The sequence below is a fragment of the Carnobacterium pleistocenium FTR1 genome (genome assembly GCF_000744285.1).
Lineage (GTDB): Bacteria > Bacillota > Bacilli > Lactobacillales > Carnobacteriaceae > Carnobacterium_B > Carnobacterium_B pleistocenium.
Genome location: NZ_JQLQ01000002.1, coordinates 1,672,471 through 1,787,813, shown reverse-complemented (window position 1 = coordinate 1,787,813; position 115,343 = coordinate 1,672,471). Strand labels below are relative to the sequence as shown.

Sequence of the window (115,343 nt, the reverse complement as noted above, 5' to 3'; positions counted from 1 at the left end):
GGTGCTCCTCATATTTTATGTTTTGCTTTAAAAGGAATCCGAGGAGAAGTAATGGTCCATGCTTTTGAAAAAAAAGAAATTTATATTTCAACAACAAGTGCTTGTTCTAGTCGTAATGGTACGGCTTCTAGTACTTTAGTAGCGATGAATGTACCGGGGAAGTTAGCAACGAGTGCAGTACGTATCAGTTTGACAGATACGAATACGTTAGAGGAAGCAAAAATTTTTATGGAAGAATTTAGCCACTTGTACCAACAGTTTAAAGATATTAAGTAAACTAAAAGCATAATAGAGAAGAGGCAAGCAATACATGCAATACGATGAAGTAATGATACGCTATGGCGAACTGTCAACAAAAGGAAAGAATAAAAAAGTTTTTATCAATCAATTGGCTCAAAATGTAAGGTTTGCCTTACACGATTTTGAAAATCTGAAAGTAAGTGGCTTGCGTGATCGGATGCATTTAGAACTCAATGGTGCAGAAAGTGATGCTGTATTGGGTAGATTGAAAACTATATTTGGGATTCAAACTTATTCTCCAGTTAGACGTTTGGAGAGAGATATTGAACTTTTAAAAAAAGTTGCAGTCGAAATGATAGCAGAACTGTATGCAGAAGGAAAAACATTTAAAGTTACTACTAAACGCTCAGACCATGAGTATGAGTTGGATACAAACGATATGAACCAACTAATTGGAGCAGAAATTTCCAATAAAATTGAAGGTATAACAGTTCAAATGAAAAAACCTGATATTGACTTGCGATTAGAAATTAGGAGTGAAGGCTTCTTTATTTCTAGTGAAACTATTATAGGAGCAGGTGGTTTACCTGTAGGATCAAGTGGAAAAGGGATGCTAATGTTATCTGGTGGAATTGACTCTCCTGTAGCAGGTTACTTGACCATGAAGCGTGGTGTAAGTGTTGAAGCTGTTCATTTCCATAGCCCCCCATATACAAGTCCGCGTGCTCTCCAAAAAGCGAAAGATCTTGCTGCTAAATTAGCTGCTTTTTCAGGGAGTGTCCAATTTATTGAAGTACCTTTTACCGAAATTCAGGAAGAAATTAAGAAAACCGTTCCAGAAGATTATTTAATGGTCGTTACGCGAAGAATGATGATGAGATTGACTGATCTTATCCGCAAAGAACGTAAAGGTTTAGCTATCATTAATGGGGAATCATTAGGACAGGTTGCATCACAAACGTTACACAGCATGATAGCCATCAATGATGTGACAGCTACTCCTATTATTCGACCAGTGGTTTCAATGGATAAAAATGAAATCATTGAACTTGCTCAAAAAATAGATACATTCGAATTATCGATTCAACCTTTTGAAGATTGTTGTACAATATTTGCGCCACCATCACCTAAAACGAGACCTAAACTAGAGAAATCTCGTGAATTTGAAGATCGTCTTGATATTGATGGACTAATAGAAAGAGTGATGAAGAATTTAGTAATCACAAAAATTAAAGTTGGAGATACATCAGAAGCACAGCAAAAAGCTGGTTTTTCAAGTTTATTGTAACAATTTTAAATAGAATACCCAAAAGAGCTGAATGCATATGTTGTAGTCAGCTCTTTTTATATTGTCTCACTTTTGTTGGTTTTTGGATGCTAAATAAATCTTAAGTAAGGTATAATAAATAAAAGAATTAGGCAGGAGGAAGCAAAGTGAAATTATGGAAAAACGGTCTTTTTTATACAATGGAAAAAGAAGAAGAAACGGTTTCAGCTGTGATCACTGATGGTGAAAAGATTGTAGCTACAGGTGAAGAAAAAGAGTTGAAAAATACTTATGATAAAGAAATAACTGAGGAAGTTGATTTGAATGGTGAAATAGTCTTTCCTGGTTTTGTAGACAGCCATTTGCACTTGTTATGGTATGGATTGAGTCTTGCTCGCTTAAATTTAAATCAGTCAAAGAGTAAAAAAGAAAGCATGGATAAAATTCGCGAAACGATTGAGCAGCTCGCTCTTGATGAATGGTTATTTGTTGAAGGATATAATGAAAATGAATGGCAAGATGATCCAACACCTATAACAAGAATAGATTTAGATGCTATTTCAACACAGCATCCTTTGTTGGTCCGTAGAATTGATTACCATAATGTGGTCATTAATACCGTATTGATCAACAAGATTGGAATCAAAGATGGACAGATATATAGTGGCGGTGGAGAAATTCAATTAAATCAAGAAGGGAAAGTTACTGGAGTTTTAAAAGATGAAGCTACTAACCTAGCTATAAATTCTTTTCCATCAACAACACCAAAAGAACAAGAGGAGTATTTAGCATTAGCAATCGAAGATTTATGGTCAAAGGGGGTAACGGGTGCTCACTCCGAGGATCTACATTATTTTAATGGATTCGAGGGGACTTTGAAAACTTTTCGTGATGTGATCAAAAAAGAAAAAAAAGCTTTTCGCGTACATTTATTGATTCATCATGAGGAGTTGGAAGCTTACAATCGTTCTGAAGAACTTTTTTTAGCAGGTGATCCATTCATAGAATTAGGCGCTATGAAAATATTCTATGATGGAACTGTGGGCTCTCGGACAGCGTTAATGACCCAACCTTATGCTGAAACTGCTAACCATGGTCTACAAATTCAATCTGATAAGATCTTTGTTTCGTTGATTAAAGCAGCACGTAAAGCTAAACTTCCGGTAGCCATCCATATTCTAGGGGATAAAGCTTTTGAAAAAGTGATTGCAACACTTCGTGAGTTTCCACCGCTACCAGGGCAACTCGATCGCATGATCCATACTCCTTGGCTGAGTGAAGAACTATTAAAAAAAGCGAAAAATTTGCCTTTGATTTTTGATGTGCAGCCGCAATTTATGAGCAGTGATTTGCCTTGGGCGTTAGATGTTTTAGGTGAAAATCATCCGTCTTTAGCATTTGCCTGGAAAAGTATAAAAAATGCTGGGTTCCCATTAGCTGGAAGTAGTGATGCACCAATTGAAATACCGAATCCTTTTTATGGTATCCATTCAGCTGTTACAAGGACTGTTAGGGGAGGAAATAGTGAAAAACGTTATTTCCCCGAGGAAGAGCTTTCAGTATTTGAAGCTTTATCGCTTTATACGATTGGAAGTGCAACCGCTGGGTACAAAGAAAATATTAGAGGAAAAATAAAAACTGGCTATGTAAGTGATTTTACTATCTTGAAGAAAAACCCTTTTATGGTTGAAAAAGAGGCATTGAGTGAAATGAAAGTTTCGAAAACAGTTGTAGGTGGGGCTATAGTGTTTAAAAAAAATAATTGATCATTAATAACATTTGTTCAACTAATAAAACAGATTTTATCATTCTTATCGCTAAAAAATTGTGATTAACATCACAATTGTATTGAGTTAATGATTTAAAGATGATATGATAATGAAGAAATTGAAGGTCAGGGGGCAGAAATAGTGGAACTAAATACTAAAATACATCAAATTCCAAATGCTACAGCTCATAGGCTGCCTATTTATTACCGTTCATTAAAGAAACTAAATGATACCGGTATAGAACGTATAAAATCAAAGGAATTAAGTCAACTTACGCAAATTCCTTCTGCAACGATCCGACGAGATTTTTCTCATTTTGGGGAACTAGGAAGAAGCGGATATGGGTATGAAGTGACCTATGTAACAGAAGTATTTCGTGAATTACTCAATGTGAATAATATCATTAATGTAGTACTCGTTGGCGTAGGGAACCTTGGAAAAGCCATTTTAACAAATAATTTTAAAAAAGAAAAAAATATTACAATCAAGTGTGCTTTTGATATCCAATCGCCTTTTTTTGGCACGGAAATTTCAGGTGTTCCAATTTTTCCTATGGAGCAGATGAAAGAACTAGTTGTAAACCAGCAAATTCATACTGCAATTTGTGCGGTACCTAGTGAAGTATCTCAAGAAGTGGTGGAACAATTAATTGATGCAGGCATTACATCTATATTAAACTTTGCTCCGGGAAGAATAAAAGTACCTACTAATATCCAAATGAAATATATCGACTTTTCTAGTGAAATTTTTACAATGGTTTATCAAAATGAAGCTCTGTATCCAGCAGTTTTAAATGAAGATAACCAACAAAATAGCTAGAGATAAGATGAGTAAAATAGCTATTTTGATTTGCAAAAATTTGATGAATCATTGCTTTAAAAAACTATTATTTGTATACTATTCTAAGATGAAGTCAGAATAGGGGTTTTTGATATGGAAATTACTAGAAAAGGTACACCGTATAAATTAAAAGGGATCCAAACGAAAGTTGGGGATAAAGCGCCTAATTTTAAAGCTGGAAACTTAGTAGATGGAGCAGTTGAACTAAGCGATTTTTACGGAAAAGTCGTATTGATCAGTGTGATCCCGGATATCGATACACGGGTATGTGCTTTACAAGCAAAATCATTTAATAAAATTGCTAGCGAATTAGATGGAGTGCAGTTGATTACGATTTCTAATAACACAAAAGCAGAACAAGCTGAATGGTGTGCTGGAAAAGATATTTCAATGGAAATGCTTCACGATAATGATTTGGAATTTGGACAAGCATATGGTTTAGTTATGGAGGAGCTTGGAAAATTAGCTCGTTCAGTATTTGTGGTTGACTCTAAAGGTGAAATCACTTATCAAGAAATTGTTTCAGAAATGACTAGTGAACCAGATTATAATAAAGCTATTGAAGCTGCTAAAGAAGCACGATAATCAGATTGAACAGGTATATTGAAATCGTCTGTTTTTCATGATATTATTAAGAAATAAAAAGCAATGAACAAGAAGAGTAATTTTAAATGCTGGCTTTTAGAGAAGAGAACAACTGCTGAGAGTTCTTAGTCAGAATAAAATGAAAGTAGCTTGGGAGCTGACAAGGTGAAAGTAAAGTAACTTTGTTCGGAGTAACGATCCGTTAAAAATGGAACTAAGAGGTATATTTTTTATAAAAAAGTATGCAATATAGGTGGTACCGCGAGTGAAAAGCATTCGTCCTAATAATTTTTATTATTAGGACGAATGCTTTTTTTGTTTTTTTTTAAATCTGTTAAGTAAAATTATAGAGGAGAGATAAGATGACTGATGAATTGAAAATGTCTACTAAATATCAACCGAATCAAGTAGAAGCTGGTCGTTATGAAAAATGGATAGAAAAAGGATTATTCAAACCAAGTGGAGATAAGACAAAAGAAGCATATTCTGTTGTTATCCCACCTCCAAATGTAACTGGTAAATTGCATCTAGGTCATGCATGGGACACAACTTTGCAAGATATTATTATTAGACAAAAAAGAATGCAAGGATATGACACATTGTGGTTGCCAGGAATGGACCATGCCGGAATTGCAACACAAGCTAAGGTTGAAGCTAAATTAGCTGAAGAAGGTATCTCACGTTATGATCTTGGGCGCGAAAAATTTATTGACACTGTATGGGATTGGAAAGAAGAGTATGCAAGTGTGATTCGCGAACAATGGGCAAAAGTTGGGATTTCAGTTGACTATAGTCGCGAACGTTTTACATTGGATGAAGGGCTATCAGACGCTGTCCGTAAAGTATTTGTTACGATGTACAACAAACAATTGATTTATCGTGGAGAATACATCATCAACTGGGATCCAAAAGCTAAAACAGCTTTATCTGATATTGAAGTAATCCATAAAGATGTTGAAGGTGCTTTTTACCATATGAGTTACCTTCTAACAGATGGCAGTGGAGAAGTTCAGATCGCTACAACACGTCCTGAAACAATGTTAGGTGATACGGCGATTGCTGTTCACCCTGAAGATGAACGTTTCCAACACTTAATTGGGAGAACGGTTATGTTGCCTTTAATGAATCGTGAAATACCCATTGTTGCAGATGAGTATGTTGAAATGGATTTTGGTACAGGTATTGTAAAAATCACTCCAGCGCATGATCCTAATGACTTTGAAGTTGGAAAACGTCATGACTTACCACAAATCAATGTGATGAATGAAGATGGATCGATGAATGAATTGTCTGGAAAATACATGTCTATGGATCGTTTTGAGGCACGTAAGGCTATTGTAAAAGATTTAGAAGCAGAAGGTCGATTGATCAAAATAGAAAAAATGGTTCATAGTGTCGGACATTCGGAACGTACCGGAGTTGTAGTAGAACCAAGACTTTCCACACAATGGTTTGTAAATATGGCTCCTTTGGCTAAAGAAGCCTTGGAAAGTCAAGAAACAGAAAATAAAGTGAATTTTATACCTGAACGCTTTGAAAATACACATATGCGTTGGATGGAAAATGTCCATGATTGGGTAATTTCGCGTCAATTGTGGTGGGGACACCGCATTCCAGCTTGGTATCATAAAACAAGCGGCGAGTTGTACGTAGGAATGAAATCTCCAGAAGACAGCGAAAATTGGGTACAAGATCCAGATGTTTTGGACACATGGTTTAGTTCAGCGTTATGGCCGTTCTCAACAATGGGTTGGCCTAATGAAGAGGCTGAAGATTTCAAACGTTATTTCCCTACCAATACGCTAGTAACAGGATATGATATTATTTTCTTTTGGGTTAGCCGTATGATGTTCCAAAGTATAGAATTCACTGGAAAGCGTCCATTTAAAAATGTACTGATCCATGGGCTAATTCGTGATGAAGACGGCCGCAAAATGAGTAAATCATTGGGCAATGGAATAGATCCAATGGATGTTATTGAAAAATATGGTGCAGATGCACTACGTTGGTTCTTGTCAAATGGATCTGCTCCAGGACAAGATGTCCGTTTCAGCTACGACAAAATGGATGCTGCTTGGAATTTTATCAATAAAATTTGGAACGCTAGCCGCTTTGCGTTGATGAATATGGAAGACTTCACTGTAGATCAAATTGATTTAACCGGTAAAAAAACAATTGCTGACCGTTGGATCTTGACAAAATTGAATGAGACTGTTGAAAAAGTAACAGATTTATTTGAACGTTTTGAATTTGGCGAAGCAGGCCGTATTTTGTACCACTTTATTTGGGACGATTTCTGTGACTGGTATATTGAAATGAGTAAAGAAGTCTTGTTCGGTGAAGACGAAGAAGCCAAACAAATGACTAGAAGCATTTTGGCTTATGTATTGGATCAAACGTTACGCCTATTGCATCCAATCATGCCTTTTGTTACAGAAGAAATCTGGGAAAACATTCCTCATGAAGGGGAATCATTAGTAGTAGCAGAATACCCAGTTGTCCATCCAGAACTATCTGATGAAGCAGCAACTAAAGGTATGGATGTGTTGATGGAATTGATTCGTTCGGTTCGTAATATTCGTTCAGAAGTGAACACACCATTGTCTAAAAAAATCGAATTATTGATTAAAACAAATGATCAAACAATCGAACAATTTTTGAAAGACAACACATCTTATATTGAACGTTTTTGTAATCCTGAAACATTGACTATTTCAAGTGACGTAAAAGCTCCTGAAACAGCTATGACTGCCGTGATAACTGGCGCAGAAATTTATTTGCCATTAGCTGGGTTGATCAATTTGGAAGAAGAAATCATTCGTCTTGAAAAAGAATTAGATAAGTGGAGTAACGAAGTTAAAAGAGTTGAAGGAAAATTAGCAAATAAAAAATTTGTAGAAAATGCTCCTGATGCTGTGGTTGAAGCGGAAAAAGAAAAACAAAGTGATTACCTCGAAAAACAAGTTGTCATAACAGAACGTATAAAAGTATTAAAAAATCAGCTTTAAACCTTAAAGTATTCTAACAATAAGACGAGCAAAACTAGGATAATTCTTAGTTTCTTGCTCGTTTTTTTGTTAGATAGTGAAAAAAACTGTAGGGTGGTTTATAATTAAGTAGTATACAGTATTGTATAGAATATAGAAGTAAGTGGAGGTAAATAATGTTTACTACTTATGAAGAAGCATTGAACTGGATTCATGCGACTAGAACGTTTGGTGAAAAACCAGGATTAAAAAGAATGGAATGGATGTTAAGCCAAGTAAACCATCCTGAAAGAAAATTTAAATCGATCCATATTGCAGGAACAAATGGCAAAGGTTCTACGCTAGCTTTTTTAAGAGATATGCTTGAAGCCAATGGGCAAATAGTAGGAACGTATACATCTCCATACATTGAAGTGTTCAATGAGCGCATTAGCGTCAATAGTAATCCAATATCAGATGATGAGATTTTGCGGTTAGCGAATACCGTTTATCCACTGACAAAAGAGTTAGAAAAAACTCAATTAGGTGGCCCAAGCGAATTTGAAATCATAACAATGATGATGTTGATTTATTTTGGTGAAGGACATGCAGACATAGTCCTTATAGAGGTGGGTATTGGAGGATTGTATGATTCAACAAATGTCATTACCCCAGTCGTCTCAATCATCACAACAATTGGATTAGATCACATAAATTTACTTGGAGACACATTGTCTGAAATTGCTGTAAACAAAGCAGGTATTATTAAAGCAGCTGTTCCTGTAGTAATTGGTAAAATTGAAAAGGAAGCGTTGAAAGAAATTGAGGAAAAAGCTGCTGAACAAGATAGTTTAGTAATAAAATATAACCAAGATTTCTTTGTCACAAAATGGCAGACTCTTCCAACTTGGGGAGAGCAATTTGTGTTTGAAGACGACTATATACGTCTCAGTCCTATTCAAATAGGAATGTTAGGGCGTCATCAAGTAGAAAATGCTGCCGTAGCTATTGAAGCTTTAAGGGTCTATAGTCATGAAATCGGGTTAGCTGTAAATCACGAAAAGCTGCTTAGTGGTTTAAAACATACCTTTTGGCCTGGAAGATTGGAAAAAATAAATGAGCAGCCACTTCTTGTTTTGGATGGTGCTCATAATGAACATGCAATGAAAACGTTAGTTGAAACAATTAAAAAGAATTTTGCACAACAAGAGGTCTATATCATTATGGCCGCTATGCAGAATAAGAATATTCAAGGGATGGTAGATCAGCTGCAAACTATACCGAATAGCCGCTTGATCCTTACAAGTTTTGACTATCCTAGAGCAGCGGGACTAGATGACTTAAATAAAATAATGTTAACAAATGGAGCCGTCATAGACTATTGGCAAGAAGCTTTAGTAGACTCACTAAATGAGATGGATGAAAATGGTGTAGTAATTGTAACGGGTTCACTCTATTTTATTTCAGAAGTCAGAGAATATTTTAAACTAGCAAACAAATAAAAAAATTGTTTGAATAGGGGGAAGAATATGACTAAAATTGAAGCAGTTATCTTTGATATGGACGGATTGATGTTTGATACAGAGGTACTCTACTACGAAGCGAATCGAATTGTTGCAAAAAGAAATAATTTAGATTATACATGGGAATTTCACGAAAAGTATATTGGTGTCTCCGATATAGAGTTTCATAAAGAAATTTATTTGAACTATGAAAGCAAACAAGCTGAAATACTGATCAAGGAAGGAGGTCAAGCCTTGCTTGAACATGTTGAAGTTAATGGTCTGCGTAAAAAAAAGGGATTAATTGAATTGCTAGATTATTTGGAAAGTAAAAAAATAAAAAAAATAGTTGCTTCCAGTAGTATCAAGTCTCTTGTCTCTTTGTTTTTAGAAAAGGAAAAATTAACCTCTTATTTTGATGCCGTTATTGGAGGAGATGAAGTATCACGCGCAAAGCCAAGTCCTGAAATATATGAAAAAGCGTGGTTAAAAGCAGCTGCTTCTAAAGAAAAAACCATTGTTTTAGAAGACTCGCTTAATGGGATTCGGGCAAGCTATGACGCTCATATTCCCGTCATCATGGTTCCTGATCTAATCCCACCAACTATTGAAGCTAAAGAAAAAACAGTGACTATTCTTGCTGATCTAATCGCTGTCAAAAATTTTATCGAACAGCAGAATCAATAAATAAAATCTACTTCTTCTTTTTCGCGGACAATAATAATGTGAAAAAGGAGGATTTTTTATGACAATAAAAAGTGTAAATCTTATTAAAGAAGTACCTATTCAATCTAGGCCTAGAGAAAGGCTAGAAGACTATGGGGAAAAAGCTCTTGCCAATCATGAGTTGCTTGCTATTTTACTTAGAACAGGTACTAAAGGAACAAATGTTATGACCCTAGCTATGACTATGCTCAATCATTTTGAAGATCTTTATTATTTGAAAACAGCTTCTTGTCAGGAACTAATGGCCCTTTCAGGGATTGGAAGAATAAAGGCGATAGAACTAAAAGCAGCTATTGAATTAGGTGTCCGCATTTCACAAGCCTCGCAAATTAAAATTGGTCAAATCACCTCTAGCACAAGAGCTGGTGAAATGTTATTGGTAGAAATGCGCGGATTACAGCAAGAACATGTGGTGGTTCTTTATTTAAATACTAAAAATGAGATCATTAAAAAAGAAACTATTTTTATTGGCGGACTTAATTCATCTGTTGCACACCCTAGGGAGATATTTAGAGGAGCCGTAAGATACTCAGCCGCACGGATCATTGTCGGACATAATCATCCATCGGGTAATCCTGAACCATCTGAAGCTGATATTCAGTTTACTCGGCGGATGTCTGAATGTGGCGAATTAATGGGTATTGAAATGCTGGATCATATTATCGTGGGTGAACATGAATTTATTAGTTTAAAAGAAACAGGAATTTGTTAAACCTTTATGCATAAAAGTTGCTTAATTAAAATACTCATGATATACTTACTATGAGTTTTTGTTAGGTAGAACAAAGAAATGTTTCAGAACATTCCAATTCGCACCGTAAGCAAGAATATCACTATATGTGCTATAAGGCACGAGGAGGAATTTCATTATGGAACAAGGTACAGTAAAATGGTTTAACGCAGAAAAAGGTTTTGGTTTTATCGAACGTGAAGGAGCAGACGATGTATTCGTACATTTCTCAGCTATCCAAAGCGAAGGATTTAAATCATTAGAAGAAGGACAAGCAGTAACTTTCGATGTTGAAGAAGGAAACCGTGGACCTCAAGCAGCAAACGTAAACAAAGCTTAATCAAAAATTAAAATTGTTTGAGAAGTTGGCCTTAAAGCCAGCTTCTTTTTTTTTTTTTTGAAACAATCAACCTGGATCAAGAAAACACAAATAATGGTGGAAAAGCGGATTGCTGCAGTTCGCGTTCATAAAACTTTTTTTAATAAAAAAAAGATAAGCTGTTTTCTTGTATTATATTTTAAAACATGATATACTTACGTTGAGTTTTTGTTAGGTAGAAAATAGAATTGTTTCAGAACATTCCAATTCGCACCGCAAGCAAGAATATCACTATATGTGCTGTAAGGCACGAGGAGGAATTTCATTATGGAACAAGGTACAGTAAAATGGTTTAACGCAGAAAAAGGTTTTGGTTTTATCGAACGTGAAGGAGCAGAAGATGTATTCGTACATTTCTCAGCTATCCAAAGCGAAGGATTTAAATCATTAGAAGAAGGACAAGCAGTAACTTTCGATGTTGAAGAAGGAAACCGTGGACCTCAAGCAGCAAACGTAAACAAAGCTTAATTATAAATTATAAATTAAAAATTGTTTAAGGAGTTAGTCTTAATGACTAGCTTCTTTTTTTGTTTTGAAAGTAGCTTGCACGGTATATCGTAACGTGGTATACTTGAGTAGAATTTTTGTTAGGTAGAACAAAGAAATGTTTCAAAGCATTCCAATAATTTGCACCGTAAGCAAGAATATCACTATGTGCTAAAAGGCACGAGGAGGAATTTCATTATGGAACAAGGTACAGTAAAATGGTTTAACGCAGAAAAAGGTTTTGGTTTTATCGAACGTGAAGGAGCAGAAGATGTATTCGTACATTTCTCAGCTATCCAAAGCGAAGGATTTAAATCATTAGAAGAAGGACAAGCAGTAACTTTCGATGTTGAAGAAGGAAACCGTGGACCTCAAGCAGCAAACGTAAACAAAGCTTAATTATAAATTGAAAATTGTTTGAGAAGTTGGTCTTAAGGACCAACTTCTTTTTTTTTGAAAAATGTAACCGTTTCTCTTGAAAATTTTAGCAATGGATGCTACAATTATTATAATGTTTTTGTTAAGGATAACGTAGAATTGTTTTAAACAGTCTGATTCGTACCGTTAGCAAGAATATCAATATATGTGCTAAAGGCACGAGGAGGAATTTTATTATGGAACAAGGTACAGTAAAATGGTTTAACGCAGAAAAAGGTTTTGGTTTTATCGAACGTGAAGGAGCAGATGATGTATTCGTACATTTCTCAGCTATCCAAAGCGAAGGATTTAAATCATTAGAAGAAGGACAAGCAGTAACTTTCGATGTTGAAGAAGGAAACCGTGGACCTCAAGCAGCAAACGTAAACAAAGCGTAAGCTTTTACAATTTTAAAATAAAAGAAACCTAGTGAAAAATCACTAGGTTTCTTTTATTTTAAATGAAAATAGCTAAATAAAAAGATCTGGCTTAATTTTATAAAGACTGTTTCATTTTGGTTACTTATATATAGAATTACTTAAATTTATGTTAAAATATGAAAAATACGGATGTCATAACTAAAAAAATACAGTATGATGGTTTAGGTTAGAGCATTCTGTTCTTTTTTTTGCTATACTGTTTGAGTGTCTATCTGTCAATATTAGATTGATGGAGATACAAGGGCTATGAATTTGAAAATTAAAACTTTAAATATAGAGGTCAGGTAGATTTGAGAGGATGAAATCATTTGTTTAGATTTGGTAATAAAGATATAGGGATCGATTTAGGTACTGCAAATACAAATGTGTATGTTGCTGGAAAAGGCATCGTTTTAAGAGAACCTTCAGTAGTCGCAAAAGATACTGTAACAGGAGAAATTGTTGCAGTTGGAGAAGATGCAAGAAATATGATTGGGAGAACACCAGGTTCAATTGTTGCCATTCGTCCTATGAAAAATGGGGTTATTGCGGATTACGATACAACAGCAGCAATGATGAAATATTACATTGAAAAAGCAATAGGAAAGTCAACATCTAAACCATTTGTCATGATTTGTGTGCCAAGCGGTGTAACGGAAGTTGAAAAAAGAGCAGTCGTAGATGCTACCAGAATGGCAGGAGCGAAAGATGCTTTTATCATTGAAGAACCTTTTGCAGCGGCAATTGGAGCAGGCTTGCCTGTGATGGATCCCACTGGAAGTATGGTAGTAGATATTGGCGGTGGAACAACAGATGTAGCCACTATTGCATTAGGTGGAATCGTTAGTAGTCGTTCTATTCGTTTAGCAGGAGACCGTATGGACGATGTAATCATTCATTATGTACGAAAAAAATTCAATCTGTTAATAGGTGAACGTACAGCTGAACAAATTAAAATTCAAATTGGCTGTGCTTCTGTTGAAAAAGCTGCAGAATATGGAGTTATGGATATACGTGGGCGTGACTTACTAACAGGACTGCCACAAACGATTGAAATTTCAGCTGTTGACATTGCTGAAGCTATTCAAGAGGTAATAGAAGGCATTATTGTTGCAGTTAGAGAAACTCTTGAAGAAACTTCACCTGAAATTTCTGCAGATGTTATTGATCATGGAATTGTGTTAACTGGTGGTGGAGCATTACTTAAAAATATTGGTGATGTCATTGCTGAAGAAACAGACGTTCCAGTATTTATAGCAAATGAACCACTAGATTGCGTTGCACTTGGTACGGGTGAAACATTAAAGCATATTAATATGTATAAAAAAAGAGCAAATAGATAATCAGGTCTAAATAAGGGTTGTAAAGGTGCGGGAGGTTTATTTTCTTCCCGCATATTTTTATGAAAAAAGAAATAAGTTAGGTGAGTTATTTAGGTTAACTTATGTTAAAATAAATGAAGCCTGTAAAATTAATGAGGTGATATTTTGAATCAGTTTTTTTCAAATAAAAAACTAATCATTTTATTAGTAAGCATGATAGTCTCTTTAGGTCTGATAGCTTTTTCAATTACTGGGAGCGGAAATATTCCTATCATTCAACAGCTTACTAATGATATTACAGCAGTTGTATCTCGTTTAGTAGCAAAACCGACGAATGCAGTTGTTGATTTTTTAGAATCAGTAGATGGTCTGAAAAATACGTATGAAGAAAATCAATTGTTAAAATCAAAAATCGATAAATTATACGAAACAGAAGTAGAAATTGCCGATTTAAAACAAAACAACCAAAAGCTCAAAGAACAGTTAAATCTATCCGATACTTTATCTGATTACGAAGCCATTAATGGAGCTGTACTTAGTCGTAATCCCGACAGTTGGGTCGATAAAATAGTGGTTGACAAAGGAAGCCAAAATGGTATTGAATTAGACATGTCTGTAATGTCCGGTAACGGGCTGATAGGTCGCGTTGTTGAGGTCAATCCTACTAGTTCTAAAGTCCAATTAATAACAACGTTAGATCAAAATAATAATCGAGTTGCTGCTTCTGTGGATACAGATGGTGGAGTCATACATGGTATCGTCAATGGTTATGATTCTGAGACAGATCGGTTGGTTATGAAACAAATTACTAATGAAGCAGAATTAAAAGAAGGTGACCAAGTGATGACATCTGGTTTAGGAGGCATATCTCCTAGTGCATTACTAATTGGGACAATTGATGAAGTCAAATTAGATTCCTTTGGTTTGTCTCAAGAAGCCTATATCATTCCAGCAGCGGATACGAATGATATTCGTTATGTGACATTAATTAAAAGAACCGCTGAAAGTGGTGAGTAAATGACAGGGAATTGGAAAACCACGACTTTGATTCCATTGGTTATTACCTTTTTATTTTTGCTAGATGGCCTACTGACCGTTGTTTTTTCGGAACAATTTCTTGAGGGAACCAAGGTTATGACTCCAAGATTAATTGTATTAGTTCTTATTCTAATGTCTTTTTATATACCAAGAAGTAGGATGATCACATATGGTGTTATTTTTGGGTTGATTTATGATAGTTATTATGTAGGAATCTTAGGAGTTTATGTTCTTTTATTTCCTTTAGTCATTTACTTAACTGAAAAAATGAAAAAGGTTCTCAATCCCAATCCAATTGTTATTGGGATGATGATTATTGTTAATTTAAGTTTAATAGAAACCTATCTTTACCTTTTTTACCAAGTGTTAGGATATACAGCAATTAATTGGTCAACATTTCTAGCAGATCGATTGGGACCAACGTTGCTATTGAATTTAGTTTTATTTATTGTTGTATTTTATCCTTTGAAGAAAACAATTGAGTATATTCAAGGGAATTAGATAGCATTAATGGTAAACATTTTGGCTGAGGGAGTTGTTAAAGTGAAACAAAGTTTGACATTAAAGGGAAATAAAGGCAGCTTTGTATTGAGCTTGGATGAATCAGCTTCTTTTGTATCCATCATGAAGGAATTAAACGAATTATTAGAACATATGAATGGTGAACAAAAAAGGTTTAACGAAGTTCAAAAAGAAATTTATTTAGAAATAAAAACAGGAAACCGTTTATTGTCTCAAGAACAACAAGAATTATTAACTGAAGAAATAAAATCAAAAAGTACTTTTTTAATAAAAAAAATCACCTCAAATGTGGTGACCGTTGAAAAAGCTATTAAATGGCAAGAGGCTGCCAGTCTGCAAATGGAAGTTCAAACGTTAAGAAGTGGACAAGTTCTGACAGCACCAGGAGATCTTCTTTTTATCGGGAAAATTCATCCAGGGGGTATGCTTAGAGCTGTGGGAAGCATTTTTATTATCGGAGAACTGATGGGAATAGCTCATGCTGGATTTGAAGGAAATATAAATTCCGTTATCGTTGCTGATTTTCACACAGAAGCTCAGATTAGAATTGCGGATAGTATACAAATTATAGAAAAAAAGAATGACTATCATGATAATGTTAGAAAAAATGAATTTGCCTATATAAATGATCTACATATCCTTGATTTTCATCCATTAGAGCAACTAAAGAAAATACGTCCAAATCTAGATAAAGTGATAGGGGGATTAAACGAATGGGTATAGCAATTGTTATTACATCTGGAAAAGGCGGAGTAGGTAAAACAACTTCCACTGCAAATATAGGTACAGCTCTCGCCCTTCAAGGGAAGAGAGTTTGTCTGATAGATATGGATATTGGTCTAAGAAATTTAGATGTTATTCTTGGCTTAGAAAATCGTATCATTTATGATATTGTTGATGTGGTAGAGGGTCGTACAAAATTACATCAAGCCATTATAAAAGACAAACGTTTTAATGATAATCTATATCTACTTCCTGCAGCTCAAAATGCGGATAAAAATGATATAAATGGTCAACAAATGATTGAAATCGTATCCGAATTAAAAAAAGAATATGATTATATATTAATTGATTGTCCAGCGGGTATTGAACAAGGATTCCAAAATTCGATTGCAGCAGCAGATCAAGCAATTCTTGTAACTACTCCTGAAATATCTGCTATACGTGATGCAGACCGTATTATCGGCCTCTTAGAACAAACAGAACTTGAACCGCCACGGTTGATTATTAACCGTATTCGTAAACGAATGATGCAAGATGGAGAAGTAATGGATATTGATGAAATAACTAGACATTTATCCGTTGATTTATTAGGGATTGTCTTTGATGATGATGATGTCGTTCGTTCTTCGAATAAAGGAGATCCTATTGTTTTAAATCCAAAGAATCCAGCTTCTCAAGGCTACCGCAATATTGCTCGTCGTATTTTAGGGGAAACAGTGCCTTTGATGACGTTAACAAAAGAAAAACCAACATTTTGGCAAAAAATATTTGGCAAGCGCAAATAATTATGCTATAGTATTAAAAAATGATTAAAAGCATTGAAGAGAAAAAGTAAGTTTAGAAACTTTTATAGAGAGATTGCGGTGGTGGAAGCAATTAAGGGACTATACGGAAAACACATCTCTGAGCTGACAATTGAACGTAGTTTTTATTACAAGTAAATTGATCCGGGAGTACCCGTTATAGTACTAGTGTTTAGCAGTTTTGAACGCGATGAGGTAGTCTTCTGTGAAGAGACTACGAATAAAGGTGGAACCACGATATTGATATCAATCGTCCTTTGATTTTCTTACTAATAGAAAATCAAAGGATTTTTTTGTTTTTCAGGACTGCAGCTTGCAAGCAACAAACGATACTAAACAAAAGGGAGAGAATATAAGATGAAAAATACAATGGCAAAGATAGTTTTAGGTTTAGGAATGGCAACAGTATTAGTAGGATGTGGAGCAGAAGAAACAACAGAAGATTCTTTTGATCGAATCAAAGAAGAAGGGACTTTAGTTGTAGGTTTGGACGATACTTTTGCTCCAATGGGATTTCGTGATAATGAAGGAGAAATCGTAGGATTTGATATTGATCTAGCAAATGAAGTTGGTGAAAGATTGGATATAGATGTCGAATTTCAACCTATAGACTGGGCTTTAAAAGAAACTGAATTGGCAAGTGGAAATATTGATGTGATATGGAATGGTTACACGATTACTGAAGAAAGAAAAAAACAAGTTGACTTTAGTTCACCTTATTTAGAAAATAGCCAAATTATTGTTGTACTAGAGGATAGTGAAATTCAAACTAAGGAAGATTTAAGTGGCAAAGTAGTTTCAGCCCAACAATCTTCAAGTGCAGTAGATGCTATTAATGCTGATGAGTCAAATATAATAGAAGAATTTGCGGATCAAGAAGTAGTTCTATATCCTTCTAATAATGATGTGTTTAATGATTTAGCCTCAGGAAGAAGTGAAGCTATTGTCGTTGACGAAACGCTTGGCCGCTACTACATGAACCAAAATGAAGAAATTAGTTACCGTGTGTTAGAAGACAATTTTGGGGAAGAAGAATACGCAGTTGGTATGCGCAAAGAAGACGATGGGCTAACAGAAGCTATCGATAATGCTTTGAACGAAATGAAAGAAGATGGCACGTACGATGAAGTTTATGCAAAATGGTTCGCTGAGTAAAAAGTGCCCATTAAGTTGAATACTGTATTAGCTGAAATAGAAAAAGATGGAATATTAACTGAAATCAAAAATAAATGAATCACAGAATAAAGTCAGATTAAGAAAAAGGTGAATAAAAAATGGATTTGATAGTCGATATAACACCCAACTTGTTAGAGGGATTAAAAACAACATTATTGCTATTTTTAATTATTGTCAGTGTAACCATTCCTTTAGGATTTTTGATTGCTTGTGTACGAGTTTATGCTCCAAAATGGATATCATGGATCATACAGGTTTACATTTACATTATGAGAGGAACACCGTTGCTGTTACAATTGATGGTCGTATTTTTTGGCTTACCTCTTGTCGGGATCACATTTGATCGTTTTTCAGCCGCAGTTTTCACATTTATCATAAATTATGCAGCTTATTATGCAGAAATATTTCGTGGTGGTATCTTATCCATTCCAAAAGGTCAATTCGAGGCTATTAAGGTATTGGGTATTGGAAAAATAAATGGATTCAGAAAGATCATCATTCCCCAAGTTATGCGTGTGGTACTTCCTTCAGTAGGAAACGAAGTCATCGCATTAGTAAAAGATACCTCACTTATTTATATTTTAGGTATTGGCGAATTATTGCGAGCAGGTCAAATTGCAGCTAATACTTACGCTTCATTAATTCCATATGCAGCAGTTGGAGTTATTTATTTAATTGTCACCGGAGTAGTGACCTTACTATTAAATGCTATCGAGAAGAAGTCAAATTACTAAAGGAGGCCGTTAAAGTGGGATTGAAAGCAACTAACCTTACAAAACAGTTCAATGGGATCGATGTTATAAGAAATTTTGATTTTTCGATTGAGGCTGGAGAAATCGTCACGCTCGTTGGTAAATCTGGTACAGGAAAGACTACCTTAATGAGGATGTTGAATCAATTAGAAACAGCAGATAAAGGAACGATTGCGATTGATGATAATTATTTGTGTCGTGAAACTGCAGATGGTAAAATAGAATATGCTTCAAAAAAGGAGCGAATGACCTATAATAACCAAATAGGTATGGTATTCCAAGATTATCAATTGTTTCCTAATTTAACAATCATAAAAAACTGTATTGAAGCGCCTCTAGATCAAAAATTGATGACGAAAGAACAAGCAATTGAAAAAGCAGAGATGCTCTTGACACAAATGGGAATTTCAGACAAGAAAAATGATTACCCAAGTACTTTATCCGGAGGTCAACAACAGCGTGCAGCGATAGCTCGGGCAATGATGTTAAACCCTAAGATTATTTGTTTTGATGAACCAACTTCTGCGTTAGACCGCGAATCATCTAATGAAGTAGGAAAGATGATTCAAACAATTGCTTTATCTGGTACAGGTATTCTAATCGTTACACATGATATAGAATTTGCTGAAATGTTTGGAACAAGAGTAGTATCCTCAGACGAATTTTTGCAATGAAAAAAACCATTAAAACACAATAGTTTTAATATTTACTGAAATTGGCTAAAGTATTCATTGACGAAGGTAATACAATTTGGTATGATGTTAATGTTGTAAATGTGTAGCACCACAACTACAACCGCACTGGAATGAGTTTAAGTCCATTATGGCACTCATGACGGCGAGTCTAAGTCTAATAAGGAGGTGCAAAATAATGTACGCAATTATCAAAACAGGTGGAAAACAAATTAAAGTTGAGGTTGGCCAAGAAATTTACATTGAAAAATTAAATGTTGAAGCTGGTGAATCTGTAGTCTTTGAAGAAGTTGTCTTAATTGGTGGAGAAGAAACAAAAGTTGGAGCTCCAACTATTGTAGGAGCTACTGTTGAAGGTACTGTAGAAAAACATGGTCTTCAAAAGAAGGTTACGACTTTCATATACAAACCTAAAAAACATAGTCACCGTAAACAAGGTCACCGTCAACCATATACAAAAGTTATCATCAACGCAATCAACGCATAAGAAAGTGGTGTTCCAATATGATTCAAGCGTTCTTTAATCGTAATGCCAAAGAAGACATTGTTTCCTTTGAAGTTACAGGACATGCAGAGTCTGGACCCTACGGCAGCGATATAGTTTGTGCAGCTGTCTCAGCATTAGTTATAGGAACAACAAATAGTATTTCTGCTTTATCAGGTGTTTCTCCATTAGTAGAAGCAAACGAAGAAGTAGAAGGCGGCTATTTATACGTTGAACTCATAAATGAATTGACTGAAGAACAGTTAAGAATCTCACAGATTCTTCTGGAGAGTCTTCAATTATCTTTAATAGGAATAGTTGAAGAATATCCAGATTATGTCAAACTTGCACAATAAAAAATTATAATAGGAGGTGCAACTCAAATGTTAAAAATGAATTTACAATTCTTTGCCCACAAAAAAGGTGGCGGTTCTACAACTAACGGACGCGACTCAAATTCTAAACGTTTAGGTGCTAAACGTGCAGATGGACAAACTGTTTCAGGTGGTTCAATTTTATTCCGTCAACGCGGAACTAAAATTTATCCAGGTGTTAACGTTGGTATTGGTGGAGATGATACTTTGTTTGCAAAATGTGACGGAGTTGTTCGTTTCGAACGTAAAGGCCGCGACAAAAAACAAGTTTCAGTTTACCCAGTAGCTCAATAATTTAAAATAAAAAGCTCTTCTATATCCTAGAAGAGCTTTTTTTACTATTGAGATAGAAAATTCGGTGGAATGATCAATAGTAGAAAAGCCTAATTTACTCTTGAAAATATACTGGTTTCATACTTGAAACCTTACAAGTTATTCGTTAGAATGAAAGAATAGTTTTATAATAATTGCTGTCTTATTCATTTCTTTCATGACTAACAGTAAGAATGTATCGTAAGGAAACGGAAAGAGGTTGAACTTATTGTCTCAGAAAGAAATTGAACAATTATTTAATCAATTGGATACTTCAGCTCAAATTTTACAAAAAGAATTAGAAGTTTCCTACTTAGAAGCTCTTTCGGAAACTGGTGAAAATATTTTAGGTAATAAGATTCCTCATCAGATTGATGGTTCTCCTTCAGATGAAATAGTTGAAAAATTAACGCAATTATACAAAGAAGTTGTAATAGACAGCATGGAACCTGAAGATATTCGAAAAGCAATTCAATTAGCTCTTTTGAAAGCTTCAAAGACAGATGTATTACAGCCAAATCATCAAATGACTCCAGATGCTATTGGTTTTATTTTAAACTATTTAATTGAAAAATTGATTAGTGGTAAATTGGAAACGGTTCGTTTACTTGATCCTGCTGTAGGAATGGGTAATCTGTTATCGACTATTTATAACGGCTTAGTTTTAAAAAATATACCAGTAGAAGCAGAAGGCGTCGATAACGATGATTTGCTTCTAGCTCTTGCGTCAGTCAGTACAACAATGCAAAGGCAAAAGGTTACCTTGACACATCAAGATGCCATACAAGACCTTTTAATAGATCCTGTTGATGTCGTTGTGAGTGATTTGCCTGTAGGTTATTATCCATTAGATGAAAAAGCTAGCAAGTTTAAAACAGCAGCTAAAAAAGGTCATTCTTACGCTCATCATTTATTTATTGAACAGAGTTTACATTATTTAAAAGATGGCGGATTTGGAATCTTTTTAGTTCCTGCTCAGCTATTTGAAACAGATGAGACGCCAGGATTAATGAAGATGATTCAAGAAGAAGCATTCTTACAAGGCATGTTAAACTTGCCAAATGAATTATTTAAGACTAAAAGTTCACGCAAATCAATTCTTCTGGTTCAAAAAAGAGGGAATAATGCCAAACAAGTCAAACAAGTATTGTTAGCACAAATTCCAGATTTCAAGAACCAAAAAGCTATGCTGCAATTTATGAAACAAGTAGATGGTTGGAAAAAAGAGAATAGTTAAAATTTGAAATTAGGAGATGGAAAATATGTCAAAAACAATTGCAATCAATGCAGGTAGTTCAAGTCTGAAATTCACCTTATACGAAATGCCTGCTGAGGAAGAAATCGCTTCAGGAATCATCGAAAGAATTGGTTTAAATAATTCTATTTTTACTACGAAATATGCTGGTGAAAAATACAAAGTGATTGAAGATATTAAAAATCATGAAATTGCTATTCAAATGGTTCTAGATAAATTGATTGAATTAAAAGTGATTGCGAATTATGAAGAAATTACTGGTGTAGGACACCGTGTAGTAGCTGGTGGCGAATTATTTAAAGACTCAGCATTGATTACAGATGAAGTATTAGCACAAATTGAAGGTCTAGCTGAATTTGCTCCATTGCACAACCCAGCTAATGCTACAGGGATCAAAGCATTCAAACATTTGTTGCCAAATATTACAAGTGTAGCTGTTTTTGATACTTCATTCCATACAACAATGCCTAAAGAAAACTACTTATATAGTCTCCCGATGGAATACTATACTGACTTTTCAGCCCGTAAATATGGAGCACATGGAACGTCACATAAATACGTTTCTGAACGTGCTGCTGAATTATTAGGCAAACCCCTTGAAGAAACTAAAATTATCACGTGTCATTTGGGTAATGGCGGATCTATTACCGCTGTTAAAGGTGGAAAATCGATTGATACATCAATGGGATTCACTCCTTTAGCTGGTATTACAATGGGTACTCGTACTGGAGACATCGACGCATCAATATTGCCTTTCTTAATGAACAAATTAAACATTACAGATATTAATGATATGATCTACATTTTAAATAATAAATCTGGTTTGTTAGGTCTTTCTCATATTTCAAGTGACATGCGTGATGTTGAAGAAGCTGCAGAAAAAGGAAATGAAGATGCTCAAACTGCGTTAGATATTTTCTATAATCGTGTTAAAAAATATATTGGACAATATTTTGCTATCCTAAATGGTGCAGATGCAATTGTATTCACTGCTGGAATTGGAGAAAATTCTCCAGAAACTCGCCAAATTATTATTGATGGCATGAACTGGTTTGGTGCTGAAATTGATGCTGAGGCAAATAACGTTCGTGGTAAAGAGCGTATTATTTCTACTCCAGAATCAAAAGTTAAAGTATTATTGATTCCAACGGATGAAGAAATTATGATCGCTCGTGATGTTGAAAGATTGCGCGCATAATTAAAAGATAAAAAAAACAACCAATAGTTGGTTGTTTTTTTTGTCTTTTAATGAATGTTAATCTCTTTTATTTTCTAAATCTGTCCGTACAATCAAAACATCACAATTAGCATGTCGGATAACATACTCTGAGACGGAACCAATGAAAATACGCTCAACAGCATTCAAACCAGTTGCTCCTAACAAAATCAAATCAATCTTTTGATCTTCAGGAATTTGTTTTGCAATGATTACTTTTGGAGAACCGTATTCAATAGAATAAATAACATCTTGAACACGATGGTTTTTTGCATAACGTACATATTCTTCTAAGGTGTTTTTGGCTTGTTCACTTGCTTTGTCAGCCATAGCGCCATCGAAGGTAGAAATACTTTGAAATGCTCGAGTATCAATAACATGTGTAAGAACTAACGTAGCAGAATTACGAACTGCAACTTGTACAGCTTTTTTAAATGCTAATTCAGCTTCAGCTGAACCATCCACAGCAACTAAGATTCGATTATATTGTTGTAACATATACATCCACTCCATTCCTTATAGTTATAAAAATGAATAAATTCTTTCTAGACTTATTGTACTCCAAATGTATCCACTTTCATAGAAATATGAAAAAGAGAATGCTTTAATTTTTAAAGATTGGCTATTCATAATTTCATATTCGTCTGTTTAAGCTAAAGATAAAGAAAAGTAACGTAAGCATAACAAAGAGTAAAATGGCAAAAGCCAACCAAGTTGGATGAAAAAAAATGAGTATCAGAGAACCAAGTCCACCAATAAAGAAAAGAAAACCGTATATTTTGAAGAATGTATCTGCTTTTATTGGATTTTCTTTGTTAACGTTTGTTAGAAGTGCCATAGCTTTTCCAGTATAAAAAAAGTATGCTGTATAAAGCAATAGGAGTGAGAAAATAAAAAATAACACAGATAAAAGCATAATGAAACCTTCTTTCAATAAGATATGAGTAAACTAAGCATACCATATATTTTTATGAATTTAAGTAGAAATTCCCGCAAAGATTGTAAAAGAAAAAAGCCATTCAATTAAGAATGACTTTAAAAGTTTTAAACTTTTTAATGAGAAATCCGATGATGCCGTTGATATGCTCAGTTAGTCTTGAACCCGCAAGAAGCAGGTGGGCTCCGCTGTCAATCTTCTAACTACCAAGTGAAAAGGCATGTTATCCGATTGAACCAGTTTGGATCCCAAGGTAATATTAATTGTTCGGTCAACACATGTTGAACAAAACGAGCATCTCAGAAATCTTATACTTATAGTAGCATAGGTAGGTGTTATTGTCAATTATTTGCCTGTTAATCTATTTTAACTAAAGTCTACTAAATCAATGAAGAAAGCGGTTAATGCATTGTTTATCTACTTTTTTTTGAATTAATAAATTCATATTGTTTTGCTAAAGTATCTTCATATTTCCCGGTATGATTTGGAGTATAATAAGAAGCTTTTTTCAATCTATCAGGTAAATATTGCTGATTTACCCATGCACCCGGATAGCTATGTGGATAAAGATAGTCCACACCTCGTCCAAGTTTTTTTGCTCCGCTATAATGAGAGTCTCTTAAATGATCTGGTACATCGCCACTTTTTCCAGCACGCACATCTTGTAGAGCTGCATCAATCGCTACATAAGACGAATTTGATTTTGGAGATAGACATAAATCAACGACTACATTTGCTAAGGGAATTCTAGCCTCTGGAAGGCCAAGTTTTTCAGCTGCCTGGATGGCAGTGACAGTCCTAGAAGCGGCAGAAGGATTAGCTAGCCCGATATCTTCGTATGCTATAACCATTAAACGTCTTGATATAATTGGCAAATCGCCAGCTTCAATCAGTCTTGCGAGATAATGCATGGCGGCATTTACATCACTGCCACGGATTGATTTCTGTAAAGCTGAAATTACATCGTAATGAGCATCGCCATCTTTATCATGTGTTAAAGCTTTTCTTTGGATACATTCTTCTGCAATATTTAAAGTGATGTTTATCGTACCTTGTTCATCTGGATCTGTTGATTTGATTGCCAGTTCTAATCCATTTAACGAACTTCTCAAATCTCCATTTGTAGCTCTAGAAAAGTGTAGTAAAGCTTCATCTGTAATAACGACTTTTTCTTTTCCAAAACCTTTTTCTGAATCATTTACGGCATTCCACAAAGCACTTTGAATATCTTCATTAGAAAGAGGTTTAAGTTCGAAAATCTGAGTTCTGCTTCTGATGGCGGGATTGATCGTAATATATGGATTTTCTGTAGTGGCTCCAATTAAAATAATACGTCCGTTTTCTAGGTGAGGCAATAAAAAATCTTGTTTAGGTTTATCTAAGCGATGAACTTCATCTAAAAGTAAAATAACAGTACCGCTCATTTTAGCTTCTTCTACAACGATTTGTAGATCTTTTTTGGTGTCACTGGCAGCGTTTAAGACTCTAAAAGCAAATTTTGTCGTTCCGGCAATTGCACTCGCAATACTTGTTTTACCAATCCCAGGAGGACCATATAAAATCATTGATGAGAGCATTTTTGCTTCTACCATACGCCGAATGATTTTTCCTTTTCCAACTAAGTGTTGTTGTCCTACAATATTATCAATATGAGTTGGCCTCATTCGATAAGCTAAAGGTTGATTCATAGAAAAATATCCTCCCACTAATGTTCTTGTAATCAGTATACCACTGTGATTAGCAGGATTCTACAAGAAAGAACGTTTGTTTGAGTTGTGATTAAGTTACTTTTAGGAAGCAAATTGAATTTTTGGTTTGGCTTTTCTCAGTTTATTTGCGATAATGTTTAAGAAGCCATTTATTATGATCAGAATGAATTGAACTTATTAATAGTAAAGTTAGCGAGAAAGGAACTTTTTAATGAATGAAAAAAATGAATCTGATTTTTTTGCCAGTCTTTTAACGACTATGAATAAAAATTATTCCAATATTTTTTCAAAAACAGTTAAAGTTATGCTAGAAAATAAAGAAAAAGAAGCAGAAATTTCTCCTGAGAAAAATCCAAATGAAAGAATAGCCATAAGAACTTATTTAAAAGAGCACAAAATTCTTAAACAAGCTAAACAAGAAGCAGAAAGCATCTTGGCGGTTACGCTTCAGCAGTCAGAAAAAATGTATCAAGAAGTCCAACAAGATATCGAACTGGTTAAACGCGAAGTTGAATTAAAAAAAAGAAATACTCTTGAACAATGTGAGAAAGAACGAATTGAAGCGAAGGAATTTATTCAACAAGCTGAACAAGAGGCTGAAATTGTAATGAGTTTAGCTAGTTTAAAATCTAAGCAAGTTGAAGAAGAACTGTCATTAAAAAGAGTAGCTTATCAACAAGAAGTAGATAGTGAGTTAGAGAAATTAGTAAAAGAAAAAGAACAGTTTGGGCAATACCAACAACAAGTACAAGAATCAATTGAAAGAAAAGAAAAAGACTTCTTTTTTGAAAATCGAAAAAAAGCCGAACAAGAGCAAATGGAAAAAGAAAGAGCGCAAAATAAAATAGATTATTTGAAAGCATTGAACACTAAACGGAAAATATCTTCTTATCGAATTGGATTAGCTATTTTTGGATGTACAGTCGTATGGAGTTTATTATTAGTTGTGTTTAGGCAGTTCACATTAGTAGTTTCTTTTATTAGCTTATGCTTATTATTTATCATAGCTTGTTTAGCTTTTGCCTTAATTTACATCAACTTGGTTGGTGGAAAAAGCGAACAAAAGATTAAGCAAGTCGGTTTTCAAAATGCATCATTGCTTGATAAAAATAAAGAACTAATTGAAACGATAGAAAATCTCGAAAAAGACACCAAAAAACTGATTGAAGAAAAAATTGAATTTGAAAGAACAGAACGCTACTCACAAGATAATATTGAGTTTTTAAAAATTATACAGGCAGATTTGAAACAATCTGAAATGTATCGTAGAGTACTAGAGTCAGAGAATACGGCTTTAAGGAAATATTTAATTAGTGAAGAAACAATTGACTAAAAGAGTTATAATAGGCTTCAGAAAAAGGATTTTTTTGCAGGAGGAACGTTAAAGCATGACTAAATCATCATTTGAGCAAGTTCAAGAATTTCATGAAGTATTTGGTAAGGCGATAAAAAAAAGACCCCAGGCTTTAACGTCAGAAGAAGCTGTTAATCGGGCAAATTTTACAACTGAAGAATTAGTAGAATTTCTTTATGCTAGCGTAAAAGGGGATATTCCAAAATTTGATGCTTTAGTTTTAGAATGGCAGAAAGCTACTGAGGAAGCTATAAATAGAATAAAAGTGCAGCAAAAAGAAGTGCATAGTCCGTTGATTGGGCAAGTAGATGCGTTGACGGATGCAAATTATTTTAATTATGGTTCTTTTGTTCTCCTAGGTATTGATCCGGAGCCTATCTTCTCCATTGTGCATCAAGCAAATATGGGGAAAGTTTTTGCTGATGGCAAACCGCGTCACAGAAAAACAGATGGGAAAGTAATGAAACCAGCTAATTGGGAAACGGATTTTGCTCCTGAACCAAAAATTCGAGCAGAAATTGAGCGACAAATAAATCGAGCAGATGAGGGAATAGTATAAATGAAGACAGTTAAACAAATGATAAAAGAAACAAATACAAACGCAGCTTTTTATCAAGCGGTTTTTGGAATTGAAAAAGAAGGATTAAGAGTAAAGTCAAATGGACAGCTTGCGTTAACGGATCACCCACATGAATTTGGGAATAGAAATTTTCATCCATATATTCAAACAGATTTCAGTGAGTCGCAATTAGAATTAATCAGTCCTCCCTTAGCATCGGTCCAAGGAAGTTACAATTGGTTGGCAGCATTGCATGACGTTGCTCTTCAAACAATTCCTCTTGATGAATCAATATGGCCAATGAGCATGCCAATGGTTCTTCCAGATGAATCAATCATTCCTATTGCAAAGTTAGATAATCAAAAAGATGTTAAGTATAGAGAAACTTTGACTCACAAATACGGTAAAAAAAAGCAAATGATTAGCGGGTTACATTACAATTTTGAATTAGATGAGCAGCTGATTTCACGATTATTTGAAAGCCAAACAGATTATCCAGACAAAAATGTATTTAAATCGATGCTTTATTTGAAGCTAACAAAAAATTTCTTGCGCTATCGTTGGCTCTTAACCTACTTATTGGGAGCTTCTCCGATAGTAGATGATTCTTTTTTTACAGATCAAGAAATTCCGAAAAACTATGTTCGAAGTATTCGCAGCAGTCATTACGGATATGTCAATCGGCCAGATGTTTCTGTTTCATTCAATTCAATTGAAGAGTATGTTCACAGCTTAAAAAATATGGTAGAAAAAGGTCTTTTATCAGAAGAAAAAGAATTTTACTCAGCTGTTCGTTTTCGTGGAACGGATAAAGCAGAAAAATTATTAACTCAAGGCATTTCTTATCTTGAATTACGTGGTTTTGACTTAAATCCTTTCGACCCATTTGGTATGTCAAAACGAACCATCGAATTTATCCATCTTTTTTGTTTGTATATGATTTGGATGGATGAAACGGCTACTGTGGATGAAATTAAATTGGGAGAAGAGATGAGTCAATTAACGGCCATGGAACACCCAGAACAAAAATCTGGATTTCAAGCAGAAGGATTACGTTTATTAAATGAAATGGAAGAAATGCTTCAATCAACAAATGGACCAAAAGAAGCCTTTCACTTTATTCAAGAAGCTAAAAAACAAATCGGCGACCCTAAATTAACGATTGCTGCTCGTATGATAAAAGCTATAGAAGAAAAAGGCTCATATATCGAATTTGGTCTAGCGTTAGCTAAGCAGTATAAAGAAGAAGCTGTTAAGAGACCGTATAATTTAAGAGGATTTGAAAAATTAGAAATGTCTACTCAATTGCTGATAATGGATGCTATGCAAAAAGGTATTCAAGTAGAAGTATTAGATGAACAAGATCAATTCTTAAAATTAACGATTGGCAAACATATTGAATTTGTGAAAAATGGAAATATGACAGCGAAAGATACCTATATTGCTCCATTGATTATGGAGAATAAAACGGTCACTAAAAAAATACTTGCTTCGGCAGGGTTCCACGTTCCAGCTGGGGAAGAGTACACAACTTTGGAAGAAGGAAAAGAAGCATTCTGGCGTTACCAACAAAAGCAAATTGTAGTAAAACCTAAATCGACTAACTATGGTATAGGCATCTCTATTTTTAAACAATTGCCTACTAAAGAAGATTATGAACAAGCCATTGAGATTGCGTTCAAAGAAGATACAGCGATATTGGTTGAAGAATATATCTCTGGAACAGAATACCGGTTCTTTGTGTTAGATGGAAAAGTTCCAGCAATTTTATTGAGAATACCCGCTAATGTTGTTGGCGATGGTAAAAGAACTATAAAAGAATTGGTTGATAAAAAGAATGAAGATCCTTTGCGTGGTGAATTAAAACACCATTCTCCGCTTGAAAGGATAGAATTAGGCGAAATTGAACAATTGATGCTAAAGGGACAATCTTATACCATCGAAAGTATTCCTAAGAAAGATACCATCGTTTATTTAAGAGAAAATTCAAATATCAGTACGGGTGGAGATTCCATTGACGTTACAGATGAAATTGATGAAAGTTACAAGCAAGCAGCGATAGACATGTCTGAAATCATTGGTGCAAAAGTTAGTGGAATCGATTTGATCATTCCAGATCCAACTCTTTCGAGCACAAAAGAACACCGAGGATATACTGTATTAGAAGCTAATTTCAATCCTGCTATGCATATGCATGCGTTTGTCTATAAAGGCAAAGGCCGTCGTTTAACGATGGGAATCTTGAAAATGTTGTTTCCCGAATTATGGGAAAAAGAAACAATTAACGCATAAAATATACTTACTTGAAATAAGTGAGTTGTTGTATACAGAGAAAAGTGATAAACTTTAAGAATTGTAAGTTTGGATAAATTAGGGAGGACTTTCTTAGATGGAAAAAATGTATTTTGATCATGCCGCAACTAGTCCTATTCACCCAGAAGTTATTGAAGTCATTTATGAAGCAATGAAGAATCATTATGGAAATGCATCAAGTATCCATAATTTTGGCAGAGACAGCCGTCGCATAGTCGATAATGCACGAATGGTTTTTGCTAAAAGTATTGGTGCTAAACCGGGTGAAATTATTATTACTAGTGGTGGAACAGAATCAGATAATACCGCAATTATTGAAACGGCTTTAAAAAGACAACCGGACGGAAAACACATTATTACGTCAGCTGTTGAGCATCATGCTGTTTTGAAACCAATGGAATATTTAGAGAAGCTAGGATTTGAAGTAACCTATTTGCCAGTGAATAAAAGAGGGCAGGTCGACCCTATGATGGTTGAAGAAGCGCTGAGACCTGACACCATTTTAGTTTCGATCATGTATGCAAATAACGAAGTCGGTACTGTAATGGATATAGCTAAAATTGGTGCTATTATTGAAGAAAGTGAATCTACAGCATACTTTCATACTGATGCTGTACAAGCATATGGAACACAAAAAATCGATGTTAAAAGAGACCATATTGATTTATTGTCTATTTCTGGGCACAAAATTAATGGACCTAAAGGGATTGGATTTCTTTATGTTCATGAAGATATCTTTTTACCAAGCTTTATGCTGGGCGGCGAACAAGAAAAAAAACACCGAGCCGGTACTGAAGATATTCCTGCTATTGCTGGGTTACAAAAGGCGGTGGAAATTATGCAGCCGCAAAGAGAAGAACGCCAAGTAAAATATGTTGAATTACGAATGCAACTCATTGAATTACTTACCCAAGCGGATGTAACATTTGAGGTGAACGGAAATTCGGATAAACAATTGGCCAATGTAGTTAGTTTGTGGTTTAAAGGTGTTCCTGCTGAGCAGTTGTTAATGAGCTTGGATTTAGGTGGAATAGCTGTGTCAGCTGGTTCAGCGTGCACAGCTGGAAGTATCGAACCAAGTCATGTCTTATTAGCCATGTACGGAGAAAAGAGTCCTATTATTGCTGAAACTATTCGGATCAGTTTTGGTCTGGGCACAACTTCAGAACAAATCAGTTATTTAGCAGAACAAGTGATAAAAATTAGTTCAAGATTAAAAAGATAAAGTAAAATGAAATAAGTAGACAGGGTAGAGAGTCTGGAATAATTCCAGTCTCTCTACTAATTTTTATGAAAAAAGAATGAGAACTATGTTATAGTGGGATGAAAAGGGTTACGATTAACTTAAAAGAAAAGTGGGGGAACCATATGGCATTTGAAAAAAGAGCAGCTCTACTTGGATCTAATGAACAGTTTCAAGTAAGTTCTAGCGCAAAAAAATACACCTTAAGAGACAATGGATTTGAGGAAACAAAAAAAGGGAATTTTCAATTGACCCGTACGATGGATATCAATATGATAAATAATCAAGGGGTAAAGTTGAAAATTATCGTTTCAAATGAGTTAACCCAATTAAAAATTTCGGTAACAACAAACAATGGTCTGCGAACAGTAAATATCTACAATGGAGATGCGTATCAAGAAATTCGCGAACAAGTAGCATTTACACTCGAGAATCTTGTGGAACGCGGTGTATTAGAAAAAGTGTAATAAATAAAAAATCAGATAATCGAATAGAAGGGAGAGATGACTTATTGCTAGCATGTCTCCTTTTTTGGTTTGAGCAGCTTGATTTCTGACTAAAAGTTAGTATAATGATAGGGACTGAGAAAATACGACCTTCAAATCGTAAAGATTTTTCAGAATCTGTTTGAAATGATGGTGATGTAATGCAAGACAATAGCAAGACTCGTATCGTGGTTGGTATGAGCGGAGGAGTTGACTCATCCGTTACAGCTTTAGTATTGAAACAACAAGGCTATGATGTTGTGGGAATTTTTATGAAAAACTGGGATGACACAGATGAGTTTGGTGTTTGTACAGCGACAGAAGATTATAATGATGTTGCACTTGTAGCAAATCAAATTGGCATTCCGTATTATTCTATTAACTTTGAAAAGCAATATTGGGATAAAGTCTTTACCTACTTTTTAGAAGAATATAAAAAAGGACGTACTCCTAATCCAGATGTTATGTGTAACAAAGAAATTAAATTTAAAGCTTTCTTAGACTATGCTATTGAGTTGGGAGCAGATTACGTCGCTACTGGCCATTATGCTCAAGTAGAACGTGATGAAAATGGCGTTACACATATGTTAAGAGGATTAGATAACAACAAAGATCAAACTTACTTTTTAAATCAATTGTCGCAAGAACAATTAGCAAAAACGTTATTTCCTTTGGGAGGCATGCAAAAACCTGAAGTGCGTAGAATTGCTGAAGAAGCTGGGTTAGCTACAGCTAAGAAAAAAGACTCTACTGGTGTTTGTTTTATTGGAGAACGCGATTTCAAAAAATTCTTGATGACTTATTTACCTGCTCAACCGGGCAACATGGTGACGGTAGACGGCGAAGTAAAAGGACAACATGATGGCTTGATGTACTACACAATTGGGCAACGTCAAGGATTAGGTATTGGCGGCGGCGGAGCTTCAAGTGAACCTTGGTTCGTTGTTGGCAAAGACTTAGAATTAAATAATTTATACGTAGGACAAGGGTTCAATCATGAATGGCTGAAGGCTACTCATTTAGAAGCTTCTGACCTTCATTTCACAACGAATGAAGAAAAAGCTCTTACATTCAAATGTACAGCGAAATTCCGTTACCGACAAGCTGACACAAGCGTAACGGTTCACTTAAGTGAAGATAGAAAAACAGCTACAGTTGAATTTGATGAACCTGTGCGTGCCATCACTCCAGGGCAAGCAGTTGTTTTTTACGATGGTATGGAATGTTTAGGCGGCGGTACAATCGATGCAGCTTACAATGAAACAAAAGAACTACAATATGTTTAAAATTTAATAGATTAGTCAAAAAGTTAGGGATCAACACCTAGCTTTTTGTTATACATAAGCATAGTCGAGTAATTTAAACAAAAAGATTTGGTAACCACAGAGAGAAATCAATGACAGCAGTAGAATCCTATTGAATTTTGGTGTAAAATGGATAAAGTTGCAATAAGGAGGAAAATAGGATGGATCGAAATCATGAAGCTTTTCAGCTATGGGAAAAAGGCAAGTTTAATGAAGCCATTCAATTACTTATACAAGAAATTGATGATAATCCTGCAAATAGCGATTGTTATTACAATTTAGCAACGATGTTTATTTTAGGGAAAAAATACGAAGATGCAAAAGCTGTATTAGAAACAGCTATTGAAAAGTATCCTGAAAATCCTATTTTTGTCTATGCCTTTGGAAATTTATATTATGAAATCGAGGATTATACAACCGCTCTAACTTATTTTAAGCAAGTGTCCCAATTCGATGAGACCTCATTAAAAAAGGATGCTATGGTAATGATTGGGCAAATTTATTTAGCTTTAAATCAGTCTAAAATGGCATTAGCTTATTTTCTAAGTGCTTATGAAGAAGACAAACTAGACAAGACTTTAATTTTATTAATTGGGAATACGTTAATGCAGTTAGGTACATTTGAAGAAGCAAAAAAATACTTTGAATTAAGTATCGAACAATCACCTCAAAATGATGAAGCTTGGTTTAAACGTGGAGTAGTAGGGATGGCATTAAAAGAAGAAGTTGACTCTCTTAAGCAGTACTTCGATAAAGCAAAAGAATTAGATCCGGTAAAATATGAAGAACGCACCAAACAATTACAAGCGATAGAGGTCATGATGAAAAATCAAAAAGACTGATTGTTTTGAATACTTAAGATAGAAAAGGTGGTGGCAGGAAAGTGGTTATGCAAGACAACTTAGATTTATTTGCAGGAGACCCTCCCTATGTCGTAGGACAAGTTGCTGCAATCTTCTATCAAAATCCAACAAATTTTTATAAAGTAATTTTAGCACGAGTGGTCGATACAAATAGTTCCTTTACAGAAAAAGAAATTGTTGTTACGGGGAACTTTGGACAAATTCAAGAAGATGAGACATATCGTTTTTTTGGTCAATTGACTGACCATCCAAAATTTGGTGTGCAATTCACTGCGGAACGGTATCGACAAGAGAAACCAACTTCAGCAGAGGGTGTTATTGCCTATCTATCAAGTGATAAATTTCCTGGAATAGGAAAAAAAACGGCTGAAACAATTGTTGAACTTTTAGGTGATGATGCAATTGATCAAATTAATGCAGATGAAACAGTTTTAGGCAAGATTCCTGGCTTGAATAACAAAAAAAAAGAAGTCATTGTTAATATGATTCGTTCAAGTAATGGGATGGAAAAGATTATTATTGGACTAAATGATTTTGGTTTTGGGAGCCGTTTAGCTTATACGATCTATCAGACGTATCAAGCTGAAACACTGGAAATCATTCAAGAGAATCCATACCAATTAATTGAAGATATTGATAATATTGGATTCAAAAAAGCCGATGCAATCGCAGAAAATCTGGGCTTTGCAGCAGATTCTCCTGGGCGTATCCAGGCAGCTATTTTATTTTCGCTAAATGAGTTGTGTCTTAGTGAAGGTAACACCTATACATTAGCAGAATCTCTTTTACATGAAGCGATAAGAGTATTAGAAGAAAGTCGACCATTTATTATCGAACCGGATTTAGTGGCAAAAGAGTTATTAAATTTGGTTGAAGAAAATAAATTGATTGAAGATAACCATAAATTATATATCAAGTCACTGTATGCTGCTGAATGGGGAATTGCGACTTCGGTAAATCGTTTAATGGCGAACAGCAAAAAAATACAATATCCAGCACATAATATCCAAAAAGAAATTCGAAAAATGGAAAAAAGATTGGGTATCCAATATGGAGATTCACAAATTGAAGCCATTGAAGACGCTGTGACTTCACCAGTATTCATTTTGACTGGAGGACCTGGTACTGGGAAAACAACGGTACTAAATGGTATTGTAACTTTATTTGCAGAACTGAATGGTTTATCACTAGAAATAGATGATTATAAAGATAAGATTTTTCCTATTCTTTTAGCAGCTCCAACAGGACGTGCTGCTAAAAGAATGAATGAATCTACTGGACTGCCTAGTAGTACAATTCATCGACTTTTAGGGCTAAATGGCCAAGAGAAACCAAATGCGGAACTTTCTGATAGAGAATTAGAAGGCGGATTATTGATAGTAGATGAGATGTCAATGGTAGATACCTGGCTAGCAAATCAATTATTAAGAGCTGTACCACAAAATATGCAAGTTATATTTGTAGGAGATAAAGACCAATTGCCCTCAGTTGGTCCAGGTCAGGTATTGCATGATTTGATTAAGGCGAAACAAATTCCTAGTAGAGAATTGACTGAAATTTACCGTCAAGATGACGGTTCTTCAATTATTTCTTTAGCTCATGCAATAAAAGAAGGAAAGTTGCCGGCTGATTTCACAAAAAATAAAAAAGATCGATCATTTTTCCAATGCAATACTTATCAAATTGAACCTATTATTCGTCGTGTGGTAGAAAAGGCTAAAGAAAAGGGATTTACTGCCCAAGATATTCAAGTTTTGGCACCCATGTATCGAGGTCCTGCTGGAATAGATGCATTAAATAAAATGATGCAAGAAATTTTTAATCCCAATCCTTCAGGTAAACGAAAAGAAGTTAAATTTAATGAAAAAAGTTACCGCATTGGAGATAAAGTACTGCAATTGGTAAATTATCCAGAAATGAACGTATTTAATGGGGATATGGGAGAAATCGTTGGAATCAATCTAGCTAAGGAAACAGAAGATAAAGTGGATGAGATTGTGATTCAATTTGATGCCAATGAAGTCGTTTATAAACGAAATGAATGGATGAAAATCACTTTAGCTTATTGCTGTTCTATCCATAAGTCTCAAGGATCAGAGTTTAAAATGGTTATTTTACCAATGGTACAAAATTATCACCGCATGTTGAGACGTGACTTACTGTATACTGCTATTACAAGAAGTAGTGAGTTGCTTATTTTATGTGGTGAGCCCTATGCTTTTGAGGAATGTGTCGCTAAATCTTCGGCAACTAGATTAACCACATTGACAGAACGTCTATTGAAAGATAAAGAACAACAAGTCGAATTGGTTGTGAAACCAATCGTTAATAAAGAAAGACCAATAATAAAAGCTAAAGAAAAACAACCCTCTGTTATTGGTAATGAGCAACTGTCTGAAACTGAGAGTGAAATTGAGTCGATTGGTGAAAGGGAATCTAAAAATTATCGCTTAACAATCGATATGATTCAATCTAATGAAATTGATTCAATGATTGGAATGGCAGGAATTGTGCCGAATTTATAAAAAGAGCTTCAGAAGGCTGACCTTCTAAAGCTCTTTTTGCGGAATTTTGCTTAACAATAAAGGGTTACAAATGAATAATAATGATTAAATCCAAAAATAACGTGAGCTAGTTTTGAGCTGAAAGTCAATGGGTTGGTAAACTAATTCTTCGCCATCTGCATTAGAGTCAATAGTGAAAGTAGTTGTAAGTGAAATGTTTTTGGCTTGATAATAATACACATCTTTATAATTTAAATGTTTTCCTCCAAAAAGCATTAAGACAAAAAGATAAAGAAGGTTAAAAAAAGAACGCTTAGGTAAAATAATCAAATCTAATTTTCCATCTAATTGAGAGGCTTTTGGTGACACGGGTATGCCGCCACCAAAATAAGGATGGCTGTTTATGATAACTAAAAAAGCATCCTTAAATAATTTCGTTTCTCCATCAGTTGTAATAGTTAATGGAAAGGCGGTTTGTTTAAAGAAAACTTGAACTAAACTGGCGAAATAAACGAGAGAACCTAAATTTAGCTTGTTTAAAAGAGCTTTGAAAGGTGAATGATTTGCTTTTTTTACAACTGCAGCATCGAAGCCAATACCCACATTATTTACGGCAAAACCTTTAATTTGCTGAAGATGGTCATAATATTGAATAATATCTAACTTTTTAGCATTTTGAACAGTTAAAATTTGTTCTAAAGCTTTCACAGGATTTAATGAAATACCTGTCCCACGCGCAAAATCATTACCAGAACCTGCTGGGATAAGTCCTACAGAAATATGGGCAAACTGTTCTCCTAATCCTGTAATAACTTCATGCAAAGTGCCATCTCCGCCGATAACAATAATCAATTGAGATAAAGATGGCTGTTGGGTGATGTCTTGAGCGATAGCTTTAGTCAAAGCTATTGTATGTCCAGGATAAGTTGACCTATGTAATTGAAAAGATAGGTTTTTATCGGTAAGCAGTTTGCTAATTTTTTGGGCAGTTTTTTTCCCTTTTCCCGAACCTGACAGTTCATTAATAATAAGATGATAATTTTCTATAGTAGACATAGGCACTCCCTTTAAACTGCTTTTTTATTATTACTCAATTCTTATTATAGAACAAATGAAAATTAAATTTTTGGAATCTTTATGAGAAAGTAATGAAACTCTGCCGCAATCTTGTTTGAAGTGTTAGAATAAATAAAGATTTTGTTTCAGAGGTTTAGGAAGGAAGAAAGTGAATGAAGAAAAAAGTATTATCAAATAAATATGCACTAGGAGCACTTGATATTCTGTACATTATTGTTGGCTCACTTATTGCTGCTGTTGCATTTAACGTTTTCCTGTTGCCAAATTTGATTGTTTCAGGAGGTATTAGTGGGGTCAGTACAATCACAAGTAGTGTATTTAGTTGGGATCCTTACATTGTGCAACTGGCTTTTAATATACCTTTGCTTTTGCTTTGTTTTATCTTTCTAGGAAAAGAAGCAGGTTATAAAACCATTTTAGGAAGTTTGATTTTACCGACATTTATCGGTATGTTTAATTTCATGAAACCATGGACAGATGCTCCCCTATTGGCGGCTTTATTTGGTGGAGTTGTGACAGGTATTGGTTTAGGTATTGTGTTCAGAGCAAAAGCTTCAACGGGTGGGACAAGCATTATAGCCCAAATTATTCATGAGTACATAAAATTACCGTTAGGAATGAGTGTAGCTTTAATAGATGGCCTAGTGATCGTGGGTGCTTTGCTCGTTTTTGATGGAGAGGTTGTAATGTATTCTATTATTTCATTGTTTGTTATTAGTCGTACGATAGATGTTGTTCAAGTAGGTTTTAATCATTCTAAGACGGTCATGATTATTTCTGAATACCCAATAGAAGTTAAACAAGCAATTTTTAATACAGTTAATCGTGGAGTGACCACTTTAGGTATTAAAGGTGGATATGGAAATTCAGATAAAGAAATGTTGATGTGTGTCGTTGCGGAACAAGAATTCACACTTTTAAAAGATGCGATTCTAGATGTAGACGAAAATGCTTTTGTAGTCGTTATGAGTGCAAGTGAAGTATGGGGCCGCGGATTTACTTTAGCTAAAGAAAAGACGATTATCTAAAAGTTATTAGAAAAGATAGCATTTTAATTTATTGACAATTGAAGCAGATTCTCCTATACTTTAAACGTACTAAGGATAAAATTAATTTAATCACTTGTTTAAAGAAAAGTTTTCCGAGGCTGAAAGAAAACTAACAATATTAGGTAAATGCTCCCTTAATAAAATAGTAGCAATACTATCGTTTCTCACGTTATCGAGACTTAAGAGGTAATGAACCGTCGAATGACATCATTGCAAACAAGGTGGTACCGCGAACTTTTCGTCCTTGTCTAGCAATGCTGTTGTTGGACTTTTTTTGTATTTATTTTTAAACTAACTAGATTTGAATTTGAAGGGAAGAATAATATGAAAAAATTATCAAGTAATGAAGTTCGTCAACTATTTTTAGATTTTTTTGAATCAAAAGGACACAAAGTAGAACCAAGTGCATCACTAGTTCCTTTTGAAGATCCAACACTGCTGTGGATAAATTCTGGGGTAGCAACATTAAAAAAATATTTTGATGGATCTGTAGTTCCCGAAAATCCTCGAATCACAAATGCACAAAAAAGTATTCGTACCAATGATATTGAAAATGTGGGAAAAACGGCTCGCCATCATACATTATTTGAAATGCTTGGGAATTTCTCAATTGGAGAATACTTTAAAGAAGAAGCAATTGAATGGGCATGGGAATTTTTAACAGAAGGAAAATGGTTGGATCTAGATCCTGAAAAATTATATGTGACTGTTTATCCTGAAGATACAGAGGCTAAAAAGATTTGGAAAGAAAAAATCGGATTGACTAGTGATCATATTGTAGAAGTAGCCGATAACTTTTGGGATATTGGTGCTGGTCCAAGTGGTCCTGATTCTGAAATTTTTTACGATCGTGGCGAAGCGTTTAATGATTTAGCTGAAAATGATCCGGAAAACTATCCAGGAGGAGAAAATGAGCGTTGGTTAGAAATTTGGAATTTAGTATTCTCTGAATTTAATCATAAACCTGACGGTACCTACGAACCATTACCCAATAAAAATATTGATACAGGTATGGGATTAGAGCGTGTTGTCTCTATTTTACAAGATGCACCAACGAACTTTGAAACGGATTTATTTATGCCGATTATTGAAAAAGTCCAATCATTAAGCAAAATCAAGAAATATGGTGAAAATGCAACAGATGATATTTCATTTAAAGTCATTGCAGACCATGTTCGTGCGGTAAGCTTTGCTATTGGTGATGGTGCTTTGCCTTCCAATGAAGGACGTGGATATGTACTGCGTCGCTTGTTAAGACGAGCTGTTATGCATGGGAAGAAATTAGGCGTTGAAGAAGCCTTCATGTTTAAGTTGGTTCCTATTGTTGGAAAGATTATGGATAGCCATTATCCTGAGATTTTAGCACAAGAAGAATTTATTGTTAAAGTAATCAAGAATGAAGAAGAACGATTTCTTGAAACAATCAATGATGGGTTAACCATTTTGAATGAACGCATCAGTGAATTAAAAGCAAAAGGTGAAAAAATAATTATAGGATCAGATATCTTTAAATTATATGATACCTACGGATTTCCGGTTGAATTGACAGAAGAATATGCACAAGATGAAGGGTTAGAAGTAGATCATGAAGGATTTGAAATAGAAATGACTGCTCAAAGAAATCGAGCTCGTGCAGCTCGAGGAACTGAAAAATCAATGGGTGTTCAAACAAAATTATTCTCAGATTTAAAAGAAGAAAGTCTATTCGTAGGGTACAATCAAACAGCTGACACTGGTACTTTAGAAGTGATTGCAACGGATGAAGAACTTGTAACGGTAGTTCAACCTGGTGAAAGAGTTCGTTTGATTTTTGATCAAACACCATTTTACGCTGAAATGGGTGGGCAAATAGCAGATAAAGGGGTAGTCAAAGACTCAACCGGTAACATCGTTGCAAAAGTAGTAGATGTTAAGAAAGCTCCAGCAGGACAACCCTTGCATCTAGCAGAGGTATTAGAAGTTCTTACTGTAGGGAAAACGTATAAGCTTGAAGTTGATAAAGCTTTAAGAAACAAAATAACTAGAAATCACACGGCCACTCATTTATTGCATCAAGCATTAAAAGATTGTTTAGGTGAACACGCTAACCAAGCTGGTTCAGCAGTAACTCAGAATTATTTACGCTTTGACTTTACACATTTTGGTCAAATTACACAAAAAGAATTAGATGAAATGGAAAAAATCGTAAATGAAAAAATATGGGCATCTATTCCAGTAGTTACAGTAGAAACAGAGATTGCTAAAGCTAAAGAAATGGGTGCGATGGCATTATTTGGTGAAAAATATGGTGATTTGGTCCGTGTTGTAAATGTTGGCGATTATTCGATAGAGTTATGTGGTGGGGTTCACGTCAGTAATACGAGTGAGATCGGCATCTTTAAAATTATTTCTGAATCAGGAATAGGTGCAGGTGTCCGAAGAATTGAAGCTGTAACAAGTGAAGCTGCATATCATTTGCTGCAAATAGAACAAAAACGGTTAAATGAAGTAGCTGAATTAGTGAAAGCTCAGCAAACACAAGATATTATAGTGAAAGTACAACAATTGCAAAATGAATTAAAAGAAGTTCAAAAAGAGAATGAATCATTGCAAGCTAAACTAGCTAATGATCAAGCCGGTGACATCTTCAAGGATTTAAAAGAAGTAAACGGTATAACAATTGTTGCTGCTGAAGTCGATGTGAAAGATATGAATCAACTGCGTCAACTAGCAGATCAATGGAAACAGCAAGCTATTTCAAATGTTTTAGCATTAGGTTTTTCAAATGAAGGAAAAGTTAATTTGCTGACGGCTATTGATGCTGAAACTATTAAAAAAGGTTTTAAAGCTGGCGATCTGATTAAAACGATTGCCCCACTAGTTGGCGGTGGAGGTGGCGGACGCCCCGATATGGCTCAAGCAGGTGGGAAAAATCCAGCAGGCTTACAAGAGGCGTTAGCTAAAGTTACAGAATGGGTCAATGAGAAAAAATAAAGCTACTAAATTTAAAAAAATCTAGACAAAATTCTAGGTCTTTTTTGAAAAATAAAAAAACAAAGAATTTCTGACGTTCATTTCTGATAATCATTGTAGTTTGAAGTGCTTTCTTGTAAAATAAGAGTATATGTTACAGAAATTGAGGTGTAGACCATGAGTTCAACCGATGAAACAGTACGATTTAATGTTGGCGACAACAGTGAAAAAAGTGTGAAAGAAACTTTGAGTTTAGTCTATGATGCTTTGGAAGAAAAGGGATACAACCCAATCAATCAAATCGTTGGTTACTTACTTTCAGGAGATCCTGCTTACATTCCTCGTCATAAAGATGCTCGTAATCTAATTAGACGTCATGAACGTGACGAAATTGTTGAAGAGATTGTAAAAACCTATTTGAAAGAGAGTGGAAATAAAGCTTAATGAGAACAATGGGATTAGATGTCGGTTCCAAAACTGTTGGTGTAGCCGTTAGTGATCCATTTGGCTGGACAGCACAAGGAATCGAAATCGTTAAAATTAATGAAGTACAAGAAGAATATGGTATAGACCGGATCGGCGAATTGATCAACATTCATGAAGTCACGAAAGTAGTTATTGGTTTACCTAAAAATATGAATAATTCTATCGGACCTCGCGCAGAAGCTTCTCTTCGGTATGCTGAATTAATTAAAGAAACATTTAATTTACCGGTAATATTGCAGGATGAACGCTTAACAACTGTTCAAGCTGAAAGAATGCTTATAGAAGAAGGAAATACCTCTAGAGCCAAAAGGAAAAAAGTAATTGATAAATTGGCTGCAGTTATCATCCTTCAAAATTATTTGAATCAAAATCAAAACTAGTAATTCAATAGATAGTACGCTAAAATGAATAAGAAATGTAATTTATATTAAAGGAGTGTTGACCAATGTCACATGACCACAATCACGACCATGACCACGAACACGACCATGATCATGAACATATCACATTAGTAGATGAACAAGGTAATGAACAATTATACGAAATTTTATTTACATTTGATTCAGATGACTATGGCAAATCTTATGTTTTCGTTTACCCGGCTGGTGCCAATGAAGGAGAAGAAGTAGAACTTGAAGTTTACTCATTCATTGAAACCGATACTGGAGAACAAGGTGAGTTAAAGCCAATCGAAACTGAAGAAGAATGGGATATGATCGAAGAAGTATTAAATACATTTTTAGCAGATGAAGAAGAATAATTCGTTTATTCAAATTATGAAACTATAAGTAAGATATATGAAAAGCTGACAAATTTTATTTGTTGGCTTTTTTTTGTTCTCATGAACTATGATATCATGTATAATGATACAAGTTAGTGTCATAGGTAAAATGAAAAGATCAAGGAAAGTCTTGGTATAGTTAGGAGGATCGCTTCTTGTCAAAAAGAAAAAAGAACAATCAAACAAAAAATCATGAAGAAGTAAAAATCGATTCAACTAGTATAGCAAGTGAAAGACAAAAAGAAAAAAAATTGGTTAAGAGAATTGTACTTAGCATCTTAGCCGCATTTATTCTATTGTTGATTCTTTTTGGCTTAATAGGATACCAATATGTTACCACTTCTTTAGAACCACTAGACGAAGAGAATAAAACGGAAAAGATGGTTGAAATTCCCACAGGTTCTAGTTCTAAAGATATTGCACGAATTTTGCAAGATAATGGTGTTATAAAAAGTGCTATTGTATTTAGTTATTATATTCGCTTGAATAATGAAACAGGATTTCAAGCTGGAGAGTATGAATTTTCACCTTCGATGTCGCTTGATTTAATTATTGATCAACTTCAGCAAGGTGGAACAACTGCCGAATATGAAGGAATTAGAATATTAGTTAAAGAAGGTACATCGATTGACCAGATTGGAGATACTGTTGCTGAAAATACAGAGTATACTAAAGAAGATTTTTTAACAGCTATCCAAGATGAGAAATTTTTAGCAGATGTGCTGATCAAATACCCTGAATTATTAACTTCAGCTCTTGAAGCTGAAGATACTAGATATCAGTTAGAAGGCTATCTATTCCCTGCGACTTATGACTTCCCAGAAGAAATGTCATTAGAAGAACTGATTGAAAACATGATCAGTAGAATGGATGAAGAAATGCAGACATTTTATCCTGAAATTAAAGATTCAGATAGAACGATACAAGATATTTTAACAATTGCTTCATTAGTCGAACGTGAAGGATTTACGTTAGAAGACCGTAAATTAATTGCTGGCGTTTTTTATAATCGATTGGCAATTGATATGCCTTTACAAACGGATATTGCTGTTCTTTATGCATTAAATGAACACAAAGAATATATATCAAACACAGATGTTTCAGTAGAATCTCCTTACAATTTATATAGATATCCTGGATTTGGTCCTGGACCTGTAAACAGTCCAAGTGCAGATGCTATAAAAGCAACGCTACAACCAACTGAATCAGAATATATCTATTTTTTAGCAGATATGGAAACAGGTAAAATTTATTACGCTGAAACATATGAACAACATTTAGAATATAAAGCAGAATATGTCGATTAAGTTGAATGAAGGATAAAGAAAAAAAAGCATTGAATCACTTGATTCAATGCTTTTCACAAGAAAAGAGGAATAAGGATGACGAACAAAAAAAGACCAATAGTAATTGGTGTTACTGGTGGATCTGGTAGTGGGAAAACTAGTGTAAGTCGTGCAATCTATAATCAATTTGCAGGTCATTCTATATTAATGCTAGAACAAGATTTTTATTATAAAGATCAAAGTGATTTATCCTTCGAGGAGCGTTTAAAAACAAACTATGATCATCCTTTTGCATTCGATACTGATTTACTTATTCAGCACTTAGAAGATTTAATCGATTATAAATCTATTGAAAAACCGGTTTATGATTATGCTGCACATACAAGAAGTAAGAATATTATTATACAAGAACCCAAAGAAGTTATCATATTGGAAGGTATCTTAATTTTAGAAGATGTACGACTAAGAAAATTAATGGATATAAAAGTATATGTTGATACGGATGATGATATACGTATTATTCGACGTATCAAACGAGACATAGAAGAACGGGGCCGCACGTTAAATTCTGTTATCAATCAGTACTTAAATGTGGTGAAGCCGATGCATCACCAATTTGTAGAGCCTTCTAAGAAATATGCGGATATTATTATTCCAGAAGGTGAAACGAATCAAGTGGCTATTGACTTAATGACAACTAAAATTAGAAGTATATTAGTTGAAGAAATGATTTTACCAAACAATTAAGCTTTTATTTCAATTGAAAATGGATAAAACTGCCACTAAAAGATGATAGTTGAATTAAAAATTTTAACGAATCAAATTTTTTTGTTTACAAATAGAATGCAACATGGTATCTTGTCAATATTGAAAAATATAATTACGCTTTCAACTAAATAGTGAAAGTAAGAGTCAGATATGATTTTAAAAAAGGAGCTTTTATTAAATGATTGAAAAAGTATATCCAATGACATTAGAAGGTCGAAAGAAATTAGAGGAAGAATTAGAATATCTTAAAACAGTTAAACGAAAAGATATTGTTGAAAGAATCAAAATTGCTCGTAGTTTTGGAGATTTATCTGAAAATTCTGAGTATGAGTCAGCAAAAGATGAACAAGCCTTTGTTGAAGGAAGAGTAACAACTATCGAAAATATGTTGCGTTTTTCTGAAATTATAGATAACTCGAAAACGGCAGCAGATGAAGTTTCATTGGGCAGAAAAGTAACATTTGTTGAATTGCCTAATGGAGATGAAGAAGAATATTCGATTGTTGGTAGTGCTGAAGCTGATCCGTTTAACGGATTGATTTCGAATGATTCACCGATTGCCAAAGCTTTAATTGGTAAAAAAGTAGGTAGCGAAGTAACTTTTTCTACACCTGGTGGAGATATGCTAGTTAAAATTATAGATATTAGTTAAAAAATGTACTTTTTAATAAAAGCTACTCGTTTTGAGCAGCTTTTATTTTTTTTGAATATACGCCTTTAGGCTTAGTTGAAGTTCATGCTAAAGAACATTACATTATGTAACAAAAACGGTATACTGATTAAAAGAAAGTATGCAAAGGGGACTTAATAGATATGAAAAATAATTGGAAATGGTTCTTATTAATTGAATCCCTCTTAATAATAGTGACATTGTACCAACTTATTAATAATCTATTTATATTAGGGCTCTTTGCTATTGGATGTTGGTTAATATTTTTAGGTAGGAAGCAACAAGAAAGAAGGAAAAAGACAAATCTAGCTATTGGACTCTTATTGACGGCATTTGCTTTAATGTCTCTCGGCGGTTTCTGGTATATGTCAATAGCGGCCGTTATCTTTTTTTATATGAATTATGGAAAAGTATTCTCTAAAATGGATACATTTAATTTTCAACAAGCACCATGGAATGAAAAAGAAATAGTAGTTGTTGAAACAACTGACAGTTTACCAAAGAATGCTAAAAGGTTTAAAAGAAATTGGTTAGGAAATGAAAGAATCGGTAGTTCGATTTATGAATGGGATGACATTAATTTTTCGATTTTTATGGGAGATACGATCATTGATTTAGGAAATACTTTATTACCTAAAGAGGAGAGTTATATTCTTATTCGAAAAGGATTTGGAAAAACACGTATCTTGGTTCCAACTGGAATTGGCGTAATGATTGAACATAGCTCTGTTAAAGGAAAAGTTTTATTTGAGGGGCAATGTTATATGTTGGAAAATGAATCCATTAAAATGTATAGCAAACAATATGAAAGTCAAGCTAGGACTATAAAAATAATAACAAGTGTGATAGTAGGAGATTTAGAGGTGATCACAATATGAAACAAAAAGTAATCAGAAACCTTTTTTTTACTAGTAGCACACTGGTTTTTGTCTTGTTTTTTGTTGTCATAGCTAGTTATAGCTATGCGGCTTCTCCTCAAACTTGGTATTTAGATATTTTTACAGTACGCTTTATCTATATCCCTTTTATTTGGTATTTACTGGCTGCTTCAGCAGCGATTGGTCTAGCTATAACACTTGGTGCTTATTATGTTAATAAACGCCAGTGGCAGCAGATTGAGGAGATACTTCATACGTTTGTTAAGGGAGATTATTCGAAAGACTTATTTGATAAAATTCTTATTAAGAATAAAGAAGATTATTTTTTTTCAAATGAGTTAAAAAAAGTACTTGCTGATATTCGAGAAAAATTAGCCGCATTAGCTAATGAAGTTCAAATGAATAGTAGTAGTACAGCTAATTCTATCAATGGGCAAACAAAAGAGGAAATACTGGTGTCTGAACGTCATCGATTGGCTCGTGAGTTACATGACTCTGTTAGTCAACAACTCTTTGCTGCTATGATGATGTTATCTGCTTTAAATGAGCAAATGGACCAGTCCCATGGCGCTTTACAAGGACAAGTGAAATTAATAGAATCCATTGTAAATGAAGCTCAATCAGAAATGAGGGCCCTATTACTTCATTTAAGACCTATTAATTTAGAAGGTAAGTCATTAAAAAAAGGAATTGAACAACTTTTAAATGAGATGAGTACGAAAATTCAAATTGAATTAAAGTGGGATATTGATGATGTTTCGCTAAAAAATGGCATAGAAGATCATCTTTTCCGAATTGTTCAAGAACTGCTTTCTAATACATTGCGTCATTCGAAAGCAAAGGGATTAGAAGTTTATCTCCACATAATTGATCAATCTGTCATGTTAAGGGTGATTGACGATGGAATTGGATTTAATACAACCGAAAACAAAGCTGGAAATTATGGTTTGCAAAATATTAATGAACGTGTTCTGAGTATGGGAGGAACATGCAAAATTATCAGTTTTAAAAATAAAGGAACAAGTGTAGAAATAAAAATACCGCTTATGGATACGATTAAACAAGGAGGAGGTAGGGTATGATTAAAGTGCTATTAGTTGATGATCATGAAATGGTTCGATTAGGGGTTTCATCTTATCTAGCTATTCAAAATGATATAGAGGTTATAGGAGAAGCTGAAAATGGAAAAATTGGCTATGAGAAAGCGATAGAACTACGCCCAGATGTCATATTAATGGATCTAGTGATGGATGTGATGGACGGAATTGAGTCAACAAAAGCAATTATGAACGATTGGCCAGAAGCAAAAATAGTTATTGTGACAAGTTTTATCGATGATGAAAAAGTCTATCCTGCACTTGAAGCAGGCGCCTCTAGCTATATTCTGAAGACATCTACAGCGAGTACCATTGCTAATGCGATTCGTTCTACATATGAGGGCGAAATTATTCTTGAACCTGAAGTAACAGTAAAAATGATGGAACGCTTAACAAAGAAACAAATTCATCAATTACATGATGACTTAACGAATCGTGAACAAGAGATTCTAATGTTGATTGCTCAAGGCAATTCTAATCAAGAAATTGCAGACGCACTTTTTATCACCCTTAAAACGGTCAAAACGCATGTCTCAAATATTTTAGCTAAATTAGAAGTAGAAGATAGGACACAAGCAACTATTTATGCTTTTAAACACCACCTTATTGAATAAAGTGAAAAAGGTTAAGCTGAATAAATTTTAAAGAGAAAAGAATAAGAAAGCTGGTGAAGATAATGAAGAAAAATTTTGCGATTATTGGATTAGGACGTTTTGGTAGCAGCATTTGTCAGACGCTTGTTGAAAGTGGACATGACGTATTAGCAATTGATATTAATGAAGACAGAGTGAATGAACACATGAATATTGCTACACACGCAGTAGTAGCAAACGCTCAAGATGAAAGTGTTTTGCGTTCATTAGGTATTCGGAATTTTGATCATGTCATCATAGCGATTGGTGAAGATATTCAAGCAAGTATTTTAACTACACTAATGATTAAAGAAATGGGTAATCCATATATAACAGCTAAAGCACAAAATGAATATCATGGAAAAGTACTAGAAAAAATAGGTGCTGACCACGTTGTTCATCCTGAAAGAGACATGGGAATCCGAATTGGACATCATTTAGTTTCAAGAAATGTTGTGGATTATTTAGAATTATCGGATAAGTACTCATTAGTTGAATTGAAAGTAACGAATCCAAAATTTTTTAATAAGACACTCTTTGAATTAGACTTTAGACAACGTTTTGGGTTGAATGTTATTGGCATTCGAAGAGGACGAGAGATGATCATTTCTCCTGCCGCTGATGCTGTCATTAAGGTAGATGATACATTGATGATCGTTGGTGGAATAAAAGAAATCGATTGGCTAGAAAATCAAATGCCATAAAAGAGTCAATTTCAACAGAGGTTTAAAATGTATCGCTAGATATTCCAATGTGTTAGAATTAATGAGAATCATAAGTTTCTATGAGAGGAGGATTCACAGAAAAGAAGTTTCTGTGAGACTTACTATGAAAATTAATATAGCTGAAAGTGCACAAGAGTGGTTCGAAAATGAAGTTGGTTTGGAAAAAGGTAATGGAGTGAGATTTTCGGGGAAAGTATATGGAAAGACAGAAGTTCATGAAGGGTTTTCAGTGGGAATGGAAGTTGCTCAACCCGCTGATATTTTAGCTGAAACAACTGTAAATGGTGTAATCTACTTCATTGATAAACATGATGAGTGGTTTTTTAGTGGGTATGATTTACAAGTTAGTTTTGACAAAGAACGCGATGAACCTATTTACCACTTTAATGAACAATAAAAAAAGACCATATGGACTCTTAAAAGAGTCTAAAATGGACCCTATGTCAAAGACATTTTAAAAAAGAGACCTTATGCAATACCTGATAAAAATTGTTCCCTGTAATGAACAGGGGGCAATTTTTTTAGGTTCCATTGCCCACGTTCATTATTATAATAGTCAATGTAATCACTCACAGTTGCTCGCAATTCTTCTAAGTTCGTACAATTTTTATAGTTCATTTCATCCTTCAAATGTCCGAAGAATGACTCTTGGGGAGCGTTATCCCAGCAGTTACCTCTTCTGGACATGGACTGACCTAAATGATTCTCTATCAACTTCTTATGAAATTTAGGGCTAGTGTAATGTACGCCTTGATCTGAATGGATAAAAGCATCTTTATGTAACGTTGCACCGTGGGCGCTCATTAAAACATCTACGGTGTTTAGCGAAATATCAAGTTTTAGATTATCAGATACATAATGAGCTAAAATTTCTTTCGTCGTACCATCTTTAATGGTTGATAAATAACCCAGGAAACCATCAGCTCCAGGTAGGTAAGTAATATCTGTTAATAGAACTTTGTGAGCCATCCCTTGATCAAATTGACGTTCCAGCTTGTTTTCAACAGCGCGATGTTCTTTGGTAGCTTTTGCCATTCTTTTATAGGGATTCGCTTTACGAATGGGGCAGAAAATATTAAATTTCCTCATCAAACGCTGTACCTTTTTACGATTGATTGTGATACCCAGAATATTCTTGAAATACATGACAATGCTTCGAGAGCCTTTCTCGTAACCACGATAACTATAAGCTTTTTCAATTTTGGTTCTCCAAGCCTGATCTTCCTCATCTCGTACATTCCTAGTGCCTGAACTCTTCAAATAATTGTAGTAACCGGAACGGGAAACCTCCAACACATCACATGCATCTACAATCGTTCCTGTGTAGGAACCATCTGTTTTCAATTTATGGATTTTTGCGAAGATTTCGCTAGTCTTTTCGTTTTTTTCTAGCCTCCTTTCGCTCCATTCTGATTTTTTTAACAATTCATTTTCTTGTTCTAACAATGAAATTTTGGATTGTAACTTTTCAATTTGTTGCTCAGGTGTTAGTTCTGTCTTTCGAACTCTGCCTGAATGGCCCTGGCGAGTGTCTTTCAACGCCAAAACGCCATTGTCCCGATATCTTTTTCGCCATTTCTTAGAGAATGCTTTCATCCTGCTTTCACCAAGCATTTCCAAATCAAATCCTGCTTCAAAAAATATTTGTTTAGTCGTTTTTGAGTCCAATGATTCTGAAACAAAATGGCGTTTGAATTCATCGGAATAAGTAATGCTTTTTTCAGATACATTTTTTACATAAGGGTTTGTCTTTAAAAATTGGATTTGTTTTGGTGTAAATGTTAATTTTGACATTTAGCAGCTCCTTTCTGCACGTAGTGCAGTTAATGTGGAATACGATTTTAATGGACTGAATAATCTTAAATCAACTATACTTATATTTTTCTATATAAGTATACAAAAATAGACCCTATAGAGGGCACTTTTTTTAGTGTCCATTCTATAGGGTCCATTTTAGTCTACATATGGTCTTTTTTGTTAGATTAAACAGGCATGATAACTGGTAAAATCATTGGGTGTCGTTCAGTACGTTCATACAAGAAAGGTTTTAAACTCTCAACAATAGTATTTTTTAATGATTGTTCAGTTACTTTATCATTTGCTAAACTTTTATTTAAACTTTTTGTCATGACTTGTTGTGCATCGTTGATTAGTTCTCCTGATTCACGCATATAAATAAAACCGCGAGAAAGAATATCAGGACCAGCCAGTACTTCTTTAGACTTGTAATCAATTGTTACGACGACAACGACTAGACCTTCTTGAGATAAAAGTTTACGGTCTCGTAAAACAACGTTACCAATATCACCAATACCTTTTCCATCAACATAAACATCTCCAGCTTCGAAGTGTCCAGCTTCTCTGGCAGAATCGGCTGTTAAAGCTACAACATCTCCGTTATCTAGGATGAACGAATTTTCTTTTGGAATTCCAACTAATTCAGCAAGTCCAGCATGGATTTTTTGCATTCTGTACTCACCATGAACGGGAACAAAATATTTAGGTTTCATTAAACGAAGCATCAATTTTTGTTCTTGTTGGCTACCATGTCCAGAGGTATGAACGTTATTTATTTTTCCGTGAATAACGTTTGCACCAGCTTCAGAAAGCAAATTAATAACACGATTTACGCTTGAAGTATTACCTGGAATAGGTGAACTAGAAAAAATTACTGTGTCACCAGGTTGGATAGAAATTTGACGATGGGTCCCATTAGCAATACGGCTCAAGGCTGCCATAGGCTCACCTTGTGATCCTGTACATAAAATAAGACTCTCTTTTGCGGGAAGGCGGTTGATTTCTCTTGATTCTACAAATGTTTCTTCAGGAGCAGTAATATAGCCTAATTGACGGCCTGTTGCAACAGATGATTCCATACTGCGACCAAAAACAGATATTTTTCGGTTTGTTTTCATTGCTGCCTCTGCAGCTTGTTGCAAACGAGAAATATTTGAAGCAAAAGTAGCGAATATAATGCGTCCTTCTACTTTTTGTATAATACTTGTAATTGATTCTCCAACTACTTGTTCAGATTTTGTAAAGGTAGGGATTTCAGCATTTGTACTATCTGATAGTAAAGCTAGTACACCTTCATCTCCTATTTTAGCCATTCTGTGTAAGTTAGCTGGCTTACCAACTGGAGTGAAATCGAACTTGAAATCTCCAGTTATGACAATATTACCAGGTGGAGTCTTGACAACAATACCAAAAGATTCGGGAATACTATGAGTTGTTCTGAAAAAACTTACACTCGTCTTACGAAATTTAATAACGTCATCTTCACCAATTTCATGTAATTCAGTATCACGCAATAAACCGTGTTCGGTTAACTTATTGCGAATCAAAGCAGAAGCAAGTGGTCCAGCATAGACCGGGATGTTGGCTTGTTTCAATAAGAAAGGAATTCCACCAATATGATCTTCATGGCCATGTGTGATTACTAAAGCTTTGACTTTATGAATATTTTGTACAATATAACTATAATCAGGAATGACATAATCGATTCCTAATAAATCGTCTTCAGGAAATTTAATACCAGCGTCAACGATGATTATTTCATCTTGAAATTGAACACCATAGGTATTTTTACCAATTTCCCCTAAACCCCCAATGGCAAAGACAGCAGCTTCATTATTTTTTATAGAAGGTTTCATTAGCTAAACTCCACTAGTTTGAAGTCTGCACTAGTTTTTTCATATTCAAGATGTTTTCCATCAATTGGTTGAACAAACTCAATATTGTAGGGGGTATTTTGTTCAACTAAATTACGCGCTTCAACTTCACTTTCTGCTTCTAAATAAAGAGATTTTGTATCTTCTCTTTTGGGATTTCTTAATTTTGTTTCTTGATAATTGATTTTAAAAATCATTTATTTCTCTCCTCTTTAAACGTTCTTTAGTTTGTAAAGAACGTTTATCTATTTTTTATAAACAATTGGTGAAGTGTTTTATACTACAAAAAAATCAGTCTATGAAGTTTCTTCATAGGTGATCAAAGAACCACGTCAGTTTAATTCCTTAACATGAATGTAAAGCCACTAGAAAAAATCTGATTCATTCTTCTATTCAGTTTAGTATTTTTCCCGAACTAGTGGTTGTGGTAAGTACACAACAGCTATCCTTATTTTAACATAATTCATTAATTAAGTATAGAAAGTTAGTTTTGACATAAAATGAGCGTGCTTTAATAAAATGATGGATGATTTTAAATGTGTCAGTGGTCATAATGTGCTCATAAGAATTGTGCAGAAAAGATAGTCAGATATGTAAATAGTCGTAAAACTTTGATTTATAAAAAAGTCTATACAAGTTACTGACTTAAAATTATAAAATATGTTATAGTATATTTTATGATTTTTGCTATAGTTATTGTATAAAATAAAGGTATAATTTAATTTCATACATAGATAAAAAGAAGTTCGAGTGGTATAAACTATTTTTAAAACAAGGAGATGCAAAAATGAATTTAATGTGGAGATACACCATGAAATATAAAAAATTAGTATTATTAAACTTTTTTTATGTTTTTGGTTTTATTTTAATCGAATTGGGGTTGCCAACTTTATTGGCCCAATTGATTAATGAAGGTTTAATCATTAATGATTTTGATGTAGTGACTTATTATGGAACATGGATGATCGTTATTTCTATTATCGGCTTGATTGGTTTAATTGGCTTGGCTTACACTGTAAGTAAAATCACTACAAGGCTCGTTCGTGATATTCGTAATGACATTTTTGGAAAAGTTCAATCATTTTCACATAAAGAATACAATGAATTTGGTGTTTCATCTTTAGTGACACGTACAACGAATGATGCCTTTCAAATTATGGTATTTATGCAAATGGTTCTTAGAATAGGAATGATGACACCGCTTATGTTCATCGCTAGCTTCATCATGATTATTCGAACAAGCCCATCGTTATCCTATGTCGTACTGATTGCTGTGCCTTTTTTGATTGGTATCGTATACTTTATTGGAAAGTATTCAGCACCACTGTCAAATAAGCAACAAATAAATTTAGATGAAATCAATTTAAACTTACGAGAAAATTTGACAGGCTTAAGAGTTATTCGTGCATTTGTGCAAGAAAAGTTTCAAGAGAGCCGATTTTATAAAGTAAATGACAGCTATATGAACGTTTCTAAAAAATTATTTAAATTAATGGCTTTGGCCATGCCTGCTTTTTCTATCATATTTAACATTATTCTTGTGGTAGTCATTTGGTTAGGAGCCGTAGAAATAGATAATGGGAATCTTCAAGTTGGGAGCTTGATTGCTTTTATTGAATACATCTTTCATGCACTCTTTTCCTTTATGATGTTTGCTAATATTTTTACGATGTACCCAAGAGCTGCTGTATCCGCTAGACGAATCGAAGAGATTTTAAATACTGAACCCTCAATAACAGAAAACGCGAATGGTATAACGGAAACAGAAACAAATGGTTATTTAACGTTTGAGAATGTCACATTTGCATATCCTGGAGACACAGAAGAACCGGTTATTGAAAATGTTAGCTTCACTGTCAAACCGGGAGAAACAGCTGCTTTTATTGGGAGCACAGGTAGTGGTAAATCAAGTTTGATCCAACTCATTCCCCGATTCTACGATGTTACGAAGGGACGGATTCTAGTAGATGGAGTGGACGTTAGGGAGTACAAATTAAGTGCGTTGCGTCAAAAAATTGGCTATATTCCTCAAAAGGCCTTGTTATTTACTGGAACGATCACTGATAACATGCTTTATGGAAAATGGGATGCTGATGACAAAGAAATTGAAGAAGCTTCTGATATTTCACAAGCGAAAGATTTTATTTTAAAAAAACCAAATCAATTCGATGAGTTTTTATCAGAAGGTGGAGGCAACATGTCTGGTGGTCAAAAACAACGACTGTCAATCGCGCGCGCAATCATAAAAAAACCAGATATTTATATATTTGATGATAGCTTTTCTGCATTGGATTATCAAACAGATTCAAAATTAAGAGCGCGGTTAAAATTAGAAACAAAAAAAGCAGCTGTTTTAATTGTCGCACAACGAGTCGGTACGATCATGCATGCAGATAACATTATCGTTTTAAATAAAGGTGTTGTAGTTGCACAAGGCACACATGATGAACTATTGAAAACTTCTGATGTCTATTATGACATTGCTTCATCACAACTGTCAAAGGAGGAATTGGCATGAGTCATATGAAAGATTCGTTACGTCGAATTTGGCAATATATCAAACCTTATAAAATTAGCTTTCTATCTGCTATTGCATTAACGGTCGTTTGTATGATAGTCAATGCTTTACAACCTTATATAATTGGACTGGCTGTGACCGAATTAGGAAAAAATGTGGCTGATATGCTAAACAATGTTCCAAATGCAGGCGTTAATTTTTCATATCTTCGAACTATCGTCGCTATTAGCTTAGCAATGGCAGGGATCTACCAAATCACATTGTATTTATCCTCATATATCATGACAAATGTGGTCCAAAATACCATGCGCGATTTGAGAAACAAAATTGAAGAAAAAATCAATCGTCTTCCTGTATCTTATTTTGATCGGAATCAGCAAGGAAATATTTTGAGTCGTGTAACAAATGATGTTGATTCAATCAGCAATGCAATGCAACAAAGTCTTATTCAAATGGCAAATTCGTTTATGGGAATTGTATTTGCTGTAACAATGATGTTTTATCTTTCTGTCCCGTTAGCTTTAGTTATTATCTTTACTATCCCGTTATCTTTTATGATTTCTAAGGCAATTATAAAAAAATCGCAACCATACTTTAAAGGGCAACAAGAATCTTTAGGAGCGATGAATGGCCATGTCCAAGAAAGTTTTAGTGGCTTCACTGAAATTAAACTGTATGGAAAAGAAAGAGACAAACTAGAAGAATTTAAAGAAATCAACGCAAATTTAACTGACCATGGTTTTAAAGCAGCGTTTATTTCAGGTACTATGAATCCTTTAGTGGGATTTGTATCTAATTTAGCTTATTTTGGTGTGGCAGTAGGTGGAGGATTCTTGGTCATTGCGGGAAGTTTATCTCTAGGGAATTTACAAGCTTTTACACAGTATATTTGGCAAGTCAATCAGCCCATTTCTCAAATTACACAACTTTCTGGGGTGATACAAAGCGCGGCGGCGGCAATTGATCGGGTATTTGAAATTTTGGATGAACCAGAAGAACTTCTAAATAAAACAGAGTACCCGTTGCCAGCTACTGTAGAAGGATATGTAACTTTTGAACAGGTGTCTTTTGGCTACGATAGAGAAAAACCGCTTATTACTGATTTAAATGTATCGGTAAAAAAAGGTCAGACGGTTGCCGTTGTTGGTCCAACAGGAGCAGGGAAAACCACATTGATCAATTTATTGATGCGCTTTTATGATGTGGATAAAGGAACAATCAAAATTGACGGAATCGATACGAAATCAATGTCCAGACAAGATGTTCGTTCTTTATTTGGAATGGTTTTGCAAGATGCTTGGGTCTACAGTGGGACGATTGCTGAAAATATTCGGTTTGGTAAGCTTGACGCTACAGATGAAGAAGTTATAGAAGCGGCAAAAACTGCGAACGTGGATCACTTTATTCGAACGTTGCCAGAGGGGTACAATATGAAGTTAAACAAAGAAGCTTCCAACGTATCTTTAGGGCAAAAACAACTGCTAACGATTGCGCGTGCCATTATTTCTGACCCGAAAATATTAATATTGGATGAAGCGACCAGTTCTGTAGATACACGGTTAGAAAGTTTGATCCAAAAAGCCATGAAAAAAGTCATGGAAGGCCGGACGAGTTTTGTCATTGCCCATCGCTTATCTACAATTCGAGATTCTGATCTGATTTTAGTGATGGATCAAGGTCAAATCATTGAACAAGGAACACATGAAGAGCTGCTTGAAAAAGGGGCATTTTATGAAAAACTCTATAATAGTCAATTTAGTGAAGAAGAGTAAAATAAAGCAATAAAGAAAATCATGAAGGTCTAGTAATACTGGAACTTCATGATTTTTATTTTTCAGTCTGGTAGTCTAAGGTATAAAAAGGTACAATTGCTTTAGAAGTATGAATAAGAAGGGGAGAACTTAAACATGCAAAAGAAAATGATTTTTTTTGATATCGATGGTACTTTAGTAAATAATCAAAAAATTATTCCAGATAGTACTAAATTAGCTATTAAAAAGCTTAAAGAAAATGGTCATGAAGTGGCAATTGCTACCGGAAGAAATTTATTTATGGCTCAAAATATAATTGATGAATTGGAAATCAGTCATTATGTTGTTTGTAATGGAGCAGCAGGATATTTACATAAGGAACAAGTTTACGAAAACCCGTTGGATCCGGCTCAACTAGAGAAGCTCATTAAAGTAGCAGATTCAAATAACCATCAAATCATCTATGAAACGCCAGTTAAGTTAAGAAGAAGAAATGAAGTAGCAGATGTTCGAATAACAACGGCAATGAAATCTGTCGGTTATGGTGTTCCTAAGTTTGATCGAGATTTCTATCAACACAATTCATTGGTTCAATGTTTGCTTTTTTATCGTGAAGATGAAAAGCAACTTTATGAAAGTAGTCAATTTTCAAAATTTCGTTTTGTGCGCTGGCATGATTCAGGGGTTGATGTTCTGCCTCATGATGGTTCCAAAGCTAATACTGTTTTAAGAGTCGCCTTAGAGAATGGCTATGGTGTAGCAGATACAATTGCATTCGGAGACGGTTTAAACGATTTAGAGATGATTGAAAAAGTAGGTACCGGAGTTGCTATGGGAAATGCTTTAGAAAGTGTAAAATTAAGAGCGGATAAAGTAACGAAAAGTTGCAATGAAGATGGAATTTATATTGCATTGAAAGAACTAAATTTGATATAATACTAGGAGTATAGCTCAGCTGTGAGAGCGTTTAACTGACAGCGTTCTACTCTGGGGTCTTGGTATAATGGGATTACGACTGGCTGGCAGCCAGTTAATACGGGTTCAATTCCCGTAGACTCCATACTGTGATTTATGATAAGTCGTTAAAACGTTGATACAACAGTATCTTTAAGACGTTTTAACGGCTATTTTTTTCATTTCACGACTAATTCCACGTCTATTGTTAGAAATTTACATAGTTTGCGAATTTTTCAGCGGTGTTTTCTTTAGCCTTTTTAGATACATGTGCGTAGATGTTCATGGTGGTATGAATATCTGAATGGCCTAGTCTGTCTTGTACTTCTTTAATTGTTGCACCAGCTTCAAATAATATCGAGCAATGGCTATGTCTAAGCCCATGAGTTGTGATTCTCTTTAGTTCGTATCTTTCTATAATACGATCCAGGTATTTTCCAACTTTAGGTGGCTGCATAATGGTATTTTTAGTACTAGGAAAAACTAATTGAGTAGGGTTTAATGTATTGAAGCCTAACTTCAAGTAATCTTCTTTTTGTATTTTTTTCCATGATTTAAGAATAGCCATTGTTTGAGCATCCATTGAGATAGTACGGACAGAAGTTTTTGTTTTAGGAGTTTGTATGATTAAAACGTTATTTAAGCCGAATGTGACAGTTTTATTTATTTTAATGTAGTTATCTGTAAAATTAATATCACGCCATTGCAGGGCTAAAATTTCGCCTTTACGTGCACCAGAGAATGCTAACGTTCTAAATAGTGCTAGTTGTACAGGGTCATCTTCTTTTTTTAAACAATTAAAGAATTGAGTTAGTTCTTCTTTATCGTAAAAGTTCAAAATTTTATCTTCTTGTACATTTACTTTCTTAGTTGGCATACTAATCTTTTTAACAGGGTTTTTCTCTAATATGCCAATTGTGATAGCATAATCGAATACCCGGGAAGCATAGTTGCTTATAGCTTTAAATTTTTGAACACTCTTATACCATTTGTTTACAGCTTCTTGACAGAATACTACCGTGATCTTATCCATATATAAGTGGCCATACAAAGGCAAAATATGGTAATTAAAGATTTCAATAGTTTTATTTAACGTGCTTTCTTTTACAGTATTCTTATATTGTTCTAGCCATAACTCGTATACTTCATTAAATTTATATCGTTTGTTCTTTTTATAGCCTTGCTCCTCAATCTCGATTTTCAAGCGAGATAGTGAGAGTTGGGCTTCTTTTTTTGTGATAAAACCTTGTCTAGTTACTCTAATACGTTTGCCCGTAGCTGAATCAGTACCAAGATAAGCTTGAAACATATAAGCAGCAGTACCATCTTTTTTAGTGTATTTTCTAATATTTGCCATTGTGTTGCTCCTCTTTTCTACCACGGGGAACGGGGGTAAGAGGGATTTGTCTGAATTTTTATTTTTCGAAAAATATTTTAAAGTCTTCACTATCTAAATAACTTATATTGCTATTAGTTCTGATTGTATTAACAGCATCATTGTAATCGCTAATATCATATATATTTTCATTAATTTTATCATGATCAAAAATAAATGTATTTTTAACACCATCTAAAAACAAGCTACCTACAGCCCAATATAATTCTATAGTACTTGCATCGTAGTCATGTTGCTTTGTAGTAAAGAAAGATATAGCGATTTGTAAAGTTAATTCAAAAAGTTCTTTTCTACTTGCATTTTGAATAATCTGTTTAAAGTCTTTTTGTTCCATTGGCTCTAATGAATTTTTTATTTCGAATCCTTTAACTTTGTTGTTTAAAATACTTAATTCGTGATTATCCATAATCTCAAGAGCAACTTTCAAATGATTCTCACTATCTGAATGGCCGATACCAAATGAAACAAACGCAGACTTTTCAGAGAATGTAGTAATTCTTTTAATTTCAAAAATTCCAAATTCTCGATTTTTAGAAATCCACATCTTAATTAATTTCATACCAGTTTTGTTAGGAGAATAAATTAATAAATCGGATAGATCTACATCTAAGTATCCACACAGCTTATCTAAAGTATCAAATCTGACTGACTTTACATCATCGGGATTTTTTACTATAGGGGTTAATGTACTTCTAGCAATGCCGGTATCTTTACTAATATCACTAATACTAAGGTTTTTTTCTTTCATAATGGAATCTAAATTTAATTTTATCATGTAAAATACCATCCTTTTAGATCTGCATTTTAAATACAAATATAGTGTAGCATAAACCGTTTATTAATAACAACAATATTGTTGTTGTGTTATTGTAGCACATGTAGTAAACTAAGTTTATAAATATGTAGCGTACAACGTTATAATATTTTGTTTTAAAACGCTACTAAAATTATGTTGTGAAAAGAGGTGAGTATTTATGGTTAAAGCGAATACAGAAATTCGAAAAGCAATTGTAATTAATGGATTAAGGTATTGGGAAGTTGCCAAAGAAGTCGGTATAGCGCCTACAACACTAACAGTATGGTTAAGAGAGCCTATGGAAGAAAAAAAGCGTGTACGTGTGCTTAATGCTATTCGTAAAGCTACTGAACAAAAGAAATAACACGTTTTTTTAAAAGGAGGTTTAAATATGGCAAATCTGCAAATACCGGTACCAGATACATTTCAAGACGAATTCAAAGCAATGCTAACTATTGCAGCAAGAGAAGCTATTGCTGCAGCTAAACAGCAAGAAGCTTGTTACGGCAAAGAGTGGCTGAAACAAAAAGAAGCGTGTGAGTGGCTTAATATATCATACGGGACAATCCAATTATGGAAATCTAAAGGGTTAAAGATTGCAACAGTTGAAGGAATCACGTTAATTTCTAAAACTGAAATCAATCGATTCTTGAAAGAAAATCAAATATAAAAAAAGCCGTTGGGGAACGAGAAGAAAAAAATTAGGAGGAAAATAAAATGAATTTTGAACAAGAAACTGAAAAAAGATACACAAGAATTGATGAATTGGTACTTGAATTAAGCAACTTATTTAACTCTTACAATACAGAATCAGTATTTTCAGAAGAACCAAAACAGATGAGTGATAAAGAAAAAGCTAAAAAAATGGTAGTTCTAACTCAGGAAATTTATGTAATAGAAATAGAGTTAGCAATTTTGAGTGAAGTAGTTGAGGAGAGTGAAACCTTATGAGTGCAGTTATAACAATGTCTTTAATTGTGGGATGGTTTCAAAACTGGTTACAAATTGCTTATGGAAGTTTTAGAGGAGGAGAAATGATATGACGTCCGAAGAAAAGAAAGCATTTGAAAGTTTGAAGTTCGAGCTTTGGAACTATCCAGAAATGGTAATGGTTACTGTTTCAAGAAAAGAATTAGAAACAGTTATTAATTATATTAAAAAAGAACAAAAAAAAGCCACTGAAGGACGGACATCCAACAGTGGGAATAGAGTATAACTCATAGAATCTTATATTCATTATATATCATTAACAAAAAATTAAACAAGTGGGGTTTAGGAATTGAAAAAAACATTAAGTCAATTAGAGGATCAGTTGCAAGAAATTAGTGAGAATAACCAACAAATAAAAGCAATTTCATCAGTGCTAAATGAAAATTGGGATGGACTTTCAAGCATAAACAAAAGAGATGCTACTGGACAATTAACACGTTATGAAGTTGAGAGGGTTTTAGAGAGAACAGAGACTCTTTTTTCCATGCTTATTACTTTAGCTAAGGATATTGAAGAGAAGAATTCAAAAGTTTTAGATGATATTACAAAAATTGGAAGAGAACTAGTATAGAAAGCGGTGATTAAATGCCAGAGAATAGCGGTTGGATAGCACTGCATAGAAAATTAATGAATAGTGATACGTTTAACCGCTTGACCGCTATTCAAAGAATTATTGCTATCTACCTAGTGCTAAATGCGAATCACAAAGATAATACGTGGCACGATATTTACAAAGATATTTCCGTAGAAATTAAGCGAGGTCAGCTTGTTACTTCGAGAGCAAAGATAAAAGAATGGTTTAAAAAGGACAATGAAGTGACCGAGCGAAAAATCCGAACAACTTTGGATAAATTAGAAAAGTATGGTTTTTTAACCAAGCAAACGACCAACAACTATACTCTTATAACTATATGCCATTACAACGATTATCAAGACACAAAAAAAGTAAACGACCAAGTCATTGACCATCAAACGTCCAGCGACCGTCCAACAAGTGACCAGCGAGTTGACCACAAACAACAATCTTTAAACAATGATAACAATGATAAACAAGTAAAAGAAAATACTTCGAATCAAGATTTGATTACTCATTCTTTTGAAGAAGCTTGGAAATTATATCCTAAAAAAACTGCTAAGAAAGATGCGGAAGCTGCATTTAAGAAAGTAATTAAAAACGGAACATCTATTGATGATATAAAAAAGGGTGTTGAAAGATATGTTAACCACCTTGAAGCAAACAAAGATTGGTTAAAACCAATGGATGGTGGCAGATGGTTCCGAAAAGAACGGTGGAATGATGAATATGATAAAAAAACTAAAACTAATAGAATAAATCAAAATGAAAATAAGTATGATGATCCGTTCATAAACGAAAGGAGTGCTAGTAATGAACTTACAAGAAATGATGAAACCAATCATGGAAAGAACGAAGACTACTTACCTTTCTGAGCATTGTAAAGTAGAAGGCCATGAAAAGTATGAACTAATGGAACTTAGGAATGGCGAAATTATTTGTCCTAAGTGTGAAGTAGAAAAGAAAAACAAACAAATCGAACTTGATAATCAAGGTATATTTCAAAAGAGGGAAAATAAAATAAAACATAGAGTATTTTTAGAAAAATCAGTAGTAGGAGATATGACTTTATTAAACGCAGGATTCAAAAATTACATTACCAAAACGGATGAAGAACAAAGTAACAAACAGATAATGATTGATGTAGTAAAAAGATGCCAAAATAATGAAGTGTTCAATCTATTTTTAATGGGGCAACCAGGAGTTGGAAAATCACATTTAAGCATGGCTACATTGAAAAATCTTAATGAATCTGAAGGTAAAAATAAATCTTGTCTTTATGTAAGTGAAGTAGCAATGCTAAGAAAGATTAGAGCTAGCTTTTCTGATAACCAATCTAAATATACAGAAGATTATTTTATAAACCTATTAGGGAAAGTTGAATATTTAGTACTTGATGATATCGGAAGTTCTGTCGGAGCTGTTGGTACCACAAAGAGAGCGAGCGATTTCTCTCATAGGGTTTTATATAGCGTAATGGATCAAAGACAAGATAAAAGTACCATATTTACAACTAATTTATCTTGGAAAGAGCTGGAAGAAATGTATGACGGAAAATTAATTTCAAGAATGAGTAAAAATATGAAAACAGTAATATTTAAAAAAACTGTAGACAAAAGAATGGATGGTCTAAAAGTATAGTTATTCCGCTTGTTCTGTACATGTTCCACTTAAAAAAATGAAGTACCGTCAAAAGAAAAAACCTGTATTTGTTTAGTTAATGCCAGAATTGAGATAGCAAGTTAAAAAGTTACTTAGTTACTCATTTATTACTGAAAAGTACACCAGCTAAAAATTAAAAAGAGTTCGGTAACCTTTTAGAGGAGTTCAGTAATTTTCACAAAAAAAGGTACAAACATTTAAATTTTATATACAGCCCCAACCAAAGTTTTTATGTAGACGATATATTTTCAAATTATATAAAGGAGCTGACCAATGAAAAATAAACAACCCATATTACTAGCGGAACCTACAACCAAATACCAGGTTAAAGTATGGTGTCCGTATTGTTCTAAATATCATTACCATGGCATGGTAGAGGGTTCACGAGTTGCACACTGTGAGGAGAAATCAAACTCTCCTTTTATAAGCACTGGGTACTACATTAAATTGAAATAAACAGGCTTTACAGTTTTTGGAGGTGGTGATTATTGGCAAACTTGGACAATGAAGATCTTGTTTCTACTTATTTTTACATCCAACAAAGAATTGATAGAGCTAAAGAACGTATTGAAGAATACGAACAAGACTTTAATAACAAAAACTTTTATACCTGCATTCAAGAAAGATATGAAGAAATGACAACAGTCGCTTTCAGATTAGAAAAAGAAGTAACGAATCATGTTGCTGCTATTGAAGTGGCCGAACAGCATATAAAGACGCTGCGGTTCAAATTAAAGCACTTTGAAAGGTTTTGGATGGAGTTAAGCAGTTCGGATAAAGAATACTATTCAAACCGCTACAAACGCCGTAAAGAAACATTTAATGATAAACTTGATAACTTAATATTTGATGAAGTTAGCGAGATTGAAGAAGCTGCCTCGTATCAAATAAGTGGGGTCATACCTATTATACTGACTAATAAACTAGTTGATGAATCAGATCCGAACGAAAGTTTAAATCAAATGCTTAAACTATTGGAGGTTTAAAAATGGAAATGATTAGCAAATTAAGCTTATCTCGGTTGTTAGCAAATTGGCGTAAAATGACTGAAAGAATGAACGCAGAGGACAAAGAGAATTTAAAATCTTTATATGTAGGGCTTAAAGAATTAACTGAATATGAATATCGTTTATTGTGGGATAAATATTACTTATCTACTGGAAAAAGACCTGACAGTGACAAAGTTATGGCTGAAAAATACGGTATAGATAAATCCGACTACTATAAGAAAAGACAAGCGATTGAGATTAAGTTAAATAAACATGTTGTAGTATCCAAAAAGCCTCTATCAAGTGGAGCAACTATTGTAGATATTATTAATGAAGTTGTTGAGGATAATAAATGCTTATATGGCGAAAGATTTAATTCAATTGAACTTAAAAAATAAATTTAAAACAAAAGGAGATTTTAAAAATGACAAATAAAACTATGCAAGAATTAAACAAGATTGAGGAAGAATTACAAGCAATTTTAACGGACGGAAAACAGAAAGAACAGGAATACCTTCAAGAAGTAGAAACAGCTACAGAAAGCGAAAATGAAGCAAATAGAGCCGTTATCAAAGCGAAACAAGGAAGTGACCCAAAAGCATATGCAAAAGTTATTGCTGATAAGCGTACAGCAAGCGATATTGCAGAATACTACACAGGTAAAATTGAAGAGCTGAAAAACAATCCATACATCACAGAAGCAGAATACAACGATTATACAAAACAAATTAAGTCAGAAATGGATAAAATTAATGAAGAAATGGCGAAGCGAGCAAGTAAATTATTGCAGGAATTAGAAGCAATTAAAGATGAAATTGTTCCACCATATACGAAGGCAAATCAATTACTAAGTCACTTGCAAAATAATATCTACAAAAACAGTTATGAAAAACAAATGGCGGACGCTCGAAAGAATAAAACGTCGATTAGTGCGGATAGATTAAGAAATGAATACAAAGATAACTCAATCTTACAAGGTATTGAGTACCTTATTAATAGCCACGCTACTCAAATTATTAATACAAAAGGAGAAGATAAGTAATGAGCAAACTAGCAGAACAATTAGAAAGAAACGTTAACAGGCTAGACGTTGAAGCAATCTATAAAGGAGCACAACGTGAACAAGAAGAACGTGCTGAATACCAAGAGAAAATTAGAGAGAAACAAGTAGTAGCTCAAGAAGCTGAATCTAAAGCATGGAATGAATTGTTAGCTAAAGACGGGGAGCGAGCAAGGAAAGAACGAGAAGCTAAAATTGAAATGGAAATCAAAGAAGAAACCGAAAAGGCACAGGCAGAAATTGAGATAATTAGAAAGAAAAACAGATTGAGTACAGTAGATGAAGACGCAGATATAAGAGAAATGGTAAAAGAAATAAACGAACGTAATAGATAATAAGAACCAATTAGAACGAGTAAAAGGAGGAAATAAATAATGAGTGAAATCAAACAACGTATCGAAAACAGTAATCGACTTACAGATCAATTAGAAAGAGATGGTGGTATCTTAGATGTGGGAGCACTCTATGAAGGTGCACAACGTGAAGTAGACGCGAGAGCAGAACGTCAACGCAAACTAAGAGAGCAGCAAGCAGCAAGCAGCAGCACAAGCAGAGAGAGATAAAGAACTTACTGGCCTGCTAACCAAAGTAGGAGATAAGGTAAGACAAGATAAAGAAGCCACAGCTGCAAAGGAAATCAAGGAAGCTAAAGCCAAAGCAGATAAGGAACTTGAAGCAAAGATTAGAAAGCAAAACAGATTGAAGAGTGCTGAAGAAGAAGTGAAAGAGAATGGTTATAGAAGTATGTTAAATAATTTAAATAAAAATAAATAAATAAATAAATAAATAAATAAAAATAAAAAAATTAAATTAAATAAAAAATTAAGTGATAGTGACAGCAAATATAAGTTAGTAGACGAGATAAATGATGGGGGCATGGGTACCCCTCTTGTCTTTCATTCGTCCTTCACGCTGTCACTGTACGAATTTCCTCGTGTCCCAACTTATTAAGAGTTTACCAGAGGCATAAAGTAGACGTGTAGTGGTTTATAGGGTTTATATTGAATAACTATGCCAACACAAATTGGAATGAAAGGAGGGTACATTATACGTACTTTAATTTGTACTATATGCAATCAATCTTTTGAATCTAAACACTCGAATAATAAATATTGTAGTGACGAATGCAGGAACCAAGGAAGAAAAAACAGGCGTAAGAATTGGGAAACAGAAACAAACTATAAAGAAAAGCAACGTATTAATAAAACGGTTCAAAGGCAACAGAAAAAGGAAGTACAAACTGCTGAAGAATTAGAACGAATACGATTGAAAAAAGCTGAACTAAAACAGCGAACAGAAAAACAACGTGATCAGAGAAATAATGAACTAGAGATAAAGGCAAAGAATGGCGATCCAGAAGCCCGTATGAGCTTGGCAAAACCCAACAGTAAAGAATATTGGGAAGCCTACCAAGAAAGTGAAATTGACTATTACAATAAATGGAATACTAAGACAATAAGATTGATTAATGAAGTTAGTATCTTTGAAGAAAATTTTGTGGAGAAAGTATTGGAAAGTATAAAAGTAGAGGGCAGGATTTATGGCCGATTGATTTCACAGAAACATAAATAAATAGCGCCTTTTTTATTTTACCTGAAAGGATGTGGTTTAAAAGCAATTGGGCGGGAGGAAGGCAAAAAAAAGAAAGAAAGGTGATAATAAATGGCAACAGAATTAGGTCAAGCATATATACAAATTATGCCTTCAGCTAAAGGTATACAAGGATCAATTCAAAAACAATTTGATCCCGAAGCGACTTCTGCAGGTAAAAGCGCAGGTAGTAAATTAGGTGCGGGATTAAAAGTAGCTGCAGCAGCATCAATTGCCGCCGCAGGAGTTGCTTTGGGTGCAATCATTGGAAAATCTTTGACAGAAGGTGCAGCTCTCCAACAATCTTTAGGCGGGATTGAAACGTTATTTAAAGGTAGTGCTGACAAAGTTAAAGCCTATGCAAATGAAGCTTATAAAACAGCTGGATTGTCTTCAAATGCGTATATGGAAAGTGTTACAAGCTTTAGTGCAAGTCTTTTGCAATCTATGGGCGGAGATACTGAAGCAGCAGCAGATAAAGCAAATATGGCTTTAATAGATATGTCCGATAATGCTAACAAAATGGGATCCAATATGGAGAGTATCCAAGATGCTTATAAAGGATTTGCGAAGCAAAACTATACGATGTTAGATAACCTTTCACTTGGTTATGGTGGGACGAAAACAGAAATGGAAAGATTGCTAGCGGATGCTACTGCATTAACTGGTGTCAAGTACGATATTAGCAACTTGGATGACGTTTACAGTGCTATTCATGCAGTCCAAGAAGAAATGGGGATTACAGGAACAACGGCAAAAGAATCAGCTGAAACATTTAGTGGATCATTAGCTTCTATGAAAGCAGCCTTTGCTAACGTTTTGGGTGGTTTATCACTAGGTCAAGATATTCAACCAGCATTACAAGCTTTGGCCACAACTACATCTACATTCTTATTTGAAAATTTTCTCCCAATGGTTGGGAATATTCTAAAGGCGCTTCCAGGAGCACTTACTACGTTTATAACCACATCGGCGCCGATGTTCCTAGAAGCAGGTAGCGAGATGCTTACACAAATGTCTAATGGTATTACCACAGGAATTCCTAATTTCATAACTTCATTTCAAGGAATCATAACCAGCATATCCACTTGGGTTACTGAAAATTTACCAACTTTACTAAATTCTGGGATTCAAATTCTGACCAGTCTAGCTAATGGTATTCTCCAATCTATTCCACAAATTATTACAACGGCGGGTTCTATAATCGAAACATTTATCGGATTTATAAAAGAAAATATGCCGTTAATTATGGAAAAAGGAATCGAGCTACTAGATAATTTACAACAAGGTATTATTTCAGCATTGCCTAAAATTGGGGAAGCAGCACTAAGCGTGATGAAGAAATTAGTTGATTTACTTCTTGAAAATTTACCTCAGTTAGTAGATACCGGTATCAAGTTGTTGGGTCAACTAGTGTCAACAATTTCAGAAAATGCGCCAAAAATGGCTGCTGCAGCGATGGATATCATGGGTAAATTTGTGAACTATATCATATCTAAACTTCCTGAAATTATTTCTACAGGGAAAGAAATTATTGGAAAATTAGTTTCGGGACTTATCAAAATGATACCTGATGTACTGAGTGCGGTTGCTGATGTTGCTAGTACCATCATCAATTCTGTTTCAGAAATAAACTTGCGTGATGCAGGTAAAGCTATCATAGAAGGTTTTTTAAAAGGGCTTAAATCTGCTTATGAAGGTGTTAAGAAATTTGTAAGTGGTATTGCTGATTGGATAGCTGACAATAAAGGGCCAATCGAATATGATAGAAAGCTACTAATCCCAGCAGGTAATGCAATTATGAACGGTTTGGATAAAGGGTTGCAGGACAAATTTAAAAATGTTCAAAAAACAGTTAGCGGGATGGCCAGTGGCTTATCTGACAATTTCAATGTTTCAATGGGAATGGCAAGTGTTGTGACTGATACTCCAAGTGCTATCGCTGCAAGCAGTATTATGGGAGAATCTGCTAGGTTAAATAACCAAAATTATAATAACTCTACTAGTCATAATAGCGATTTTAAGGCCATTTTAAGTGCAATTGAAAGATTAGCTAGCAGACCAATTCAAACTTCTGTACAAATTGATGGTAAAGAGATTGTACAGGCTACTTCGCAAGGTATGGATGTAGCATTAGCTTGGAATGCTCAAAGACAGATGCGCGGCAGAATGTATTAGTTCCTATCTCAGTTTAAAAAAAGCTATCTCTTAAATGAGGTGGCTTTTTTTGACTTCAAGATGGCTTGTTATAAGGGACTTGTATAGATAGTCATACATAAATTTATTAGTAACGTGCTTAGAACACCTCTGATTGACACTATATTTGACGGTCTAAGTTTAACATTGGGAGCCAGCTGAAATGACTTTCTTTTGATGGCAGTATAGTAAAAACATGGGGTTACCAAATTAGTAAGATCTATGTTGTATGTATTAGTTTGAAAAAGAAGTACAATTGAGTAAAATCAATTTAGGAGGTATAAAAATGTCAATCCAATTACAAGTATCTGATGATTTAATTGTCACAAATAAAACTCAATTGCGTGAACTGCTTCAAGAAATGCAAGTAGAAGTTATCAAAAAATATGATGCAGAAAGCCCAGCGATGACTATGAAGGAAGCTTCCAAATACATTGGTGTAAGCGAACCTACTATCAAAGACATGTTGGACAACAAAGAGATACCAGGAGTTAATGTAGGTCGTATTTACCGCTTTAACCGTTATGAATTAGATAAATGGTTAGCAGGCGTATATAAAAAAGAGAAATAATCAGTTAAGAGGATTTTTAACACTCATGAAGGCTTCTTGTGGTAGTTTACGTTAATTGTCTAATAAATATAACATTTGGATACAGCCATAACATGATAGAGCGCTTGCGTTACAAGATTAGCAAAAGTATAATAGTAATAAAAAGATGTGTGGGAGAATGTGCAAATGACTAACCAAGTTGAGCAGCTTTTTGAAGATGAAGAAGAAAAAAAAAGAATTTTAGAGGTTATCAAAGCGCATAAGTCTATATATCCAAAGAAAGAACTAGATTTATTGCTGGATAGTTTAGAAGAACGTGGCGTAGGTTTTAATATTAAAAATCGGTCTGAAGCAAAAGAAATTCTTGAAGAATTAAATTACTTCTATAAAATCACAGTCTATAAAAGAAATTTCAAAAAAAATGCACAAAGAAACTATATTAATTTAGAGTTCTCTTATTTAAGTGACATAGCAAGTGTTGATATGCAACTTAGATATATTCTAGCTTCTTTTACTTTAGATATTGAGCATAGTTTAAAAACATTGCTAATGAAAAGAGTTACAGATAACCAAGAAACAGATGGCTACGATGTTATAGAAGGGTTTATACAATCTACTGAAAGATCGACTATTCCATTAACAAAAGAATATTTATTTAAGAAAGCGAGAAATCCTGCTAGTTATCAACATAGCTTGTACCTAACTCATAAAGATTGTCCTCCAATTTGGGCAGCTATTGAAGTTATGTCATTTGGTGATTTAATCAATCTATTCTTGTATTATTTTAGAAGGTATCCTGAAGATGATATTGATATTAACTCAATTAGAGGACTCCTAACTGGGGTGAGAGTTATAAGAAATATTAGTGTGCATAATAATCCTTATTTATTTAACTTGAGTAAGGGTAATATAAGTTCAGTGAATTCTGATTTAAAAAAATATCTACAAAGATGTGGAGTAAAAAGGACTTTCTATTCTGCTCCTAAAATACACGATATACTGTGTGTTTTATATGCACATGATAGATTTGTTAATGGTGAAGGCTCACGACGTTATAGAATAGAATCTTTAAGTTCATTAGTTGAAAAAAGTATTGAGCGTTTTTCATATTTAGATAAAGATAGTGAAATTTTATATTTTTTTAAAATCTTAAAGTTAACTATTGACAACTATGGAGAATAATTGGTAATATACATACATAGGAACAACGATTCGATCGTTGGGTACACTTAAAGAGATTTGAGTGTGTTTATACATTTTTTATAATAAACTATTTAATTCAAGCCATTCTTGCCGGTTTGCATTAGGTAGTTTTTTATTGTCTATTTTAAGTATTTTTAATAAATACAATATCTATACAGGAACATTCTAAGACGGTTTCATACTAATTTGCTTGTCACTGTATGTAGCATGCTTAAAACTATTCTGTATTAACTAGGGAGTAATAAAAAAAGCCACTCTCCATTGAGTAGCTTACTATATTATTACCACGTTCCCCGTGGATATTTTCACGTCTACTTGCACGTCTAATTGATTTCAATCGTTTGAGATTGCTTGACACTTTAAAAAGTTTCTACTATATAATAAAGCATATATTTGTTAGTAGTTGAAATTGATTAAATAACGATTTGCTAAACCCGTAGACTCCATTACATATTTTATAATAAGACGTTTTAACGGCTGTTTTTTTCATTTCACAACTATTGGTAGAAATCTACATAGATTGCAAAATTTTAAGTTAATTGCAATTTAGTTGCACGGACTTGAAAGAATTGATATAACAACAAAGCCCTATCTCTTAATTAAAATTTACCCCATAAGAGAAACTTTTTTTAGTGTCAATCTTATAGGGTACATTTTAATACTAAAGAAATGGATTTTTTCATAGATAGATTACAAAAAAAGAATAGTTTTTGAGCTTTTGATTTGATTAGATTAAAAAACTGTACATTTTTTCACAGAAAAGTATTTTAAAGGGAATTAGTTCTTGATTCTTAACTTAAACGTGCTAAAATTGTAAGGGTATTTATTTTTGAAATTAATCTAGGAGGATTATTAAAATGACAAAAGGTAAAACTAATATTAGTACAGCTTCACTAAAAGTGATGGCAGGATGGGGAATAGATACAATTTATGGAATCCCTTCAGGAACTTTAGCCCCTTTAATGGAAGCTTTAGGTGATCAAAAAGAAACAGATATCAAATTCCTTCAAGTAAAACATGAAGAAGTTGGAGCAATGGCAGCTGTAATGCAATGGAAATTCGGTGGAAAATTGGGTGTTTGTGTTGGATCAGGTGGTCCTGGTGCTTCTCACTTAATCAATGGTCTTTATGATGCAGCGATGGATAATACACCAGTTTTAGCTATCTTAGGATCTCGTCCTCAAAGAGAATTAAATATGGACGCGTTCCAAGAATTGAATCAAAATCCAATGTTTGATCATATCGCAGTATACAACCGTCGTGTTGCTTACGCTGAACAATTACCAAAATTGATAGACGACGCAATTCGTACTGCTATCTCTAAACGTGGAGTAGCTGTATTAGAAGTGCCTGGTGATTTCGGTTACCATGAAATCGATAACGATGCATTCTATTCTTCAGGCCACAGCTTCCGTGATTACGTTTCTTCTGCAATCAACGAAGCAGATATTGACGCAGCTGTTGAAGTATTAAATAATTCTAAACGTGCTGTTATTTATGCAGGTATCGGAACTATGGGACACGGTCCAGCGGTTCAAGAATTATCTCGAAAACTTAAAGCTCCAGTTATTACAACTGGTAAAAACTTTGAAACTTTCGATTATAACTTTGAAGGATTAACTGGTTCAACATATCGTGTCGGTTGGAAACCAGCTAACGAAGCTGTTAAAGAAGCAGATACAGTTCTTTTCGTTGGTTCAAACTTCCCATTTGCTGAAGTAGAAAATACTTTCGCAAATGTTGAAAACTTCATCCAAATCGACAACAACCCAACAATGCTTGGGAAACGGCATAATGCAGATGTTGCTATTCTTGGAGATGCTGGTGAAGCAGTTCATTCATTACTAGAAAAAGTAACACCTGTTGAAGAATCAGCTTGGTGGAATGCTAACTTGAAAAACATTCAAAACTGGCGTGACTACATGACTAAGTTGGAAACAAAAGAAAGTGGTCCATTACAACTTTATCAAGTATACAATGCTATCAACAAACATGCTGACGAAGATGCAATCTATTCAATTGACGTTGGTAACTCAACTCAAACATCTATTCGTCACTTACACATGACTCCTAAGAATATGTGGAGAACTTCTCCATTGTTTGCTTCTATGGGTATTGCACTTCCTGGTGGTATCGCTGCTAAGAACGTATATCCTAATCGTCAAGCTTTTAACTTAATGGGTGATGGTGCGTTTTCAATGAACTATCCCGATGTTGTTACTAACGTACGTTACAACTTGCCTGTTATCAATGTAGTATTCACAAACACTGAATATGGATTCATTAAGAACAAATATGAAGATACAAACAAAAATACGTTTGGTACTGAATTTACTGATGTAGACTACGCAAAAATTGCAGATGCACAAGGAGCAGTTGGTTTCACAGTGAGACGTATTGAAGATATGGATCAAGTAATGGCAGATGCTGTTAAAGCTTCTAAAGAAGGTAAAACAGTAGTAATCGATGCTAAGATTACAAAAGAACGTCCAATTCCGGTGGAAACATTGAAATTAGACCCTTCATTGTATAGTGCAGAAGAAATTAAAGCGTACAAAGAAAAATATGAAGCTGAAGAATTAGTACCATTTAGTGAATTCTTAAAAGCTGAAGGTCTTGAATCTAAAGTAGCTAAGTAATTTTCTGGTATATAATTTATAGTTTAATAAAAAGGTAAGTCGCTATGTTATAGTGACTTACCTTTTTTTGTTAGGCAGAAGAAATTACCCGATAACTAGATATACTGACTTTGAAGAGGAGTAGTGTTTAAAAATCCAATAAGCAGAAAATTGTCTATTGGCTTTTTGTTAACAGTTATTTCCCATGACAATGTTTGTATTTCTTCCCACTATCGCACGGACAAGGCTCGTTTCGGCCAACTTTGTTTACTCGGATAGGTTCTTGCTTTCCTGTGCTCTTATTAGTAAAAGGAACAACATTATTAGGAAGCAAGGATAATGTATTATTATGATGTTTAGTTAGTTCTTTTGGCGTATGACCTTTGTTAGACAATTTGCGTGAATAGTTGTTTAAGTTTAAGTATAGGTAGCTAAATTCTTCTACGTCTTTCGCACTATCAAAAACAATACCAAATTGACTGTTTAGTTCTCCCAATAAATCCTGCAGGCCTAAATCCAGTTTAATATAAATCATAATCAGATCCATGACATCTTTAAGTTTTTGTGAATTCAACTTCTTAGCGAAAAATGGGCTCATTTTCTTGTATTGAGCAGTTCGCTCGTCGAATTTGTGTTTAGCAAAATAGTTAATATCAGCTTTTGTAGGTTGGTAATAATCGTGGTGTGAAGAACTCGATAAGAAAATAGGTACATCATTTTCATCTAAAAAAGAGTTATCAAAAATATATTCTAAGCTATCTGTAAAACGTAGTCGTTCATTAAACCAAGCTAACCCAATTAATTCAGTCAATAATCCATTAAGTTCTAATGGGTACTGTTTGTTGTGTTGATTCCATACTTTTAAGAAAAAGTCAGTTTCAAAAGCCCCATACAGGTTCATAAAAGCCTCTGCATATCCATGGAGCAGACTTTTCCTTTTATGTTCTTCTTTGAAATCAGGATCATCAATAAAACTAATCAGCAACTCTTTGGACTCATTTGGCAGTACTAGGGTATAAGTATCTTCGTAATAAAATAAGAACACCCAACGAAAATAAAGTAAATCAAATAATTCCGGATTTTTGCGAGTGAAAGGTAGAAAATCGATTTTTTTCGGTCCATTCATCAGTTCTTTTAAGAGGTGAACGTTCTCTTTTGGTTGAAAAGATAATTGATGTTGGCTTTTAAATAATAATTCTTTGAAGAAATCTTCGGCAATAACGGTTTTTGTTTTACTGCGTCGCACTTTATACCGAAGATCGTTAGCTAGTGCGATCATATCTTCTTTTGAATAAGTTGTTAAGCATTCCGTAAAAGAAAAGACTGGCTTATGCAAAATAAGGACAAGGTCATATAGATCGTCACGTATTTCTTGAGTAAGTTCTTCTGTCATTTAGTCTGTCTCCTTTAGAAAAGTATTTGTTTATATTAATCATTCAAATCTAACTTAAAAATTATTCCCTTGCATAAAGAACTGAGCTTCTTCATGATGGTATTTGATATTGGAATAGTTAAACGGGCGACCGCTGCTTAAATAATAGATACGTATGAATAAATCCGTTTTTAACGTTGCTCTCTTGGTATTATAAAACTTAATATACCTCTCAATGTCTTTTTATAATACCTTCATTGAGATACAGTTGAATATATTGTTCTAGATCTATAATTGTCTGTTTAATATTTGAACGCATAAAAACCTCCCCTAAAGTAGTTTGCTTTTTAGTGTCTACTTTAAGGGGAGGATATCAATAGTCCCAATATCTGCTTTTCAGTATTAAGAAATAACTTTTACAGCGTCATCGATTTTAAATGGATGTTCTTTATTGATATGATCATAGAACATAATACCGTTGATGTGGTCGATTTCATGCTGAATAACAATTGCTTGATAGTTTTTCAAACGCATTTTATGAGAATTACCCTCTAAGTCATAGTAAGTAAGCGTGATACGACTGTGACGAGGAACATAGCCAGGAACTTCACGATCAACAGATAAGCAACCTTCTCCTTCAGTCAAACAAGCACTTTGAACAGAGTGGCTGACAATTTTTGGGTTGATCATAACTGTACTAATGATCGGTTCGTCGGTTTCTTCAACACCTGGAATATGAACAGCAATCATGCGTTTTGAAATATCTAATTGCGGTGCTGCAAGGCCCACTCCAGCTCTTAAACTGTATTCTTCAGCAATCTCTGTATCTTGGCTATTTTTAAGAAATTGCAGCATATCTTTACCTAATTGTTTTTCTTCATCACTGATTGGTAAAGTTAATTCTTTAGCGACCATTCTAAGAGTAGGGTGGCCCTCTTTAATAATGTCTTTCATTGTAATCATAAAAGTTCACTCCTAATAGTGTTTCTTATAGTAATTTTCTACATAAGATAAATTATTTAATCTAATTCTTCTTATGTATTTTATCAGTAAACGTACAAATTTGCACGAGGTATAAAAATACTAAAAAAAACTTTTTTTTACAAATAGATTATGAGATAATGATGAGTATGGAATGGAAAGTGGTTCTAAATCGAAATTTTGAGGAGATTATAATATGGTAGATGCAAAAAATTACATTAATGAGGTCTATACAAAAATTTCAAAACGGGATCCAGACCAACCGGAATATTTGCAAGCAGTAAAAGAATTTTTTGGTTCTATCGAACCAGTTTTCACAGCACACCCAGAATTAATGGAAAAAAATATATTAGAACGTTTAGTAGAACCAGAAAGAATTATTCAATTTAGAGTTCCTTGGGTAGATGATCAAGGAGCAGTAAATGTAAATCGTGGATTCAGAGTTCAATACAATTCTGCTATAGGACCTTACAAAGGTGGTTTACGTCTTCATCCATCAGTCACGCAAAGCATTGTGAAATTTTTAGGATTTGAGCAAATTTTTAAAAATAGTCTGACTGGATTGCCAATTGGTGGTGGTAAAGGCGGTAGCGACTTTGACCCTAAAGGTAAATCTGATGATGAAGTTATGCGTTTTTGCCAAAGTTTCATGACAGAACTGCAACAACACATAGGACCAGATATCGATGTTCCAGCTGGTGATATCGGTGTAGGGGCGCGTGAAATTGGATTCTTATTTGGACAATATAAAAAAATAAATGGTTTTCAAGCAGGGATTTTAACAGGGAAACCAATTTTCTTAGGCGGTAGTCTAGCACGAACAGAAGCAACTGGTTATGGTTTAGTGTATTTCACTAAAGAAATGTTAGATGATATCGGAAAATCTTTTAAAAATCAAAAAGTGGTTGTTTCCGGAAGCGGAAATGTAGCAATTTATGCGATTGAAAAAGTTCAAGAATTTGGTGGCACCGTTATTGCTTGTTCGGACTCTGATGGTTATATTTACGATGATGAAGGAATTGATTTAGCAATTGTTAAAAAAATTAAAGAGGTCGGAAGAAGCAGAATTTCAGAATACCTTACAGATCGTCCAAATGCAGTATATGAAACTGGAAGTATCTGGGATTTAGAAGAAAAATATACGATTGCACTTCCATGTGCTACCCAAAATGAAATTGATGGACCGACTGCTCAAAAAATGATTCATCAAGGAGTGTGGGCCGTAGCCGAAGGGGCAAATATGCCATGTAACTTAGAGGCCATTAAAGAATTTCAAAAAGTCGGCATTGTTTACGGACCAGCAAAAGCTGCAAATGCAGGTGGAGTAGCTGTTTCAGCCTTAGAAATGAGTCAAAATAGTCAAAGACTAAATTGGACATTTGAAGAAGTTGATGAAGAATTGAAAAAAATTATGAAAAACATCTATAAGGAAATAAAAGATACAGCTAATGCATATGATTTAAATGGAGATTTTGTAGCAGGAGCTAATATTGCTGGGTTTACAAAAGTTGCAGAAGCTATGTTAAGTCAAGGAGTTATTTAAGAAAAAAAAGAGAAACCGTTCATTCGGCTTCTCTTTTTTGGTTTTTTAAAAACAATATTGCTTTTATAGAACGTTTTCCGCTTTTTTATAGAACAAAAATGTGATTTCAGGAAAATAAAACGGAAAAAAAATGAATTTAGAGTAATTCTAATCAAAAAATAATCTTTTTGTGAAATAAATCTCATTTCAAAAAAACATAAAATCAATTTATTTAAAATGGTACAGTTTTTAATAAATTATATAACAGTTAAAGAAAGAAAAATAGAGTTATTCACCAAAAGTAGAATTGTAAAGAAAGTGCTATATAACAAAGAAATTTCAAAATGATTAGTGAATACTTTCACTTTCACGAATACTGATATAGATAAAAACTAAGTAAATTTAAAGGCGTCAGATACTTTTAAGGAATTGAGGTAGAGTTCTCTTGCATCTAATTTGAAAGCGTGTTAAATTTAAATTGTGAAAAATTCTGAGTAATACAGTTTCTATAAAAGTATAAAACAGAGTTTTGAAAATACAATAATAGTTACAGAGAGAGGAATGGGTTATACATGGTTAACAAAAAACAACCGGTAGATTTTGAAGCATTGTTAAGCACAATTGATGCGGCTTTCCCAATGGTACAAATCTTAGATAAGGATGGTAAAGTTGTAAACGAAGACATCATGCCTGATTTATCTGACGATCAACTAGTTGAAATGATGGAGAAAATGGTTTGGTCTAGAATCTTACATGAACGTTCAATGGCTCTAGCTCGTCAAGGACGCTTAGGTTTCTATGCTCCAACTGCTGGACAAGAAGCTTCTCAATTAGCTAGTCATTATGCATTTGTAAAAGAAGATGTGCTATTTCCAGGGTACCGTGATATTCCTCAATTAATCCAACATGGACTACCAGTTTCAAAAGCCTTTTTATGGTCTCGCGGTCATTCTTTAGGGAATGAATATCCTACAGATTTAAATGCTGTACCACCACAAATTATTATTGGTGCTCAAATCATCCAAGCGATGGGTGCGGGTATTGGTTTGAAAAAACGTAACAAACCTAATGTTGCATTCACTTATACTGGTGATGGTGGTTCATCTCAAGGAGATTTCTATGAAGGATTGAACTATGCTGGTGCTTACAAAGCTCCTGTAGTATTCTTTGTTCAAAATAATGGTTATGCAATCTCAACACCTCGTCACAAGCAAACAGCCGCTACAACTTTAGCTCAAAAAGCTGTTGCTGCAGGAATTCCAGGAATTCAAGTAGATGGTATGGACGCTTTAGCCGTTTATGCCGTTACCAAACAAGCAAGAGATTGGGCAGTAGCTGGAAACGGTCCTGTTTTAATCGAGACAATCACTTCTCGTTTCGGTCCTCACTCAACTTCAGGAGATGACCCAACTCGTTATAGAGATAAAGATAGTTTTGACTATTGGGAACAACGTGATCCATTGATTCGTTTCCGTAATTTCTTAACTGAAAAAGGTTTATGGTCAGAAGAGAAAGAAAATGAATTAATTGACAAAACTAAAGAAGAAATTAAAGTATCTGTTAAAGAAGCAGATCAAGCACCAAAACAAAAAGTTTCTGATTTCTTGAAAAATATGTTTGAAACACCAACTCAAGTTATCGCGGAGCAAATTGCAACTTTCGAAGCAAAGGAGAGTAAATAAACATGGCACAAAAAACAATGATCGAAGCGATCACTGAAGCGCTTGACCAAGAAATGGAACGCGATCAAGATATAATGATTTTCGGTGAAGATGTAGGTAAAAATGGTGGTGTATTTCGTGCAACCGCTGGTCTTCAAGAGAAATATGGCGAAGAACGCGTTTCAGATACACCTCTTTCTGAATCAGCCATCGGTGGATTAGCTATTGGACTTGCTTTTCAAGGTTTTCGTCCTGTTCCAGAAATCCAATTCATTGGATTCCTATTTGAAGTATTAGACTCAGTCGTTGGACAAGCTGCACGTACTCGTTACCGTATGAGCAGTACCCGCACTATGCCAATCACTTTCCGTACACCATTCGGTGGAGGAGTTCATACTCCAGAAATGCATTCAGATAATCTTGAAGGTCTTCTTGCTCAATCTCCTGGTATCAAAGTGGTAGTTCCATCAAATCCATATGATGCAAAAGGTTTATTAATTGCTTCATTACGTGATAACGATCCAGTTGTCTTCATGGAACACATGAAACTATATCGTTCGTTCCGTGAAGAAGTTCCTGAAGAATCTTATACGATTCCTCTAGGCAAAGCAGGTATTACTCGTGAAGGTACTGATGTTTCTGTTATCACTTACGGAGCTATGGTACGTGAAGCAATCAAAGCTGCAGATGAATTAGAAAAAGAAGGTATTTCTACAGAAATCGTTGATCTAAGAACGATTTCTCCTTTAGATATTGAAACAATCATTGCTTCAGTTGGAAAAACTGGACGTGTTGTAGTTGTTCAAGAAGCACAACGTCAAGCAGGTGTTGCTGCTATGGTTATGTCAGAAATTTCTGAACGTGCTATCCTTTCATTAAAAGCTCCAATTGGACGTGTTTCCGCACCAGATACAATTTTCCCATTTGGTTTAGCAGAAAATGCATGGTTGCCAAACGCAACTGATATCGCTGATAAAGTAAGAGCAGCTTATAATTTCTAATCTATTCAAATTGAAATAGCAAATGCGATGATTTTATAAAAATTATTGCGTTTGTTTCTTATATTATTAAAACCTGAGAACTATTTCCAAAGGAATAGCTAATTAAAGAAGGGAAGATGTAAAAAATGGCATTTAAATTTAAATTACCAGATGTTGGCGAAGGAATGGCAGAAGGCGAAATCGTAAAATGGTTAGTAGCTGAAGGCGATACAGTTGAAGAAGAAGACTCAATTGTAGAAATTCAAAATGACAAATCTGTAGAAGAAATTGCAACACCTGTTTCAGGAACAATCAAAAAAATCATGGTTGCAGAAGGAACTGTAGCAACAGTTGGACAAGTTATTGTTGAAATTGATGCTCCAGGACATGAAGAAGAGGAAGAATCAGTTCCAGCAACTTCACCTGAAGCACCCGCAGCAGTTGCTCCAGCTCCAACACCAAAAGCTTCAACAGGAACTTCTTTCTTCCAATTCAAAATGCCAGATGTTGGCGAAGGAATGGCAGAAGGCGAAATCGTAAAATGGTTAGTAGCTGAAGGCGATACTGTTAATGAAGAAGATTCAGTTGCAGAAATTCAAAACGATAAATCTGTAGAAGAAATTGCAACACCTGTTTCAGGAACAATCAAAAAAATATTGGTTGCAGAAGGAACCGTTGCTTTGGTAGGTCAAGCATTATTAGAAATCGACTCTCCAGAACATAACACTGAAGGCGCAGCTCCTGTTGCTGAACCATCATCAAATCAAGCTCCAGTAACTCCAGCAGCATCAAATGAGTCTGCAGTAGTAGCACCTGTTTCAAATGAAAATGTTTTAGCTATGCCATCTGTTCGCCAATTCGCTCGTGAAAATGATGTAGATATCACTCAAGTTGCTGCTACTGGTAAAAACGGTCGTACAACAAAAGAAGATATTGAAAACTTTACAGCTAATGGTGGAAAAGCAACTGAAGCTAAAGCACCAGCAGCTGAAAAAACAGTTGAAACTAAAGCGCCAGCAGCTAAAAAAGCAACTGCACCAGCTAAAGCGTTCAAATCTAATCAAGCTGAACTTGAAACTCGTGAAGCAATGACTCCAATGCGTAAAGCTATTGCTAAAGCAATGGTAAACAGCAAAGCAACTGCTCCACATGTAACGCTGTTTGATGAAGTGGACTCAACTAAGTTGATGGCTCACCGTAAACACTTTAAAGATATCGCAGCTAGCAAAGGTGTTAAATTAACATTCTTGCCTTATGTTGTTAAAGCTATCGTTTCAGTACTGCGTAAATACCCTGCAATGAATGCTTCAATTGATGATTCAACGAATGAAGTTGTTTACAAACATTACTTCAACGTTGGTATTGCTACAGATACTGATCGTGGTTTATTTGTACCAGTTGTCAAAGATGCAGATGCTAAGAGTATTTTCTCTATCGCTGGCGAAATTACCGAACTTTCTGGTAAAGCTACAGCAGGTAAGTTAGCACCTAATGAAATGAGCAATGGTTCTATTTCAATCAGTAATATCGGTTCAATCGGTGGCGGCTGGTTTACTCCAGTAATCAACTATCCTGAAGTTGCTATTTTAGGTGTTGGTCGTATCGCTAAAAAAGCAATTGTTAACGCAGATGACGAAATTGTTGTAGCACCAGTTATGCAATTGTCATTAAGTTTTGACCACCGTATCATTGATGGAGCAACTGCACAAAAAGCAATGAACGAGTTAAAAGCATTGCTTGCTGATCCAGAATTATTATTAATGGAAGGGTAAGGTGGATTTAAAATGGTAGTAGGAGATTTCGCAATAGAGTTAGACACAGTTATAATTGGTTCTGGTCCAGGAGGATATGTAGCAGCCATTCGCGCTGCTCAAATGGGACAAAAAGTTGCAATTATAGAAAAAGAATATATCGGTGGAGTTTGTCTTAATGTTGGATGTATTCCTTCAAAAGCACTAATCAGTGCTGGACACCACTATCAAGAAGCTTTAGATTCATCTGTTTTCGGAGTAACTGCTGAAAATGTAGTTTTAGATTTTGCTAAAACGCAAGAATGGAAAAACAATAAAGTCGTATCAACCCTAACTAAGGGTGTTGAAGGCTTATTGAAAAAAAATAAAGTAGAGATTCTTCGTGGTGAAGCTTACTTCAACGATGAACATACTTTACGTGTGATGACTGAAGTAGCTGCTCAAACGTATTCATTTAAAAATGCAATTGTGGCAACTGGTAGCCGTCCTATCGAAATCAAAGGATTCAAATTCGGTAAACGTGTAATCGACTCAACTGGTGGATTAGCTTTACCAGAAGTTCCCAAAAAACTTATTGTTGTTGGTGGCGGTTATATCGGGAGTGAATTAGCTGGAGCTTATGTAAACTTAGGAGCTGAAGTAACGATTCTTGAATTTGCACCATCTATTTTACCAACATTTGAAAAAGATATGGTTAAATTAGTTACAGATAACTTTAAAAAGAAAAATGTTACGATTGAAAACGGTGCTATGGCTAAACATGCTGTTGAAACTGAAAATGGCGTTTCTGTCACTTATGAAGTTAAAGGCGAAGAAAAGACTATTGAAGCTGATTACGTAATGGTAACAGTTGGTCGTCGTCCAAATACGGATGAAATGGGCTTGGAATTAGCTGGTATTGAACTTAATGACCGTGGTTTAGTTAAAGTTGACGCACAAGGCCGTACAAACGTTAAAAATATCTATGCTATTGGAGATATCACTCCAGGGGCAGCTTTAGCTCATAAAGCTAGTTATGAAGCAAAAATTGCTGCTGAAGCAATTTCTGGTAAAAAAGTAGCTATTGATTACAGAGCTATGCCTGCTGTTGCGTTTACAGATCCTGAATTAGCTGTTGTTGGTTTAACTGCTGCAGATGCTAAAGAAAAAGGATTGGATGTAAAAACATCTAAATTCCCATTAGCTGGAAATGGCCGTGCATTATCTTTAAATGCTACAGAAGGTTTTGTCCGTTTAGTTACAACTAAAGCTGATGGAGTTCTTGTAGGAGCTCAAATCGCTGGTGTTAGTGCTAGTGATGTTATTGCTGAACTTGCTTTAGCAGTTGAATCCGGAATGGTTGCAGAAGATATTGCTTCAACTATTCATGCTCACCCATCTTTAGCTGAAGTATCAATGGATGCTGCTGAATTGGCATTAGGTTTACCAATTCATATGTAATAAAAAATCTACTCTGTATTAGTAGTCATCTTAATTGTTCCAGTTAGGATGTGTCCATACTGAAAAAGAGCCTCTCATTCTAAGTGGAATGAGAGGCTCTTTTTAATTTTTAAAAGCTCTAAATCAAGTAATGTGGATAATTCAAAATAAAATTTCATCTGAAATTTTGGATAAGAAATCGGATTAAATCTATCGGCACTATAAATTATAGACTCATTTTAAAAAGAATGATGAAGTGTAGTATAATTATAGCCACTTGAACTGTCTGTTTTGTTATACTAGGTTTATTAAGGTGTTGCTAAATAAAGAAACGAAGCAAGTATGTACGACACTTGGAGGAAAATAAATGAAAAGTGATAAAAAAATAATAGTAGTCGGTTCTGATGATTTAGCCTATCATATTTGTTTCTTGAGTATGATTACACTACAGTTAAAAGAAGTTTATTTGATCCCATCTTCAACTCAGCTAGACAACAAGATGGTTGATTTGCAATATGCGTCTAAATTATTCTCTATGAGTGAACTGAAAATTGGAAATGAAAAAGATTATGCAGCTGCTGATATTTTAATTTTAACCGCTAGAGAGACTAGACTTGAAAATGAACAAGAATCAGATTATATTAGGAGAAACATTTTATTGGTACGTAAAATCATTAATCAAGCTATGGCTTCAGGATTTAATGGATTAATTTTAGTTGCAAATGAGTTGAACGATTTATTTACATATTTGGTATGGAAATTTTCCGGCCTACCTAAATATAAAATTTTTGGGATAGGAACGTATATCGATACGGTTTATTTTCAAAAATTATTAAGTGACACATTAGAGGTTTCTTTTTGCGATATTAAAGGTTATATTATCGGGGGTAGAAAACCCATGCATAAAACTGTGGCTTGGAGCCGTTCAAGCATTGGAGGTAACTCGCTGTTGGGTTTAATAATGGATCCGAGCACCACAATCAGCCAAGAAAGTATACTCGAAATCGAAGAAAAACTAAGTAAACAGAATCAAATAAATGAAGATGGAGATTTAACCGTGACAACCTCAACAGCAGTGCTTAAATTGGTACAGTTTATTCTAACAAATGAAAAAGCTGTTGTTCCACTTGTCCATCTGATGGATATAGGAGAAATAAAAGACATACCTTTATCTATACCTGTATTGTTGGGAGAAAATGGTATCAGACAAATTAGTGGTTTGAATTTCTCTGAAATGGAACAAAAAGAACTATTGACTACTGCTAAAGAAATTAGAAGTCAGCTAGACTGGATAGAACAAGGGTAAATATGGAGGGCACAATGGAAAAAAATTATAGTTATCCAATTGATTATGAATGGACAAAGGAACAAATGGAAGATGTAGTAAATATTTGGCGAATGGTAGAATTAGCTTACGAAAAAGAAATCGATCGTGAAGAATTTTTAGTGAAGTATAGCAAATTTAAAAAGGTTATTCCTGCTATTGGTGAAGAAAAAAGATGGGGAAACAAATTTCAAGCTCTCTCAAACTATTCTTTGTATCAGGTAGTAAAAGAAGCAAAAACAACGACTAAAAAGAAAATCCACCTAATCGAAAGGTAAGGTGTTTGATCTTTTTGGCAAACTAAAAATAGTTACTTTTGAAAGGAAGCGATTCTTTTGAATCAGGTTATAGAAAGAGACCAATTAATAAAAAAATGGATTTATGCTGCTGCGGCAATAATAAAAGAATCATTCAATGATAAATTAGATATCGAGCGAAAATCAAATCGAAACGATTTAGTTACAAACATGGATAAAACTATCGAGAAACAATTTATCGAAAAGATCCATCAGTTCTTTCCTGGAGAACATATCTTAGGAGAAGAAGGATTCGGAGATGATATTAATCATCTAGATGGCGTTGTATGGATCATAGACCCCATTGATGGAACCTTAAATTTCATCAAACAACAATCTGATTTTGCTATTATGATAGCTATTTACGAAAATGGAAAAGGTCAATTAGGATATATTTATGATGTGATGCAAGATAAATTGTATTCTGCTCAAGTTGGTAAAGGAGCATATTGCAATGATGTCCTGCTCCCTATTATTGAAGACAAGCCTTTAAAAGAAGGCCTAGTAGCTATTAGTAGTGCTCTGATGTCAAAAGAAGAAGGTTTAGCCAGAACGGTTGGTAGAGCGAGTTCTGGTGTTCGTTTAATCGGTTCAGCAGGTATCGAAACAGCTCATGTGGCTTCAGGAAGATTAATCGGATATTTGGCAGCATATTTAGCCCCTTGGGATATTGCTGCGGGCAAAGTAATTGCTGAAGAGGTTGGCTTAGTTTATACAAAGCTAAACGGTGAGAAGATTGATTTGCTGCAAAAAAACCCTACTCTTGTTGCTCCTCCTACAGCGCATAAAGAAATTAGTGCACTATTGAAGACTGGAAAAAAATAGGATAAGTAGAAAATCAAGTTGCATGGTTAGTTATCTAGTCAAATATTGATTGATTATTCACAAAAATAGAGATGTGAACCAGCTGATAAATAAATCGCTTTCAATAAAAAAATGTCGTTATCTTCTCTTTTTTCTTTCCAATTGCTCCTATAAGTGTTAGAATAGATAAGTTGATAGTTGTCTTCATAAGTTTTCAATGCGTTTTCATTAAATAATTGCAAAAAAACTTATGGATAGTTCAAGTGCAAAAAAAATGTATTGGACAAATTTTTATTCGTAGATAGCGATTCAGTAGCATTGAAATAACTAGAAGAATCTTGGAGGAATACATTAATGAAAAGAAGAGAAAATCTTAGAAATATTGCTATTATTGCCCATGTCGACCATGGTAAAACAACCTTAGTTGATGAATTACTAAAGCAATCAGATACATTAGAAGGACATAGTCAATTGTCAGAACGTGCAATGGATTCAAATGCATTAGAGCAAGAACGTGGAATCACAATCTTAGCTAAAAATACTGCTGTTAGATACCAAGATACTAATATCAATATCTTGGATACACCAGGACATGCTGACTTTGGTGGAGAAGTTGAACGTATCATGAAAATGGTAGATGGCGTTATTTTAGTTGTCGATTCTTATGAAGGAACAATGCCACAAACACGATTCGTATTGAAAAAAGCCTTGGAGCAAAATTGTGTTCCGATTGTTGTTGTAAACAAAATTGATAAAGATTCAGCCCGTCCAGCAGAAGTAGTTGACGAAGTATTAGAATTATTTATTGAATTAGGTGCGAATGATGATCAATTAGATTTTCCAGTTATCTATGCTTCAGCAATGAATGGAACATCTAGTTTATCAGATGATAAAGAAGATCAAGAACCAACAATGAACTACATCTTTGATACGATTCTTTCAGAAATCCCTGCTCCAATCGATAACTCTGATGAACCTTTACAATTTCAAGTATCATTATTAGATTACAATGATTATGTTGGACGTATTGGTATCGGACGTGTATTCCGTGGAACAATTAAAGTTGGAGATGCTGTAACTTTAAGTAAATTAGATGGTTCAACTAAAAACTTCCGAGTAACAAAACTTTTAGGATTCTTTGGTTTAGACCGTGTTGAAATCCAAGAAGCTAAAGCAGGAGATTTAATTGCTGTTTCAGGTATGGAAGATATCTTTGTTGGAGAAACGGTTACACCAGTTGATCACGTTGATCCATTACCAATTCTTCACATTGACGAACCAACATTACAAATGACTTTCTTAGTAAACAATTCTCCTTTCGCAGGTCGCGAAGGTAAATGGGTGACTTCACGTAAAATTGAAGAACGCTTAATGTCTGAATTGCATACAGATGTTTCATTACGTATTGAAAATACTGATTCTCCAGATGCATGGATCGTTTCAGGACGTGGAGAATTACATTTGGCAATTCTTATTGAAAATATGCGTCGTGAAGGCTATGAATTACAAGTTTCTCGTCCAGAAGTTATCTTGAGAGACTTTGATGGTGTTCAATGTGAACCATTTGAATTAGTTCAAATTGATACTCCGGAAGAATACATGGGTTCAATTATTGAATCTCTAAGTGCTCGTAAAGGCGAAATGAAAGATATGATCAATAACGGAAATGGTCAAGTTAAATTGACTTTCCTAGCTCCAGCTCGTGGATTAATTGGTTATTCTACAGAATTCCTTTCAATGACTCGTGGATATGGAATTATGAACCATACATTTGATCAATACTTGCCACGTTTGAAAACTAAAATTGGTGGACGTCGCAATGGTGCTTTAGTTTCAACTGAAACTGGTAAAACAACAACTTATGGTATCATGGGTGTTGAAGACCGTGGAACAATTTTCATTGAACCAAGTACTGAAATTTATGAAGGTATGATCGTTGGAGAAAACGCTCGTGATAATGATATTACTGTAAATATCACAAAAGCTAAACAAAAAACTAACGTTCGTTCTGCTAATAAAGACCAAACTAACGTAATCAAAGCACCTCGTCATTTAACACTTGAAGAATCATTAGAATTCATAACTGATGATGAGTATTGTGAAATCACTCCTGAAAGTGTTCGTTTACGTAAACAAGTATTAAATAAAAGTGAACGTGAAAGATCTGCTAAGAAAAATAAATCATCACAAATCTAAAACTAAAATTAAAAAAGACAGTTTTCCAAAAATGGGTAATCATTTTTGGAAACTGTCTTTTTTTATAGAAATCCTTCATTAAAATAAGTGATTAAACTAAATTAGCACCCTTTGTTATTGTTGGATAGATATTTTGTTGCTATAATAATAGTGTTGCGAAATAATCAATAGTTTTAGAAGACTAACTAATTTGTCAACACGAATGAAATTAGAGAATAAAGGAGGCTATAGGCTTCTTTTAGCCGTAAATATGAAAAAATTTAAATACCTTGATTATTATATTTTCATCCCTTACTTAGTTTTATCCATAATAGGGATACTAATGGTCTACAGCGCTAGTAGTTATATTGCCATTAGCCAATACGATGACTCCCAACGTTATTTCATTAGACAAGCGTTTTTTGTCATTTTGGGATTGGTTACAAGTATGTTTGTTTTTTTATTCAAATATAAATTATTGAAAAATAAACGATTCTTAGTAATCGCTAGCGGTTTAATAGCGGTATTACTTATTTATTTATTCTTCTTTGGAAAAGTTACAAATGGAGCAAAAGGTTGGATCTTTATTTTAGGTTTTGGATTTCAACCGGCTGAGTTTGCAAAAATAGTTGTTATTTGGTATTTTGCTTATATTTTTTCAAAAAAGCAAAATCAGTTAGTGCATAACTTTAAAGAAACGGTAACTCCACCGTTAACACTATTTGGATTTTATCTGCTATTGATTCTTTTACAACCTGATGTAGGTGGAGCTGCTATATTACTTGTTACTGGAACTATCATGATTTTAGCGAGTGGGGTTTCGACAAAATTAGCAGCAACTGTTGGAGCATTAGGGATTGCTTTAATAGGCGGAATACTCGCTCTTGTCCGTACATTTGGTATGAGTTTGCCATTAATAGAAAAATACCAATATGATCGTTTTTTAGCTTTTTGGGATCCTTTTGCTGTTTCTGAAAGTGCGGGACTTCAATTAGTGAATTCATATTATGCTTTAAGGCGTGGAGGACTCTTTGGAGTAGGTATTGGCGAAAGCATTCAGAAAACAGGCTATCTTCCTGAGCCGTATACAGACTTCATCATGTCTATAATTGGTGAAGAAATGGGATTTGTTGGTATATTAGTTATCATTGCTTTATTTGGTTTATTGATCTTGCGAATTTATCTAGTTGGTATTAGGGCGAAGGATTCATTTGGATCATTGCTTTGTATCGGAATTGCCACTATGTTATTAGTCCAAGGGCTAGTTAATTTGGGTGGAGTAATTGGGTTAATGCCTATTACTGGAGTAACCTTTCCGTTTATCAGTTATGGAGGATCAAGTACGATTGTGCTGACCATCTCTATTGGTTTAGTATTAAATGTCAGTGCAGCAGATAAAAGAATAGTGAGTTAATGAAACAAGAAAATATCCTTATAGGGATAAAGTAAACGATTATTTACTTCACTATTTTTAATAAAACGTTTCATTCTGCTATCTAAAACGAGTAGAAAAATACGAAGATTAGGAGTGACATAATGAAAAAAGTATTAGTAGCAAACCGTGGTGAAATTGCCATTCGTATTTTTAGAGCATTAACAGAGTTAGCCATTGAAACGGTAGCAGTTTATGCACAAGAAGATGAAGGGTCCGTCCATCGTTTTAAAGCAGATGAGGCCTATTTAGTAGGAAAAGGTAAAAAGCCAATTGATGCTTATTTAGATATTGAAGACTTAATTCGTATTGCTAAAGATTCAGAAGTGGATGCTATTCATCCAGGATATGGATTTTTATCTGAAAATATTGACTTTGCTAGACGTTGTGAAGAAGAAAATATTACTTTTATTGGACCTAAACTGCATCACTTAGACATTTTTGGGGATAAAATCAAAGCCAAGGAAGCAGCAATTGCAGCTGGCATCCAATCTATTCCAGGATCTGACGGTCCAGTAGCTGACTTAGAAGGTGTTAAAGAGTTTGGGAAAAAATACGGCTATCCAATTATCATTAAAGCTGCACTTGGTGGTGGCGGACGAGGAATGCGTGTTGCCAACAGTGAAGCAGATGTAAAAGATAGCTTTGAACGAGCAAGAAGTGAAGCTAAAGCAGCATTTGGTAGTAGCGAGATTTATGTGGAACGTTATATACAAGATCCAAAGCATATAGAAGTCCAAATTCTAGGAGATACACATGGAAACATCGTGCATCTATATGAAAGAGACTGTTCAGTTCAACGACGCCATCAAAAAGTCGTTGAAGTTGCTCCGTGCGTGTCCATTTCAGAAAAATTAAGAATGGAAATGTGTCAATCGGCTGTACAATTAATGGAACATGTCGGCTATGTGAACGCTGGAACGGTCGAATTTTTATTAGAAGGTGACAACTTTTACTTTATCGAAGTTAACCCTCGTGTCCAAGTTGAGCACACCATTACTGAAATGATTACAGGAATAGATATTGTTCAAGCCCAAATTTTAATTGCTCAAGGTAAAGATTTGCATAAAGATATTCGAGTACCGCAGCAAAATGATATTCCATTAATTGGAGCAGCAATCCAATGTCGTATTACAACAGAAGACCCTATGAACAATTTTTTGCCAGATACTGGTAAGATTAATACCTATCGTTCTCCAGGTGGATTTGGTATTCGTCTCGATGCAGGAAATGGATTCCAAGGGAGTGTTGTGACACCTTTCTTTGATTCGCTGTTAGTTAAGGCTTGTGTCCACGCATCAACTTTTGAATTGGCCGTTCAAAAAATGGCACGTGCACTAAAAGAATTTCGCATTCGAGGTGTAAAAACAAATATTCCATTTATGCAAAATGTTATTTCTCATCCTGTTTTTCTATCAGGTGAAGCTAAAACAACTTTTATTGATACAACGCCTGAATTATTTGAATTCTCAAAAGTTCGAGACCGTGGAAATAAAATGATGCAGTATGTTGGAAATATTACAGTAAATGGCTTTCCTGGAATTGAGAAAAGAGATAAAAAATTCTTTACACCAGCAAGAAAACCTGCTAAATTACTGACTTTAGAAAATGACTATGAAAGTGCAAAAAAAGTGTTAGATAAAAATGGTCCAGATGCAGTCGTTGAGTGGATCAAAAATAAACAAGAAGTATTGCTGACAGATACAACTTTTAGGGATGCACATCAAAGTCTATTAGCTACTCGTGTGAGAACGCAAGACTTTTTAAATATTGCTGAAGAGACTCAAAAGGGTATTCCACAATTGTTCTCTTCAGAAATGTGGGGAGGAGCGACATTTGATGTAGCTTATCGCTTTTTAAATGAAGATCCTTGGGAAAGATTGGCAAAATTGCGCAATAAAATGCCGGATACGTTACTCCAAATGTTATTTAGAGGCTCAAATGCGGTTGGCTACCAAAATTATCCTGATAATGTTATTGAGGCTTTTATTCAACAAGCAGCACAAAATGGCATTGATGTATTTCGTATTTTTGACAGCTTAAACTGGATCCAACAAATGGAAAAAAGCATTCAAAGTGTGCGCGACAATGGAAAGATTGCTGAAGCGGCCATTTGTTATACAGGAAATATTAATGATCCCTCAAGAGATAAATACACAATAGAATACTATAAAAATATGGCAAGAGAATTAGAAAACCAAGGTGCTCATATAATTGCAGTAAAAGATATGTCTGGCATATTAATGCCACAAGCAGCATATCGATTAATCAGTGAATTAAAAGAGACTGTAAATGTACCCATTCATTTACACACACATGACACTAGTGGAAATGGAATCTTTACTTATGCAGCGGCAGTAAAAGCAGGTGTAGACATTGTAGACGTTGCGATGAGCGCTGTTAGTGGAGCAACTAGCCAACCAAGTATGAATAGCTTGTATTATGCATTAGTAAATGCAGAGCGAGTTCCAGATATTTCAATCGAGAACGTTCAACAAATCAATCACTATTGGGAAGATATTCGTTCGCATTACAGCGATTTTGAAGTAGGTATTAGTGCCCCTTCAACTGAAGTCTACCAACATGAAATGCCAGGTGGACAATACACTAATTTACAACAACAATCCAAAGCAGTAGGATTAGTAGAACAATGGGATGAAGTCAAAACAATGTATGCAACAGTTAACCAAATGTTTGGAGACATCATTAAAGTAACACCTTCATCAAAAGTCGTTGGAGATATGGCTTTATTTATGGTTCAAAATAAGTTGTCAGAAGAAGATGTCTATGAAAAAGGAATGTCTATTGATTTCCCTGAATCGGTTATCAGTTTCTTTATGGGAGACTTAGGCCAACCTGTTGGTGGTTTTCCTAAAGAACTTCAACGCATTATATTAAAGGGAAAAGAACCAATAACTGTTCGTCCAGGCAGTCTAGCTAAGTCAGTTGACTTTAACGAAATCAAAAAAGAACTAGCTGCTAAAATACAAGTAGAGCCAACCCAAGAAGATGTGCTCAGCTATATCATGTATCCACAAGTATTTTTAGATTATCGTAAAAATCTTGAAAATTTCGGTGAGGTAACATTATTGGACACAATGACATTCTTCCATGGCATGCGAACTGGAGAATCGATTGAAGTTCAGATTGAAAAAGGAAAAACATTGATTATAAAGTTAAATCAAATTGGAGAACCTAATTCTGAAGGAATGCGTATTTTGTATTTCGATTTAAATGGTCAAGGAAGAGAAGTCGTTGTAAAAGATTACAGTATCACGAGTACAAAAGCTGTTCGAAAAAAGGCGGAGCCTACAAATAAAGAACATATTGGTGCTACTATGCCAGGGTCTGTTCTTGAAATATTGGTCCAAAAAGGGGATCGGGTAGTCCAAGGTCAACCAATTATTATAACGGAAGCTATGAAAATGGAAACGACAATTAAAGCAAATATAGAAGGAATCATCGATCAGATTTACGTTGAAAATAATGATGTTATTGAAACAGGAGATTTATTAATTGAGATAGAAGCTAAATAATTTTTAAGTATAGATAGACTAGACTACAAAAAAAGGCTTATTTAATTATTGAAATATAGCAAAATATTGGTTTAGAATACTTTAGCTACCAAATTTAGGAGGCTAAATGAGTGAAAACATTTTTAAGAGCTATACCATTGATTTTTATTATGCTTCTGGCCATTTATTATTTGCCGGAAATTATTTCAAAAAACCAAACAGATATTATCACACCAAAAGAAGAAAGTGCATCTATTGAATCGGGGTCCTTTGATTACCAAACAACTGAATTAGAGCCTGAACAGCTCCGTGTTTTAGGGTTAGGTAGTTATATAGGTAAAAACGTTGAAAGTTTTACAAAGAATTTTGGGGACCCAAAGCGAATAGATCCAACCATTTATGGTAGTGAACAGTGGATTTTTGGAGAAGATGAAACAGATTATATTCAACTGGGAGTAGATAATGGGGTCATAACTGAATTATTTGCGTTGGGCTCTGATTTAAATGTTGCTCCTTTTAAAATTGGTATGTCTATCACAGAAGTATTTCAAATTGCTAGTTTTTATCCAACTTATTCTGTAGAGAGTCAAGACAAACAAGTAACATTGGAATTAACAGAAAGTGATTTAAACTATCGCCCGCTAGTTGCTTTTGATAACCAAGCATTTGCGGTATTAATGATGGATCGTTCGACAAATAAGATTAATGCGATCCGTTATTTAGATTCTTCATCCTTGCTTCGTTTAGGAGTGTATGATGATGGTTCTGCAGAAGATGAAGATTATTCTATAGCTGTAGATGAAGCAGAGCAAAAAACTATTAGTGAAGCTAATAAGAGACAAGTGTACGAGCTAGTAAATATATTGCGTCAAAGGAATGGACTTACTGTTTTAAGCCCAAATGATGCTCTGTCTGAGGCAGCTCAAACCATTTTTATAGATCAAGAGACACAACAAACATCTAGTGGGCAAGTTGAAGAAGAAAGTAGCTTTACCGAATCTAACAGTTTATCCTCCAGTGAAACGTATATCTTTGATGATGATTCTAGATACGGTGAGAACAATACAAATCAACATTCTCCACCGCTCACTAGTGAGCAAATAGAACGAACTTTGCAAGGAACAAATCTAAAATCAGCTGAAGTGAGTATTTTATATTCCAACCAGAAAACTGATATGACTTGGTTAGTAACGAATTGGCTTACCCTAGAAATTGAACGAAAATTTCTAATGAATGCTAAGATGACAGAAATTGGGGTAGCCTATCGCGATAGAGACATCTTACTCATTCTTCAATGAAACACAATAAATAAAAGTTAATAGAAAAAGGAGCAAAGACATGGAGTTAACCACAAATGAAAGACAAGGGATCATAGTTTGGGTATACAGTTTAAGGCACTTTAAAACACTTAAACGTTTTGGGTTGATTCATTATGCCTCTCGACGAATGAAATATGTTGTCATGTACATCAATCAATCTGATGTAGAAATGACGCAAAAAAATTAAGCGAACTACATTTCGTTCGAAAAGTAGAACTATCTTATAGACCTCTTATTAGTTTAGATTTTAAAGATTTTTTTGGGAAAGAAAAAAAGAGTGCTAATAATAAAGAGCATATTGAAGAGAATAAATCTAGCGAGACCGTCTTTTAATCACAAATGCTGAATAAGTCGATACATATATCGGCTTGTTTAGCATTTAGTATTATAAAATCTGTTTCTACTAGTAAAGTAGAGTGAAAAACGAAAGGAAGATTAAATATGCGAATTATTACAGGTGAATATGGAGGCAGAAAATTAAAGGCTGTTCCCGGAAACAATACGAGACCCACGACAGATAAAGTGAAAGAATCTATCTTTAATATTATCGGACCATATTTTGATGGAGGAGCTTGTTTGGATTTATTTGCTGGAAGCGGAGGATTAGCAATTGAAGCTGTTTCCCGTGGTATGGTCAAAGCTGTATTGATTGATCAAGATCCGTTAGCCATTAAAACGATTAAAGAAAATATTAGCGTTACAAAAGAATCTGGGAAATTTGAGATTTATCGAAATGACGCTAATCGAGCTATAGATTTGTTGAAAGGCAATAAAAAGTTTGATCTGTTATTTTTAGACCCTCCTTATGCTGAACAAGAAATTGAAAAACAAATTGAAAAAATAATAAATTCTGATTTACTAAATGATGAGGCTATTATTATCTGTGAGCTAGATAAGCGGACACATCTAAAAGAAAAAATTGGAGGAGCAACTGCTTTTAGAAATGAAATTTATGGATCAAGCCAAATCGTTATGTATGAATACAACAGTGATCAGGGTGAGAAAAATGAATAGAATAGCCTTATTTCCAGGAAGTTTCGATCCATTTACGAATGGGCATTTAGATACGGTAGAAAGAGCTTCAAAGTTATTTGATCAAGTCGTAATTGCCGTTAGTACTAATACCTCAAAAAATGCTTTGTTTTCTTTAGAAGAGAAAATGACATTTATAACAAATGCAGTAGCACATATTGAAAACATAAGTGTAACTGAGCATAGTGGCGGGCTGACTGTTGATTTAGCAAAGAGAATTGGAGCGGTAACGTTATTAAGAGGGTTGCGCAATAATTCTGATTTTGAGTATGAATCAACTATTGCAACAATGAATAAAATTCAGCACAAGGACATAGAAACGATATTTTTAATGTCAAATGAAAAATACCGTTTTTTAAGTTCAAGTTTGATCAAAGAGGTGGCGATGTTCGGAGGAGATGTTTCTAGTCTTGTTCCAGTAGGTGTTAATGAAGCCATAAAAAGAAAGTATAAAAACTAAAGAGAGTCAACTAGTGAGTAAAATTATGCACACAAAGGATGAATGAAATGAATCCCAAAGGAAAAAGAAATCATAAGAAACTCTTTATTGTGCTGATCATATTCATTCTTACAGGAATGTTTCTACCTATACCTTATTATATAGAAGGACCTGGTTCGGCTGTTCAACTAAATGAATTGGTAGAAGTCAATAATGAAAAGGATCAAGAAGAAGGGCATTTTATGTTGACTACTGTTGCTATTCGAAGAGCTACACCCTTGACCTATTTTATGAAGTACATGCCTTTTCATGAAGGACTGACTAGAGAAGAGCTTTTTGGGACAGGTACTTCTGATGCAGAGTATACGAATTTACAAAATTATTATATGACGAGTTCAATTAATTCAGCTATTGAATTGGCGTATGATACTGCTGGAAAAGGTTATCAGTTGACGTATAATGGCGTTTATATCATGTCTATATTAGAAGGTTCTAATTTTGATGGACAGCTAGCAATTGGGGATACGATTCTTTCTCTTGATGGACAATCCTTTGATAGTTCAGTTGAATTTATTGACTATGTGCAACAACAAAAAGTTGGTCAAACAATCGAAGTAACCTATGAACGCAATGGCGAAAAACAGACAATTTCTAATAAATTAATGGAGATGAATGAGACTAAAAAAGCAGGTCTAGGTATTTCCTTAGTAGATAATACCTCGATTAAAACCGATATTCCAGTAGCTATAAATGCTGGAGAAATTGGTGGTCCATCTGCTGGCTTTATGTTTGCACTACAGATTTATACGCAATTGATCGACAAGGATTTGCGCGAGGGAAGCGAAATTGCTGGCACTGGAACGATAGAATCAGATGGGACGATCGGTCGAATCGGCGGAATCGATAAAAAGGTTGTTGCAGCTAGTGAAGAAGGGGCGACGTTCTTTTTTGCTCCAGATGACACCATTGATCCAGTCATACAAGCTAATTATCCAGAGTTGACTTCTAATTATCAAGAAGCCCTCGAAGCTGCAGAAAAAATAGATACAGAGATGAAAATTATACCTGTTAAAACATTTCAAGATGCAATTGATTATTTAGAAAGTCTATAAACGGGTAAATCAAAAAAGTATTCTAGAATGAAAAAGGGCTAGGACAATTTATTTTGTCCTAGCCCTTTTTCAATAGTTTTAAAAAAAGATAGAGTTTTTCTTATTTGGTTTTTGATCAATCACTAATGATAAGAGCATTCCTATTAGAAGGATACTTGCCAAAAAAATAGTGACGATTGCTATTAAGCGATGATCAGGCAAATTTTTTGTGAATATCCCATACATTGCCCAAATAAATACCACTATGATAGCCCAGTCTTTTAAGTAGAAGGCAACCCTTAAGCCTACAAGAGTCGTCAAGGCTAAGGATATATAAGTTAACAATACTTGGAGATTTACATCGATTCCAACAGTAGCAACCAACCAATAATTAAAATTGGTGATTGTAGCAACGATGATCCAACCTAAGTAAAGTGAAATAGGAATGAGGTAGATTTTGGAAGAAGTAGCTTTCCTTTGAGTTTGATATAAAAAGATAAGCGATAAAAGCAGTAAGAAAATAACAATAAGAGCAATCCCGTCTAAAAGAAAATGCCAGGCTAGAATCCAAATGATATTGAGTACACAAGTCAATAAAAATCCCCAACTTTGTGAAGGACTTAAAGATTGTTTTTTAAAACTAAAACTTAACAGCCATGATAATAGTGCAAGATAAATAACTCCCCAAATACTAAAAATGAAACCCGCAGGAGTAAAAAAAACATCATGCATATCTGAAATCTCTCCTGTTTGATACCCATTTATTGGAAGGATATTTGCCAGAGCGTTTACAGCAATCATTATTCCATAAGCTGCATATAATCTAAACTGTTTTCCAATAGTCATTTTATCACCCCTTAAGTAATAGTTCTTTAACCTATTCAACCACACTACAACCTTGAAAGTAAATAAATTAAAGCAACTAATTAAAAGAAAAAGGCAGTTTATACGCATATTAGTTTTAGAAGGACTCAAAGAGGAGCCGTGAGGAGATGTTGAAAACTAGCAAAGAGTGGCTAATAAAGCAACGTTTATTTATTGAAATCGGCATGCTTAGTTGCCTGATTTTAAGTATAGTTGGCACTAGTTTTATGTTTTTTAGAAATGCAGATCCAGTAGAAGAACCCTCAGCAATGATGAGCTATTTGGAAAGTGAGAGTAATACATCAATAGATTCGACTCAAATAAAGCAAATTTCTGAAAGCCAAACAGAGAAAATTTATGTTGATGTCAAAGGTTCGGTTTACCTTCCAGGGGTATATGAAGTGACAAGTGATATGCGGTTAATTGATGCAATCAATTTAGCAGGTGGTTTTAGTGAAAAGGCTAATCAAAAGCCGGTGAATTTATCGTTAAAACTAACCGATCAGATGGTTATATTTATTCCGGAAATTGGAGAAACTGATATAGACGAACCGTTCCAAGAAAGTTCAGCAGTTTCATTGGAAGAAAATGTCGTTACGGTTCCTGAAGATACTGAGAAACTGACAGATTCAACAAAAGTAAATATTAATCTTGCAGACGCCATTGAGTTGCAGCAATTATCGGGGATTGGAGAAAAGAAAGCAGAACAAATCGTAATCTATAGACAAGAAAATGGTTCCTTTCAAACGATTGAAGATTTGAAAAATGTGTCCGGCATTGGTGAGAAAACTTTTGAAGCCTTAAAAGCGAGTGTAACAGTGGGCAATGAATAGAGTGAGCAATAGTTAAAAATGAAGTGTTGAAAGTCGTTACGGCCTTTTGTATACTTGAGAAAATAGTTAAGATAATAAAACAGCTTAACAGATAAATTTGTAGGAGGATAAATATGGCTGAACGCATACCATGGGATCAATATTTTATGTCTCAAAGCTTATTACTATCTTTACGAAGCACATGTACACGCTTAACGGTTGGAGCAACAATCGTAAGAGAAAAAAGAATCATCGCAGGGGGCTACAACGGGTCGGTTAGCGGGGATGTACACTGCATAGATGAAGGTTGCTATGTAGTTGAAGGTCATTGTCTACGAACCATCCATGCTGAGATGAATGCCATTCTTCAATGTGCAAAATTTGGTGCGCAAACTCAAGGTGCTGAAATATATGTTACCCATTTTCCTTGCTTACAGTGCACAAAAATGATTATCCAAGCTGGTATAACAAAAATAAATTATTTAGAAGATTATCATAATAATGCTTATGCATTGAAATTGATTGAACAAGCCCACGTTCAATGTCAAAAGGTTACACTTCCAAAAGATTTTTTTCAAAAACTAGATTTCAATACCAATATACAAACTAGTTTAAGCCATAGTGATGGACACACGTCTATTCAATAATTGAAAGGATACGTTCTTTTTTCAGCTATTTCCTGTTTATTTTGCACTATTGTTTTATTAACAACTCATTGGGTAGGTTTTTTCTTGCTTTTCATGTGGTTGATCCGATTGATAAGTACTCGTAGAAAAAAATTGATCATTTATTCTTGCTTGCTAATGAGCGTAACTGTTCTTTTTGTAGGAATAGAAAAGTACAACAATCAAACTAACCTCCTAATAGGAGAACAATTATTTTTAATTGAACTTGATCCAAACAAGTTGAAAATCGATGGAGATCAAATCCAGTTTGGCGGCACAGTTAAAAAAGCTGGAGAAAACTCAGCTATTTCTGAAAAAATCATTGTTTTTTATCGACTATCTGATGAAGAAGAAAAAAATAGTTGGGAAAAGAAAAAAGAAGTAGAAGAATTTATAGTGACAGGTTCTTTGACTAAACCTGAGAAAAATAGAAACTTAAATCAATTTGATTATCAACAGTATTTACACCGAAATAAAATCCATTGGACATTAGAAGCTGAAACTATTGACACTTATTCTAATATTCAAAGGCAAACTTTTTTTGATAGATTAAATGTAAAAAATATAAGACAGGCTATTTTAGTCCATATTGAAAAAGCAACAACAAATAGGGTTTCGAGTTATATTAAAACACTTTTATTTGCGGACACTAGTTCTATTGATGATCAAGTGATGAGTGGGTACAAAGAAATTGGCATCATTCATTTATTGAGTATTTCTGGTTTACACATTCAATTTTTTATAGCAGGGTTAACGTATATCTTTTGGCGAATAGGCGTTACACGAGAAAAAACATATTTGTTTCTAGTGCTTTTCCTGCCAGTCTATGGAAGTTTGACTGGATGGGGAATAAGTATTTTTAGAGCTATCGTAACGAGTTTGATTAGTCAAACGGGTTCATATATTCGTAGACCTATCTCAGGTCTCGATACGTGGTCCTGGACATTGATCATTGGATTATGGATAGATCCTTATCAAATCTTTTCTATCGGCTTTCAGTTAAGTTATTTGCTTAGTTTAACACTAATTTTATTTTCTAAATCTTTGTTCAATCGATCAAAATCCAATAGTGTGAACGGTTTGTATATTTCTTCTGTTTTAACCCTTATTTCTATTCCAATTCTCAGCTTTCATTTTTTTGAATTCTCTTGGATGGGAATAGTAGCTAATTTAATTTTTGTTCCTTTATTCACTTGGATCGTTATGCCTTTGACTATTATGCTTTTTATTAGTTCCTATCTATTTTCAGGGACGTTACTTTTTCATCTTTCTATGAATTTAACAGAAAAATTGTTGGAGATAATAGAATGGACAGTTTCAAAAATTAGTCTTTTTCCATACAGTACATTTGTCACGGGGAAAGTTCCTTTTGGTTTATTCATTTTGACAATAATTGTAGTAATAATTTTTCTGATAGCATTGGAAGAACAAAAAAAAATAAATCGTTCGCTTGTTTTACTAATAATTGTTTTTACTATTTTTATTTATTACCAAAAATACGACCCCTTTGGAGAAGTTCTTATGTTAGATGTTGGTCAAGGAGATGCTATTTTAATTAAAGAACCTTTTGGAGCTGGCGTATATTTGATTGATACTGGCGGGAAAGTAGCATTTGAAAAAGAAGATTGGCAAATAAGAGAAAATCAGTCAACTGTGGCGAGTCGCGTTTTGATACCAGTCATTAAGTCTCTAGGTGTAACACAAATAGATCAAGTTTTTATTACCCATGGTGATGAGGACCACATGGGTGAATTAGAGGAATTAGCTCAGAGTATTACAGTCAAAGAATTAATTTTCCCTGAAGGTACAACAAAAAAACAGCTCTTTTATGACACAGCAAAAATATTAGAAAAAAACGGCGTGAAATTAAAAGCAATCACAGCTAAAAATAATCAAAAGCAACTTTTTGGGCCCTCATTAACAGTATTATGGCCAATAGAAGTTGGAGAAGGCGGAAACAATGATTCATTGGTGTTGTATGGCAAAGTAGGAAACTACTATTGGTTGTTTACTGGAGACGTTGAAGAAGCAGGAGAATTGGAATTAGTAGCTTTTTACCCCCATTTAAAAGTAGATATCTTAAAAGTTGGACACCATGGAAGCCAAACGTCCACTAGCGAAAAATTTATTCAACAAATAAAACCAAAAATAGCATTAATATCATGCGGATTGAATAACCGCTACAATCATCCTAATGGAGATGTTTTGGGCCGATTAGCTGATTTAGATACAACTATTTATCGAACCGATCTACAGGGTAGTTTTAGGTACACGTATTCCAACTATTTGAATGATAAGACAAGGAAAGACTTTCAAACAATTCTAGAATAAATCATTAATAGTCTTGCAAAATGATTTAATGCTTTGTACCATAGAGACAATAGAAGAAAGTGGTGGGACAGAGTGGATTTTGTATCAGAGCTAGCAAAAATAAAAAAAGGGACTATTGCTCGCATTTACGTCGTATTAGGGACAGAGACCTACTTGGCAAGCATAGCTAGAAAAACGCTGCTTGATTCTTTATTAAATGCAGAAGAATTAGAACTGAACTATGGGGCCTATGATATGGAAGAAGTGTCCGTCGGTACTGCCTTAGAAGATGCAGAATCTATTCCTTTTTTTGGCGACCGTCGTGTTGTTTTCGTGGACAGACCTTTTTTCTTAACGGGTGAAAAAACAAAAACAAAGTTAGAGCATGATCTAAAGTGGCTAGAAGATTATTTGACCCACCCTTCTGAGTCAACGACACTTGTATTCTTTGCGCCATACGAAAAATTAGATGAACGTAAAAAAATTACGAAGTTACTAAAAAAAACAGCTACTATACTTGAAGTAAGTACCTTATCAGAAAAAGAGATGCGAAAATATATTAAAGAGACAATTGCAAATGAAGAGTACCGTTACTCTCCAGAAGCGTTTGAATTATTTATTCAATTAACAGATGCTAAGCTATCTGTGGCAATGGGGGAGTTGCCCAAGCTTTTTCTTTATGCGCAAGATACTAAATTTATTACGAAAGAAGCTGTTCAAGAATTAATAGTTAAATCGTTAGAACAAAATATTTTTGCGTTAAATGAATATGTCCTGAAAAAAGATGTAGGACAAGCGCTTACTTTATATCAAGACTTGCTGTTGCAAAAAGAAGATCCAATTAAAATAAATGCAATCATGACTTCTCAATTTCGATTACTGATTCAAGTTAAAATTTTAGAGAAAAAGGGCTATCAGCAAGGGGATATTGCTAAGCAGTTAAAAACCCATCCTTACCGTGTGAAATTAGCTTTTCAGCAAATGAGGAAAATCGAGGAGTACGCATTATTAGATGCCTATAATGGATTAATTGATGCTGAGTATCGTTTGAAAACAGGAATAGGCGATAAAGAAATGCAGTTTGAGCTATTTGTTCTACAGTATGCGCAAAAAAGGTCAGCAAATAAACATGTATAAAGAGATTTGAGAGTATATAGCTATCAAGTAAAAAAACTTTACACATTTTTATTGCATTGGAGAGTATCTTTATGTATAATTAGATTTGTTGAAACAACTGGAATAGACTATTTTAAGTTGTAAATAATTGAAAGTGGGGTGAATCAAATGCCAAACATCGAAGCTGCAATCAAACGTGTCCGTACTTCTGAAAAATCAGCTGTACAAAACAACGTTCAAAAAAGTTCAATGCGTACTGCTATTAAAAAATACGTTCAAGCTATTGAAGCAGGTAACGAAAACTCTGAACAATTACTTAAAGAAGCAATCAAATCAATTGACATGGCTGCATCTAAAGGATTGATTCATAAAAATAAAGCTAACCGTGATAAATCTCGTTTATCTGCTAAATTAGCTAAATAAGAGATCATTGTTATTAAAAAAGCCGTAAGTTCCTGATTAGTCAGGTCTTGTGGTTTTTTTATTTTGCAAATATTTTTTGATAACCCAACACTATCTGATAATTAACTAAAAAAAGCAACACAGCTATTTTTAAAGGTTTGAATGGAAAATCATTATCCTTATTTAGTTGTTAAATAAGTCTTTTAATTATTCGTGCAACCTCACCTAATTAGTTGTAAGAACACACGTTCAATGATAAGATAATAAAGTAGCATTAAAATGATACGTCTTATACTAGATAGAATCTGTTTTAAGTTTAATAGAAGTGCAAGGAGGTAAATGAAAATGCCAAAAGACCAATTTGAATTGGTTTCTAAATATCAGCCTAGTGGTGATCAACCGGCTGCAATCAAAAAATTAATTGCAGGTTTAGAAGCAGGGGAAAAAGAACAAACATTATTAGGTGCCACAGGAACTGGAAAAACATTTACAGTCTCAAATGTAATTGAAAAAGTAAATAAACCAACGCTAGTTATTGCACATAATAAAACTTTAGCAGGTCAATTATACGGAGAATTCAAAGAATTTTTCCCGAATAATGCTGTAGAATATTTCGTTAGTTACTATGATTACTATCAACCAGAAGCTTATGTTCCTTCAAGCGATACCTTTATTGAAAAAGAATCAAGTGTTAATGATGAGATAGATAAATTGCGCCATTCTGCGACAAGTTCTCTATTAGAAAGAAGAGATGTTATTGTAGTGGCTTCCGTTTCTTGTATTTATGGATTGGTCAATCCTAAAGATTACCGAGATCACGTACTTTCTTTACGTGTAGGTAGTGAAATGAATCGAGATGAGATGTTGCGCCGTTTAGTAGATATGCAATTTGAACGAAATGATATCGATTTTCAGCGTGGACGTTTCCGTGTCAGGGGAGATGTAGTAGAAATATTTTTAGCCTCTCGCGACAGTGAAGCAATTCGTGTAGAGTTCTTTGGTGATGAAATCGACCGCATAAGAGAAGTAGATGTGTTGACAGGTGAAGTTAAAGCGGATGTTCAACATGTTCCTATCTTTCCAGCAACTCACTTTGTAGCTAATGATGAACAAACAAGGATAGCTATAAAAAATATTCAAGAAGAACTGGAACAACGATTAAAGGTTTTACGTGCTGAAGATAAATTGATTGAAGCACAGCGATTAGAGCAACGGACAAATTATGATTTGGAAATGTTGTTAGAAATGGGCTATTGTTCAGGTATTGAGAATTATTCTAGACATATGGATGGACGTAAACCTGGAGAGTCACCGTATACATTAATTGATTTCTTTCCAGATGATTTTTTGATCGTAATAGATGAGTCTCATATCACTATGTCTCAAATTCGAGGGATGTATAATGGCGATAGAGCTAGAAAAGAACAATTAATTAATTATGGTTTCAGATTGCCGAGTGCTTTGGATAATAGACCACTTCGTTTGGAAGAATTTGAGAAACATGTCAATCAAATTATGTACATTTCAGCGACACCGGGACCATATGAACTGGAAAGAGCTCCAGAAGTAATTGAGCAAATCATTCGTCCTACTGGATTGCTAGATCCAATCATCGAAGTTCGTCCAATTAAAGGTCAAATTGATGATTTAATTGATGAAATAAATGAACGTTCTGAAAAGAATGAACGTGTCTTTATCACGACATTGACAAAAAAAATGTCGGAAGATCTAACGGATTATTTGAAAGAAGTTGGCATCAAAGTAGCGTATCTGCACAGTGAAATAAAAACGCTTGAACGAACAGAAATTATTCGAAACTTACGTTTAGGTGTGTATGATGTGTTGATTGGGATCAACTTATTGCGTGAAGGTATCGATGTACCGGAAGTATCATTGGTTATTATCTTAGATGCAGATAAAGAAGGATTCCTAAGAAGTGAACGTGCGCTTGTTCAGACTATGGGACGGGCTGCGCGTAATGAAAATGGGAAAGTTATTATGTATGCAGATCGCATTACAGATTCTATGCGTGCAGCTATATCAGAGACAGAAAGACGTCGCGAAACGCAGGAAGCATATAATGAAAAATATGGGATCACACCTAAAACAATCATCAAAGATATTCGCGATTTGATTTCAATCACTTCTGTAATAAAAGGAAAAGAAGAGGGCGCATTAGGCATAGAAAATATTGCTAAAATGACTAGAGCACAGCGATTAGAAGTAATTGATGGCTTGGAATTAGAAATGAAACGAGCTGCAAAAGAACTAAACTTTGAAAAAGCAGCTAATTTAAGAGATATGGTACTAGAAATAACTGCGCAATATAAATTGAAATAAGCTAGTCTATCAAAGAAAAACTTGCATTTTCCTGTTGACTCTAGTAAAATTTAAGAGTGTATTAAACACACACCTTTTACTTGGTAAAACGACTCACCAACGTCTACTCAGTAAGAGGAAAAAAAGAGGAAGAGGTGTTTAGAAATGTCAATTTCTAAAGAAAACAAAAATGAGATCATCAAAGAATACGCAATTCACGAAGGAGATACAGGTTCTCCCGAAGTACAAGTTGCTGTATTAACAGCTGAGATCAATCACTTAAACGAACATGCACGTATTCACAAAAAAGACCACCATTCTTACCGTGGACTTATGAAAAAAATTGGTCACCGTCGTAACTTGCTTGCGTACCTGCGCAACAAAGATATTACTCGTTACCGTGAATTGATTCAAAGATTAGGTCTACGTCGTTAATTTATCGTAGTCTATTTAGAAGCGAGGTTCTAAGGAATCTCGCTTCATTTTTTGTATGTAAAAAAAGCTTTTTATTTTGTTGTCCATCCTACTATACAAATGTGAGTATTTAAATAAAATTGAATTTTGACATTTGTTTAGTAGTCTGTTTGGAAATAACGAATAAAGGCTTCAAAAAAAGGAGAAATGCACAAAATGACAGAGAAACAGGTTTTTACTAAAGAATGGGCAGGACGTACATTAACCGTTGAAATCGGGCAATTAGCAAAACAAGCTAATGGAGCAACTTTAATTCGCTATAATGATACTGTTGTGTTAACTGCAGCAGTAGCTAGCAAAAAAGCGAAAGATGTTGATTTCTTTCCTTTAACTGTAAATTATGATGAAAAAATGTATTCAATTGGTAAAATCCCGGGTGGATTTATTAAAAGAGAAGCACGTCCAAGTGAAAATGCTACATTAACAGCTCGCTTAATTGACCGTCCAATTCGTCCTATGTTTGCAGAGGGATTTCGTAATGAAGTTCAAATCACGAATACTGTTATGTCAGTAGACCGAAATTGTTCTCCTGCTTTTTCAGCGATGTTCGGTTCTTCTTTGTCTCTTGCTATTTCTGATATCCCATTTAATGGACCTATTGCAAGTGTTGATGTAGGCCGTGTAGACGGAGAATACATTATTAACCCAACTCTTGAGCAAGATGTATTGTCAGATATTCATTTAACAGTTGCAGGCACAAAAGAGGCCATTAACATGGTTGAAAGTGGCGCTGCTGAAGTCTCAGAAGAAGATATGCTCGGTGCTTTGATGTTTGGTCATAAAGCAATTCAAGAATTAGTCGCTTTCCAGGAAGAAATCGTAGCTGTTGTTGGAAAAGAAAAAATGACGATTCAATTATTGCAAATTGATTCAGAGTTAGAAAAAGAAGTGAATGATGCTTTTCAAGCTAAAATGATAGCAGCTATTCAAACAGAAGAAAAACTAGCTCGCGAAGAAAATATTGAAGATATTAAAGATGAAGCAATGGCTTTCTATGCAGAAAAATATCAAGATGACGCTGATATTAAGCGAATCAATAAAGAAGTAAAACAAATTGTTGAAGATATGGAAAAAAATGAAGTGCGTCGTTTAATTACAGTTGATAAAATCAGACCGGATGGTCGTAAAATCGATGAAATTCGTTCTTTATCTTCAGAAATTGGACTTTTGCCAAGAGCACATGGATCTGGTTTGTTCACACGTGGACAAACTCAAGCATTGTCAATAGCTACTTTAGCTCCACTAGGCGAACATCAAATTATTGATGGTCTTGGAGTCGAGAATAGCAAACGTTTTATTCATCACTATAACTTCCCTCAATACTCTGTAGGAAGCACTGGACCATCACGTGGACCAGGCCGTCGAGAAATTGGGCATGGAGCATTAGGAGAACGTGCATTAGCACAAGTTATTCCAAGTGAAGAAGATTTCCCTTACATGATTCGTCTAGTTGCTGAAGTTCTTGAATCAAATGGTTCTTCATCGCAAGCAAGTATCTGTGCCGGCACATTAGCTTTAATGGATGCGGGTGTACCAATCAAGGCTCCTGTAGCTGGAATCGCTATGGGTCTTGTTAAAGAAGGCGAAAATTATACTGTCTTAACTGATATTCAAGGGTTAGAAGATCATTTAGGCGATATGGACTTTAAAGTAGCTGGTACAAGCAAAGGTATTACTGCTCTTCAAATGGATATCAAAATTGAAGGTATCACGGAAAAAATTTTAGAAGAAGCCTTAATTCAAGCCAAAAAAGCCAGAATGGAAATTTTGAATGAATTAACTTCTACAATTGCTGAGCCGCATAAAGAATTAAGTGCATATGCTCCTAAAATTGAAATGATGCAAATCAAACCGGAAAAAATTAAAGTTGTTATTGGCCGTGGTGGCGATCAAATCAATTCGATTATTGAAGAAACAGGCGTTAAAATCGATATAGATCAAGAAGGAAATATCAGTATTGCATCTGAAGATGCATCTATGATCAAACGTGCCAAAGAAATTATTGAAGAATTAACAAAAGATATTGAAGTTGGAAAAGTTTACTCAGGGAAAGTGAAACGAATTGAGAAATTCGGAGCATTTGTTGAGATTGCTAAAGGAAAAGATGGTTTAGTCCATATTTCTGAATTAGCAAATGAACGGGTTGCCAATGTTGAGGATGTTATCTCTTTAGGCGAACAATTTGATGTTAAAGTTATTGAAATCGATAAACAAGGAAGAATCAATCTTTCTCGTAAGGTATTATTAAAAAGTGAAGAAAAATAAGAGAATAGAAAAAAGAACTCAATTTTAAAAAATTGGGTTCTTTTTTTTGAAATTAGTTTGCCTCTATTGAACCTAACCATTCCACCAGTAGTTGAACAGTTTCTTCTTGTTGTTCTTCAGGGAAGATGCTGGCAGGTTTATCGCCTTCTTGGTTTCCGTAATCGCCAAATCCAGCATGGTTGCCACCTTCAATAGTATGAAATAAAGTAGAGTCAGGTAGATAATCTTTTCCATTTTGGTAAGCCTCTTTATTAATCAGTCCATCATTAGAACCAATAATTGAGATAACAGATATAGGCAGATTATTTAGCTTGTTTTTTTCATCAGTGTAGCTGGCCAATAGAAAGACACCTTTTAATTGTTTAGTACTTGATTCACTTGCAAACTGGCTAGCCATGACACCACCTAAGGAATGACCACCAATAACATAATTTTCAATTTTTTCGTCAGCGATGATAGTAGTCGCTTTATTTTTATCGGTAACGGCAAGATTTAAAGTATGTTTAACAAGGTAAACAGGATAGCCTTCTTTAGCGAGCTTAGCCGCAATCGAACTATAGCTTTTTTCTTCTACGAGCCCACCTTGATAAAATAGAACAGAAATCTTTTGTTGATTTTTTAATGGAAGAAAAATAATCGACTTTGACGTTTCTTCAACTGTATATTGACTGGTAGAGTGAGCCTCGTTTAATGCTTCATTTAAAGGTTGATAGGTCTTGGAATGGACAAAGAATAAACCGCCTAAAAAAATCATTAGTAACAAAATCAAACCAGCAATTAAAAATTTATATTTTTGTTTCATAAATTCTCCTTTCAAATTCATTTAGATAAGAACACATAAAAAAGTGTAGCATAATTTCTTTTCATTCGTTAGATAAATAAAACAAATGAGGGTGAATAACCTACATTTGTATAAATTACTTTGAAATTGTGCTAAAATGTATATTGGGAGTACATGTAGTTAATAGATAATATAAAAAATGAAAATCATAGTAGGAGAGATAAAAATGACTGGATATACTATTGCAGTTGTGGGAGCAACTGGAGCGGTAGGAACAAAAATGATTGAAATGTTAGAACAAGCAGACTTTCCAATAAAAAGTGTGAAATTTTTAGCTTCTAAACGATCTGCTGGAAAAAAAATACTTTTTAAAGGTGAAGAAGCAGAAATTCAAGAAACAACAGCTGAATCTTTTGAAAACGTTGATATTGCATTGTTTAGTGCTGGCGGACCAATTTCAAAACAATTTGCTCCTGAAGCTGTAAAACATGGTGCAGTTGTCATTGATAATACGAGCGCGTATAGAATGGATCCAGAAGTTCCTTTAGTGGTTCCGGAAGTAAATGAAGAAGCAATCCGTTCTCACAATGGGATCATCGCTAATCCGAACTGTTCAACCATCCAAATGATGGTAGCGTTACAACCGATTCGTAAGCAATTTGGATTAGACCGTATCATCGTCTCAACTTATCAAGCCGTAAGTGGGGCAGGTATCTCTGCGGTTAATGAAATGAAAGAACAAGCACAACATATGTTAAACAATGAACCATATGAAGCAGCTATTTTACCATCTGGTGGGGACAAAAAACATTTTCCAATTGCTTTTAATGCCTTACCTCAAATTGATTTATTTACTGAAGATGGGTATACATTTGAAGAATTAAAAATGATCAATGAGACGAAAAAAATTATGGGTGATGACAAAATAAAAATTTCTGCAACATGTGTTCGTATTCCAGTAGTTTCAGGGCATTCAGAATCTGTGTATATTGAAGTGAAAGAAGATGGATCTAGTGTAGCCGCTATTCAAGAAATTTTGAAAAATGCTCCAGGTGTAGAACTTCAAGATGATCCTTCTAACCAAATTTATCCAACAGCCTTGGAAGCAGAAGGCAAGAAAGAAACTTTTGTTGGAAGAATACGTAAAGATAGAGATGATGATAAGGGCTACCATATGTGGATTGTTTCTGATAATCTACTAAAAGGTGCAGCATGGAACTCTGTTCAAATCGCTGAAAGTTTACACAAACTAGGATTGATTAAAGGAAAAAACTAAAAAAGTTAAATTTAAGATTGAAAGGTGATTTTAATGGATTTAAAAAAAGCTCGTATTATAACAGCTATGACGACACCATTTAATGAACAGGGATCAGTTGACTATGTGAAATTAGAAAAATTGATTAATTTCTTGCTTGAAAATGGAACTGAAGGACTAGTAGTTGGAGGAACAACCGGAGAATCGCCTACATTGGCTCACGCAGAAAAAGTAGACTTGTATCGTAAAACAGTTGAGCTAACAGCAGGACGTGTCCCAATCATTGCTGGTACAGGATCATTCAACACGGCTGAAACGATTGCTTTTACAAAAGAAGTTGAAGCCATTTCAGGTATTGATGCAGCATTAGTAGTAGTTCCCTACTACAGCAAACCAAACCAAGCTGGTCTATATGCTCATTTTGAAGCAGTAGCGACTAGCACGACCTTGCCAATCATCATCTATAACGTTCCTGGTCGTACGAGCGTCTCTATTGATCCTAAGACGACGATTAAGCTTTCTGCTATTAAAAACATAATAGGAGTAAAAGAATGCCTAGGTCTAGATGCTGTAAGTGAGGAAATAAAGGAAACTTCTGACGATTTCTTAGTATATACTGGTGAAGACGGTAATGCTTTTCCTGCAAAATGTATCGGAGCAACAGGTGTGATTTCTGTAGCTAGTCATGTTTTAGGGAATGATATTTCTAAAATGTATGATCTTTTAGAAGACGGTTCTCTGGCTGAAGCAGCACAGATACACCGTGAACTGGTACCCAAAATGGATAGTTTGTTCACTGTGCCGTCTCCGGCACCTGTGAAGTTTGCGTTAAACCAATTGGGAATCGATGTAGGTGGGCTAAGATTGCCGCTAGTAGCTTGTACAGAAGAAGAAGAAGAGTATATACTGAAAGAATTGAATTGGATAAAATAAAAATAATAAATTGAAAGCAAGAGAGGTGAAGAAATGAGTACAATAAAAATTATTCCACTAGGTGGCGTCCGCGAAAACGGAAAAAATATGTACGCTGTTGAAGTAGATGAAGACATATTTGTTTTAGATTGTGGATTGATGTATCCCGAAACAGAATTACTAGGAATCGATGTAGTCATTCCTGATTTTAGTTATTTAGAAGAAAACATAAACCGCGTTACTGGTGTATTTTTAACACATGGACATGAGGATGCAATTGGAGCGTTACCTTACTTTCTTCAAAAATTTGATGTTCCAGTATTTGGAACTGAATTAACGATTGCATTTGCAAAACTTTCTGTTGAAAAAGGTAGTCAAGTAAGTACATTTGATGATTACCACATTATTGATGAAAATACCGAAATAGAATTTGGAGATGTGATTGCTAGCTTCTTTAGGACAACTCATACCATTCCTGATTCTGTTGGAATAGCTCTTAAAACAACTGAAGGAAGCATTGTTTACACTGGTGATTTTAAATTTGATCATAGTGCTAAACCAATGTATCAAAGTAACTTAACACGAATAGCTGATATTGGTAAAGGACATGTCTTGGCATTATTAAGTGATTCAAGTGAAGCTGAAAGTCCAGTTGAGAATATAAGTGATTTAAAAGCAGCTGAAGAAGTGTTAGATACATTCCAAAATGCTAGTGGTCGTATTATCGTTGCGAGTGTGGCAAGCAATATTTTACGTATTCAACAAGTTTTAGATGCTGCTCACAAATCTCATAAGAAAATTTTTATTACTGGGAGCAATCTTGAAGAAATCGTTCAAATTGCCTTACAGTTGAATAAGCTTCAATTGCCAAGTGAAGATTTAATTGTTCCTATAGAGGAAATTGAAAAATACGATGATTCAAACATAGTTGTGCTAGAAACTGGTGCTACAGGCGAACCGATTAAAACTTTATCGCGTATGGCGAAAGGGAAGCACACTCAAGTAAACATAAAAGAAGGCGATTTAGTTTATATCATAACAAGTCCTTCAACAGCAATGGAAGTAACCGTTGCTCAAACAGAAAATATGATCTATCGAGCAGGTGGAACGGTAAAACATATTTCTGATAATTTGAAAGCATCTGGTCATGCTACTCCTAATGATTTAAAATTAATGATCAATTTGATCAAACCAACTTATTTCATTCCGGTTCAAGGACAATACCGCATGCTAACCGCTCACGCGAAACTTGCACATGAGGTAGGAATGTCTTATAAAAATATATTCATACCAGGCAAAGGCGATATCATGGAATATAAAAATGGTCGCATGCATGTAGCTGGTCAAGTGACTGTAGGCAATACGATGGTCGATGGTATTGGAATAGGCGATATTGGAAATATTGTTTTACGTGACCGTAAATTGCTATCTGAAGACGGTATATTTGTAGCGGTAGTTACGATTAATCGTAGAAAGAGCAAAATTATCTCAGGACCTGAAGTTATGACGAGAGGTTTTGTCTATGTTAAAGACAATACTGATTTAGTCAATCAAAGCAATGAAATTATTAGAAAAGTAGTCGAAGAAAACCTAAACCGAAAAGAATTTGAATGGAGTCGTCTAAAACAAGAAATTAGAGATGCTTTAAATAAACATCTTTTTGAACAAACACGTAGACGGCCAGTTATTTTGCCAATTATTATGGAAACAAGTTCACGTAACCGTAGAAATTAAATAGATAAAAAAGCTCTGATTGCCTTTTTAAAGGCAATCAGAGCTTTTTTTGCAATAAGAAAGAGCACTCACAAAATGTGAATGCTCTTTAATTTTCTTAATAAAAAGATTATTCAGTTACGCCTTCAGTCCATTCGGCAACACGGTCTGGATTTTCTTCAATCCAAGTTTCTGCTGCATCTTCAGGGTCTTCACCTTCAGAAATAGCTAGCATTAGGCTTTCCATTTCTTCAGTTGTCCAGTTAAATTGATCTAATACTTGATAAGCTTCAGGCATATCTTCTTCTAAGCCTTCACGAGCCATAGTGTTGATTGTTTCTTCTTCACCAAATGCTCCTTCAGGATCTTCAAGATATTTCAAGTCATAAGTGGCGAACATCCAGTGTGGAGACCAACCAGTGATGACAATTTCTTCTTCATTTGAAATAGCTTGACCTAATTCAACAGTCATTGCACCAGATGAAGAAGTTTTAAGTTCCCAATCACTCAAGTTAGGGTAAGTTTCTACAGCCGTTTCAGCTGCTGCAACAACACCAGCACCAGGTTCAATACCTGTGATAGTTTTTCCAGCTTCATCACTAAGATCAGCGATAGAGTCAACATCCATGTATTCAGGAACAACTAAACCAACTACTGCGCCTTCTAAGTTAGCTCCTAGATTAACCATTTGGTCACCATATTCTTCAAATTGAGAACCATGAGTTGCGGGTAGCCAAGCAGCTACCATTGCATCAGCATCGCCACTAGCTACGGCTTGCCACATTACAGCATTATCTAATGGTGTTAATGTTACATCATAACCTAAGTTTTCTAAAACTTTACCAACAACGTTAGTAGAAGCAACTTCAGTATCCCATTCTACATATGATAATTCAATTTCTTGTCCTTGACCAACAGTTTCTGATACATCTTCTGATGGTTCTGTTGAACAACCTGCAGCGACTAATGATAATCCTAGACCCGCTGAAAGACCTAAATATTTCCAGTTTAATTTTTTCATACTGATAAATCTCTCCTTTATAATTAAATCAAATTTTTTGAGCAATAGATAGTAGTGATTAAGACGGAAATGAAGTTTTTACTGATTTGAGTAATACCAACCTTTGATAAATTAAGCAGTGGTCTGGACGAAGAAGATTATTCTACTACGCCTTCAGTCCATTCAGCAACACGGTCTGGATTCTCTTCAATCCAAGCTTCTGCAGCATCTTCAGGATCTTCACCTTCTGAAATAACTAACATAAGGCTTTCAACTTCTTCAGAGCTCCAGTTAAATTGATCTAATACTTGATAAGCTTCAGGCATATCTTCTTCTAAACCTTCACGAGCCATAGTGTTGATTGTTTCTGCTCCACCAAATGCTCCTTCAGGATCTTCAAGATATTTCAAGTCATAAGTGGCGAACATCCAGTGTGGCGACCAACCAGTAATAACAATTTCTTCTTCATTTGAAATTGCTTGACCTAACTCAATTGCCATTGCACCAGATGAAGAAGTTTTAATTTCCCAATCACTCAAGTTTGGGTATACTTCTAAAGCTGTTTGAGTTGCGGTGACGATACCAGAACCAGGTTCAATACCTGTGATGGCTTTTTCAGCTTCATCACTCAGGTCAGCAATAGAATCAGCATCCATATATTCAGGGACAACTAAACCAAGTACTGCACCTTCCAAATTCACTCCAAGATTAACCATTTGGTCACCGTATTCTTCAAGCTGAGGAGCATGAGTTTCAGGTAACCATGCAGCTACCATAGCATCAGCATTGCCACTAGCTACGGCTTGCCACATGACAGCATTATCTAAAGGGGTCAGAGTTACTTCATAGCCTAAGTTTTCTAAAACTTTACCGATAACGTTAGTAGAAGCGACTTCAGTATCCCATTCGACGAAAGCTAATTCAATTTCTTGTCCGTTACCAACATTTGTAGCTTCATTTTCGTTTGTTTCTTCTGCTGCGCAACCTGCCGCAACTAATGATAATCCTAACCCTGCTGTAAGACTTAAATATTTCCAGTTTAATTTTTTCATATCTGATAAATCTCTCCTTTATAATTAAATCAAATTTTCGAGTAAAGATTACTAAAAAATATTAGTTATTTTTTGTTTAATTTTTGTGTCAAACGGTCAATGATGATTGCCAAAACAACTAAACCTAAACCAGATACAAATCCTGTACCGACTTGAGCACGTTGTAAGGAAGAAAGAACTTCTCTACCAAGACCAGGTGCACCGATCATTGAAGCAATAACTACCATAGATAAAGCCAACATAACTGTTTGGTTGATACCAGCCATAATAGTTGATTTAGCTAAAGGTAGTTCGACTTTAAATAATTTTTGAGCACCAGTACTACCAAACGAGTCAGCAGCTTCAACTAGTTCAAATGAAACTTGTCTGATTCCAAGGTTAGTAAATCGAACAGTGGGTGGGATAGCAAAGATTAAAGAAGCGAATACTCCTGGGACCATACCAATACCAAAGAAAGCAACTGCCGGAATCAAGTAGACAAATGCAGGCATTGTTTGCATGAAATCAAGAATAGGAGCAATAATTGCATTCGCAATTTTGCTTTTAGCCATCAAAATCCCAAATGGAACCCCAATAATAATAGACAATAAACTAGCGACCAAGACTAAAGTCAAGGTGTTCATTAAATCTGACCAAAGATCTTGATTATAAATGAACCAAAGACCGATTACTGAAAATGTTGCTAAACCAAATGTTTTCTTTGAAGCGAAAAAAGCAATTGCAGCAATAATCAAAATAAATAAAACGGGAGGAATTAATAGTAATGTTTCTGTCGTAAATTCCATAGCAATTTCAGAATATTTTTGAATTGGATCAAACAAAAAGGCAAAAGTATCTGTTAACCAAACTGTAAGGTTCTCGACTCCATCTGCTACGGGTATTTCTGGGATAATATCTAATAAACTAGACATTTTCAAGCACCTCACTTTCTCCTGCAAGAGCGGCTATAACAGCGCCTCTAACAATAATACCAACTAATTTTCCTTCATCGACAACGGCTACTGGAGTAGTTGAATCATGAATAACAGTAAAGATATCATTCATTGATGTTGTTCTATTAACAGTAGGGATATCGACTTTAACAATATTTTCAATTGTTTCAATA

108 protein-coding genes, 1 tRNA gene, 1 other RNA gene, 2 pseudogenes and 3 other annotated features (2 of these 115 only partly in view) are annotated in these 115,343 nt (G+C 34.5%); of the genes and pseudogenes, 96 read left to right on the top strand and 16 right to left on the bottom strand.

All coding sequences use genetic code 11. The annotated features are described in order from the left end of the window. From BP17_RS08795 to BP17_RS08670, 26 genes are all read left to right on the top strand, one after another. Positions 1–276, top strand: the final stretch of a protein-coding gene (locus BP17_RS08795) for a cysteine desulfurase family protein (protein ID WP_035053566.1). Its footprint begins 864 nt before the window's first position; 276 of the gene's 1,140 nt are visible here — the last part of the coding sequence; the start codon falls outside the window, past its left edge; it ends in the stop codon at positions 274–276. A gap of 34 nt (positions 277–310) precedes the next feature. Continuing rightward, a complete protein-coding gene (gene thiI, locus BP17_RS08790) occupies positions 311–1,528 on the top strand; it encodes a tRNA uracil 4-sulfurtransferase ThiI (protein WP_035053564.1) in 1,218 nt (405 codons plus the stop codon). A 146-nt stretch (positions 1,529–1,674) separates the two neighbouring features. Beyond that, a complete protein-coding gene (locus BP17_RS08785) occupies positions 1,675–3,273 on the top strand; it encodes an amidohydrolase (RefSeq protein ID WP_035053562.1) in 1,599 nt (532 codons plus the stop codon). A gap of 144 nt (positions 3,274–3,417) precedes the next feature. Continuing rightward, positions 3,418–4,095, top strand: a complete 678-nt coding sequence (locus tag BP17_RS08780) for a redox-sensing transcriptional repressor Rex (RefSeq protein ID WP_035053559.1) — start codon at positions 3,418–3,420, stop codon at positions 4,093–4,095. Positions 4,096–4,209: 114 nt separating this feature from the next. Continuing rightward, positions 4,210–4,701, top strand: coding sequence for a thiol peroxidase (gene tpx, locus BP17_RS08775; protein ID WP_035053556.1), 492 nt, complete (start codon positions 4,210–4,212; stop codon positions 4,699–4,701). A gap of 54 nt (positions 4,702–4,755) precedes the next feature. Next, positions 4,756–4,988: a binding site (T-box leader), on the top strand. Between the two features lie 75 nt (positions 4,989–5,063). Next, positions 5,064–7,709 carry a valine--tRNA ligase gene (locus tag BP17_RS08770; RefSeq protein WP_035053554.1) on the top strand — a complete coding sequence of 882 codons (2,646 nt, stop codon included), beginning with the start codon at positions 5,064–5,066 and terminating at the stop codon, positions 7,707–7,709. A 155-nt stretch (positions 7,710–7,864) separates the two neighbouring features. After that, positions 7,865–9,169: a bifunctional folylpolyglutamate synthase/dihydrofolate synthase gene (locus BP17_RS08765; RefSeq protein ID WP_035053552.1), complete on the top strand. Its 1,305-nt coding sequence runs from the start codon at positions 7,865–7,867 to the stop codon at positions 9,167–9,169. 27 nt (positions 9,170–9,196) lie between these two features. Next, on the top strand, positions 9,197–9,856 hold the full coding sequence (locus BP17_RS08760) for an HAD family hydrolase (protein WP_035053550.1): 660 nt from the start codon (positions 9,197–9,199) through the stop codon (positions 9,854–9,856). Between the two features lie 58 nt (positions 9,857–9,914). After that, positions 9,915–10,607 carry a RadC family protein gene (gene radC, locus BP17_RS08755; RefSeq protein ID WP_156956022.1) on the top strand — a complete coding sequence of 231 codons (693 nt, stop codon included), beginning with the start codon at positions 9,915–9,917 and terminating at the stop codon, positions 10,605–10,607. A 157-nt stretch (positions 10,608–10,764) separates the two neighbouring features. Beyond that, entirely contained in the window at positions 10,765–10,965 is a 201-nt protein-coding gene (locus BP17_RS08750; protein WP_013710476.1) for a cold-shock protein, read from the top strand. 306 nt (positions 10,966–11,271) lie between these two features. Then, positions 11,272–11,472 (top strand): cold-shock protein, encoded by a 201-nt coding sequence (locus BP17_RS08745; protein ID WP_034548280.1) that lies wholly within the window; start codon positions 11,272–11,274, stop codon positions 11,470–11,472. 216 nt (positions 11,473–11,688) lie between these two features. Then, the gene (locus BP17_RS08740) at positions 11,689–11,889 is read left to right on the top strand and encodes a cold-shock protein (RefSeq protein WP_034548280.1); all 201 of its coding nucleotides are present in this window, start codon (positions 11,689–11,691) and stop codon (positions 11,887–11,889) included. A 215-nt stretch (positions 11,890–12,104) separates the two neighbouring features. Beyond that, positions 12,105–12,305: a cold-shock protein gene (locus BP17_RS08735; protein ID WP_013710476.1), complete on the top strand. Its 201-nt coding sequence runs from the start codon at positions 12,105–12,107 to the stop codon at positions 12,303–12,305. Between the two features lie 350 nt (positions 12,306–12,655). Continuing rightward, entirely contained in the window at positions 12,656–13,669 is a 1,014-nt protein-coding gene (locus BP17_RS08730) for a rod shape-determining protein (protein ID WP_035053547.1), read from the top strand. A gap of 144 nt (positions 13,670–13,813) precedes the next feature. Then, positions 13,814–14,665: a rod shape-determining protein MreC gene (mreC, locus tag BP17_RS08725; protein ID WP_035053545.1), complete on the top strand. Its 852-nt coding sequence runs from the start codon at positions 13,814–13,816 to the stop codon at positions 14,663–14,665. Then, positions 14,666–15,187 carry a rod shape-determining protein MreD gene (gene mreD / locus BP17_RS08720; RefSeq protein ID WP_035053543.1) on the top strand — a complete coding sequence of 174 codons (522 nt, stop codon included), beginning with the start codon at positions 14,666–14,668 and terminating at the stop codon, positions 15,185–15,187. It begins immediately after the preceding gene. Between the two features lie 42 nt (positions 15,188–15,229). Beyond that, positions 15,230–15,931 (top strand): septum site-determining protein MinC, encoded by a 702-nt coding sequence (locus BP17_RS08715; RefSeq protein WP_035055358.1) that lies wholly within the window; start codon positions 15,230–15,232, stop codon positions 15,929–15,931. Then, the gene (minD, locus tag BP17_RS08710) at positions 15,922–16,716 is read left to right on the top strand and encodes a septum site-determining protein MinD (protein WP_035053540.1); all 795 of its coding nucleotides are present in this window, start codon (positions 15,922–15,924) and stop codon (positions 16,714–16,716) included. Before BP17_RS08715 ends, minD begins: the two co-directional genes overlap by 10 nt. 24 nt (positions 16,717–16,740) lie before the next feature. Next, positions 16,741–16,995, top strand: a binding site (T-box leader). Positions 16,996–17,091: 96 nt separating this feature from the next. After that, positions 17,092–17,889: an amino acid ABC transporter substrate-binding protein gene (locus BP17_RS08705; protein ID WP_035053538.1), complete on the top strand. Its 798-nt coding sequence runs from the start codon at positions 17,092–17,094 to the stop codon at positions 17,887–17,889. A gap of 119 nt (positions 17,890–18,008) precedes the next feature. Then, positions 18,009–18,644, top strand: coding sequence for an amino acid ABC transporter permease (locus tag BP17_RS08700; RefSeq protein ID WP_035053536.1), 636 nt, complete (start codon positions 18,009–18,011; stop codon positions 18,642–18,644). A 14-nt stretch (positions 18,645–18,658) separates the two neighbouring features. Beyond that, positions 18,659–19,336, top strand: a complete 678-nt coding sequence (locus BP17_RS08695; protein ID WP_035053534.1) for an amino acid ABC transporter ATP-binding protein — start codon at positions 18,659–18,661, stop codon at positions 19,334–19,336. 109 nt (positions 19,337–19,445) lie between these two features. Further along, positions 19,446–19,517 (top strand) — a sequence feature (ribosomal protein L21 leader region). 15 nt (positions 19,518–19,532) lie between these two features. Further along, positions 19,533–19,841, top strand: coding sequence for a 50S ribosomal protein L21 (gene rplU, locus BP17_RS08690; RefSeq protein WP_035053531.1), 309 nt, complete (start codon positions 19,533–19,535; stop codon positions 19,839–19,841). Between the two features lie 17 nt (positions 19,842–19,858). After that, complete coding sequence (locus BP17_RS08685; protein WP_035053528.1) at positions 19,859–20,194, top strand: ribosomal-processing cysteine protease Prp; 336 nt, start codon at positions 19,859–19,861, stop codon at positions 20,192–20,194. Between the two features lie 27 nt (positions 20,195–20,221). Beyond that, on the top strand, positions 20,222–20,506 hold the full coding sequence (gene rpmA, locus BP17_RS08680) for a 50S ribosomal protein L27 (RefSeq protein ID WP_034548302.1): 285 nt from the start codon (positions 20,222–20,224) through the stop codon (positions 20,504–20,506). A 247-nt stretch (positions 20,507–20,753) separates the two neighbouring features. Further along, positions 20,754–21,761: a class I SAM-dependent methyltransferase gene (locus tag BP17_RS08675; protein ID WP_035053525.1), complete on the top strand. Its 1,008-nt coding sequence runs from the start codon at positions 20,754–20,756 to the stop codon at positions 21,759–21,761. Positions 21,762–21,786: 25 nt separating this feature from the next. Beyond that, positions 21,787–22,977 (top strand): acetate/propionate family kinase, encoded by a 1,191-nt coding sequence (locus tag BP17_RS08670; protein ID WP_035053522.1) that lies wholly within the window; start codon positions 21,787–21,789, stop codon positions 22,975–22,977. Positions 22,978–23,034: 57 nt separating this feature from the next. Here BP17_RS08670 and BP17_RS08665 read toward each other — a convergent pair whose 3' ends face one another. Continuing rightward, entirely contained in the window at positions 23,035–23,493 is a 459-nt protein-coding gene (locus BP17_RS08665) for a universal stress protein (protein ID WP_035053520.1), read from the bottom strand. A gap of 230 nt (positions 23,494–23,723) precedes the next feature. Here BP17_RS08665 and BP17_RS13770 point away from each other — a divergent pair, with 230 nt between their 5' ends. Then, a complete protein-coding gene (locus BP17_RS13770; RefSeq protein ID WP_269544513.1) occupies positions 23,724–23,849 on the top strand; it encodes a hypothetical protein in 126 nt (41 codons plus the stop codon). A 204-nt stretch (positions 23,850–24,053) separates the two neighbouring features. Here the strand turns inward: BP17_RS13770 and ssrS are convergent. After that, positions 24,054–24,241, bottom strand: a non-coding RNA gene (ssrS, locus tag BP17_RS13290) — 6S RNA. 104 nt (positions 24,242–24,345) lie between these two features. Further along, a complete protein-coding gene (locus tag BP17_RS08655; protein ID WP_035053516.1) occupies positions 24,346–25,620 on the bottom strand; it encodes a replication-associated recombination protein A in 1,275 nt (424 codons plus the stop codon). Positions 25,621–25,852: 232 nt separating this feature from the next. Here BP17_RS08655 and BP17_RS08650 point away from each other — a divergent pair, with 232 nt between their 5' ends. From BP17_RS08650 to recD2, 8 genes are all read left to right on the top strand, one after another. Further along, positions 25,853–26,974 (top strand): hypothetical protein, encoded by a 1,122-nt coding sequence (locus BP17_RS08650; protein ID WP_035053514.1) that lies wholly within the window; start codon positions 25,853–25,855, stop codon positions 26,972–26,974. Positions 26,975–27,029: 55 nt separating this feature from the next. Next, on the top strand, positions 27,030–27,554 hold the full coding sequence (locus BP17_RS08645; RefSeq protein WP_035053512.1) for a pyrophosphohydrolase domain-containing protein: 525 nt from the start codon (positions 27,030–27,032) through the stop codon (positions 27,552–27,554). Continuing rightward, complete coding sequence (gene gshAB / locus BP17_RS08640; RefSeq protein ID WP_035053510.1) at positions 27,555–29,846, top strand: bifunctional glutamate--cysteine ligase GshA/glutathione synthetase GshB; 2,292 nt, start codon at positions 27,555–27,557, stop codon at positions 29,844–29,846. It begins immediately after the preceding gene. A 97-nt stretch (positions 29,847–29,943) separates the two neighbouring features. Next, complete coding sequence (locus tag BP17_RS08635; RefSeq protein ID WP_035053508.1) at positions 29,944–31,092, top strand: cysteine desulfurase family protein; 1,149 nt, start codon at positions 29,944–29,946, stop codon at positions 31,090–31,092. 143 nt (positions 31,093–31,235) lie between these two features. Then, complete coding sequence (locus BP17_RS08630; protein ID WP_035053505.1) at positions 31,236–31,577, top strand: cysteine desulfurase; 342 nt, start codon at positions 31,236–31,238, stop codon at positions 31,575–31,577. A 179-nt stretch (positions 31,578–31,756) separates the two neighbouring features. Then, positions 31,757–32,881, top strand: coding sequence for a tRNA 2-thiouridine(34) synthase MnmA (mnmA, locus tag BP17_RS08625; protein WP_035053502.1), 1,125 nt, complete (start codon positions 31,757–31,759; stop codon positions 32,879–32,881). A gap of 179 nt (positions 32,882–33,060) precedes the next feature. Further along, positions 33,061–33,741: a tetratricopeptide repeat protein gene (locus BP17_RS08620; RefSeq protein WP_035053500.1), complete on the top strand. Its 681-nt coding sequence runs from the start codon at positions 33,061–33,063 to the stop codon at positions 33,739–33,741. Positions 33,742–33,788: 47 nt separating this feature from the next. Beyond that, complete coding sequence (gene recD2, locus BP17_RS08615) at positions 33,789–36,287, top strand: SF1B family DNA helicase RecD2 (RefSeq protein WP_035055354.1); 2,499 nt, start codon at positions 33,789–33,791, stop codon at positions 36,285–36,287. An 84-nt stretch (positions 36,288–36,371) separates the two neighbouring features. Here the strand turns inward: recD2 and BP17_RS08610 are convergent, their stop codons facing one another. Further along, positions 36,372–37,322, bottom strand: coding sequence for a diacylglycerol/lipid kinase family protein (locus BP17_RS08610; RefSeq protein WP_035053498.1), 951 nt, complete (start codon positions 37,320–37,322; stop codon positions 36,372–36,374). 173 nt (positions 37,323–37,495) lie between these two features. On the opposite strand from BP17_RS08610, the gene BP17_RS08605 reads away from it, so the two are divergent. The 13 genes from BP17_RS08605 (at position 37,496) to BP17_RS08545 (ending at position 49,064) form a co-directional block, all read left to right on the top strand. Further along, on the top strand, positions 37,496–38,371 hold the full coding sequence (locus tag BP17_RS08605) for a YitT family protein (RefSeq protein ID WP_035053496.1): 876 nt from the start codon (positions 37,496–37,498) through the stop codon (positions 38,369–38,371). Between the two features lie 345 nt (positions 38,372–38,716). Then, positions 38,717–41,365: an alanine--tRNA ligase gene (gene alaS / locus BP17_RS08600; protein WP_035053494.1), complete on the top strand. Its 2,649-nt coding sequence runs from the start codon at positions 38,717–38,719 to the stop codon at positions 41,363–41,365. A 156-nt stretch (positions 41,366–41,521) separates the two neighbouring features. After that, positions 41,522–41,788 (top strand): IreB family regulatory phosphoprotein, encoded by a 267-nt coding sequence (locus tag BP17_RS08595; RefSeq protein WP_035053492.1) that lies wholly within the window; start codon positions 41,522–41,524, stop codon positions 41,786–41,788. Continuing rightward, positions 41,788–42,210: a Holliday junction resolvase RuvX gene (gene ruvX / locus BP17_RS08590; RefSeq protein ID WP_035053490.1), complete on the top strand. Its 423-nt coding sequence runs from the start codon at positions 41,788–41,790 to the stop codon at positions 42,208–42,210. The genes BP17_RS08595 and ruvX overlap by 1 nt, the downstream gene beginning before the upstream one ends. 65 nt (positions 42,211–42,275) lie before the next feature. Next, entirely contained in the window at positions 42,276–42,590 is a 315-nt protein-coding gene (locus tag BP17_RS08585) for a DUF1292 domain-containing protein (protein ID WP_035053487.1), read from the top strand. 176 nt (positions 42,591–42,766) lie between these two features. After that, positions 42,767–43,918, top strand: a complete 1,152-nt coding sequence (gene mltG / locus BP17_RS08580; RefSeq protein WP_035053485.1) for an endolytic transglycosylase MltG — start codon at positions 42,767–42,769, stop codon at positions 43,916–43,918. Positions 43,919–43,993: 75 nt separating this feature from the next. Continuing rightward, positions 43,994–44,644: a uridine kinase gene (gene udk, locus BP17_RS08575; protein ID WP_035053483.1), complete on the top strand. Its 651-nt coding sequence runs from the start codon at positions 43,994–43,996 to the stop codon at positions 44,642–44,644. Positions 44,645–44,843: 199 nt separating this feature from the next. Beyond that, positions 44,844–45,317, top strand: coding sequence for a transcription elongation factor GreA (greA, locus tag BP17_RS08570; protein WP_035053481.1), 474 nt, complete (start codon positions 44,844–44,846; stop codon positions 45,315–45,317). A 161-nt stretch (positions 45,318–45,478) separates the two neighbouring features. Beyond that, positions 45,479–46,213, top strand: coding sequence for a cell wall-active antibiotics response protein LiaF (liaF, locus tag BP17_RS08565; RefSeq protein ID WP_035053479.1), 735 nt, complete (start codon positions 45,479–45,481; stop codon positions 46,211–46,213). Beyond that, a complete protein-coding gene (locus tag BP17_RS08560) occupies positions 46,210–47,295 on the top strand; it encodes a sensor histidine kinase (RefSeq protein WP_035053476.1) in 1,086 nt (361 codons plus the stop codon). The genes liaF and BP17_RS08560 overlap by 4 nt, the downstream gene beginning before the upstream one ends. Continuing rightward, the gene (locus tag BP17_RS08555) at positions 47,292–47,924 is read left to right on the top strand and encodes a response regulator transcription factor (protein ID WP_035053474.1); all 633 of its coding nucleotides are present in this window, start codon (positions 47,292–47,294) and stop codon (positions 47,922–47,924) included. The genes BP17_RS08560 and BP17_RS08555 overlap by 4 nt, the downstream gene beginning before the upstream one ends. A gap of 62 nt (positions 47,925–47,986) precedes the next feature. Further along, complete coding sequence (locus BP17_RS08550; RefSeq protein WP_035053472.1) at positions 47,987–48,646, top strand: potassium channel family protein; 660 nt, start codon at positions 47,987–47,989, stop codon at positions 48,644–48,646. A gap of 124 nt (positions 48,647–48,770) precedes the next feature. Beyond that, a complete protein-coding gene (locus tag BP17_RS08545; protein WP_035053470.1) occupies positions 48,771–49,064 on the top strand; it encodes a HesB/YadR/YfhF family protein in 294 nt (97 codons plus the stop codon). Positions 49,065–49,135: 71 nt separating this feature from the next. Here BP17_RS08545 and BP17_RS08540 read toward each other — a convergent pair whose 3' ends face one another. From BP17_RS08540 to BP17_RS08530, 3 genes are all read right to left on the bottom strand, one after another. Continuing rightward, positions 49,136–50,461: an IS3 family transposase gene (locus tag BP17_RS08540; RefSeq protein WP_035053467.1), complete on the bottom strand. Its 1,326-nt coding sequence runs from the start codon at positions 50,459–50,461 to the stop codon at positions 49,136–49,138. Between the two features lie 188 nt (positions 50,462–50,649). Further along, positions 50,650–52,320, bottom strand: a complete 1,671-nt coding sequence (gene rnjA, locus BP17_RS08535) for a ribonuclease J1 (RefSeq protein ID WP_035053465.1) — start codon at positions 52,318–52,320, stop codon at positions 50,650–50,652. Then, complete coding sequence (locus BP17_RS08530; RefSeq protein ID WP_035053462.1) at positions 52,320–52,535, bottom strand: DNA-directed RNA polymerase subunit epsilon; 216 nt, start codon at positions 52,533–52,535, stop codon at positions 52,320–52,322. The genes rnjA and BP17_RS08530 overlap by 1 nt, the downstream gene beginning before the upstream one ends. 590 nt (positions 52,536–53,125) lie before the next feature. Here BP17_RS08530 and BP17_RS08525 point away from each other — a divergent pair. From BP17_RS08525 to BP17_RS08510, 4 genes are all read left to right on the top strand, one after another. Beyond that, positions 53,126–54,856 carry an ABC transporter ATP-binding protein gene (locus BP17_RS08525; protein ID WP_035053459.1) on the top strand — a complete coding sequence of 577 codons (1,731 nt, stop codon included), beginning with the start codon at positions 53,126–53,128 and terminating at the stop codon, positions 54,854–54,856. After that, positions 54,853–56,628 carry an ABC transporter ATP-binding protein gene (locus BP17_RS08520; protein WP_035053457.1) on the top strand — a complete coding sequence of 592 codons (1,776 nt, stop codon included), beginning with the start codon at positions 54,853–54,855 and terminating at the stop codon, positions 56,626–56,628. The genes BP17_RS08525 and BP17_RS08520 overlap by 4 nt, the downstream gene beginning before the upstream one ends. A gap of 135 nt (positions 56,629–56,763) precedes the next feature. After that, positions 56,764–57,543 (top strand): Cof-type HAD-IIB family hydrolase, encoded by a 780-nt coding sequence (locus BP17_RS08515; protein WP_035053454.1) that lies wholly within the window; start codon positions 56,764–56,766, stop codon positions 57,541–57,543. Between the two features lie 53 nt (positions 57,544–57,596). Beyond that, positions 57,597–57,667 (top strand) — tRNA-Ala (locus tag BP17_RS08510). A 102-nt stretch (positions 57,668–57,769) separates the two neighbouring features. On the opposite strand, the gene BP17_RS08505 is transcribed toward BP17_RS08510, so the two are convergent. Both BP17_RS08505 and BP17_RS13285 read right to left on the bottom strand, forming a co-directional pair. Continuing rightward, entirely contained in the window at positions 57,770–58,918 is a 1,149-nt protein-coding gene (locus tag BP17_RS08505) for a tyrosine-type recombinase/integrase (protein ID WP_035053451.1), read from the bottom strand. Positions 58,919–58,976: 58 nt separating this feature from the next. Beyond that, complete coding sequence (locus BP17_RS13285) at positions 58,977–59,732, bottom strand: helix-turn-helix domain-containing protein (protein WP_084676326.1); 756 nt, start codon at positions 59,730–59,732, stop codon at positions 58,977–58,979. A 199-nt stretch (positions 59,733–59,931) separates the two neighbouring features. Between BP17_RS13285 and BP17_RS08495 the strand changes: the two genes are divergently transcribed. The 17 genes from BP17_RS08495 to spxB all read left to right on the top strand — a co-directional run bounded on the left by BP17_RS08495 (position 59,932) and on the right by spxB (position 73,206). Next, positions 59,932–60,117, top strand: a complete 186-nt coding sequence (locus BP17_RS08495) for a hypothetical protein (RefSeq protein ID WP_035053449.1) — start codon at positions 59,932–59,934, stop codon at positions 60,115–60,117. Between the two features lie 27 nt (positions 60,118–60,144). Further along, entirely contained in the window at positions 60,145–60,423 is a 279-nt protein-coding gene (locus BP17_RS08490; protein WP_035053446.1) for a helix-turn-helix domain-containing protein, read from the top strand. Positions 60,424–60,470: 47 nt separating this feature from the next. Further along, entirely contained in the window at positions 60,471–60,704 is a 234-nt protein-coding gene (locus tag BP17_RS08485; RefSeq protein WP_035053443.1) for a hypothetical protein, read from the top strand. An 88-nt stretch (positions 60,705–60,792) separates the two neighbouring features. Continuing rightward, positions 60,793–60,969, top strand: coding sequence for a hypothetical protein (locus BP17_RS13430; RefSeq protein WP_156956021.1), 177 nt, complete (start codon positions 60,793–60,795; stop codon positions 60,967–60,969). A gap of 63 nt (positions 60,970–61,032) precedes the next feature. Continuing rightward, complete coding sequence (locus BP17_RS08480; RefSeq protein ID WP_035053440.1) at positions 61,033–61,314, top strand: hypothetical protein; 282 nt, start codon at positions 61,033–61,035, stop codon at positions 61,312–61,314. A gap of 14 nt (positions 61,315–61,328) precedes the next feature. Further along, on the top strand, positions 61,329–62,192 hold the full coding sequence (locus tag BP17_RS13130; RefSeq protein WP_051910508.1) for a hypothetical protein: 864 nt from the start codon (positions 61,329–61,331) through the stop codon (positions 62,190–62,192). Then, positions 62,131–62,958 (top strand): ATP-binding protein, encoded by an 828-nt coding sequence (locus BP17_RS08470; protein WP_035053437.1) that lies wholly within the window; start codon positions 62,131–62,133, stop codon positions 62,956–62,958. Before BP17_RS13130 ends, BP17_RS08470 begins: the two co-directional genes overlap by 62 nt. A 509-nt stretch (positions 62,959–63,467) precedes the next feature. After that, the gene (locus BP17_RS08460; protein ID WP_035053432.1) at positions 63,468–63,965 is read left to right on the top strand and encodes a hypothetical protein; all 498 of its coding nucleotides are present in this window, start codon (positions 63,468–63,470) and stop codon (positions 63,963–63,965) included. A gap of 2 nt (positions 63,966–63,967) precedes the next feature. After that, entirely contained in the window at positions 63,968–64,366 is a 399-nt protein-coding gene (locus BP17_RS08455; RefSeq protein WP_035053431.1) for a hypothetical protein, read from the top strand. A gap of 26 nt (positions 64,367–64,392) precedes the next feature. Further along, positions 64,393–65,010: a hypothetical protein gene (locus BP17_RS08450; protein WP_035053429.1), complete on the top strand. Its 618-nt coding sequence runs from the start codon at positions 64,393–64,395 to the stop codon at positions 65,008–65,010. Further along, the gene (locus tag BP17_RS08445; protein ID WP_035053428.1) at positions 65,010–65,363 is read left to right on the top strand and encodes a hypothetical protein; all 354 of its coding nucleotides are present in this window, start codon (positions 65,010–65,012) and stop codon (positions 65,361–65,363) included. Before BP17_RS08450 ends, BP17_RS08445 begins: the two co-directional genes overlap by 1 nt. 39 nt (positions 65,364–65,402) lie before the next feature. Continuing rightward, positions 65,403–65,591: a hypothetical protein gene (locus BP17_RS08440; RefSeq protein WP_035053424.1), complete on the top strand. Its 189-nt coding sequence runs from the start codon at positions 65,403–65,405 to the stop codon at positions 65,589–65,591. 448 nt (positions 65,592–66,039) lie between these two features. Then, complete coding sequence (locus tag BP17_RS08435) at positions 66,040–66,600, top strand: hypothetical protein (RefSeq protein ID WP_035053421.1); 561 nt, start codon at positions 66,040–66,042, stop codon at positions 66,598–66,600. 90 nt (positions 66,601–66,690) lie between these two features. Beyond that, a complete protein-coding gene (locus BP17_RS08430; protein WP_035053419.1) occupies positions 66,691–68,796 on the top strand; it encodes a phage tail protein in 2,106 nt (701 codons plus the stop codon). A gap of 304 nt (positions 68,797–69,100) precedes the next feature. Then, complete coding sequence (locus tag BP17_RS08425) at positions 69,101–69,385, top strand: helix-turn-helix domain-containing protein (protein ID WP_035053417.1); 285 nt, start codon at positions 69,101–69,103, stop codon at positions 69,383–69,385. 165 nt (positions 69,386–69,550) lie between these two features. Next, complete coding sequence (locus tag BP17_RS08420) at positions 69,551–70,546, top strand: Abi family protein (RefSeq protein ID WP_035053414.1); 996 nt, start codon at positions 69,551–69,553, stop codon at positions 70,544–70,546. A gap of 878 nt (positions 70,547–71,424) precedes the next feature. Continuing rightward, complete coding sequence (gene spxB, locus BP17_RS08415) at positions 71,425–73,206, top strand: pyruvate oxidase (RefSeq protein ID WP_035053412.1); 1,782 nt, start codon at positions 71,425–71,427, stop codon at positions 73,204–73,206. A gap of 175 nt (positions 73,207–73,381) precedes the next feature. Here the strand turns inward: spxB and BP17_RS08410 are convergent, their stop codons facing one another. After that, positions 73,382–74,578, bottom strand: coding sequence for an SEC-C metal-binding domain-containing protein (locus BP17_RS08410; RefSeq protein ID WP_035053410.1), 1,197 nt, complete (start codon positions 74,576–74,578; stop codon positions 73,382–73,384). A 381-nt stretch (positions 74,579–74,959) separates the two neighbouring features. Beyond that, on the bottom strand, positions 74,960–75,520 hold the full coding sequence (gene def, locus BP17_RS08405; RefSeq protein WP_035053408.1) for a peptide deformylase: 561 nt from the start codon (positions 75,518–75,520) through the stop codon (positions 74,960–74,962). Between the two features lie 214 nt (positions 75,521–75,734). Between def and gdhA the strand changes: the two genes are divergently transcribed. The 16 genes from gdhA (at position 75,735) to BP17_RS08325 (ending at position 96,319) form a co-directional block, all read left to right on the top strand. Further along, positions 75,735–77,081, top strand: coding sequence for an NADP-specific glutamate dehydrogenase (gdhA, locus tag BP17_RS08400; protein WP_035053406.1), 1,347 nt, complete (start codon positions 75,735–75,737; stop codon positions 77,079–77,081). A 551-nt stretch (positions 77,082–77,632) separates the two neighbouring features. Next, entirely contained in the window at positions 77,633–78,742 is a 1,110-nt protein-coding gene (gene pdhA, locus BP17_RS08395; RefSeq protein WP_035053404.1) for a pyruvate dehydrogenase (acetyl-transferring) E1 component subunit alpha, read from the top strand. A gap of 2 nt (positions 78,743–78,744) precedes the next feature. Beyond that, positions 78,745–79,722 carry an alpha-ketoacid dehydrogenase subunit beta gene (locus BP17_RS08390; RefSeq protein ID WP_035053402.1) on the top strand — a complete coding sequence of 326 codons (978 nt, stop codon included), beginning with the start codon at positions 78,745–78,747 and terminating at the stop codon, positions 79,720–79,722. A gap of 125 nt (positions 79,723–79,847) precedes the next feature. Next, positions 79,848–81,473, top strand: a complete 1,626-nt coding sequence (locus BP17_RS08385) for a 2-oxo acid dehydrogenase subunit E2 (RefSeq protein ID WP_035053400.1) — start codon at positions 79,848–79,850, stop codon at positions 81,471–81,473. 12 nt (positions 81,474–81,485) lie between these two features. Next, entirely contained in the window at positions 81,486–82,892 is a 1,407-nt protein-coding gene (lpdA, locus tag BP17_RS08380) for a dihydrolipoyl dehydrogenase (protein ID WP_035053398.1), read from the top strand. 346 nt (positions 82,893–83,238) lie between these two features. Next, complete coding sequence (locus BP17_RS08375; RefSeq protein ID WP_035053397.1) at positions 83,239–84,177, top strand: lactate/malate family dehydrogenase; 939 nt, start codon at positions 83,239–83,241, stop codon at positions 84,175–84,177. Between the two features lie 14 nt (positions 84,178–84,191). Then, entirely contained in the window at positions 84,192–84,473 is a 282-nt protein-coding gene (locus BP17_RS08370) for a UPF0223 family protein (protein ID WP_035053396.1), read from the top strand. 57 nt (positions 84,474–84,530) lie between these two features. Continuing rightward, positions 84,531–85,316 carry an inositol monophosphatase family protein gene (locus tag BP17_RS08365; RefSeq protein WP_035053395.1) on the top strand — a complete coding sequence of 262 codons (786 nt, stop codon included), beginning with the start codon at positions 84,531–84,533 and terminating at the stop codon, positions 85,314–85,316. Positions 85,317–85,649: 333 nt separating this feature from the next. Next, the gene (gene typA, locus BP17_RS08360) at positions 85,650–87,491 is read left to right on the top strand and encodes a translational GTPase TypA (RefSeq protein ID WP_035053394.1); all 1,842 of its coding nucleotides are present in this window, start codon (positions 85,650–85,652) and stop codon (positions 87,489–87,491) included. 190 nt (positions 87,492–87,681) lie between these two features. Next, positions 87,682–88,884: an FtsW/RodA/SpoVE family cell cycle protein gene (locus tag BP17_RS08355; RefSeq protein WP_232219609.1), complete on the top strand. Its 1,203-nt coding sequence runs from the start codon at positions 87,682–87,684 to the stop codon at positions 88,882–88,884. A 122-nt stretch (positions 88,885–89,006) separates the two neighbouring features. Next, positions 89,007–92,438, top strand: a complete 3,432-nt coding sequence (locus tag BP17_RS08350; RefSeq protein WP_035053389.1) for a pyruvate carboxylase — start codon at positions 89,007–89,009, stop codon at positions 92,436–92,438. Positions 92,439–92,548: 110 nt separating this feature from the next. After that, the gene (locus tag BP17_RS08345; protein WP_035053387.1) at positions 92,549–93,715 is read left to right on the top strand and encodes a CAP-associated domain-containing protein; all 1,167 of its coding nucleotides are present in this window, start codon (positions 92,549–92,551) and stop codon (positions 93,713–93,715) included. A gap of 40 nt (positions 93,716–93,755) precedes the next feature. Further along, complete coding sequence (locus BP17_RS13650) at positions 93,756–93,923, top strand: YlbG family protein (RefSeq protein ID WP_232219608.1); 168 nt, start codon at positions 93,756–93,758, stop codon at positions 93,921–93,923. Positions 93,924–94,177: 254 nt separating this feature from the next. Then, positions 94,178–94,750, top strand: a complete 573-nt coding sequence (gene rsmD / locus BP17_RS08335; RefSeq protein WP_035053385.1) for a 16S rRNA (guanine(966)-N(2))-methyltransferase RsmD — start codon at positions 94,178–94,180, stop codon at positions 94,748–94,750. Then, positions 94,743–95,228, top strand: a complete 486-nt coding sequence (gene coaD / locus BP17_RS08330; protein ID WP_035053383.1) for a pantetheine-phosphate adenylyltransferase — start codon at positions 94,743–94,745, stop codon at positions 95,226–95,228. The genes rsmD and coaD overlap by 8 nt, the downstream gene beginning before the upstream one ends. Before the next feature lie 47 nt (positions 95,229–95,275). Beyond that, a complete protein-coding gene (locus BP17_RS08325) occupies positions 95,276–96,319 on the top strand; it encodes a SepM family pheromone-processing serine protease (protein ID WP_035053381.1) in 1,044 nt (347 codons plus the stop codon). 78 nt (positions 96,320–96,397) lie between these two features. Here the strand turns inward: BP17_RS08325 and BP17_RS08320 are convergent, their stop codons facing one another. Continuing rightward, positions 96,398–97,144, bottom strand: coding sequence for a tryptophan-rich sensory protein (locus BP17_RS08320; RefSeq protein WP_035053378.1), 747 nt, complete (start codon positions 97,142–97,144; stop codon positions 96,398–96,400). A 146-nt stretch (positions 97,145–97,290) separates the two neighbouring features. Between BP17_RS08320 and BP17_RS08315 the strand changes: the two genes are divergently transcribed. The 8 genes from BP17_RS08315 (at position 97,291) to pnp (ending at position 107,525) form a co-directional block, all read left to right on the top strand. After that, positions 97,291–97,995, top strand: a complete 705-nt coding sequence (locus BP17_RS08315; protein WP_035053376.1) for a helix-hairpin-helix domain-containing protein — start codon at positions 97,291–97,293, stop codon at positions 97,993–97,995. Between the two features lie 113 nt (positions 97,996–98,108). Beyond that, positions 98,109–98,621, top strand: a complete 513-nt coding sequence (locus BP17_RS08310; RefSeq protein WP_035053374.1) for a ComE operon protein 2 — start codon at positions 98,109–98,111, stop codon at positions 98,619–98,621. Beyond that, positions 98,622–100,970 carry a DNA internalization-related competence protein ComEC/Rec2 gene (locus tag BP17_RS08305; protein ID WP_269544507.1) on the top strand — a complete coding sequence of 783 codons (2,349 nt, stop codon included), beginning with the start codon at positions 98,622–98,624 and terminating at the stop codon, positions 100,968–100,970. 72 nt (positions 100,971–101,042) lie between these two features. After that, positions 101,043–102,086 (top strand): DNA polymerase III subunit delta, encoded by a 1,044-nt coding sequence (gene holA, locus BP17_RS08300; protein WP_035053372.1) that lies wholly within the window; start codon positions 101,043–101,045, stop codon positions 102,084–102,086. 147 nt (positions 102,087–102,233) lie between these two features. Continuing rightward, positions 102,234–102,488: a 30S ribosomal protein S20 gene (gene rpsT, locus BP17_RS08295; protein ID WP_035053370.1), complete on the top strand. Its 255-nt coding sequence runs from the start codon at positions 102,234–102,236 to the stop codon at positions 102,486–102,488. Positions 102,489–102,812: 324 nt separating this feature from the next. Continuing rightward, positions 102,813–104,807, top strand: coding sequence for an excinuclease ABC subunit UvrB (uvrB, locus tag BP17_RS08290; protein ID WP_035053368.1), 1,995 nt, complete (start codon positions 102,813–102,815; stop codon positions 104,805–104,807). Positions 104,808–104,951: 144 nt separating this feature from the next. Further along, positions 104,952–105,221: a 30S ribosomal protein S15 gene (rpsO, locus tag BP17_RS08285; RefSeq protein ID WP_035053366.1), complete on the top strand. Its 270-nt coding sequence runs from the start codon at positions 104,952–104,954 to the stop codon at positions 105,219–105,221. A 195-nt stretch (positions 105,222–105,416) separates the two neighbouring features. Beyond that, positions 105,417–107,525, top strand: a complete 2,109-nt coding sequence (gene pnp / locus BP17_RS08280) for a polyribonucleotide nucleotidyltransferase (RefSeq protein WP_035053364.1) — start codon at positions 105,417–105,419, stop codon at positions 107,523–107,525. Positions 107,526–107,577: 52 nt separating this feature from the next. On the opposite strand, the gene BP17_RS08275 is transcribed toward pnp, so the two are convergent. Beyond that, a complete protein-coding gene (locus BP17_RS08275) occupies positions 107,578–108,327 on the bottom strand; it encodes an alpha/beta hydrolase (protein ID WP_035053362.1) in 750 nt (249 codons plus the stop codon). Between the two features lie 205 nt (positions 108,328–108,532). Between BP17_RS08275 and BP17_RS08270 the strand changes: the two genes are divergently transcribed. The 3 genes from BP17_RS08270 to BP17_RS08260 are packed head-to-tail and all read left to right on the top strand — an operon-like array spanning position 108,533 to position 112,207. Further along, positions 108,533–109,582, top strand: a complete 1,050-nt coding sequence (locus BP17_RS08270) for an aspartate-semialdehyde dehydrogenase (RefSeq protein WP_035053360.1) — start codon at positions 108,533–108,535, stop codon at positions 109,580–109,582. 33 nt (positions 109,583–109,615) lie between these two features. Continuing rightward, entirely contained in the window at positions 109,616–110,494 is an 879-nt protein-coding gene (dapA, locus tag BP17_RS08265) for a 4-hydroxy-tetrahydrodipicolinate synthase (protein WP_035053358.1), read from the top strand. Between the two features lie 33 nt (positions 110,495–110,527). Further along, entirely contained in the window at positions 110,528–112,207 is a 1,680-nt protein-coding gene (locus BP17_RS08260; RefSeq protein ID WP_035053355.1) for a ribonuclease J, read from the top strand. 109 nt (positions 112,208–112,316) lie between these two features. On the opposite strand, the pseudogene BP17_RS08255 reads toward BP17_RS08260, so the two are convergent. The 3 genes and pseudogenes from BP17_RS08255 to BP17_RS08240 form a co-directional block, all read right to left on the bottom strand. Continuing rightward, a pseudogene (locus tag BP17_RS08255) lies at positions 112,317–113,084 on the bottom strand (glycine betaine ABC transporter substrate-binding protein); the annotation flags it as partial. Positions 113,085–113,344: 260 nt separating this feature from the next. Then, positions 113,345–115,149: pseudogene (locus BP17_RS13645) on the bottom strand (ABC transporter permease/substrate binding protein). Further along, a protein-coding gene (locus tag BP17_RS08240) for a quaternary amine ABC transporter ATP-binding protein (RefSeq protein WP_408605786.1) crosses the window boundary here: on the bottom strand, positions 115,142–115,343 show its 3' end. It continues 1,034 nt past the right edge of the window; 202 of the gene's 1,236 nt are visible here — the last part of the coding sequence; its start codon lies off the right edge, out of view; it ends in the stop codon at positions 115,142–115,144. The pseudogene BP17_RS13645 and the gene BP17_RS08240 overlap by 8 nt, the downstream one beginning before the upstream one ends.

What these genes read in the sequence shown, in the direction of transcription:
- thiI (WP_035053564.1), top strand. Translation starts at nt 311, where the DNA reads ATGCAATACGATGAAGTAATGATACGCTATGGCGAACTGTCAACAAAA.
- tpx (WP_035053556.1), top strand. Translation starts at nt 4,210, where the DNA reads ATGGAAATTACTAGAAAAGGTACACCGTATAAATTAAAAGGGATCCAA.
- BP17_RS08770 (WP_035053554.1), top strand. Translation starts at nt 5,064, where the DNA reads ATGACTGATGAATTGAAAATGTCTACTAAATATCAACCGAATCAAGTA.
- BP17_RS08765 (WP_035053552.1), top strand. Translation starts at nt 7,865, where the DNA reads ATGTTTACTACTTATGAAGAAGCATTGAACTGGATTCATGCGACTAGA.
- BP17_RS08760 (WP_035053550.1), top strand. Translation starts at nt 9,197, where the DNA reads ATGACTAAAATTGAAGCAGTTATCTTTGATATGGACGGATTGATGTTT.
- radC (WP_156956022.1), top strand. Translation starts at nt 9,915, where the DNA reads ATGACAATAAAAAGTGTAAATCTTATTAAAGAAGTACCTATTCAATCT.
- BP17_RS08750 (WP_013710476.1), top strand. Translation starts at nt 10,765, where the DNA reads ATGGAACAAGGTACAGTAAAATGGTTTAACGCAGAAAAAGGTTTTGGT.
- BP17_RS08745 (WP_034548280.1), top strand. Translation starts at nt 11,272, where the DNA reads ATGGAACAAGGTACAGTAAAATGGTTTAACGCAGAAAAAGGTTTTGGT.
- BP17_RS08740 (WP_034548280.1), top strand. Translation starts at nt 11,689, where the DNA reads ATGGAACAAGGTACAGTAAAATGGTTTAACGCAGAAAAAGGTTTTGGT.
- BP17_RS08735 (WP_013710476.1), top strand. Translation starts at nt 12,105, where the DNA reads ATGGAACAAGGTACAGTAAAATGGTTTAACGCAGAAAAAGGTTTTGGT.
- mreD (WP_035053543.1), top strand. Translation starts at nt 14,666, where the DNA reads ATGACAGGGAATTGGAAAACCACGACTTTGATTCCATTGGTTATTACC.
- minD (WP_035053540.1), top strand. Translation starts at nt 15,922, where the DNA reads ATGGGTATAGCAATTGTTATTACATCTGGAAAAGGCGGAGTAGGTAAA.
- BP17_RS08705 (WP_035053538.1), top strand. Translation starts at nt 17,092, where the DNA reads ATGAAAAATACAATGGCAAAGATAGTTTTAGGTTTAGGAATGGCAACA.
- BP17_RS08700 (WP_035053536.1), top strand. Translation starts at nt 18,009, where the DNA reads ATGGATTTGATAGTCGATATAACACCCAACTTGTTAGAGGGATTAAAA.
- rplU (WP_035053531.1), top strand. Translation starts at nt 19,533, where the DNA reads ATGTACGCAATTATCAAAACAGGTGGAAAACAAATTAAAGTTGAGGTT.
- BP17_RS08685 (WP_035053528.1), top strand. Translation starts at nt 19,859, where the DNA reads ATGATTCAAGCGTTCTTTAATCGTAATGCCAAAGAAGACATTGTTTCC.
- rpmA (WP_034548302.1), top strand. Translation starts at nt 20,222, where the DNA reads ATGTTAAAAATGAATTTACAATTCTTTGCCCACAAAAAAGGTGGCGGT.
- BP17_RS08670 (WP_035053522.1), top strand. Translation starts at nt 21,787, where the DNA reads ATGTCAAAAACAATTGCAATCAATGCAGGTAGTTCAAGTCTGAAATTC.
- BP17_RS08665 (WP_035053520.1), bottom strand. Translation starts at nt 23,493, where the DNA reads ATGTTACAACAATATAATCGAATCTTAGTTGCTGTGGATGGTTCAGCT.
- BP17_RS13770 (WP_269544513.1), top strand. Translation starts at nt 23,724, where the DNA reads ATGAGTATCAGAGAACCAAGTCCACCAATAAAGAAAAGAAAACCGTAT.
- BP17_RS08655 (WP_035053516.1), bottom strand. Translation starts at nt 25,620, where the DNA reads ATGAATCAACCTTTAGCTTATCGAATGAGGCCAACTCATATTGATAAT.
- BP17_RS08650 (WP_035053514.1), top strand. Translation starts at nt 25,853, where the DNA reads ATGAATGAAAAAAATGAATCTGATTTTTTTGCCAGTCTTTTAACGACT.
- BP17_RS08645 (WP_035053512.1), top strand. Translation starts at nt 27,030, where the DNA reads ATGACTAAATCATCATTTGAGCAAGTTCAAGAATTTCATGAAGTATTT.
- gshAB (WP_035053510.1), top strand. Translation starts at nt 27,555, where the DNA reads ATGAAGACAGTTAAACAAATGATAAAAGAAACAAATACAAACGCAGCT.
- BP17_RS08635 (WP_035053508.1), top strand. Translation starts at nt 29,944, where the DNA reads ATGGAAAAAATGTATTTTGATCATGCCGCAACTAGTCCTATTCACCCA.
- BP17_RS08630 (WP_035053505.1), top strand. Translation starts at nt 31,236, where the DNA reads ATGGCATTTGAAAAAAGAGCAGCTCTACTTGGATCTAATGAACAGTTT.
- mnmA (WP_035053502.1), top strand. Translation starts at nt 31,757, where the DNA reads ATGCAAGACAATAGCAAGACTCGTATCGTGGTTGGTATGAGCGGAGGA.
- BP17_RS08620 (WP_035053500.1), top strand. Translation starts at nt 33,061, where the DNA reads ATGGATCGAAATCATGAAGCTTTTCAGCTATGGGAAAAAGGCAAGTTT.
- recD2 (WP_035055354.1), top strand. Translation starts at nt 33,789, where the DNA reads ATGCAAGACAACTTAGATTTATTTGCAGGAGACCCTCCCTATGTCGTA.
- BP17_RS08610 (WP_035053498.1), bottom strand. Translation starts at nt 37,322, where the DNA reads ATGTCTACTATAGAAAATTATCATCTTATTATTAATGAACTGTCAGGT.
- BP17_RS08605 (WP_035053496.1), top strand. Translation starts at nt 37,496, where the DNA reads ATGAAGAAAAAAGTATTATCAAATAAATATGCACTAGGAGCACTTGAT.
- alaS (WP_035053494.1), top strand. Translation starts at nt 38,717, where the DNA reads ATGAAAAAATTATCAAGTAATGAAGTTCGTCAACTATTTTTAGATTTT.
- BP17_RS08595 (WP_035053492.1), top strand. Translation starts at nt 41,522, where the DNA reads ATGAGTTCAACCGATGAAACAGTACGATTTAATGTTGGCGACAACAGT.
- ruvX (WP_035053490.1), top strand. Translation starts at nt 41,788, where the DNA reads ATGAGAACAATGGGATTAGATGTCGGTTCCAAAACTGTTGGTGTAGCC.
- BP17_RS08585 (WP_035053487.1), top strand. Translation starts at nt 42,276, where the DNA reads ATGTCACATGACCACAATCACGACCATGACCACGAACACGACCATGAT.
- udk (WP_035053483.1), top strand. Translation starts at nt 43,994, where the DNA reads ATGACGAACAAAAAAAGACCAATAGTAATTGGTGTTACTGGTGGATCT.
- greA (WP_035053481.1), top strand. Translation starts at nt 44,844, where the DNA reads ATGATTGAAAAAGTATATCCAATGACATTAGAAGGTCGAAAGAAATTA.
- liaF (WP_035053479.1), top strand. Translation starts at nt 45,479, where the DNA reads ATGAAAAATAATTGGAAATGGTTCTTATTAATTGAATCCCTCTTAATA.
- BP17_RS08560 (WP_035053476.1), top strand. Translation starts at nt 46,210, where the DNA reads ATGAAACAAAAAGTAATCAGAAACCTTTTTTTTACTAGTAGCACACTG.
- BP17_RS08555 (WP_035053474.1), top strand. Translation starts at nt 47,292, where the DNA reads ATGATTAAAGTGCTATTAGTTGATGATCATGAAATGGTTCGATTAGGG.
- BP17_RS08550 (WP_035053472.1), top strand. Translation starts at nt 47,987, where the DNA reads ATGAAGAAAAATTTTGCGATTATTGGATTAGGACGTTTTGGTAGCAGC.
- BP17_RS08545 (WP_035053470.1), top strand. Translation starts at nt 48,771, where the DNA reads ATGAAAATTAATATAGCTGAAAGTGCACAAGAGTGGTTCGAAAATGAA.
- BP17_RS08540 (WP_035053467.1), bottom strand. Translation starts at nt 50,461, where the DNA reads ATGTCAAAATTAACATTTACACCAAAACAAATCCAATTTTTAAAGACA.
- rnjA (WP_035053465.1), bottom strand. Translation starts at nt 52,320, where the DNA reads ATGAAACCTTCTATAAAAAATAATGAAGCTGCTGTCTTTGCCATTGGG.
- BP17_RS08530 (WP_035053462.1), bottom strand. Translation starts at nt 52,535, where the DNA reads ATGATTTTTAAAATCAATTATCAAGAAACAAAATTAAGAAATCCCAAA.
- BP17_RS08525 (WP_035053459.1), top strand. Translation starts at nt 53,126, where the DNA reads ATGAATTTAATGTGGAGATACACCATGAAATATAAAAAATTAGTATTA.
- BP17_RS08520 (WP_035053457.1), top strand. Translation starts at nt 54,853, where the DNA reads ATGAGTCATATGAAAGATTCGTTACGTCGAATTTGGCAATATATCAAA.
- BP17_RS08515 (WP_035053454.1), top strand. Translation starts at nt 56,764, where the DNA reads ATGCAAAAGAAAATGATTTTTTTTGATATCGATGGTACTTTAGTAAAT.
- BP17_RS08505 (WP_035053451.1), bottom strand. Translation starts at nt 58,918, where the DNA reads ATGGCAAATATTAGAAAATACACTAAAAAAGATGGTACTGCTGCTTAT.
- BP17_RS13285 (WP_084676326.1), bottom strand. Translation starts at nt 59,732, where the DNA reads ATGATAAAATTAAATTTAGATTCCATTATGAAAGAAAAAAACCTTAGT.
- BP17_RS08495 (WP_035053449.1), top strand. Translation starts at nt 59,932, where the DNA reads ATGGTTAAAGCGAATACAGAAATTCGAAAAGCAATTGTAATTAATGGA.
- BP17_RS08490 (WP_035053446.1), top strand. Translation starts at nt 60,145, where the DNA reads ATGGCAAATCTGCAAATACCGGTACCAGATACATTTCAAGACGAATTC.
- BP17_RS08485 (WP_035053443.1), top strand. Translation starts at nt 60,471, where the DNA reads ATGAATTTTGAACAAGAAACTGAAAAAAGATACACAAGAATTGATGAA.
- BP17_RS13430 (WP_156956021.1), top strand. Translation starts at nt 60,793, where the DNA reads ATGACGTCCGAAGAAAAGAAAGCATTTGAAAGTTTGAAGTTCGAGCTT.
- BP17_RS13130 (WP_051910508.1), top strand. Translation starts at nt 61,329, where the DNA reads ATGCCAGAGAATAGCGGTTGGATAGCACTGCATAGAAAATTAATGAAT.
- BP17_RS08470 (WP_035053437.1), top strand. Translation starts at nt 62,131, where the DNA reads ATGAACTTACAAGAAATGATGAAACCAATCATGGAAAGAACGAAGACT.
- BP17_RS08455 (WP_035053431.1), top strand. Translation starts at nt 63,968, where the DNA reads ATGGAAATGATTAGCAAATTAAGCTTATCTCGGTTGTTAGCAAATTGG.
- BP17_RS08450 (WP_035053429.1), top strand. Translation starts at nt 64,393, where the DNA reads ATGACAAATAAAACTATGCAAGAATTAAACAAGATTGAGGAAGAATTA.
- BP17_RS08445 (WP_035053428.1), top strand. Translation starts at nt 65,010, where the DNA reads ATGAGCAAACTAGCAGAACAATTAGAAAGAAACGTTAACAGGCTAGAC.
- BP17_RS08440 (WP_035053424.1), top strand. Translation starts at nt 65,403, where the DNA reads ATGAGTGAAATCAAACAACGTATCGAAAACAGTAATCGACTTACAGAT.
- BP17_RS08435 (WP_035053421.1), top strand. Translation starts at nt 66,040, where the DNA reads ATGCCAACACAAATTGGAATGAAAGGAGGGTACATTATACGTACTTTA.
- BP17_RS08430 (WP_035053419.1), top strand. Translation starts at nt 66,691, where the DNA reads ATGGCAACAGAATTAGGTCAAGCATATATACAAATTATGCCTTCAGCT.
- BP17_RS08425 (WP_035053417.1), top strand. Translation starts at nt 69,101, where the DNA reads ATGTCAATCCAATTACAAGTATCTGATGATTTAATTGTCACAAATAAA.
- BP17_RS08420 (WP_035053414.1), top strand. Translation starts at nt 69,551, where the DNA reads ATGACTAACCAAGTTGAGCAGCTTTTTGAAGATGAAGAAGAAAAAAAA.
- spxB (WP_035053412.1), top strand. Translation starts at nt 71,425, where the DNA reads ATGACAAAAGGTAAAACTAATATTAGTACAGCTTCACTAAAAGTGATG.
- BP17_RS08410 (WP_035053410.1), bottom strand. Translation starts at nt 74,578, where the DNA reads ATGACAGAAGAACTTACTCAAGAAATACGTGACGATCTATATGACCTT.
- def (WP_035053408.1), bottom strand. Translation starts at nt 75,520, where the DNA reads ATGATTACAATGAAAGACATTATTAAAGAGGGCCACCCTACTCTTAGA.
- gdhA (WP_035053406.1), top strand. Translation starts at nt 75,735, where the DNA reads ATGGTAGATGCAAAAAATTACATTAATGAGGTCTATACAAAAATTTCA.
- pdhA (WP_035053404.1), top strand. Translation starts at nt 77,633, where the DNA reads ATGGTTAACAAAAAACAACCGGTAGATTTTGAAGCATTGTTAAGCACA.
- BP17_RS08390 (WP_035053402.1), top strand. Translation starts at nt 78,745, where the DNA reads ATGGCACAAAAAACAATGATCGAAGCGATCACTGAAGCGCTTGACCAA.
- BP17_RS08385 (WP_035053400.1), top strand. Translation starts at nt 79,848, where the DNA reads ATGGCATTTAAATTTAAATTACCAGATGTTGGCGAAGGAATGGCAGAA.
- lpdA (WP_035053398.1), top strand. Translation starts at nt 81,486, where the DNA reads ATGGTAGTAGGAGATTTCGCAATAGAGTTAGACACAGTTATAATTGGT.
- BP17_RS08375 (WP_035053397.1), top strand. Translation starts at nt 83,239, where the DNA reads ATGAAAAGTGATAAAAAAATAATAGTAGTCGGTTCTGATGATTTAGCC.
- BP17_RS08370 (WP_035053396.1), top strand. Translation starts at nt 84,192, where the DNA reads ATGGAAAAAAATTATAGTTATCCAATTGATTATGAATGGACAAAGGAA.
- typA (WP_035053394.1), top strand. Translation starts at nt 85,650, where the DNA reads ATGAAAAGAAGAGAAAATCTTAGAAATATTGCTATTATTGCCCATGTC.
- BP17_RS08350 (WP_035053389.1), top strand. Translation starts at nt 89,007, where the DNA reads ATGAAAAAAGTATTAGTAGCAAACCGTGGTGAAATTGCCATTCGTATT.
- BP17_RS13650 (WP_232219608.1), top strand. Translation starts at nt 93,756, where the DNA reads ATGGAGTTAACCACAAATGAAAGACAAGGGATCATAGTTTGGGTATAC.
- rsmD (WP_035053385.1), top strand. Translation starts at nt 94,178, where the DNA reads ATGCGAATTATTACAGGTGAATATGGAGGCAGAAAATTAAAGGCTGTT.
- coaD (WP_035053383.1), top strand. Translation starts at nt 94,743, where the DNA reads ATGAATAGAATAGCCTTATTTCCAGGAAGTTTCGATCCATTTACGAAT.
- BP17_RS08325 (WP_035053381.1), top strand. Translation starts at nt 95,276, where the DNA reads ATGAATCCCAAAGGAAAAAGAAATCATAAGAAACTCTTTATTGTGCTG.
- BP17_RS08320 (WP_035053378.1), bottom strand. Translation starts at nt 97,144, where the DNA reads ATGACTATTGGAAAACAGTTTAGATTATATGCAGCTTATGGAATAATG.
- BP17_RS08315 (WP_035053376.1), top strand. Translation starts at nt 97,291, where the DNA reads ATGTTGAAAACTAGCAAAGAGTGGCTAATAAAGCAACGTTTATTTATT.
- BP17_RS08310 (WP_035053374.1), top strand. Translation starts at nt 98,109, where the DNA reads ATGGCTGAACGCATACCATGGGATCAATATTTTATGTCTCAAAGCTTA.
- rpsT (WP_035053370.1), top strand. Translation starts at nt 102,234, where the DNA reads ATGCCAAACATCGAAGCTGCAATCAAACGTGTCCGTACTTCTGAAAAA.
- uvrB (WP_035053368.1), top strand. Translation starts at nt 102,813, where the DNA reads ATGCCAAAAGACCAATTTGAATTGGTTTCTAAATATCAGCCTAGTGGT.
- rpsO (WP_035053366.1), top strand. Translation starts at nt 104,952, where the DNA reads ATGTCAATTTCTAAAGAAAACAAAAATGAGATCATCAAAGAATACGCA.
- pnp (WP_035053364.1), top strand. Translation starts at nt 105,417, where the DNA reads ATGACAGAGAAACAGGTTTTTACTAAAGAATGGGCAGGACGTACATTA.
- BP17_RS08275 (WP_035053362.1), bottom strand. Translation starts at nt 108,327, where the DNA reads ATGAAACAAAAATATAAATTTTTAATTGCTGGTTTGATTTTGTTACTA.
- BP17_RS08270 (WP_035053360.1), top strand. Translation starts at nt 108,533, where the DNA reads ATGACTGGATATACTATTGCAGTTGTGGGAGCAACTGGAGCGGTAGGA.
- dapA (WP_035053358.1), top strand. Translation starts at nt 109,616, where the DNA reads ATGGATTTAAAAAAAGCTCGTATTATAACAGCTATGACGACACCATTT.
- BP17_RS08260 (WP_035053355.1), top strand. Translation starts at nt 110,528, where the DNA reads ATGAGTACAATAAAAATTATTCCACTAGGTGGCGTCCGCGAAAACGGA.